This is a genomic window from Ectothiorhodospira shaposhnikovii (assembly GCF_022227765.1).
Classification (GTDB): Bacteria; Pseudomonadota; Gammaproteobacteria; order Ectothiorhodospirales; family Ectothiorhodospiraceae; genus Ectothiorhodospira.
Window position 1 is genome coordinate 1 of the sequence record NZ_JAJMLZ010000007.1, and the last position, 112,612, is coordinate 112,612.

The following is a 112,612-nucleotide window of genomic DNA, read 5'->3' on the forward strand; positions in this document are numbered from 1 at the left end:
CCTGCAGATGCCCGCAGACCTTCCTCCGGCCGCTGTCCAGGCCATCGGCACACAGGAATCGGTTGAGAAACTGACGGGGGTTCCCTGGCTGGTCGCCTCTTTGCTCTACGGGACCGGCATGAGACTGATGGAATGCCTGCGGCTTCGCGTACAGGACGTGGAATTTGACCGGGGATTGATTATGGTGAGATGCGGCGAAGGGAACAGGGGCCGTCGCGGCGGTCTCGCCGTCAGAAGCCCGCTGGATGCCTGAAGCACTTCGCGCCCCTCGCTGCCTGTCCAGCGGGGGCTTCCTTGGATAGCCGCCCTCTCCTGCCCTGCCCCATTCGGGTCGCACGGGTTCCCTGTACTCCATGTCCCTTTCCGCTGCTTGATCCTGGGGTCGAGATTAGCGAATTTTGTGACCCATTTCCTGTTTCAGGTCAGGTTTGCCACGCCCACCTGAGCATTCCGCTCAGGGTAGGCATGGGCGGGACCGGGACAGGCTTGCCGAGGATGAGGGTTCACCTCACGGCCGCTCGTCCAGTTCCGCCCCTTCCTTCTTCACCGGCAGCATGACGCTGCGATCCACGCCCATCACCAGGGCCACGGCCGCCGCCACATAAATGGATGAGTAGGTGCCCACCACGATGCCGATGATCAGGGCCAGGGCAAAGTTCTGGATCACGGCGCCGCCCAGCAGGTACAGCGCCAGCAGCACCAGCAGGGTGGTCACGCCGGTAATGATGGTGCGGGCCAGGGTCTCGTTCACGGAGAGGTTCATCACCTGCTCCGCCCCCTGCTTGCGCAGCTTGCGGAAGTTCTCGCGGATGCGGTCATAGACCACGATGGTGTCGTTGAGTGAATATCCGATCACCGCCAGCACCGCCGCCAGCACCGAGAGATCGAATTCCAGCCAGAACAGGGAGAAGATCCCCAGGGTGATGATGACGTCGTGGACCAGGGCGGCCACCGCCCCCACCGAGAAGCGCCATTCAAAGCGCAGGGCCACGTAGATGAGGATCCCGATGAGGGCGTAGATCATCGCCAGACCGCCCTGCTCCCGCAGTTCCTCGCCCACCTGGGGTCCGACGAACTCCACCCGGCGCAGTTCCACGCCCGCCGGACCGCCGCTGCGCAGCACGTCAAGCACTTCCTCGGACAGTTCCGCGGTGTTCTCGCCCTCGCGGGGCGCGAGCCGGATCAGCACGTCCCGGGAGGTGCCGAAGTACTGCACCGTGGCCCGGCCGAAACCACCCGCCTCCAGTTGATTGCGGACTTCCTCCAGTTCCACCGCCTCCGGGTACCCCACCTCGATGAGGGTACCGCCGGTGAAGTCGATGCCGAAGTTCAGGCCGCGGAACCCCAGCAGCAGCAGGGAAGCGACGATGAGCACCAGCGAGACCGCCAGGGCGATACGGCGCTGCCCCAGAAAATCGATATTGGCCTTGGCAAAGTTGAGCTTCATGGTCGTCCCCGGGTCAGATGGCCAGCGTCTTGAGGCGACGCTGACGTCCGTAGGTCAGGTTGATGATGGCGCGCGTCACCACGATGGCCGTGAACATGGACACCAGGATGCCGATGGACAGGGTGACCGCGAAGCCCTTGATGGGGCCGGTACCGAACATGAACAGCACCAGGGCCGCGATCAGGGTGGTGATGTTGGCATCGGCAATGGTCGAGAAGGCCCGGTCATAGCCGGCCTTGATCGCCGCCTGGGGTGAATTGCCGTTGCGCAACTCCTCCCGTATGCGTTCGAAGATGAGTACGTTGGCATCCACCGCCATGCCCACCGTGAGCACGATGCCGGCAATCCCCGGCAGGGTGAGGGTGGCCTGGAGCATGGACAGGATGGCCACGATCAGGATCAGGTTCAGGGTCAGGGCCACGTTGGCCACCAGGCCGAACACCCGGTAGTACAGGGCCATGAAAATCAGCACCAGGACAAAGCCGATGGCCACCGAGTTGAACCCCCGCTCGATGTTGTCGCGACCCAGGCTCGGGCCGACGGTGCGTTCCTCGACGATGCTCATGGGCGCGGCCAGGGCACCGGCACGCAGCAACAGGGCGAGGTTGCGGGCCTCGCGGGTGCTTTCAAGCCCAGTGATCTGGAAACGGCGGCCCAGCTGTTCCTGAATGCGGGCCACGTTGATGACCTCTTCCGTGCGGACGGTGCGCCGGACCAGTTCACCGTCCTCTTCCACCGTCTCGGTGCTGGTCTCGATGAAGACCACGCCCATCAGGCGGCCCACGTTCTCACCGGTGACCCGGCTGAAGATGCGGGCACCCTGGGCATCCAGGTTGATGAACACCGCCGGGCTGCCGCTGTCCTGGGCGATGCCGGAAGAGGCATCATTGATGAAGTCGCCGGTGAGCATCACCTGGCGCTGCAACAGCACCGGGGTGCCGTCACGTTCGAAATAGAGCCGGGAATTGGCCGGGGAGCGTCCGGTTTCAGCCGCGGTGAAGGGGTCGTTGCTCTCGTCCACCAGACGGAATTCCAGGGTGGCGGTGGCACCCAGGATTTCCTTGGCCCGGGCGGTGTCCTGCACGCCGGGCAACTGGACCACGATGCGGTCCTCGCCCTGCTGCTGGATCACCGGTTCCGCCACGCCCAGTTCGTCCACCCGGTTGCGCAGGGTGGTGATGTTCTGCTGCAGGGCCAGGCGCCGCTGGGCCGACAGATAGTCGGAGGTCACGGTACCGCTGAGGCGGAACACCTCGCCGGACTGGGTGGTACGGAAGTCCAGATCCCCCCGGTATTCCCGCCGCAGTACCCGCAGGGCCTCGTCACGGCTGTCGGCATCGGCAAAGCGGGCATGCACGCCGTCGGCATCCCGCTCCACGCTCAGGTAGCGGATGCGGGCATCCCGCAACTGGGTGCGAAATTCGCTGGTGTAGCGCTCATAGATGTTGTCGGCCACGGCATCCATGTCCACTTCCATCAGGAAATGGACCCCACCCCGCAGGTCCAGGCCCAGGGACATGGGGCGGGCGTTGATGGCGCGCAGCCAGCCGGGGGTGGCGGGGGCCAGGTTCAGCCCCACCACATGGTTCCCCGGCAGGGCCGTGCGCAGGATGTCCGCCGCCAGCAGCTGGTCATCGGCGCTGTTGAAGCGCAGCATGAACTGGGCCCCGTCGAACTCCGTGGACTTCACGTCCACGCCCCGCCCTTCCAGCACGGCCTGGATCTGCAGTCGGGTGTCTGCGTCCACCACGTCCGTGGCGGAATTGGCCACCTGTACCACCGGATCCTCCGGATACAGGTTGGGGAGCGAGTAGATCACGCCCACCAGCATGACGACCACGATCAGGACATACTTCCAGTAGGGGTATTGGTTCATGACGGGACCAGATGGGGACTGATGAAATGAAAAGGTCGGATCAGATGTCCTTGATCGAACCCTTGGGCATCACGGTGGCCACGGCCTGGCGCTGGACGTTGACCACGACGCCTTCGGAGACTTCCACCTTGATGAAGTTTTCGGTCACCTGGGTGATCTTGCCCACCAGGCCGCCGTTGGTGACGATCTCGTCGCCCTTGTTCAGGCCGTCCACCATGGACTTGTGTTCCTTGGCGCGCTTGCTCTGGGGACGGATGATGAGGAAGTACATGATCGCGAAGAAGATCACGATCATGATCAGGAATTCGATGAAACCACCGCCGGCGGGCTGCCCGGTCTGGGCGTAGGCATCGGAAATGAAGAAGTTCATGGGCGGGACTCCTTGAATTGAATGGATAATCGGTACGGTTGGGGATGCTTGAAGGGCGCCATTATGTCACAGACCGTAGGGTTTGCGCGCGCCGCTCATGGAAGGTACGGGCCCACGTCTCCAGGGTGCCGGCGGCGATGGCCTGGCGCATCTCCCGCATCAGGGTCTGGTAGTAGTGCAGGTTGTGGAGGGTGGCCAGACGGCTGGCCAGGATCTCGTTGCACTTGTCCAGATGCTTCAGATAGGCCCGGGAATAGTGGCGACAGGTATAGCAGTCGCATTCCGGATCGATGGGTTGGGTGTCGTCCCGGAACCGGGCATTGCGAATCCGCATCACCCCGTCATGGGTATAGAGAAAACCATTGCGGGCATTGCGGGTGGGGATGACGCAATCGAACATGTCCACCCCCCGGCGCACCGCTTCGACGATATCCTCCGGCTTGCCCACCCCCATCAGATAGCGGGGCCGATCCACCGGCATCAACGGGGTGAGCCCGTCCAGCACCCGGTTGCGCTCCGCTTCCGGCTCGCCCACCGACAGCCCGCCGATGGCGTAGCCGTCAAAGCCGATCTGCATCAATCCTTCCAGGGAGTGGCGCCGCAGGTCGGCGTACATGCCGCCCTGGACGATGCCGAACAGGGCTGACGGATTGTCGCCGTGGGCCACCCGGGAACGGGCCGCCCAGCGCAGGGACAATTCCATGGAGTGGCGGGCCTGGTCCTCGGTGGCGGGATAGGGCGTGCACTCGTCGAAGATCATGACGATGTCCGAACCCAGCGCCCGCTGGACTTCCATGGAGCGCTCGGGGGTGAGCAGGATCTTCGAGCCGTCCACCGGCGAGGCAAAACGTACCCCCTCCTCCGTGATCTTGCGCAGCTTGGCCAGGGAAAACACCTGAAAGCCGCCGGAATCCGTCAGGATCGGCCGCTCCCAGTGCATGAAGTCGTGCAGATCCCCATGGGCCCGGATCACTTCGGTACCGGGCCGGAGCATGAGATGGAAGGTGTTGCCCAGGATGATCTGGGCACCCAGACCCTCCAGCTCCTCGGGGGTCATGGCCTTGACCGTGCCGTAGGTGCCCACGGGCATGAAGGCCGGTGTATCCACCACGCCACGGTCGAAGATCAGGCGCCCGCGGCGCGCGGCCCCGTCCCGGGCCATCAATTCAAACTGCATGTATCAAGGTTCCGTTGGTTCAAGGGGCCGGCGGGTCATGAACATGGCGTCGCCGTAACTGAAAAACCGGTAACGCTCGCGCACCGCGTGCCGGTAGGCCGCGAGCACCTGATCCCGGCCGGCAAAGGCGCTCACCAGCATCAGCAGGGTGGATTCGGGCAGATGGAAATTGGTCACCAGGGCGTCCACCACCCGATAATCGTAACCGGGCACGATGAACAAACGGGTGTCGCCCTCGAACGGCGCCAGCGCGCCACCCCGGGCGGCGCTTTCCAGGCTGCGCACGCTGGTGGTGCCCACCGCCACCACCCTGCCGCCCCGGGCCTTGCAGGCCGCCACCTGGTCACAGGTCCGTGCCGATACCTGTACCCATTCGGCGTGCATCACATGTTCCCGGATGTCCTGCACCCGTACCGGCTGGAAGGTGCCCGCCCCCACATGCAGGGTCACGGAAGCCGTTTCGACCCCGCGGGCGCGAATCCGTTCCAGCAGGGCTTCATCGAAATGCAGACCGGCCGTGGGCGCGGCCACGGCCCCGGGGGCGCGGGCAAACACGGTCTGGTAGCGCCGGCGGTCGTCCTGGGTATCGGGACGATCAATATAAGGTGGCAAGGGCATGTGGCCATGCCGCTCCAGCACCTCCAGCACGGGATCGGTGAAGCGCAGCCGGAACAGGTCGCCCTCCCGGCCCAGTACCTGGGCCTCGGCCGCCTCTTCCAGCCACAGCCAGACGCCGGCACCGGGGGATTTGCTGGCGCGCAGATGGGCCAGCACCTGATGCCGGTCCTCCAGCCGCTCCACCAGCACCTCCACCCGTCCGCCGGAGTCACGCTTGCGGCCGTGCAGGCGCGCGGGGATCACGCGGGTGTCATTGAATACCAGCAGATCGCCGGGCCGCAGCAGATCCGGCAGGTCGCGGACATGTCGGTCGGCCAGCGCGCCGGAGGCGCCGTCCAGGTGCAGCAACCGGGAGGCGCTGCGCTCCGGCAATGGCGCCTGGGCGATCAGTTCGGGGGGGAGATCAAAGGTAAAGTCACTGACTTGCATGGCGCGCGATGGTATCAGGAACCGTGGAGGGGGGCCATCGACATGATAGGGACCCGATCGGTCGGCACCAAAATACTATTGGCGAAGACCATGCCCGATCGTTATAATGCTCAATCCCCACCTTGCCGGGATGGCGGAACTGGTAGACGCGCCGGACTCAAAATCCGGTTCTGGAAACAGAGTGCGAGTTCGATTCTCGCTCCCGGCACCATGAGAAACCCAAAAGGTCTGCGTGGCAGCACGGTGCCTGACAACAGGACACCCATGCCACCTCCGGCCTTTCAAGCGGCCACCGCCACGAGGAGCGCGGATGTCCGCTTCATCACGACATCCATCCCCATCCGCTTTTCGCGTTTCGCAGGTATTCCCTTGAATCAAGTACAGACCAATTCGGCCGATTTCCGTGCCCTGGGCCTCATTGAGCCCGTTCTGACCGCCCTGAACGAGGCCGGTTACGAAGTCCCCACCCCCATCCAGGCCCAGAGCATCCCGCCGCTGCTGGCCGGGCAGGACCTGCTGGGCCAGGCCCAGACCGGTACCGGCAAGACCGCGGCATTTGCCCTGCCCCTGCTCTCGCGCCTGGACCTGAGCCGCAAGGACACGCAGATCCTGGTGCTGGCCCCCACCCGCGAGTTGGCCATCCAGGTGGCCGAGGCCTTCCAGACCTACGCCCGGCATCTGCCCGACTTCCATGTCATGCCCATTTACGGTGGTCAGTCCTACAGCGTGCAGCTGCGTCAGTTGCGTCGGGGCGCCCAGGTGGTGGTAGGCACCCCCGGCCGGGTCATGGACCACATGCGCCGGGGCACCCTGAATCTGGAGGGCCTGACCGCCCTGGTGCTGGACGAAGCCGACGAGATGCTGCGCATGGGCTTCATCGACGATGTGGAATGGGTGCTGGAACAGACCCCCCAGAGCTGCCAGCTGGCCCTGTTCTCCGCCACCATGCCCGACGTGATCCGCCGCGTGGCGCGCAAGCACCTGAAATCGCCCCACGAAGTGCGCATCGCCGCCACCACCACCACCGCCAATACCATTCGCCAGCGTTACTGGCGGGTCAGCGGTCTGCACAAGCTGGATGCCCTCACCCGCCTGCTGGAGCACGAGGACTTCGAGGCCATGATGGTGTTCGTGCGGACCAAGACCGAGACGGTGGAGATCGCTGAAAAGCTCACCGCCCGGGGTTACGCCGCCGAGGCCCTGAACGGGGACATCCCCCAGAAGCTGCGGGAGCGCACCGTGGATCGGCTCAAGCGTGCCCAGCTGGATATCGTGGTGGCCACGGACGTGGCCGCCCGCGGCCTGGATGTGGAACGCATCAGTCACGTGGTCAATTACGACATCCCCCACGATACCGAGTCCTATGTCCATCGCATCGGTCGAACCGGCCGCGCCGGTCGCAAGGGCGAGGCCATCCTGTTCGTGGCACCCCGGGAGCAGCGCATGCTGCAGGCCATCGAACGGGCCACCCGCCAGCCCATCGAACCCATGCACATGCCCTCCGCCCGGGACGTGAACGAGCGTCGCATCGAGCGCTTCAAGCAGACCATCACCGACACCCTGGTGGGCGAGGACCTGTCCTTCTTCCAGAATCTGGTGGCCGAATACGTTCAGGAACATGATGCCGATCCCCGGGAAGTGGCCGCCGCCCTGGCCCACATGGCCCAGGGTAACTCCCCCTTCCTGCTGGATGAGCGCTCAACTCGCGCCATGGAGCCGGAGCGTGAACGTGAACGTGCCCCCATGGCCCGGGAACGCGGCCCCAGGGAACGGGATGCCGGCCCGCGTCGTGCCCCCAGGGGTGCCGGACGCGGCGGGGAAGATACCGGCATGCAGAGCTACCGGGTCAATGTGGGTCATGTCCATGGCCTCAAGCCCGGCAACCTGGTGGGCGCCATCGCCAACGAGGCGGGACTGGACAACCAGAACATCGGCCGCATCAACATCGGCCCTGAGTCTTCCACCGTGGACCTGCCGGCCGACCTGCCCCGGGAGTTGCTGCAACATCTGAAGCAGGTCTGGGTGTGCGGACAGCGGCTGAACCTGGCGCCCGCCGACGGCCGGGAAGAGGTCGGCGGCTTCGGCGGCGGCTTCCGTGACCGTCGCGGCCCCGGTGGTCCCGGCGGCAAGCCGCCCCGCGGCGCAGGCCCGAGAAAGCCCGGCGGACGTCCCGGCAAGCCCGGCATGGACCGCCCCGGCAAGCCCCGCCGTCGCGGCATGTAAGCACCGGATCCGGCCCCGGCCGGACCGACCAAAGCCCGGTTCCGCCCGATCAGCGGACCGGGCTTTTTTATTGCCCGCCATCATCAATGAAGCGTGCCTGTCTGATAAAAAAAATCTTGTTGCAGTTTTCTGCACAAGGTTTATAAGGCGTCGTAAATCACAACAACCGTGGAGATACGACAGCATGGCAAGGGCCCCCGATTCCCTTCTGGCGGATGATGAGGACGATAGCGTTGACTGGAAGGAATCCGATAGCTCCGCACGCCTTTCGGCGCGCCGCTCCCTGGAGCTGCTTCTGGAGCGCAGGGCCCTGAAGCGTCAGCTGGAAGATACCTTCGACGAGAATGGTTCGGGTCTGCAAGACCTGGACTGGTAAGTAGTTTGCAAATTGATCAAGGCTCGGGAAGCCCGTCCGGCGCCATCTGCAGGACCAGGGACACACGGCGATTCTGTGCCCTGCCCTGAGGGGTGTCGTTATCCGCCACCGGCTGCGTGTCGGCGAACCCCGTTGCCTGCAGGCGCTCGGGCGCCACGCCTTCACTGATCAGCTGACGCACCACCACCGTGGCCCGGGCCACGGACAGCTCCCAGTTGGAAGGGAAGCGGTCGGTGGCGATGGGCACATTGTCCGTATGGCCCTCCACGGTCACCCGCGCCACCTCGGGCCCGAAGATGGGGGCCAGACGGCCGAGCAGCGCCACCCCCTCCCCCAGCAGCTCCGCCCGGCCACTGGCAAACAGGATGCCTTCACGCATCCGCAGCTCCACCTGACCCGGCGTGGTCAGCACTTCCACGTCTTCCAGACCACCGCTCTCGGCCAGGGACTCGGTCAGATCCCGGGCCAGGCGCTCCGCCTTGCCCGGGGAAGGGGCCGGAGGGATGGCCTCCACAATGGGAGGCACGATGGTTTCCTGACGGGGATAACCCAGCTCCACCGCCAGGGAGTCCACCAGCTTGAGGTGGCTTTCCGCATCCACGGTGGTATAGGCCAGCAGGATCACGAACAGCACCAGCACCAGGGTCAGCAGATCCACATAGATCAGCAGCCAGGCGTGATCATCGTCCCGCTCCCCCGGCGGTTCCGCAAGGGAATCCCGCGACCAGGGCGGCGGGAAATGCGGGGCGGCCTCCAGCTCATCCTTGAGCAGCTGCCGCTGCAGATCCTGATCTTCGCTGCCGCCCCCGGCCCCGACCGGATCAGCGGGAGCGGGGGGCGTCGGCCTTCGGGGAGGCAGGGTCACGACGTTCCTCCTTCATCCTCAGATCGTCCTGATGATGGGCCATGAAGGACTTGAGGGTCTCCCGGATATAGGCCGGTGAACGCCCCTTGCGCATCAGGGTGACCCCTTCGAGCACCATGTTCATCAGGATGATGCGCTCTTCCGTGCGTCGCTCCAGTTTGATGGCAATGGGCTTGAAGACCAGATTGGCCAGGATCAGGCCATAGAAGGTGGTGATGAGGGCCACCCCCAGATTCACCGCAATCACCGCAAAGTCATTGGTATCGGTGGCCAGCAGCATGTTGATCAGGCCGATCAGGGTACCCAGCATGCCGAAGGCGGGGGCATACATGGCCATGGTGCGGAAGATCTGGGCCTCGGCATGCTCGCGCCGTCGCAACTGGTTCATGCGCCATTGCAGCAGGTCGTTGATGTCTTCCATGGGAGTGCCGTCGATGACCAACTGCACCCCGGTGCGCAGGAACGGGTTGCGAATCCCGTCGAGCCGGTTGTCCACCGCCGCCAGCTTGCCGCTGAACCAGAGCCTGGACACCTCGACGATCTCTTCCATGTCCTCGCGGAAGAAATAGCGCTCATTGCGCAGCACCAGCAGGAAGACCCGGAACACCCGCACCACTTCATGCAGGGGATAACTGAGCAGGGTGGCGGCGATGGTGCCGCCCACCACGATGCCCAGACCGGGCAGATTGAGGAACACCCCCAGATCCTGGGAGGTGAAGGCGATCACACTGGCCAGCAGCACTACGCCGCCGATCATGCCCAGCAAGGTGGAAGGGTTCATGGGATCGAGTGTAATGCGGAGCAACGGTGAAACACCAGAAGGATCACCCGCCGCCCTCCAGCAGTGCCATGAGTCCGGCCTCGTCCAGGACGTCAACCCCGAGTCCGCGCGCCTTTTCCAGCTTGGACCCGGCGGCCTCGCCCGCAATCACGGCGGTGGTCTTGCGGGAGACACTGCCGGACACCCTGGCGCCCAGCGCTCGCAGGCGATCGGCCGCCTCCTCCCGGGTCAGGCTGCTCAGGGTGCCGGTCAGCACATAGGTGCAACCGGCCAGGGGCAGGTCATCGGCATTGCGGGGCGCCTGTTCCTCCCAGTGCACTCCCGCCTCCCGCAGTTGCCGGATCACTTCCCGGTTATGGGGCTGACGAAAGAAGGTGGCCACGTGGGCCGCCACCTTGGGACCCACGTCCGGGACCACCATCAGGGCCGCCTCGTCTGCCTGCATCAGGGCATCCAGACCACCGAAGTGGGCAGCCAGGGCCCGTGCGGTGGATTCGCCGACCTCGCGGATACCCAGGGCGAAGATGAAGCGATCCAGACGGGTGTGCCGACTGCGTTCCAGGGCCTGAACAAGATTGGCCGCGGACTTCTCTCCCATACGCTCCAGGGCCGCCAGGGCGGGTGTCTGCAGGCGGTAGAGATCATCCACATGCTCCACCAGCCCCCGTTCCACCAGCTGTTCGATGAGCCGCTCACCCAGGCCCTCGATATCCATGGCCCGGCGGGAGGCGAAATGGCGGATGGCCTCCCGTCGCTGGGCGGCGCAGTACAGCCCCCCGGAGCAGCGGGACACCGCCTCCCCTTCGGGACGCTCGATGGTCGAACCGCAGACCGGACATTGCTCGGGCATGACGATGGGGCGGGCATCCATCGGCCGATCCGCCGCCACCACGGCCACCACCTCGGGGATCACGTCACCGGCCCGGCGGACGATGACCCGGTCGCCGATGTGTACATCCTTGCGCCGGATCTCGTCCATGTTGTGCAAGGTGGCATTGCTGACGGTAACGCCGCCCACGAACACCGGCTCCAGGCGGGCCACCGGCGTGATGGCGCCGGTGCGTCCCACCTGGAATTCCACCTCCCTCAGCCAGGTCATCTGTTCCTGGGCGGGATACTTGTGAGCGATGGCCCAGCGCGGAGCGCGGGAGACAAACCCAAGGGCCCGCTGCAGATAAAACCGGTTCACCTTGTACACCACGCCGTCGATCTCGTAGGGCAGCGTATCCCGCAACTCGCCGATGCGCCGGTAATAGGCCAGACAACCCTCCCCGCCCGCGACCACATCCCGCTCGGGACAGACCCGCAGCCCCCAGTCCGCCAGGCGATCCAGGGTATCCCCGTGGTTGTCGGGCATCTCGGCGCCTTCCACATGCCCGACGCCGTAGGCGAAAAAGCTCAGGGGACGCCGGGCGGTGATCTCCGGGTCCAGCTGGCGCAGGCTGCCGGCGGCGGCGTTGCGGGGGTTGACGAAGACCTTTTCCCCCCGTTCCCGGGCCTGGGCATTGAGGGCCTCGAAGCGGGCCTTCTCCATGTAGACCTCGCCACGGACTTCCAGGCGCCGGGGATGACCGCTCCCCCGCAGGCGCAAGGGAATGGCGCGCAGGGTACGGATATTGACGGTGACATCCTCGCCGGTGGTGCCGTCTCCCCGGGTCGCGCCCCGCACCAGCAGACCGTCCTCATAGATGAGGCTGACCGCCAGACCGTCCAGCTTGGGTTCGACGGCATATTCCACCGGGGCCTCCCCTTCCAGCTCCAGCCGTTCCCGCACCCGGCGGTCGAAGGCCAGCACGTCGGCCTCCTCGAAGGCGTTGTCCAGGGACAGCATGGGCAGCAGGTGGACCGCTTCGGGAAAGGCTTCCAGGCGGGTCCCGCCCACCCGTTGGGTGGGGGAGTCGGGGGTGACCAGCGCCGGATACCCGGCTTCCAGGTCGCGCAGCTCCCGCAGCAGCGCATCATAGGCCGCGTCCGGTATCTCGGGGTCATCCAGGACGTAGTAGCGGTGATCGTGACGGGCAATCAGGGCGCGCAGAGCTTGCGCCCTGTCGCGGACGGTGTCGGGAATGGAGGCAGACATGGGCAGTGAGGTCCGTTATCGCCCCGCCGATCCCAGGCCCGCGCGCAACTGCCAGCGGCGGATGTCCTCGCGGATATGTTCGCTGCCCTGACGGGTCAGGACGCTGCGGGAGGCGTCCAGCACCTGCCCCTTGAGACGCTCCGCCAGGCCCTCGGCGCAGTGGTACATGGCATCGAAACTCTCCACCGCGTCGCAGGGTCCCGGCAACTGCAGGAACAGGGTCACCCCCGGGGTGGTGAATTCATCCATGAACCGGGGATCGAACGTGCCCGGATTGAGCATGTTGGCCAGGCTGAAGACAGGCAACTGGCGTCGGCCATCCGTCACCAGGTAGTGATAAATGTTCATATCGCCGAATTCCATCCCCTCCGCGGTCAGGGCCGTGGCCAGGTCCACGCCGAGGAAACGGTCGTCCTCGCCGGCGACCACATGCAGCACCACCAGCTTTTCCCGGGGCACCTCCGGTTTCACGGGGCGCTCGGCCAGCGCCGCCGGGGCAGACGCCGGCGGCGGCTCCATGGCCTCGATGGGTTCCACGGGCTCGACCGAAGACGTCGCCGAGCCTGCCGATCCGGCCTTCGAGGTCTCCCGGACCGGTCGACGCGCCTCCGGCGCCCCGCCCAGGCCGGGGATCTTCGGCAACCGCCCCAGCAGACCGGAGCCGGATGCCTTGGCGGCGGACCGGGCGGTCTTTTCCTGTCGGGTCTGCGCGGTGGACGCGGCCTTCTTCACGGTCATGGCCACGGGTCGGTCCCGGACCTCGTCCGCCACCAGATCCCCCAGGCCGTCCAGTTCATCTCCCGCGCGAGGCGGTTCCTGGAAGCCGTCATCGGCCCGGATGTGCACATGCTCCAGTTCATCCGGCTCCAGCTTTTCCCGGGGCAACTCACGCCGTCGCCTGGGCGCCCGCATGCGGCCGGCCAGGTAGATGCCGACAAGAATCATGATCCCCAGTATCAACAGAATCCAGCGCAACGTATCCATCTCCCGGGTCCTTCTTGGTTGTGTCTTCAGGCAGTGGCCATCTGGGCGGCTTCTTCCACGTCCACGGTCACCAGACGGGAAACCCCCGGTTCCCGCATGGTCACGCCCACCAGTTGATCGGCCAGCTCCATGGTTGTCTTGTTGTGGGTGATGAAGATGAACTGTACCCGTTCCGACATCTCCCGTACCAATGCGCAAAAACGCCCCACGTTGGCTTCATCCAGAGGGGCGTCCACCTCGTCCAGCATACAGAACGGCGCCGGGTTCAGCTCGAAGATGGCGAACACCAGGGCCACGGCCGTGAGCGCCTTTTCGCCACCGGACATGAGGTGAATGGTGGACAGACGCTTGCCCGGCGGACGGGCCATCACCGCGATCCCGGTGGACAGCAGATCATCCCCGGTCATCTCCAGATGGGCCTGCCCGCCGCCGAACAGGCGGGGGAACATCTCCTGCAGCCGTCCGTTCACCCGCTCAAAGGTATCGCGAAAACGGCTCCGGGTCTCCCGGTCGATGCGCTGAATGGCATTTTCCAGGGTCTCCAGGGCCTGCATCAGGTCATTGTACTGGGCATCCAGGTAGGTCTTGCGCTCGCTCTGGGCCTTGTACTCATCAATGGCCGCCAGGTTGATGGGGCCAAGGCGCGCAATCCGCTGCCCCAGATCGTCCACCTGACGTTGCCGATCCGCCACCGTGGCCGCCGGGTCCAGGTCCTCAAGCAACGGGGCAAGGGTGAAACCGGTGTCTTGCAACTGCTCCAGAACCGTCTGTCTGCGCACCTTAATCTCCTGCCAAGCCATGCGCAATTCATCCAGATGGCCGCGCAGGGTTTCCGCCTCCCGCTCGGTCCCCAGGCGTTGCTGGTCCTTGTCCCGCATCCCGGCCTCCAGGGCCTGGACCCCGGCACGGGCCTGGCTCAGGGCATGTTCCACGTCCATGCGGTCCTCCACCAGGGTGGCCAGGGTGTCTTCCAGCTCACCGATGGGAGCCTCGGCATCGTCCAGGGCGGTCTGCAGGTCTTCCAGACGAGCCTGCAGCTGACCGGACTGGCCCCGCAGGCGCTCCAGGGCCTGACGGGTGGCATCCCGGGCGGCCCGCAGGGTCTGCAGGGTCAGGGCCATGCGATGCACCGCCTCCCGGCGGGCCTGGGCCTCGGTCCGGATCATGTCCAGGTCACGGCGCAGGCCATCCCGGTCCTGCTCCAGGGACTCCCGTTCCCGGGCCAGCACCTCCATCCGGGTAACGGCCTCATTGCGGCGACGGGTGGCCTGCTGCAGGGCTTCCTGTTCCTGCAGGCGCTGGGCACGCACCTCGGTGATCTCACCTTCCACCCGCTGCATGCGGGTCTCCACCTGCTCCAGGCGGGTGCGGCGGTTGCTGAGCTGGGCATCCAGCTCACTGGCGGCCCGGTGGGCCTGGTTCAGTTCCACCTGGGCCTGGTCACGCCCGGCCTCCAGCTCGCGCAGGCCTTCACGCCCCTCTTCCAGATCCTGCTGCCGGCTCTCCAGCGTCTCCTGCAGGGCCTGCATCTCTTCCCTGAGCTGGCGCAGTTCCCGGTCCCTGCCGATCAGACCCGCATGTTCGTCCCGGTCCCGGGCCACTCTGAGCCAGCGCCGTCCCAGCCAGATCCCCTCCGGGGTGATCACGGATTCCCCGGGGCCCAGGCGAGGGCGCAGGGCCAGGGCGGTCGCAAGGTCCGCGGCGACATGGACATCCGCCAGCAGGTCGAGCAGCGGAACGGGGCCGCGCACCCGGTCCGCCAGCCGGTCCGGGGCCGGGGCATCGTCGGCGCCGGTGATATCGCCGGTTTCCCAGGCCAGCAGATCCCCCTGTTCCAGGGAGGCGCAGACCTGGGCCACCGGGTCCAGGGCTGGCACGCAGATCGCTTCCAGGAACTGGCCCAGCACCGTCTCCACCGCCTTTTCCCAGCCGGGCGTCACGTCCAGCCCTTCTCCCAGACGGGGGGCATCCGCCAGTCCCTGCCGCTTGAGCCAGCCCATCACCGAGGCGGTCTGCTTGCCCAGGGCCGCCTGCTGCAGGGCTTCCAGGGAGGCCAGACGACCGCCCAGAGACTGGATGCGACGGCGCAGTTCATCCACCTGGCCTTGATGCAGACGGGTCTGTTCCCGGTTGTCATGAATCCGGTCGCGGGCCGACTGCAGCGCCTCGTCCAGGGTTTCCACCCGGGCATGGGCCAGCACGGACTGGTCTTCCAGTGTCAGGATCTCGGCGCGGAGGGCATCCGTGGACAGGGTTTCCCGCTCCTGGGTGAGGCGGGACAGGCGCTCATCCAGCGCGCGGATCTGGCGTTCCAGTTGTTCCATGCGGGTCCGCTCCACCTGGGCCGCCTGGCTGGGCTCGGCCGCCCGTCGGTTGAAGGCTTCCCAGCGGCCCTGCCAGGCCCCCATGGCCTGCTCCGCCTGCAACAGCTGTTCACCAATCTCTTCCAGGGCCTCGCTGCCCACGGCATGCTCCGGCTCCAGGGATTCCAGCTCGGTCAGCACCTCCACCAGGCGGGCTTCGTCATCCTGGATGTGGCGCCGGGTCTGGGCCAGGCCGTCCCGCACCTGCTCAAGCTCCCGGGACTGCCGTTCCCGCAGTTCCCGGTGATGCTGGATGGACTGCTCGGTGCGGGAGATTTCGCTGCCCAGGCGGTAATAGCGGCCTTGGACTTCATTGAAGGTCTCGTTGGCATCCACCAGGGCCTCCCGGTCCTGCTCCAGCCCGGCTTCCAGCTGCCGCTGCCGGGCCACCGTGGCCTCCAGGCGGGTTTCCTGCGCCCGCAGTTCCTGCTCCCGATGCCCGGACTCCGTTTCCAGATCCCTGAGTCGCAGGGCCATCAGTTCCGCCTTGAGACGGCGTTCTTCGTCCCGCCAGGCCTTGTAGCGCTCGGCCACGTCCGCCTGGCGCTGCAGGTGGCGCAGCTGCTTGTCCACCTCGTCGCGCAGATCCTGCAGGCGTTCGAGATTCTCGCGGGTATGGCGGATGCGGGTTTCGGTCTCTCGTCGCCGTTCCTTGTACTTTGAGATGCCCGCGGCCTCTTCCAGGTAGACCCGCAATTCTTCCGGTCTGGCCTCGATGATGCGGGAGATCATCCCCTGCTCGATGATGGCGTAGCTGCGGGGTCCCAGTCCGGTGCCCAGGAAGATGTCGGTGATATCCCGCCGCCGGCAACGGGTGCCGTTGAGAAAATACTGGGACTGGCCGTCCCGTGAGACGCGGCGCCTGATGGAGATCTCGGCGTACTGGGCGTACTGCCCCCCCAGCACCCCCTGACTGTTGTCGAACACCAGTTCGATGGAGGCCTGACCGACGGGCTGACGGGTGGAGGAGCCGTTGAAAATGACGTCTTCCATGGAGTCGCCGCGCAGATAGCGGGCGGAGGACTCCCCCATCACCCAGCGCACGGCATCGATGGTATTGGACTTGCCGCAGCCGTTCGGCCCCACGATGCCCACCCGGTTGCTGGGCAGCAGGATGGTGGTGGGATCGACAAAGGATTTAAAGCCGGCCAGTTTGATCTTGCTCAGTCGCATCGAGAGGCGATTATTCCCAGTACGGTAGACGGGTTCCGGCACATTGGTGCAAAGGCGTAGAATATCAGGCTGTACCCACCACTGATGACCGGATATCGAACAGCATGTCGAGCCAGCCTAGCAAGAACCTGGAAACCTTTGAAAACCCCCAGAAGGACCGGGATTATACCATTCGCATCCGGGTGCCGGAGTTCACCTGCCTCTGCCCCAAGACCGGCCAGCCGGACTTTGCCGAACTGCGACTGGAATACGTGCCCGACGAGCGGTGCGTGGAACTCAAGTCCCTGAAGATGTACGTGTGGTCGTTCCGGGATGAAGGTGCCTTTCACGAGGCGGTGACCAACCGCATCCTCGGCGACCTGGTGGCGGCCACGGCGCCCCGCTTCATGCGTCTGACGGCGGAATTCAACGTACGCGGTGGTGTGTATACCACCGTGACCGCTGAGCACCGTGCCCCCGACTGGCAGCCGCCGCTGGAAGTGAAGCTGCCCTGACAGCCGGGTGCCCCGGTTGACCTGAGTCCGGCATTCCCGCGCAAGCGGGAACGCCCTCAGTGTAGAACCCTCTGGACTCCCGCTTTCGCGGGAGTGACGGCAAAGGGGGCATCGGCACTTCCCTACCGGAAGCGATTCATGGCGTCCTTGAAGGCCTTCGACATGTGCTCCCAGGCCGACTCCATGCCTTCGCGCATGTGTTCCCAGGCATCCTCGCTGGCATCCTGCAACTCGTGCATCCTTTCGCGGGCCTTGTCCCGCTGCTCCCGCATGGCCGAGAGCTGTTCCTCGTACTGGATCTTCATGTCCGCCTGGGCAGCCTGGGCCTTGGCCTCCAGCTTGTGGATCTCGGCATTCCACTCATCCAGTCTGGCCTTGAGCTTTTCGATGTGAGCTTCGCGTTGACTCATGGTGACCTCCTTGATTCATTGATCGACGGCACAAGCGTTGCTTCACCGTCCCATGAGTCTAGACCATAGGCAGGGCGGCCGATCCGGGCCTATTTCACAGACTGCTGCAGCTGGCTCTGCCAGAGTCCGGCATAGACCCCCTGCCGGGCCAGGAGGGCATCATGGGTGCCCTGCTCCACCACCTGCCCTTGATCCAGCACAATGATGTGATCCGCATCCTGGATGGTGGAGAGCCGATGGGCGATGGCCAGGGTGGTGCGCGCCCGGGCAATCTCCTTCAAGGCCCCCATGATGGCCTGCTCCGAATGGGAATCCAGGGATGAAGTGGCCTCGTCAAGGATCAGGATGGGCGGGTCCTTGAGGATCACCCGGGCAATGGCGATGCGCTGTTTCTCGCCACCGGAGAGCTTGAGTCCCCGCTCCCCCACCACGGTGTCATATCCCTGGGGCAGGCGGGCAATGAAGTCTTCCAGATGGGCCAGACGGGCGGCCCGCCGCACGGCGGCTTCCGTGGCGCCGGGGCAGCCGTAGGCGATGTTGTAACGGATGCTGTCGTTGAACAGCACCGTATCCTGGGGCACCACGCCGATGGCCGCCCGCAGGCTGTCCTGGGTCACGTCCCGGATATCCTGCCCATGGATGCAGATACTGCCCTGATCCACATCGTAAAACCGGAACAGCAGCCGGGCCAGGGTGGACTTGCCGGCACCGCTGGCGCCGACGATGGCCACCTTGTGCCCGGCGGGTACATGAAAGCTCACCCGGTCCAGGATCCGCCGATCCGGGCCATAGCCGAAACAGACGTCCGTGAACCGGATCTCTCCGCCATCGGCCACCAGCGCGCCCGCCCCGGGGCGATCCACCACCTTGGGCGGCTTGTCCATGAGACCGAACAGACGCTCGATGTTGATCAGGGATTCGCGGATCTCACGGTACACAAAGCCCAGGAAGTTCAGCGGGATGAACAGCTGGATCATGTAGGCGTTGACCATCACCAGATCCCCCACCGTCATCTCCCCGGCGGCCACCCGTGAGGACGCCATGATCATCATGACCGTGATGCCGCCGGCAATGATCAGGGCCTGGCCGGAGTTGAGCGCCGCCAGGGACAGGCGATTCTTCATCCGCGCCGACTCCCAGGCCTCCAGATCCGCGTCATAGCGACGGGCCTCGAAGGCCTCGTTGCCGAAGTATTTCACCGTTTCGTAGTTGAGCAGGCTGTCCACGGCGCGGGTGTTGGATCGGTTGTCCATCTGGTTGGCCTCACGCACGAAGCGGTTGCGCCACTCGGTCACGAAGATGGAAAAGATCACATAGATGCCCACCGACAGAACCATGGTCACGGCAAAACCCGGACTCAGGATGAGCATCAGGATCACCGCCACCATGGCGATCTCCAACAGGGTGGGGATGATGTTGAAGACGGTGAAGCGCAGCAGGAAGCTGATGCCGGTGGTGCCCCGCTCGATGTCGCGGGTCAGGCCGCCGGTCCGCCGGGACAGGTGAAATCCCAGGTCCATCCGGTGCAGATGCTCGAACACCCGCAGGGAAACCCGCCGCATGGCCCGCTCCGCCACCCGGGCAAAGACCGCGTCCCGCAACTCGCCGAAGAACACCGAGCCGAACCGCAACAGGCCGTAGGCCAGCAACAGCCCCAGGGGAATGGCCACCAGGGCCGCCTCCACCGAGGGATCGAAGTGGTCCACGATGTACTTGAGGGCCACCGGCACCGCCACGTTGGCCAGCTTGGCCAGGGTAAGAAAGACCACGGCCAGGGCCACCCGCCCCCGGAATTCCATCAGGTAGGGCAGCAGACTGCGCAGTATGCGCCAGTTGATGGGTTGATCGGAGTAGGCGTAGTCGGAGCGATGTCTCACATGATTTCCGGCAAGAGGGCAAAGCCTCCGTTATACCCAATGAGATCGATCAAGGAAATATTCCAAAATGCCCGGTTTGCTGTTGTTTTGCGCAGTGCAACTGAATAATCTCTTATGGATCAGCCCTCTCCTCCCCACAGGAACACCCGCAACATGACTTTCAGCCTTCAGCAACATGGCATCAGCGTGGCAAAGGTGCTGCGCAACCCCTCCCCGGCAGTCCTTTATGAAGAGGCCCTGGCCCACGAACACGGCTCCGCCATCTCCGCCACCGGCGCCCTCATCGCCAAGTCCGGCGCCAAGACCGGACGCAGCCCCAAGGACAAGCGCGTGGTCCAGCATGACCACATCAACGACGACGTCTGGTGGGGGTCCGTCAACGTCGGCCTGGAAGCCGGCAGTTTCGACAGCCTGCGCACCCAGGCGGTGGACCATCTCAATACCTGCAGCCGCCTGTATGTCATCGACGGCTTTGCCGGCTGGGATCCCCGCTATCGCATCCGCATCCGGGTGATCTGCGAGCGGGCCTACCACGCCCTGTTCATGCAGAACATGCTGATCCGCCCCACCGCGGAGGAACTGGACAGCTACGGCGAGCCGGACTACGTGATCTACAACGCCGGCCGTGCCGCCGCCGACACCGGCATCCCCGGTGTGAAGAACAGCACCAGCGTGAGCCTGTGCTTTGATCGGCGCGAGTTCGTGATCCTGGGTACCGAATACGCTGGCGAGATGAAGAAGGGCGTGTTCACCATCATGAACTACATCATGCCCAAGCAGAACGTGCTCTCCATGCACTGCTCCGCCAACGAGGGCAAGGACGGCGACGTCTCCATCTTCTTCGGCCTGTCCGGCACCGGCAAGACCACCCTCTCGGCCGATCCGGACCGTGCCCTGATCGGTGACGACGAGCACTGCTGGAGCGACGAGGGGGTCTTCAACATCGAGGGCGGCTGCTACGCCAAGGCCATCAACCTGGACCCGAAGGCGGAGCCGGAAATCTTCAATGCCATCCGTTTCGGTGCCGTGCTGGAAAACGTGGTCTACGACCGGGACACCCGGGAAGTGAACTACGAGGACGGCAGCATCACCGAGAACACCCGCTGCTCCTACCCGGTGGAATTCATTCCCAATGCCAAGATCCCCTGCACCGGCGGACACCCGAGCAACGTGATCTTCCTCACCTGTGACGCCTTCAGCGTGCTGCCGCCGGTCAGCCGGCTGACCCCGGCCCAGGCCATGTACCACTTCATCAGCGGTTACACCGCCAAGGTGGCGGGCACCGAAATGGGCGTGACCGAACCGGAGGCCACCTTCTCCGCCTGCTTCGGCGCCCCCTTCCTGGTCTGGCACCCGACCCGCTACGCGGCACTGCTGGCGGAACGCATCCGCCAGCATGACGTGCGCGTGTGGATGGTGAACACCGGCTGGAGCGGCGGCCCCTACGGCGTCGGCAAGCGGATGAGCATCGCCCACACCCGGGCCATCATCGATGCCATCCATGACGGCTCGCTGGCCGAGGTGGAGACGGTGCCCGACCCCATCTTCGGGGTGAACATTCCGGTGTCCTGCCCCAACGTGCCGGACGAGGTGCTGGTGCCTTCCAACACCTGGCAGGACCCGCAGGCCTATCAGGAAACGGCCCGCAAGCTGGCCCGCCTGTTCCACGAGAATTTCAAGACCTACGCGGATCAGGCCAGCCCGGAACTGCTGGCGGCGGCACCGCGGGTGGAGTGAGGCTTTTTCCTCCCCTCACCCCAACCCCTCTCCCACAAGGGGAGAGGGGCTACCGCAGGAAAGTCCGCAACCGCGCCACCGCCTGCTCCAGCACCGGCAGATCCCGGGTGTAGGCAAACCGCACATGGGAGCGGGCCAGGTGGTCGCCAAAATCCAGTCCGGGGGTGATGGCCACCCCCGCCACTTCCAGACAACGCTCCGCCAGGGCAAAGCTGTCCTCGCTGAAGGCGGTGCTGTCCCCGTAGAGGTAGAAGGCGCCACGAGGCGTCACTGGCACCTTCAGGCCCAGCTCCCGCAGGGCCGGCAACAGGAAATCCCGCCGGGCGCGAAAGGCCTCCCGGCGGGCCTCCAGAATCTCCATGCAGGCCGGGGTGAAGGCGGCCAGGGCCGCGTGCTGGGCCGGCGTGGAAGCCGCCAGGAACAGGTTCTGGGCCAGCTTGTCCAGCTCCCGCACGCAGTCCCGGGGCGCCACCACCCAACCCAGGCGCCAGCCGGTCATGCCGAAAAACTTGGAGAAGCTGTTGATGACGAACAGGTCTTCGGACAGGGCCGCCGCGGTGCCGTTCTCCCCTTCATACACCAGCCCCTGATAGATCTCGTCCACGATCAGGGCGCCCCCCCGACCCTGGGTGAAGTCCAGCAGTTCGGACAGCAAGGCCCGGTCCGCCAGGGTACCGGTGGGATTGGACGGGGTGGCCACCATGGCCGCTACGGTCCGCTCCGACCAGTGCCGGGCCAGGTGGGCCGCCGTGAGCTGGTAATCCGTCTCCGGCCCCACCGGCACCGATACCGCCTCGCCTTCAAAGGTGCGGACAAAATGACGATTGCAGGGGTAACCCGGATCGGTCATCACCACCTGGTCACCGGGATTGAGCAGGATCCCCATCACCAGCAGCAAGGCACCCGACGCCCCCGGGGTGATCACGATGCGCTCGGGGGCCACGTCCGCGCCCAGGACATCCTGGTAGTAGCGGGCGATGGCCTCCCGCAGGGCGGGCAAGCCGGTGGCCGGGGTGTAATGGGTGTGTCCCGCCCGCAGGGCGCGGATACCGGCCTCCACGATGGGGGCCGGGGTCTGAAAATCCGGTTCGCCGATCTCCAGATGGACGATATCCCGTCCCTGGGCTTCCAGACGCCGGGCGCGGGCCAGCAGGTCCATGACATGAAAGGGCTGGATGTGGGCCATCCGCCGGGCGATGGGGCGTGCGGGAGACATGGCGACGTCAGGACACCTCGGGCCGCATGTGGGGGAACAACAGCACATCACGGATGGAGGGTGAATCGGTGAACAGCATCACCAGCCGGTCGATGCCGATCCCCTCCCCCGCCGTCGGCGGCAGGCCGTGTTCCAGGGCCCGCAGGTAATCGGCATCAAAGTGCATGGCCTCGTCGTCACCGGCCTCTTTCTCCGCCACCTGGCGCCGGAAGCGCTCCGCCTGGTCCTCGTAGTCGTTAAGCTCGGAGAAGCCGTTGGCGATCTCCCGGCCACCGACGAAGAATTCGAAACGGTCGGTGACGAAGGGGTCGTCGTCGTTGCGCCGCGCCAGGGGTGACACCTCGGTGGGATAGGCGGTGATGAAGGTGGGGTCCTTGAGCCGGGGTTCCACCGTCTTCTCGAAGATCTCGATCCACACCTTGCCCAGACCGTAACTGTCCTTGAGGGGGATGCCCAGTTGCCGGGCCACCTCGCGGGCACGGGCCTCGTCGTCCAGGTCGGCGGCCGAGAGCGCCGGATTGAAATGCAGGATGGCGTCCTTGACGGTCATGCGGGCAAAGGGTTGGCCGAAGTCATAGGTATCGCCCTGGTAGTTCACCAACGTGGTGCCCAGCACGTCCCGGGCCAGGGTGCGCAGCAGGTCTTCCGTCAGATCCATGAGCTCATGGTAGGTCACGTAGGCCTCGTAGAACTCCAGCATGGTGAATTCGGGGTTGTGCCGGGTGGAGAGCCCCTCGTTGCGGAAGTTGCGGTTGATCTCGTAGACCTTTTCGAAACCGCCCACCACCAGGCGCTTGAGGTACAGCTCCGGGGCAATGCGCAGGAACAACTGCATGTCCAGAGCATTGTGATGGGTGGCAAAGGGCCGGGCGGTGGCACCGCCGGGGATGGCCTGCATCATGGGGGTTTCCACTTCCAGGAACCCACGACGGTTCAGGTAATCACGGATCGCCTGGATGATGCGGGTGCGGACCCGGAAGGTCTCCCGCACCGGTTCGTTCATGATCAGATCCACGTAACGCTGGCGGTAGCGGGTTTCCATGTCCGACAGGCCGTGGAACTTCTCCGGCAGGGGCCGCAGGGACTTGGTCAGCAGACGCAGGCTATCCACCTGCACCGACAGCTCGCCGGTCTTGGTCTTGAAGAGGGTCCCCTCCGCGCCCAGGATGTCTCCCAGATCCCAGGACTTGAAGTCCTGGTACACCCCTTCCGGCAGGGCATCCCGCTGCACGAAGAGCTGGATACGCCCGGACATGTCCTGCACCTGGGCAAAGCTGGCCTTGCCCATGACCCGTTTGGCCATCATGCGACCGGCCACGGATACCCGCACCGGGGCTTCCTCGAAGAAGGCATCGTCCCGCGCGTCGTATTCGGCGTGGAGTTCACCGGCCATGACGTTGCGACGGAAGTCGTTGGGGAAGGCGATGCCGCCTTCACGCAGACGGCCCAGCTTCTCCCGGCGCTGGGCAATCAGCTTGTTTTCGTCCTGGGTCTGGTCGTTCATTGGCTTGATCGGGGTCCTGATAGGAATGCTGTGCGTGAAACGGCGGCTCAAAGCCCGCTCTTGAGGCTGGCTTCGATGAAGGGGTCCAGATCACCGTCCAGCACGGCCTGGGTGTTGCCCACTTCCACGCCGGTGCGCAGATCCTTGATGCGGGACTGGTCCAGCACATAGGAACGGATCTGGCTACCCCAGCCGATGTCGGCCTTGTTGTCTTCCATGGCCTGCTTCTCGGCGTTGCGCTTTTGCAGCTCCAGCTCATAGAGCTTGGCCTTGAGCTGCTTCATGGCCGTGTCCTTGTTCTTGTGCTGGGAACGGTCGTTCTGGCAGGCCGCCACCACGCCGGTGGGCACATGGGTGATACGCACGGCGGACTCGGTCCGGTTAACGTGCTGACCGCCGGCGCCGCTGGCGCGGTAGACGTCGATACGCAGGTCCGCCGGATTGATCTCGATGTCGATGTCGTCATCCACTTCCGGGGACACGAACACCGAGGTAAAGGAGGTATGACGGCGGTTGCCGGAGTCAAAGGGGGACTTTCGCACCAGACGGTGGACGCCGGTTTCGGTGCGCAGCCAGCCGAAGGCATAGGGGCCGTCAAAGCGGATGGTGGCACTCTTGATGCCCGCCACGTCCCCTTCGGAGACTTCCATCAGTTCGGTCTTGAAGCCGCGACGCTCACCCCAGCGCAGGTACATGCGCAGCAGCATCTCCGCCCAGTCCTGGGCCTCGGTGCCGCCGGAGCCTGCCTGGATGTCGAGGAAGGCGGCGCAGCCGTCCATCTCGCCGGCGAACATGCGCTGGAACTCCAGTTCGCCCACCTGCTGTTCGAACCGTTCCAGATCGGCCTCGACGGCCTGGACGGTGTCCTCGTCGTTCTCTTCCTGGGCCAGTTCCAGCAGCTCGCGGGTCTCGCTCAGGCTATCGGTGAGGGTGGCAAGGTTGCCGACCACATGGTCCAGCTGGGCACGTTCGCGCCCCAGGGACTGGGCCTTTTCGGGGTCGTTCCAGATGTTGGGGTCTTCCAGTTCCCGACTGACTTCTTCCAGGCGCTCGCGCTTGGCATCGAAGTCAAAGATACCCCCTCAGGGCTTCCACACGCCCTTGCAGATCCTTGATTTGGGAAAACAGCGGGTTGAGTTCCAGCATCGCTCGGCCTTTCAACGCGGATGTGAATGGGGAAAAGCCGAACATTGTAGCAGAGCTGCCGGGGGACAGGTGGAGATGCAGTCGCCCTCATCCCCGCCCCTTCTCCCCCAAGGGGAGAAGGGAGTATCCGTGGCTGAACCTGGCTGCCCTCACGTCAACGCAGGTAGTCGAACAGGGACAGGCGCTGGACCTGCACATAGGTCTGCTGGGCCGCCTGCAGACTCACCTGTTGCAGGCTGAATCGGCTGATGGCCTCGGCATAGTCCAGGTCGCGGATCTGGGACAGGGTGGTCTCCAGCTGCAGGATCTGCTCGGCGTTGAGATTCTCCTGGGTTTCCACGCCGTTGAGCCGGGCGCCCAGGGTGGCCTGGATGTCCAGGATCCGGCCCAGGCTCTGATCCAGTTCGGTCAGCTTGTCACCCACGCCCCCGGCGGCCTGAAATGCGGCGGGATCTTCCAGAGTCAGGATCAGCTCGCCGATCTTCTCGAACAACGCCGTGTCGGATGCACCGTCACCGAACACCTCGCCGCCGGGATTGCCCAGATTGACCCGGCGCACGGGACTGATGTCCACCTCCCGGCTCATGTCCGCGCCGGAATAGGCGTAGTTACCGGCATCAATGTCGACATCAAACGGCCTGGCATCCGAGGCATATCCCGAGAAGATATATTCCCCGTTGGCATCCCGGGCATTGGCCAGATCCACCAGACCCGCCAGCACCTGGCGCATCTCGGCGGCGATGTAACGCCGGGTTTCGTCGGTCTCGGTGCCGTTGTTGGCCCGCACGGTCAGTTCCCGGATACGCTGCAGACCGTCGGTAACCCCTCCCAGGGTACTTTCCGTCAGTCGCAGACGCTGCTCGGCCAGGGTGGCGTTGCGCTGGTACTGCTCGGTGCGCTCGATGCTGCTCTCGAACTTGAGGGTCTGCACGCTGCCGCTGGGATCATCGGACGGCCGCAGGATACGTCGACCGGTACTGAGCTGGTTCTGGGTCTTGGCCAGTTCCTGCTGCCGGCGCTGAATGACATCAATGCCATTCTGGAACATCTGACTGGTGGATATACGCATGACTAGCGCCTCACTGCCCCGATGAGGGTATCGAACAGGGTGTTGGTGATGGCAATGATCTGGGCCGACGCCTGGTAAGCCTGCTGATAGCGCAGCAGGTTGGCGGCTTCTTCATCCAGGTTCACGCCGGACACGCTTTCCCGCTGGGCCTTGGCATCCGCCAGCAGCCGCTCCTGGGCCAGGGAAGCCACCTCGGCCTGGCGGGTTCTCGTACCGATCCTGCCCACCAGTCCATCATAGGCCCCTTCCAGGGAGGTAGTACCGCCATTGAGGAAGTTGGTGGTCTGAACCTTCGCCAATGCCAGGGCATTGCGGTTGTCGCCGACGCCGCCCGGCTGGCCGGCCGCCGCGATCTCCTCGGGGTTCTTGATGGTCACGGCAATGTCCGCCGAGGCATTGCGGGTGGGACGGATGAGGAAACTGTCTCCAGCGGACCCCGAGGCAGGCATGGTGATGACCAGACCGTCCACCTTGATCTCATCCCCCGCGCCGTAACTCCCCAATTTCCGACCGTCCGACACACGGGTCAGATGCCACTCGCCACCTTCATGCGTCAACCGGTAGTCGCTGGCCTTGAGCTGCCCCCACTGACTCGGGTCGGTATCGAAAGTCACCGTGGGATTGGGGCCCGAGACCCCCTTGCCCGGCAACACTTCCGGGGTTGGCACCTTGAAAAACGCCTTGTCCGTCTCCCCCAGCAGATCATAACCTTGCCGATGCTGGTCATTGAACGCCAGGGCAAGCCCCACCGCCACCCGACCCAACTCGTTGTGGGCCACATCCAGCACGTTATTGCGGACTTCCAGCAGTCCTCCCAGCTGCCCACCCGTCATCTGACGGGTGATGTCGACGGCCTTGTCTCCCGTGCCGAGCCGGATTTCCAGGGGCATACCGGGGGTGGAAGGCACCGCGTTCAGGGGCGTTGCCCGGTTTCCCAGGACCACTCCCTGCCCACGCCCGATGAAGACATTCATCGCCCCATCGTCCTGCTCGACCGTGGTCACATCCACATAACCCGACAGCTCCAGGATCAGCTGATCCCGCTTGTCCAGGAGATCGTTGGGCGGCTGTCCCCGGCCCTGGGCACTGACGATCTGGGCGTTCAAGCGTGCAAGGGCGTCGGTGATACTGTTGATTTCCTGGACCGAATCGCCGATCTGACCATCGACGATGAACTGCTGATCCTGGAATCGCTGATGCAGAAAATTGAACCGATCCACCAGCGATTCCGCTTCCGCGAGCAGCACGGTGCGGTTGGCACTGGAAGTGGGGTCGTTCGCCACCCCCTGCACCGCGGAAAAGAAACCCTGCAAGGCAGGGGCCAAACCCGCGGAGGGATCCGCCACCAGATTGTCCACCCGGCTCAGGGAGTCATAAAGCGTGTCGTAGTAGCGACTGGTGGAAGTGGTGTTGCGTAGCTGAGTCTGGATGAATTCGTCATACATGCGGCGGATGGTCGTACCCTGCACGCCCTTGCCGATGTATCCCCCCCCCGAAAACTGAGCCGGCCGGGTGGCCACTTCCGCGCGCTGGCGGCTGTAACCCTCCGTGTTGACGTTGGCGATGTTATGCCCCGTGGTGTCCAGCGCCCGCTGGGCCGTGTTGAGTGCCGAGGTCGCAATGTTGAACAGTCCGCTGGTCATGACAGCCTCCCGGCGAACCGCTCCGCCTGATACTCGATGTAATACATGGACATGGTGCTTCCCTCCGTCAGATTGTCGGCGGCAAGGTGCCGGACTTGAGTGCCGCCAGGGTGTCACTCAAGGTGCCGCGTTCCAGGATATTGAGAATCTTGTCGGCATAGGCCGGGTCGGTGGCATAACCGGCCGCCTGCAGGCCCCTGACATAGGCCTCCGCATCCCCCGCCACTTCCAGGGCCTGGCGATAGCGGGGATTGGTCTGCAGGAAGTTCACATAATCGGCAAAGCTTTCCGCCAGGCTGCCGTAGGAGCGAAAGGCCGCCCGCTGCAATTCGGGGACATCATTCACATACTCCAGGGTCTGCACATGGGCCCGCTCTCCCTCCCAGCGGCGATCGGCCTTGATGCCGAACAGATTGTGACTGCTGCGGCCATCACCATGCCGGATGACGTGGCGCCCCCAGCCGGTCTCCAGGGCGGACTGGGCCACCAGCACCTCCGGGGCCACTCCCAGAGCCCTGGCGGCCCGCTGGGCATGGGGCCAGAGATCCCGGATGAACTCCCGTGGAGACCCCGGAGACCAGGGACCTTCGGCCGCCGTGCCATCACCCGCCCGGGCGGCCCTCGTCACCTTCGAGGCCCTCGCGGCATCCTTCACCGTCGCTGCCTCGGATGCCTTCGAGGCACCCGTCATCGCGGCTGCTTCGATTGCCGAGCGCACCACCGGGATCCGGTGCACGGGCATGTTCAGTGCTCCCGTCGACATCGACCCGGCATCGGCGCCGATGCCCGTCAGCTCACGCATGACCTGCTCCCGTAGACCGATGCCGTTGCCCCGGGCCATGTCCAGGGCGATCTGCTGATCGAACATGCCCTGGAAGAAACGGGTGTGCTCGCCGGTGAGCCCACCATCCGTGGGCATGGCGGCCCGCATGCTCTTGAGCATCTGCTGGATGAACAGGGCCTCGAACTGACGCGCCACCTCGTCCGACGCCTCCGCGGACCCGGACTGGGTACGGGCACGCAGTTCCGCCAGACCGTGCATGTCGGTGTAGTGGTAACTGTCGGCGATGTGGCTGGTCATGTGCGCTCCCCCCGTCAGATGACGATCAGCTCGGCGCGCAGGGCGCCGGCCTCGCGCAGGGCTTCCAGGATGGAGACCAGATCACCGGGAGCCGCGCCTACCTGATTCACGGCCCGGACGATTTCGTCCAGGGTCACGCCGGGATTGAACAGGAACATGCGGCCGTCTTCTTCCGTCACCTCGATATCCGTTTGCGGCGTCACCACCGTCTCGCCCTGCCCGAAGGGGGCGGGCTGGGAGACCTGGGCGCGCTCGGTGATGGTCACCGTCATGCTGCCGTGCGACACCGCCGCCGGCATCACCCGTACATTGCTGCCGATCACCACCGTGCCGGTGCGGGAGTTGACGATCACCTTGGCCGGCGGCTCACCGGGCTGGACCCGCAGGTTTTCCAGCACCGAGATGAAGGACACTCGCTGCCCCGGATCCCGCGGCGCGCTGACCCGTACCGAGGAACCGTCCATCGGCCGGGCGGTTCCGGGTCCCATGGCATCATTGATGGCATCACTCAGGCGATTGGCGGTGGTGAAGTCGTGGCGGTGCAGATTCAGGGTGACGTGATCACCCTGGGCAAAGGCCGAGGGCACCTCGCGCTCCACCGTGGCACCATTGGGAATGCGGCCCACGCTGGGGACATTCACGCTGACCCGGGAGCCATCGGCGCCGGCCACGCCGAAGCCGCCCACGATCAGATTGCCCTGGGCAATGGCATAGGTCTGGCCGTCCGCCCCCTTGAGCGGGGTCATGAGCAGGGTGCCGCCCCGCAGGCTGCCGGCGTTGCCGATGGAAGATACCGTGACGTCGATGGTCTGGCCCTGCTTGGCAAAGGGCGGCAGGTCGGCATGGATCATCACCGCCGCCACGTTGCGCAACTGGGGATTGACGTTGGGTGGCACGGTGACACCCAGCTGACCCAGCATGTTCTTGAGGCTTTGCACCGTGAACGGTGCCTGGGTGGTCTGGTCGCCGGTGCCGTCCAGACCCACGACAAGGCCGTAACCCACCAGCTGGTTGCTTCGGACGCCGGCCACCGAGGCCATGTCCTTGACACGCTCCGCCGCGCCCGCGCCGGAGGGGAGGATCAGGGACAGCACCAGCAGTGTCACGGCCCAGACGATCAGTACTGTACGTATGTTGTTAGACATGGCGCGGCACTCCTAGAAAGGCCACACGGGGCTGTTGAAGAATCGGCTCAACCAGCCCTGGCGGTTGCTGTCGGCCAGGGCACCCCGCCCCCCATAGGCCACCTGGGCAGAGGCCACCTGGGTGGAAAGGATGGTGTTGTCGGCGCGGATGTCCACGGGTCGGACGATTCCCCTTAGCCGGATGTACTCCTCGCCCTGGTTGATCTTCAGCCACTTCTCTCCCTGTACCACCAGGTTGCCGTTGGGCAGCACCTCCGACACCATCACGGTGATGGAGCCGTCCAGCCGGTTGCTCTGGGAAGCATTGCCCTGGCCGTCGAAATCCCGGTTGCCACTGATCTCGGTGTTGAGCAGGGGACGGCCGTTGTGGGTGACCGGTCGCCCCAGGATGGTGGGGTTGGCCATGCTCACACTGGACTCCTTGCTGGTGGAGGTACTGGCCGACTTGCTGGCCTGGGTCCTTTCCGCCAACAGCACCGTGAGGACATCCCCCACCTGGCGAGCCTTGTAGTCGGCAAACAGGCCCTGCACCGCCGTGGGCTGGAAGATGGCGCCGTTGTTGTGTTCCGGCGGTATGGGCATGGGCGGCATGACGGTGGCGAAGTTGGGATTGTCGCCCCGCTCCACCGGCTTCACCGTGGCGCAGCCGCTCATGACCACCAGAAGACATGCCAGGGGCAGGCCCGCAAGGGCAAGCGGCGGCCGCATTGGAGTTTTCAGGTTTCGGGTGTTCATGATGGGCTACCTTCGGTCATGAATCGGGCCGGGATCACAGATTGTTGTTGATGTACTGCATCATCTGGTCGGAGGTGGAAATGGCCTTGGAATTGATCTCGTAGGCCCGCTGGGTCTCGATCATGTTCACCAGCTCCTCGGCGATGTTCACGTTGGAACTCTCCAGGGAGCCTTGCATCAGACGGCCCAGACCGTCCTGGCCGGGATTGCCCTGCTGGGGCGCGCCGCTGGCGGCGGTTTCGATGAACAGGTTCTGGCCGATGGGCTGCAGGCCGGCGGGATTGATGAAGTCGGCCAGCTGGATGTTGCCCACTTCCACCGGGGCATTTTCCTGACCGGCCAGGGTGACGCTGACGATACCGTCCTGGCTGACGGTGATGCTGGTGGCGCCTTCCGGAATGAAGATGCCCGGCTGCAGCTCAAAGCCGTTGGACATGACCACCTGACCATCGGCATTGAGCTGGAAGCTGCCGTCCCGGGTATAGGCGATGTTGCCCTCGGGAGTCAGGATCTCGAAGAACCCCCGCCCCTGAACGGAGATGTCCAGGGCATTGTCGGTCTGGATATGGTTGCCCTGGGTGAAGATCTTGTCGGTGGCCACGGTGCGCACCCCTACCCCGGTCATCAGACCGGTGGGCAGCTGATTGTTCTGCGCCGCCTGGGCACCCGGCTGGCGCACGGTCTGGTAGATCAGATCCTCGAACGAGGCGCGCCCCTTCTTGAAGCCCGTGGTATTCACGTTGGCCAGGTTGTTGGAGACCACCGACATGCGGGTCTGCTGGGCATCCAGCCCGGTCTTGGCAATCCAGAGTGCTTGATTCATGATCTTGTCCTCCTGCTAGGCATGGCCGGCCGATCAGGACATGCGCAACAGCTGGGCGCTGCTGCGATCCAGATCTTCGGCGGTCTTCATGAGCTTCACGTAGGTTTCGTAATTCCGTGCCAGCTCGATCATGTTGACCATGGCTTCCACGGTGTTGACGTTGCTGCCTTCGAGCATCCCGGAGGTCAGTGAAACGGCGGCATCGGCCGGCTCCACCTGGCCGTCTCCCCGACGAAACAGGCCGTCCTCGCCCCGCGCCAGTGCCTCCAGGGGCGGATTGACCAACTTCACTCGTCCCACTTCGGCCAGGACGTTGGCCTCCTGGCCGAGGGGGCGGATGCTGATGGTGCCGTCACCGCCGACGAGAATGGTCTCGAAGGGCGGGATGGCGATGGGACCGTCCTCGCCCAGTACCGGCAGGTCATCACCGGTGGTGAGCAGGCCCACGTTGTTCACCTTGAAATTGCCTGCCCGGGTGTAGGCCTCGGTACCGTCCAGGGCCTGGACCGCAATCCAGCCGTCACCCTGCACCGCCACGTCCAGATCCCGGCCGGTGGCAACCTGCGGACCGTGGGTGAAGTCCGCCTCCACGGCCTGAAGCTGGGCATAGTCCCGGCTGTCGAACACCGGCCCCCGCAGGGGATGGTTGGTGAACACCTCCAGGCTCTTGCGAAACCCGGTGGTGTTGGCATTGGCCAGGTTGTGGGTGTTGACCTGCTGGGAGTGCGCGGCCTCCCGAGCGCCGGTCATGGCGATGTAGAGCATGCGGTCCATCAGTCGTTACCTCCGTTAACGGATGTTGATGATGGTCTGCGTCAGGGTGTCGGCGGTGCTGATCACCTGGGCATTGGCCTGGAAGTTGCGCTGGGCGGTGATGAGCTTGACCAGCTGATCGGCGATGTTGACGTTGGCCGCCTCATAGGCGCCGCCCTGGATCAGTCCGAAATTGGACTCGCCACCACGCCCCAGCAGGGGCTCGCCGGAGCTGGACGACACCACCCAGTTGGTCCCGCCCACAGGCTGCAGCCCCTGGGGGTTGTCGAAGTTGGCCAGCGCCACCTGCCCCAGCGGACGATTCGCGCCGTTGGAATAGCGGGCAAACACGGTACCGTCCGTGTCCACGTCCACGCTCACCAGCTGGCCGGCGGCATAACCGTCCTGCCTCAACGCGGCGACGCTGAATTTGTTGCCATACTGGGTGGTCTGGCCGAAGTCCACTTCGATGTTCAGGTCCGCTGCACCGTTGGGCAATCCGGAAGCACTGAGAACCAACGGCTGGGTGGCGGTTTTGTCCAGTGTGCCGTCGTTCTTGAATGCCAACTTGCTCTCGCCCACCTTGACCTGCTCTCCGCCGATATCCATGTAGGCGGCCACGTCCCAGGTCTTTTCCTCGGGTGGAGGCTGGCGCTGCACGAACAGGGACACCGTCCGGGCAGACCCCAGCGAATCATAGACGGTCAGTGAAGTTGAATAGTTGAAGGTATCCGGATCCTGGGGGTCTATCGCCTGGACTTCACCGGCCGATGTCAGGGTAATGAATTGACCGGGCTCCATGTCGTCAATGTCGGCGGCCGTGATGGACCCCGAATCCGAAGTGCCAAGACTGAATTCCCCGCCGGGGAAGTTGATCGTCACGGGATTGCTGGTGTTGTTGGTGACGTTGATGGATCCGTCCGCTTGCGCCACCGCCGTCACACCGGGAATAAGGCCGCTGATCGCCGCCTCAAGATAATTTGCCGTCACTGTCGCCGGCAGCTCGCTGGTGCGACCCGTACCGAGATCCCCATCGAAATTCCACGTCAGACGCTGTCCCGGCTGCAAAACCGAAGCATCCAGCGGCGTGGCAGTGCCGTCACCCGGTACCACGACATTGCTGGGTGAACCAAATCTCAGTTCCTGGCCCGTATTGTTCTGAATTTCCACTTCGCCCGCGGCATTCAATGCAATCGTGATGTCGTCAATATCGTTGAGTCCGCCCGGCACGGTCAGGACATTCAACAGTTCCTGTGGCGTCACCTCCCCTCTCAGGTTGACATGTTGAACACCACCGAGGGGATCGGCCTCGGAGCTGAGGTTCATCAAGGCATCAATGGTCGTGGTCGGACGCGGTGCGGCGTCACCCGTCGTGAGCCGGATCGGCTGCAGCAGGTTTCCGCCGTCGGGCGGATACCCCATCAGGCGCTGCCCGGCGGCATTGACCATGAAGCCTTCCCGATCCACCTGGAACTGTCCGGCGCGGGTGTATTCAGTGATGCCGCCGCGGTCCAGGATGAAAAAGCCCTGACCATTGATGGCCAGATCCAGGTTATTGTCCGTAAAGTTCAGGTCACCCTGGGTGAACTGCTGGGTCACGGACGCCAGATTCACGCCGCTCCCGGTGGCGGTCTTCGAGACCCCGGTATAGGACAGCGCAAACACATCCGCGAACTCGGCACGGGAGCGCTTGAAACCCGCCGTGGAGGAGTTGGCGATGTTATGCCCCGTCACCTGCAGATCCGATGAGGCCGCGTTCAGACCGGTCAGACCGATATTGAATGATGGCATGGTGTAACCCTCAGTTTATTGGCTTGTTTCTAAAAGACGCGTCTCAACCGATCTGCCGGACCGTGGCCAGGTCGATCTCACCGAAACCTTCCACGATCAGCGTGACTCCCCCGCCGGCCTGCCCGGTACGCACACTGTCCACCCGTGCATTGAGCAGGGTCTGGGGCTGGCTGGTCTGGCCGTCGAGTTGGGCCTCGGCACGAAACTCATACACCCCCGGTGGTGCCCGCTCGCCGTCCGTGGTGATGCCGTCCCAGACAAAGGATTTCATGCCACTCCCCTGCCCACCCATGGGGATGCGACGCACCAGTACACCCGCCTCGTTGTAGACGTTCACCGTCAAATCATTGGCGGAGGCTTTCAGATCCACCCCGCCGCGGATACCGCCCTCCTCACCCAGCACCGCCAGATCCACCGGAATCAGCACCTCGCGATCCACCAGGGCGGCGGCCTGCAGGGTCTGATTGGCCTGCATGGCCTGGGCAATGCCGTCAAAGGATTTCTGCAGCTCACCAATTCCGTTGACCGTGCCGAACTGGGCGATCTGGCCCAGAAAATCACCACTTTCCATGGGTTCGAAGGGGTCCTGGTTCTGCAACTGGGTGATCATCAGCTTGAAGAAATCCGCCTGTCCCAATTCGTCCCGGCTGGACTCCTTTTTCTGTCCGGCGGCCGAGGTCAGGCCCAGACTGGCCAGGGTGTTGGCATCAATGACGCTCATGGTTCATCCCTCCTATGACTGGCCCAGTTGCAGAGTTCGCAATAGCAATTGCTTGGTGGTATTCATCACTTCCACGTTGTTCTCGTAGCTACGGGACGCGGAAATCATGTTGGCCATCTCGTCCACCAGATTGACGTTGGGCATGTAGACATACCCTTGTTCATTGGCCAGCGGATGATGAGGCTCATATTTCACAAAGGGCTCGGCCTGGCTCTCGACGATGCCGGCCACCCGTACCGGGGAAGTGGACGCACTGCCGCCGAACTGGTCCATCACGGTCTGGAACACCGGCTGCTTGGAGCGGTAGGCCTGCTCGGGGGTGGTGCTGGCCACCTGGGCATTGGCCATGTTGCTGGCGATGGTATTCAAACGTACCGACTGGGCGCTCAGCGCCGAACCGGAGACGTCGAAGATCTTGAACATGTTGCTCATGACTTAATCTCCCGGCCTATTCGCCTTTGAGGGCCGTGCGCAGGCCGCTGAATTTCTTGCTGAGAAAATCCAGGCTGGCCTGATACTGCACGGTATTTTCGGCAAAGGCCGCCTGCTCCAGCTGGGGGTCCACCGTGTTGCCATCCAGGGATGGCTGGGTGGGCACCCGATAGAGCGGCTCACCCAGAGCCTGACCCGAGGCATCAGTGGCAATATGGGCGGCGTGGGTAAGGCGCAGGCCCAGGGCATCGGGCTGATGCGCACGACTGAGCACCTGACGAAAATCCAGGTCCCGTGCCTTGTAGTTGGGGGTGTCGGAATTGGCGATGTTGGAGGCGAGCAACTCCAGGCGCTTTGAGCGCACCTGCAGCGCATCGCCGTGGATACCAATGGCCCTGTCTATGGAAAGTGGCATGGACTCGACCTCAAGAAATGTTCCTGAAGGTCGAAAATGCAATCAACGTGCCATAAAAGAAAGTCTCGTTATTTTAGAGACTTAAGGGAAAGGCACCCGGAATCGGAGAGGCTGCCACGGCAAGATACCGCCGTTCGCAAGGTCCCGGCCCATGGAGCGGGTCGGGTTATTGACGCCTGTGCTTTCAGCGCAGGCGATATACAACGCCCGGATTGCAACGCACCATTTCAAAGGCGTCGGAATAATTGGCCATGGACTCGGAGGCCCCTAGGAAAAGATAACCACCCGGATTGAGAATCTGGGAGATACGCTTGAGAATCAGCTTCTTGGAGTCAATGGAAAAGTAGATCAGGACATTGCGACAGAACACCACATCAAAACGCCCCAGCAGGGTGTAGCTGTCCATGAGATTGAATTCACGGAAGGTGGCGCGGGCCTTGATGTCGGGCCGGAGAGACCAGCGATCGCCATTCTGCACGAAGAAACGTTGGCGTCGCTCAAGGGACAGGCCGCGGGCGACGGCCAGGGAATCGTAGCTGGCCTCTCGCGCTTCCTTGAGCACCGCGCCGGAGATGTCCGTGCCCAGGATCTGCACATCCCGCAGGCTGCCGGGGCGGGATTGCTGGTATTCACTGAACCCCATGCTGATGGAATAGGCTTCCTGTCCGGATGAGCAGGCGGCAGACCAGATGCGCGGGGCGTATCCCGCCCCCTTCTGCTTTGCCAGTTCCGGATAGATCTGGTTCTTGAGGATCTCAAAGGGAAACACGTCCCGAAACCAGTAGGTTTCGTTGGTGGTCATGGCCTCGATCACCCGCTCTCGCAGCCCGGGATTCCGCCCCAGCTTGAGCTGCCTGAGCAGCTCGCTCACGGAAGAAACCGAGAACTCGCCCATGAGCCGCGACAGGCGGCTGTTCACCAGGTAGTGCTTGTTTTCCCCCAGGACCAGTCCACAGGACTTCTCCAGAAACAGCCTGAAATCCTCGTAATCCTGAGATTCGATAGGGCCTGACAAGGTGGTTTCCTGTTATGGATCAATCTTTCGTTATAGAACACAAACCATCGAACGGCATATGGATGGTACACAGTATACCTTCGGGATCCCCCGAAGGGGGTATGCCGAACCACCGTTCAAGGGGCACGCAATGACCGCCGGGCGGCATGATCCTGCCGACCGTGACGTTCTCATTGAGCGGCATCATCCCCCTGAAGGTATCCCAGCACGACCTCCGCCAGCTCATCCGGACTGAACTTGGGCAGAAAACGGTCTGCTCCCGCCCTGCGGACCAGGGTTTCGTTGAAGGTTCCACTCAGGGAGGAATGCAGCACCACATGCAGACGGGACAGGGCCGGCTCCTTGCGGATGGTGGAGGACAGCGTGTAACCATCCATCTCAGGCATCTCGATATCCGAGATCACCAACCCGATCTGCTGCTCGATGGGACCTTGGGCAGCCAGTTCCAGTAACTTGTCCAGCGCCTGCCTGCCGTCGTTCACCACCACGGATTCCACGCCCATCTGGGTCAGGGCACGCACGATCTGCCTGCGCGCCACTGCCGAATCGTCGGCGACCAAGGCTCGACGCACCCTCCCCCCTTCCTGAATGTTGGACAGCAGCGAGTCACTGACGTCCCTTGCCGGACCGGTGATCATCTCCAGCACCTTTTCCACGTCGATGATCTCCACCAGACGATTATCGACCTGGGTCACGGCCGTCAGGAAACTGTCCTTGTGCGTGCCCCGGGGAGGTGGATGAATCTGATCCCAGTTGAGATTGATGATGCGATCCACCGACGCCACCAGAAGCCCCTGTACGGAACGGTTGAACTCGGTAAGAATGACAAATGAACCGCCCTCTCTGGAGGGAATGGGGGGCATGCCCAGTGCTTGCGCCAGATCGACCACGGACACGGTCTTGCCTCGCAACGTGGCCACGCCGCGGATGATGGGGTGGGCACTGGGAAGCCGGTTCAAGGCGGGACAGGTGATGACCTCGCGCACCTTGAAGACATTGATGGCAAATAACTGACGGCTACCCAGGGTGAAGAGGAGCAGTTCCAGACGATTCTGCCCCACCATCTGGGTCCGACGATCGACGTCATCCAGCAAGCTGCTCATCAGGCTCTCCCGCGGGTGTTTGCAGATCATACCCTCTCATCCAGAAGTATGATCGGCCACGGCGAAGATTTCTTGAAAATTTTCTGGCCCTCATCTTGCAACCTATCTCCCCAGGGACATCATGCGCCACAGATCCGGCGCTTCTTGAAATACCCCCGGGTATGGGTGATGAACCATCCAGCGAGGTAGCAGCACGATGTTTTTCAACTTCCGGAAGCGCCGCCACGGGATCAGCCTGAGTCTTTTCACGAGTTTGCTGATCTGCGCCCCCATCAATCTCATGGCGGTCGAAACGCAGTCGCACGACAGCATTTTGACGGCCGCCGGCGCATTTCTCGGTCAACAGGCACGCGCCCACCACGGCGAGTATGTGGACGTACGTATCAACCGGGGTTCACTGGACCCGCGTCTGCGACTCAGGGCCTGCGATGGACCACTGGAAACCTTTCTGCCGCCGGGCACCAGGATGACCGGTCATACCACCGTGGGCGTTCGCTGCACCACTCCATCGCCCTGGAGCCTTTTCGTACCCATGCAGATTGTCGTCCGTGGCGAGGTCGTGGTTCTGGAAAGAGCCCTGCCCCGGGGCACCCTGATCTCCGAGGGTGACATCCGGCTCGAACTGCGTGACCTGGGCAGCATGCACGGCGGGTATCTCACGGAACCCACGGCAGTCACCAACATGGTCCTCAGACGGGCCCTGCCCGCCGGTACGGCCCTGAGTCCCCAGATGGTGGAACCTCAGCGGCTGGTGCAGCGAGGACAGAAAGTCATGCTGGTGGCACAAAACACCGCCATCTCCGTGCGCATGGAGGGACAGGCGCTCGCGGACGGCGCCTATGGTGACCGGGTTCAGGTTCGCAATCTGTCCTCCCGGCGCATTGTGGAAGGTCGAGTGCTGTCAGCCGGGGTGGTGGGTGTTAATATGTGAGTCAAATTGCACTGACTGCCCCTACTGCCCCTAAAGAAACCCGCGAATCGGCCGATACGATTTCTAAGAAGTGGCCGTTCAGTGCACGCGAGGAACGCAATATGTCCATCGACATCAAGAATTTAACCCAGACTCAGCCGCGCAGCGCCGGGGAGAGCCGTGGTGCCTCCGACGTGGCCAAAGGCGCGCGCTCGGGCGGTGGCACGGGATTTTCCGGTCCGGTGGGCGACAAGGTCACCCTGACCGAAACCGCCCGGCGCCTGAGCACGCTGGAGCAGAACGCCAGGGCACAACCCTCCGTCGATCAGGAAAAGGTGACGGCTATCCGTCAGGCCATCCAGGAAGGGCGCTATGAGATCAACGCCGAGTCCGTGGCCAGCAAAATCCTGAAGACTGAAGACCTGTTCTAGCCATGAACATGCGCTCGTTTCCGGAGCAACTGGATCAGATCCTGACCCATTCGGTGCGGGAAGCCTCTGCCCTGGAACATGCCCTGCAACTGGAAGGACAGGCCCTGAGCACCCGGGATCTGGAAACCCTTAACCTGGCCATCGCTCAAAAGCAGCAACAGGTTGAGCGACTGGAGCAACTGACCCGTGATCAGGGTGCCCTGCTCAAGCGGGAGGGGTATGAGAACAATGCCCAGGGCATGGCCCGCTGCCTGCGCGACTGGGATGCCGAGGGCGTCCTGGCGCCGATATGGGATCGACTGGTGGACCTCATGACCCGTTGCCGTCAGCTGAATCTTGCCAACGGCGGCGTAGTGGAAACCAAGCGGCGCCATGTGGAACAGGCGCTGCACATCCTGCGAGGCGAGGACCCCCGCACCGAGTTGTACGGCCCCCGCGGGCAACCCACCTCCGCCGGGGGAAAGTCCCGCACCATCACCAAGGCCTGACCTCTCTCAGGCATCCGCCCCCCTTGCGTGCGCACGAAAGGGCTGATTCTTTCCCAGACTGTGCTAGCCTCAGTATAGGCTCCAGAAAAAGCATATACCTGGAGGTGTCATAGAGCGCGGAGGGTCCGGCCCATGAATCAGCCCATCAATCAGACATCGGCGACCACCCACAGTCCCCCGCCGGGCTCACGGCGAGAACATATCCCTCGGCAGGAGCGCATCAATGCTCTACTCAGGGACCTGGAAGCGCGTCGCGCCTCCATCAGCATACGCTTCGGCCAGGATCAGGAGTTTTTCCATGGCACCCTGAATCGGATGGATCCGTCACGGGGATGGCTTTTCCTGAGCGAGCTGACCCCTTATCAGGGCAATCTGCGCATGGCTGCAGGGCAGCAAATCCATATGTATGCAGTACTCAACGCGTCCTGCCTGCACTTTCGCGCCGAAGCGCTTCACTCCGGAGAGCACGATGGCGAAGCCTTCCATGTGGTCTCCATGCCCACCGAACTGGACAGCGAGCAGAAACGCGCCCACTTCCGTGCCCCCGTTGATGACTCACCCGGCACGCCCGTCACCCTGGTGGACAGGGACGGACGCCAGTTCACCGGCAACCTGGTGGATATATCGCTGGGAGGACTGCGCGCCATGTTCCCGCTCAAGACCCCTATTCACGCCAGGGATCTGTTAACCCTCAGCAAACTCGCTTTTTCGGACATCGAGCTTGTCCAGTGTGGCATTCAGATCCGCTTTGCTTCCGACGACAAGGAAACCGGCACAAGGCTGGTTGGCGGAAGATTTTATGATCTTTCCCAGTCGGATGAGCAGGCACTGCTGCGAACCCTGCTATTCATGGAGCGTGAAAGGGTTCAGCAGTGCGAACCTGAACACAGGACCTTTTATCCGCCCGGGCAATAGGGGAAGTCAAGGTCAAAAGGCGGGCGGCAAGAAGCCAACAGGCGATAAAGAGAGACGCAGAAGGATGTGTACTGAAAACAAGGAAGGTAGAGGGGCCTGAAAGCCCGTATGGCATCGGCCTCTGCAAAGTCACGATGCGACATACTTTTTGGGTATTTTCAAGCCACCTCTACCTGCACTGCTGATACTGCAACTGCCAAGACCTTCTTAGTAGAAGGGTCTCCACAGGAACACCAGGAAGTGAGCAGCAGCAGCAATCACCATGAACACGGTGAAGGTGGTCTTGAACTGCTCGTGGAATTCCTTGGCTTGCTCTTCGCTCAGGCCGGAGATGCTGTCATTCATGGTCTATTCCCCTTTCGTTACTCAGAAGCTTCAACAGCGCTGGCGTCGAAGGTCAGCGGGTTGTAGTTGTCATTGGCATACACGAAAGCGTGCACAGCCAGAGCCACGACGAGAACAGCCATCAGGATCGGCATCAGCCAGGTGCCGGGATTGACCACCAGCCACAGCTTCCAATCGTCTTTGGGATTGCTCGGCTTGCTCGGTCTGTATTCACTCATTGATATTGCCCTCTTGGTTTATAACCTTGGCCATCATGGATGACCAGGATGTTTGCAACCACCGCTTATTCTAACGGTTAAGGTTGTCTCAAAGTGCTCTTGAATCACCCAGTCTCCATGTCCTTTTCTTTACTTTTCTCAAGACACTTCGACTGAAGTCTCCCTGATCGGGTTTTATATTCTGCCTTGCTGACCGAAGAAGAGTAAGCACCTTCGGATACCGCTGCGGCATGGTTGTAAGTCTACGTTGACAGACATAAATGTCAAGGCGACCCACCACACCCCGACAGCCTTCGAAAAGCCCTAAAAAAACCACCATTACCCTTTTAAAAACATGAAGTTAAAAAATCCGCACTCAAACGCCGGCATGCACCGACAATGCGATCGACGGACCTTTTACTGACGCAGATCAGTTTCTCAAAAAGGCGTCTTAAAGGGCGTCAGAACAGTTTCAAGCTCACGAATCCCACACATCAAAAGGCGCAAGAAAATGCCCTTACAAGCCCCTGAAAACCTCTGTCAGGCCTGCTGAGCATTGATAAAGGGGGCTATACCAGGTCAATCATGAGATGCATCCCACGGAGCCTGGTTGCTTTAGCTTTTAAAAGCGATATGACAGAAAAAAAACGGCCGGCGAATACTCGCCGGCCGTTTCTACAATCACACTGAAAAGCCGTGGTCGGCTTATCAGGCAACTTCCTCAGCCTGCACAGTGGTCACGTCGCTGCGCAGCGGGTTGTAGTTGTCATTGGCATACACGAAGGCGTGCACAGCCAGGGCAACCACCAGAACAGCCATCAGGATCGGCATCAGCCAGGTGCCGGGGTTAACCACCAGCCACAGCTTCCAATCGTCGGAGGGGTTGCTCGGCCGCTTTGCTCTGTATTCGCTCATTGAAATCACCCTGTCAATTTTTTCGAACTGAAACTCAGTCAAAGCCACACGGAATCACCGTGCGGTGTTACCGTTCTTAGTAGAACGGTCTCCACACGTAGACGAGGAAGTGGGCAGCAGCGGCAAGCGCCATGAACACGGTGAAGGTGGTCTTGAACTGCTCGTGGAATTCCTTGGCCTGCTCTTCGGTAAGACCGGAAATGCTCTGCACGTATTCGTCGGACATTCAAAGACCCTCCATAGGGTTTGCTGTGACTACTCGAATTCATCGACTCCAGCAGCGGTATTCGCTTCGTAGCCCTGAATTCGGGCTTCAATCCCCTGCCTTGAGTCTGGTTGTAAGTCTACGCTGACACATTTCCATGTCAACGGGGGAGAACAGAGTTTCGGAGCAAATGCGACGCTGCCGTTGACCGGGGTCAAGTTTTTCGCCTCCCCTCCTCTCCCCGTTCATAAACCGGAACGGGAAGAGGAGGATAAAGGTTTCAAACCGGCCTCAGACAGTCGGGAAATCGGTCATACCGAACTTACCCTGTGGACCGGTGGCAGGCGGCTCTTCCTTGGCACGCAGCAGAGGAATCATCACCACCAGCACGGCCAGCAGCAAGGCGATCTCCAGATAGTAGACCGCCAGGTATCCGGTGGCCGGCGCCGCCAGGGTCTCTCCCAGCCAGCCGTTGCCCGTGATCCAGCCGACCAGATCGCGAATGGCCCCTCCCAGGAAGATGGCGCCACCGGCGGCGGTGGCCTGCACCGCCCCCCAGGCACCCACCGCCATGCCGCTTTGCTCATTGCGGGCAAACCCCATCATGGCCAGCAGGGTGGAGACTGCAAACAACCCGCCGCCAAAGCCGATCAGGAAGGCACCGACACGGAACACAATGGTGGAGTCCATCGGTACGGCGATCACGACCACGATGAAGGCCAGAACGCCGACTGCGGCCCCCACGGTGGCAATCCTGTAGCAATTGGCGCCGCGGGTCAGCAACCTTGCCGCCAGTGCAAACGCGATCAGCATGCCGGTGGCCCATGTGGCAGTCAGAGTGGTGGTGGCCGCCACCGACATGCCCAGGATCTCGCCGCCGTAGGGTTCCAGCAGGATGTCCTGCATGTTGAACCCGGCGGTTCCCAGGGCGATCACCACCAGCAGGCGGCGAATATGCCCGATGCCGCTGAAGGATCGCCAAGCCTCCATGAAGGGAACACCGGGCTCATGCCTGGCCTTGGCCCGCTGCTGATTGATGGCCTCCTGCTTCCACAGGGCCGCCAGGTTCAGCAGGATGGTCAGCACGGCCACGCCCTGCAGCACTTCGATCAGACGCCCCGGCGTGTAATCGGTCAACAGGAAACCGAAGACGGAGGACGCCAGCACCATGCCCAGCAGCAGCACCACGTACAGCAATGCCACGACACGGGGACGCTGCTCGGGAGCCGCCAGGTCCGTGGCCAGGGCCAGACCGGCGGTCTGGGTCATATGCATGCCCGCCCCCACCAGCAGGAAGGCGATGGCGGCCGACAGCGGCCCCAGGAAGGCCGGTCCGCTGCCGTCCGCCAGTACCAGCAGGGCAAAGGGCATGATGGCCAGGCCGCTGAACTGCAACAGTGTCCCCATCCACAGATAGGGCACCCGCCGCCAGCCGAAAGCGGAGCGGTGATTGTCTGATCGATGCCCCATCAGCGCCCGCAAGGGCGCGAACAACAGGGGCAACGACACCATCAAGGCCACGATCCAGGCAGAGACCCCCTGCTCCACCACCATGACCCGGTTCAGGGTCCCGGTGAGCAGCACCATGGACATGGCCACGGCCACCTGGAACAGGGCCAGACGTAACAGCCGCGGCAGCGGCAACTCCTTGGTGGCCGCATCGGCAAACGGCAGGATCTTGGTGCCGAACCGACCGAGCAGCCCCATGAAAGCACCGGATACACCCTTGCTCATCACCAGGACTCCCCGTAGGTGGATTGAACGGATACGTTAGCACTCATCAGTCAAATCCCAGGAAATCGAAGATTTCACGATCCTTCATCGGCTTGGCCCGCTGTGATTCCACACCGTCCAGCAGGGACTGCGCCAGGCGCATGTATTCATCCTGGGCAATCTTGAGTTCATCCTCGGGAGGCATTTCGAACACGGTGGACTTCTTCAGGCGACTGCGCCGGATCACGTCCAGCAACGGAAAATGGGCCAGACGCTTGAGACCCACCGCTTCGTTGAAACGATCGATCTCGTCGGTGTTCACGCTGCGGTTGGCGATGACGCCACCGATGCGCACCTGATAGTTCTTGGCCTTGGCCTCGATGGCGGCGGCGATGCGGTTCAGGGCAAAGATGGAATCAAAGTCGTTGGCCGTCACGATCAATGCCTGGTGGGCATGCTGGAGCGGTGCGGCAAAGCCGCCGCAGACCACGTCGCCCAGCACGTCGAACACCACCACGTCGGTGTCCTCCAGCAGATGATGCTGCTTGAGCAGTTTCACCGTCTGTCCCACCACGTAACCACCACAGCCGGTACCCGCGGGGGGACCGCCCGCCTCCACGCACATGACGCCGTTATAGCCTTCAAAGACGAAGTCCTCGGGACGCAGCTCTTCCTCGTGGAAGTTCACCGACTCCAGTACGTCGATGACCGTGGGCACCATGCGCTTGGTGAGCGTGAAGGTGGAGTCGTGCTTGGGATCACAACCAATCTGCAGCACCCGCTTGCCCAGCCGGGAAAAGGCGGCCGACAGATTGGAAGACGTGGTGCTCTTGCCGATGCCGCCCTTGCCGTAGATGGCAAACACGCGCGCCGAACCGATGTCCAGGTTCGGGTCCATGGCGACCTGGACACTGCCTTCGCCATCGGGCGGCATGGGGCAGTCGTTATTGCAAGTGGAATTCACGCAGTGGCCTCCTCGGAAATGCCTTCGACGCGATCATCAAGAATCCCGCCGAGAAAACGAGACGTGGAAAACGGGGAAAAAGGCCTGCCGGCCATCCCGGGCCGGGACCAGTGCGGCAGAAACGCTGCCCCGGGCGGTTTTCTTCAACCGCCCAGCTTGCGGTGGTACCAGAGGTTTCTGGCTTCGTTGTAGAACAGCCAGATGATACCCGCATAGACCATGATATCAGCGATATAGAAGACCAGTGCGCGACCTTCATCACCACTGGTCCCCATGAAGCTCTTCATGCCCATACCCAGACTCAGGCCACCGAAGAAAAGCAGCACCGACATGATGCGATGGCGCTGAACCCGGTCGGTAAAGGCCAGGTATTCCTGCTCGCCACGCAGCCATTCCTCGTCCACCTCCGGCTCTTGCTGTGCCGGGGTGGGCTGGACCGACTCCTGGACGGTATCCTGCCAGGATGTGGATTCGGCGGATTCCAGGGCAATGGGCGCACCGCAACCCGGGCAGGTGGGCGCCTTGTCCGAGACCTGACGTCCGCATTCAGGACAGTCTATCAATGCCATTTCTGATCCCCTGTAGAATTGATTGCCATGCATTCCGGCAGCCGGGTAAACACAACGGTGTATCCGACCCGAGCCAGATGGCGTAGCCAGCCATGATACTAGGCGATCTGCAACGGGTGAATAGGCACAGGGCGGCAAGTGGCTTTACCGGTGTGACACAGGTCATTGGCAGGGCAATCAACAGGAGAGGACATGATGAATCGGGACAACAGGGTTTCCACCGGACTGGACGGTCTGGACGCCGTGATCGACAGCCTTCGCATCGGCGACAACGTGGTCTGGCGCGTGGACCACATGGATGACTACCGGCGCTTCATCGATCCCTTTCTTGCCGCGGCCCGGGAACGCCGGCGTGCCATCATCTACCTGCGCTTCGGTCGCCATGCCCCCCTGGTGGAGGCCGGGCCCGATGTCCATATCGTGCAGCTGGATGCCCTGTGCGGCTTCGAGGCTTTTACCTGTCACGTCTACCAGTTGATCACCGACCATGGCAGGGGGGCATTCTATGTCTTTGACTGTCTCTCCGACCTGCTCTCCGCCTGGGCCACGGACCTGATGGTGGGCAACTTCTTCCAGGTGGTCTGCCCCTATCTGTATGAGCTGGACACGGTGGCCTACTTCGGTCTTCTGCGCCATCGCCATTCCCATCACACCGTGGCCCGCATCCGGCGGACGACCCAGGTCCTGATCGATGTGCGCCGCACCCGCGAGGAATGTCATGTCCAGCCGGTCAAGGTCTGGAAGCGCCACTCGCCCACCATGTTCCTGCCCCATCGCTGGCGGGACGACCGATTTTCCCCCGTGATCGACAGCAGCGATGCCACCCGGGTACAGACCGCCCTGGAGCGGGATCATGTACAGGAACCGCAACGTCATCTGGACTACTGGAATGCCCTGTTTCTGGAAGCCGCGGCACAACTGCAAACCTCCGGTGACGAGGCCGGACGGGCCGCCCAGGTGGAACGACTGTGCCGCGTGATGCTGGGTCGGGACGAACGCATCCTCGACATGGCCCACCGGTATTTCCACCTGGAGGATCTCATGGCCATCCGTGCCCGCATGATCGGCAGCGGTCATATCGGCGGCAAGGCAGTGGGGATGCTCCTGGCACGGCAAATCCTGCGGCGGGAAGACCCGGATACCTGGGAACGGAGCCTGGAGCCCCATGATTCCTTCTTTCTGGGTACCGATGTCTACTACTCCTTTCTGGTACACAACGGCTGGTGGCCCAGGATCATGCGTCAGCGCACGCCGGACGGCTATTACAGCGAGGGCCAGGCCCTGCACGAGCGCATGCTCCATGGTCGCCTGCCCGATGAAATCCGCGAGGAGCTGGCCAGGATGCTGGACTACTTCGGCCAGTATCCCATCCTGGTGCGTTCCAGCAGCCTGCTGGAGGATGGCTTCGGCAATGCCTTCGCCGGCAAATACGACAGCGTCTTCTGCGTCAACCAGGGCACCCCGGAGGAACGGCTCGAAGCCCTGGAACAGGCCATCTGCCGGGTCTTTGCCAGCGCCATGAGCGAAGACGCCCTGGTCTACCGCAGCCAGCGGGGCCTTGCCGACCTGGAGGAGCCCATGGCCCTGCTGCTGCAGCGGGTCAACGGCCGTTACCATGGCCGTCATTACCTGCCGGATGCCGCCGGCGTCGGTGTTTCCCGCAACATCTTTGCCTGGGACCGGGACATGGACCCGGCGGCGGGCATGGTACGCCTGGTCATGGGGCTGGGTACGCGGGCCGTGGATCGCAACGATAGCGACCATGCCTGCATCATTGCCCTGGATCACCCGCTCAAGCGGCCCTTTGCCCATGCCGACGATGGTCGTTTCTGCCAGCACAAGGTGGACACCCTGGACGTGCTGGACAATGAACTACTCAGTCGCCCCTTGCGGGATCTGGTCGAGGCGGACATGGATCATGTGCTGCAATGGTGCGGGGAACCGGACCGGGAAGCCAGCGAGCAATCCCGAAGCCTGGGTGGACCACCGATGTGGCGACTGACCTTCCGGCCGTTACTGGAGAAGACATCCTTCGTGCCCATGATTCAGGGGCTTTTACAAACACTGGAGTCGGTGTATGCCTATCCGGTGGATGTGGAATTCACCGTTCATCTGGGAGCGGACGGCAGCCCTTCATTCAATCTGGTGCAGTGCCGCCCCCTGCAGACCCAGGGCGGCAACCACCAGGTCCGGATCCCCGCTACCGTCGATGACGACGCGATCCTGTTCCGCAGCCAGGGGCACTTCATGGGCGGCAGTCTGGATCAACCCATCGCACGCATCATCCGCGTGGATGGTGAACGCTACAGCGCCCTGACTCTGCAACAAAAATACACCGTGGCCCGTCTGGTGGGACAACTCAACCGGCGCATGTCGGATCGGGATGACCAGCCTACCCTGCTGATCGGCCCGGGACGCTGGGGCACCAGCACGCCGGAACTGGGCGTGCCGATCCGTTTTGCCGATATCAGTCGTATGGCGGTCCTGATCGAGGTCGCCGAACTGGGCGGCGGCGTGATTCCGGATTTGTCCTATGGTTCCCACTTTTTCCAGGATCTGGTGGAATCCGGCATTGCCTATGTGGCCCTCCGTCCCCGGGAGGCCCATACGGACTACCGGCCGGACCGGCTCCACCAGGCCGTTCGGGAAGCGATTGATCCCGATCTGGTGGAAGGCCTGAACGAGACCGTACTCGCGACCGTGGAGATCCACGATGTGCGTGCCCTGGACATGAAACTGCTGGCGGACGTCATCAGCCAGCAGGTCCTGTGCTGTGCATTCAGACGCATCTAAGCGCCGCGCAAAATGATGAAAAAAAGCCCCGGGTTCCCACGCGGGGAACCCGGGGCCGGGGTCTTGCAGCCCGATCAGGACGAACGGATCAGATGACGCCCATGGCCACCATGGCACCGGCCACCTTCACGAAGCCGGCGATGTTGGCACCCACCACGTAGTTGCCGGGGGCACCGAACTCTTCGGAGGTCTGGTGGCAGTTGCGATGGATGTCCACCATGATTTCACGCAGACGCTCTTCGGTGTGCTCGAAGGTCCAGGAATCGCGGCTGGCGTTCTGCTGCATTTCCAGGGCGCTGGTGGCCACGCCGCCCGCATTGGCGGCCTTGCCGGGACCAAAAGCGACACCGGCCTCGGTGAAGAAGCGGATGGCCTCCGGGGTGGAAGGCATGTTGGCACCTTCCGCCACGGCGATGACCCCGTTCTTGATCAGGGTCTTGGCATCGGTACCGTTGAGCTCGTTCTGGGTGGCGCAGGGCAGTGCCACCTGGCAGGGCACACTCCAGATATTGCCGTTTTCCAGATATTTGGCGCTCTTCTTCTCTTCAGCGTAGGCACTGATGCGGCGACGCTCCACTTCCTTGATCTGCTTGACCAGATCCAGATCGATACCGTCCTTGTCCACGATCACGCCGTTGGAATCGGAACAGGCGATGACCTTGGCACCCAGGGACATGGCCTTCTCCATGGCGTAGATGGCCACGTTACCGGAACCGGACACCACGCAGGTCTTGCCGTCGAAGGAATCGGAACGAACCTTGAGCATTTCCTCGGTGAAGAAGACGGTGCCGTAGCCGGTGGCTTCCTTGCGGGCACGGCTGCCGCCCCAGTTCAGGCCCTTGCCGGTAAACACGCCGGATTCATAGCGGTTGGTGATGCGCTTGTACTGACCGAACAAGTAGCCGATTTCGCGCTGACCCACACCGATGTCGCCGGCCGGCACGTCAGTGTACTCACCCAGATGGCGGTACAGCTCGGTCATCATGCTCTGGCAAAAACGCATGATCTCGCCGTCGGAACGTCCCTTGGGATCGAAGTCGCTGCCGCCCTTGCCGCCGCCGATGGGCATGCCGGTGAGGGCATTCTTGAAGATCTGCTCAAAGCCCAGGAACTTGATGATGCCCAGGTAGACGGAAGGGTGGAAGCGAATACCGCCCTTGTAGGGTCCCAGGGCGCTGTTGAACTGTACCCGGAAGGCACGGTTGATCTGGGTAACACCCTTGTCATCCTGCCACGGTACCCGGAAGATGATCTGCCGCTCGGGCTCACAGATCAGCTGGATGATCTTGCGATCGGCAAATTCCGGATACTTCACCAGGACCGGACCAAGGGATTCCAGCACTTCACGAACCGCCTGATGGAACTCCGTTTCCCCCGGGTTTCTGCGCAAGACTTCCTGATAAATGGGTTCCAGCTTTTCGTCGAGACCTGCCGCCATATTTTATTTCTCCAGCACAGCCGGGCTCGACCAGGGGACGGAGCACGGCGTGCAGTTGGTGTTTGAAGAGAGCCGTTTGCGCCCGCACGGGGCAAGCGCGGCACGGAACTAGAAAATCAGAGCTTCAGCGATGGAAATCTCCGGCGCTTTCAGGCTGATAGAGGATTTCATCGATACGGACCCTGATGACCCCACCTCCCGGCCGGGGCCATTCGATCTGATCGCCGACGGACAGTCCCAGCAACGCGCTACCCACCGGGGCCAGGATGGACACCTTGTCCGCCTGCCCGGTGCTGTCCTTGGGGTAGACCAGCGTCATGCAGAAGCTCTCGCCGGTACTGTCCATGACGAAACGCACGGTGGAATTCATGGTCACCACCGTCGGCGGAATCTGCTCTGGATCGACCACCTCGGCACGGTCCAGTTCGGCCTGCAAGGCCGCCTTACCCGGAAAGGCAGTTTCCGAAATCGACGCCAGCAGGCTGTCCAGCCTGTCGTAATCCTGCGAAGATAGGACGATATTGGGTTTGCTATTCACGCTGATGAACTCTGAACATCCTTAAATTAGAGGACGGGGCATTCTATCCCGAAATCTCGTATTTTTCGCCCCCCCAGGCTCAGGCCCCCTTGGGCAAGGGGGATGGAGCCTTCACTTCCACACGGTTGCGACCGGCATTCTTGGCCCGGTACAAGGCCTCGTCGGCCCGTTGCAGGACATGGTCCGGTAGGATGTCACACCCTGCCAGGCTGGTAATGCCGATGCTCACCGTGATCGGGATTTCCAGCTCATCCGTGCGCACGGGGATGCGGGCAATGCGCTTTCTGAGGCGTTCAGCCAGGGCCCTCGCGGCCTGCAGATCGGTATCCGGCAACAGGACCGCGAACTCCTCTCCCCCCATGCGCCCGGCAAAATCGCTCTTGCGCAGACAATAGCGAACCAGTGACGCAAAATGCCTGAGCACCGTGTCGCCGGTGGAGTGGCCATGGGTATCGTTCACATGTTTGAAATGATCCAGGTCCAGCATCATGACGGCGGCCCGGTGATCGGGATTGCGGTCCATTCGCAGGATCTCCTCCCGCATCCGTTCGAGAAAATGACGCCGATTGGAAAGCCCGGTGAGGTGATCGGTGGTCGCCATCTCCCTGAGTTCCTGCTCCATGCGCTTGCGGTCGGTGATGTCGGAAATGGTCCCCACCATGCGCAGGGGGTTCCCCTTGGGATCACGTCTCACCACCAGTCCGCGGGCCAGGATCCAACGCCAACCACCTTCCTTGCCATGCACGCGATGCTCGGTCTCGTAGTGAGCCGAGCTGCCATCCAGATGTCGCCGCAGATGCTCCCGCACATGATGACGGTCATCCGGATGCACATGCCGGAACCACTCCTCAGCCCGGGAACACACAAACTCATCCTCACTGTACCCCAGAATCTCTCCACAGCGCCGGGACTGGATCAGGGTATCGGCCTGCACGTTCCAGTCAAACACAGCATCACCGGCCGCCTCCAGGGCAAAACGCCAGCGCTCGGCATTTTCCTCCAGAGTTTGCAGGTTTCCTGTGCGTTCGATGGCAATGGCGGCAAGATTGGCAAATTCTCGGATCGAACGGATTTCACTTTCAGACGGGCTATGAATCCGGCGCCGAAACAGGCTGACATGACCCAGCAGCCCCCCTTGTGATGACGGGATCGGAACCGACCAGCAGGAGGCGAGCCCGCGCTCCATGGCCGGCGCCTTGAGATCGGCCCACCGGGGGTCCGAGTGAATGTCGGTCGAGATGAGGATCTGTCGCCGACCTGCCGACCCGCAGGCCGGCGGCCCGACAATCCCGTTACCGAAATGATCTGAAACCGCCCGCTGAAAATCCGCATCCAGGCTGGGTGCCGCGGCCGGCACCATGCGCTGTTGCGTCTCGTCCATCAAGGAAATGAGGCACAGGATCTCGGGATCCTCAAGCTCCACACTCCGGGCCAGGGAATCCAGTATCACGGGCAGTTCGGCGCCACCGGCCAGCAGGGAAAGTACCCGATTCCTTCCCGCCTCGCGCTGCTCGTGTCGCTTGCGATCCGAAATATCCGCCAGCGCACCCTCAAAGTGCAGCATATTGCCGTGCGCATCATATTCAACAACCGTATGATCCTCGATCCAGAGGGTCTTGCCCGTGCTGGTGACAATCCGATACTGCTGACGAAACTGCTTGCGATTGTGTCGTATATATCGTCCCAGCTCGGCGATCAGGCGCTCACGATCATCCGGATGAACCAGATCGATGAACCGCTTTTCACCCGACATCATCTCCGCCGCCGAATACCCCCAGCGTGACACATTGGCGGAAATGTAATCCACCGGCCATCCCGGATCGGCCAGCCAGCGGCAGAGTATCACCACACCGGACTCCACCACCCGGTTGACCGACTTGAGCAACTCCATGGCCTGCAGGCGTTCCAATGCCACCGAGAGGTCCCGCACCATCTCCCGCAACAGGGACACCGTCCTACCGGAAAAGGCTCGTGACTGGGCGCTGAAAAGATTCAGTGTTCCACTCATTTTTCCCGATGGGGTCACGGCAAACCTGGCCAATGACCGCATCCCCGCGGCCAGGGCTTCCCCGGCATCATGCAACCCGGCATTTTCGGCGCTTAAGGTATCGATCACGATATGTGGCGCATGACCCGACACATCATCGCTTGCATTCGCCGTTAGCCATCGCATTGAACATTGCTGAGGCTCGATATCACCCACGTCATCACCGGCACGGGCAAACAGGCGCAATTTACGGGCATCCCCGGCTTCCCACAGCCCGATCCACGCCGCACTGAAACCACCCCGGCTCACCAGGATTTCGCACACCGCATGAATCAGCGCCTTGCGATCATGGTGGCGGACAATGGCCTGATTCACACGAATCATCATGTCCTGTAATTGCTCATGCTGTTGCCGGGCAAACCGATCACCTTCGTCTTGCCCGACACCCCGCAGAACAACGAAATAGGCGCTGGGGCCACCGTCGGCATGACGCACGGCGCGCACACACACGGAGGCCGCAATGACCTTGCCGTCGGCGCGCACGAAGGCCTTGTTGCATTCAAATTGATCAATGCTCCCCGATACCAGACGGGAAAACTCGCGGGCCTCGTCTTCAAGGCCCTCACTGAGGGAAACGGACTGCCAGGTCATTCCCAACAGCTGATCCCGGGAATGGCCCAACATTTCGACCAGGCGCTGGTTGACGGCGGTCCAGCGATAATCCTTGGGGGAGAGCATGCCCAAGGCAACAAAGTGCAGACTGTAGAAATAGTCCATCAAAGGACTGTCGATCAATGCATGGACGTGCCGCACGGGCCGTTCTGCCAGGGTGACGGCAAAGCATGGGGACATGCCGGAGGGCTTACGGCCATTTTTGGCCACATGGACATCAGCATGGAACACACGCCCCTGCCCGCTTCTGAACAGCAGACCCTCTTCCAGCACACTGCCGATGTTGCCGGCCCGGACAACGAGATCCGTGATCGAAGGGCAGCCTTCCCGGGGTAACTGGAAATCCGCCAGATTCAGTGCCGGGACCAACCGTTCCTTGGCATCATCCCCCCACAACAAATCCAGGGCCACTGCATTGCCCTGCAGGATCAATCCATTACCGTCCACCAGCAGTTCGGCAACGGGAGACTCAAACCGCAACCCTTCGGCTGCGTTGCCAACGGAGGAAGATACCGCGGACACGGCAGATGTCAGAGGCAGGGTATGCCTGTCTGTCGGCAAGGCCATGCAAGGGTCCTTGGCACCACGGCCACGCAGGAAAAGCATCATTGCTTACCAAGACTGTAGCAGAAACCCCGTAGTCCACGGATCCCGCTGAAGAGAATCAAAGAAGGACGGTAGGATTTTTCAGACACGCAGACGCAAAAAGACCCCTTTAAAGGGGTCTTTTTGTTTGACTGCCTTGGCAGGATCAACATCCATCAGGATGAAACCTTGCCTTTGTATGGCGTCCCCACGGGGATTCGAACCCCGGTCGCCGCCGTGAAAGGGCGGTGTCCTAGGCCTCTAGACGATGGGGACTAGGAAAACAGCATTATAGCAGATCAGCGGAAAATAAAAAGCTTTTATTTTACTCTGCCTGCCTTACAGCTAAACTTCTTATTGGCGCTTTTCGTGTCTCTGCTCTGTCAGAACCACCGTGACCAACCCGGTGAATACCATCAGAACACCCAAAGGCACCAGAGACAGAAAATACTTTGCAAGCTCATCGGTTCCGTAAAACAACGCACCGAAACCGACGACCATGCCTGCCAACGTAAGCAGTGCCCCAACAACCATCGAGTATTGACCTATTCGATGCATGCCGAATCACTACCCGGCCCGCCGAAGCGGAAATTTGGTGGAGCCAGGCGGGATCGAACCGCCGACCTCTTGCATGCCATGCAAGCGCTCTCCCAGCTGAGCTATGGCCCCGAAAGCTTCATGACCGTTTCGCTGTTGCCGTGTTGGTCATGTCCCTCAGAAGCTGCGTACTATACGGATCCTTCAGGATGCTGTCAACAGTTTTTTTAAACTTTTTTCGACGCGATCCATTCAGCAGCTTTCTGAATCCTCGACAGGGTTCGCTCCCGTCCGATCAGCATCAGGGTCTGATCAATGGACGGCGAAACCGAGCCGCCGGTCACCGCCACACGCAGCGGCTGAGCGACCTTGCCCAATTTTACTTGTAACCTTTCTGAAACACCAGTCACGGATTCGTGGATCTGCTCCGCGCTCCACTCCCCCAAGGCATCCAGCGCGGCATGCAGGGCCTGCAGCACCGGCAGGGCATCAGGCGTCAGGTTCTTCTGCGCTGCCTTTTCATCGTACTCATCGAACTCCTTGAAGAAGTACACGCTCTGGTCGGCCATCTCCACCAGGGTCTTGGCGCGGTCACGCAGGATCTCCACCACGTCACGCAGGGGCGGCGGCGTGGAAGGATCCACGTCCCGCTGGCCCATGTGCCAGGACAACTGCCGGGCCACGTAGTCGGAGGTCTGGGTCTTGATGTAGTGCTGGTTCAGCCACAGGAGCTTTTCCGGATTGATGGCCGAGGCGGAATGATTCACGTCGGCGATGTCGAACAACTCGATCAGTTCGTCCAGGCTGAAGATTTCCTGATCGCCATGGGACCAACCCAGTCGCACCAGATAGTTGAGCAGCGCCTGGGGCAGATAGCCGTCATCCCGGTACTGCATCACGCTCACCGCCCCATGGCGCTTGGACAGCTTGGTGCCGTCGGGACCGAGGATCATGGGCAGATGGGCATAGCGGGGCGGTTCCACGCCCAGGGCCTTGAGGATGTTGATCTGGCGAGGGGTGTTGTTCAGGTGATCATCGCCACGGATCACGTGGGTGATCTGCATGTCCCAGTCGTCCACCACCACGGTGAGATTGTAGGTGGGGGTGCCGTCGGAACGGGCGATGATCAGATCATCCAGTTCGGTATTCTGGAAGGTGACGCGGCCACGCACCATGTCGTCCACCACGGTAATGCCTTCGGCGGGGTTACGGAAGCGGATGACAGGACTGACACCTTCCCGGGGCTCGCCCCGCAGGCGGCAGCGGCCGTCGTAGCGCGGCTTGACCTTCATCGCCATCTGCTGATCGCGCATGGCATCCAGCTCTTCCTTGGTGCAGTAGCAGTAATACGCGTGACCGGTATCCAGCAATTGCTGGATCACCTCTTTGTAGCGGTCAAAACGCTGGGTCTGGTAGAACGGGCCTTCATCGTATTCCAGGCCCAGCCAGTTCATGCCTTCCAGGATTGCATTCACCGATTCCGCATTGGAACGCGCCAGATCCGTATCCTCGATGCGCAGGACGAAATCGCCACCGTGCTTGCGGGCATAGAGCCAGGAAAACAACGCCGTGCGGGCACCGCCGATGTGGAGATAACCGGTCGGACTGGGAGCGAATCGGGTGCGAACTTTCATGGAGTCACTCTGGCTTGGATGTATTGGAAGCGGCATAGAGTAGCAGACGACTTGCGGGGCTTCACCCGCTGCCTGCAATCAGGGCGCCTCTCATTGCAAGGCCAGCACGACGGCGAGCAGTACCCCGGCCTCCACCAGCTCGATCAGTCCCCCGGCCGTATCCCCGGTGGTACCGCCGAGGCGATGCACCATCCAGGCCCGACCGAGCAGGAAGACCAGTGCCGCGCCCGCCAGGGCCCAGACGCCGGCCATGCCGCCCAGGATGACGACGGCCAGCGCCACCCCCGCAGTGACCAGCCACGCCCCCCGACGCGGCAGATGCCGGGCCAGCAACGTGGCCATGCCGGCGGAACGGACATACTCGGTCAGCAGGAACAGCGGCAGGATAGCGGCTCGTCCCAGCAGGGGCGCCAGGATCAGGGCCATCCAGCCCCCCGTCAGGGCCAGCAGTTCGAACACGGCGGCAAACTTCACCAGCACCAGCAGGATCAGGGCCGTGACACCGGCGGGACCGCAGCGGGGATCCTTCATGATCTCCAGGGTCCGCTCCCGGTCCCCCAGACCACCGATCCAGGCATCGGCGGTATCCGCCAAACCATCCATGTGCAAGAGCCCGGTCAACAGCACCCAGGCGGTGACGATCAGCGCCGCCGCCAGCACGCCCTCCCCCAGCGCCCACGCCAGCGCGGCCAGGGGTAGCCCCATGAGCAGGCCCACCAGGGGGTAGTACAGCATGGAGCGGCCCACCTCCTCATCGGTGGGCGAGTTCCAGCTCACGGGAAATCGGGTCAGAAAACGCAGGGCCACGAGAAAGGGTTTCATGCCGCCCCCTCCCGGATTGGGCCATGTTCGTTACCCAGGGCCATGACCCGGGCGCCCCGCCCTGCCCTGCCGGGCGAAGTGATGCGATAGAGACAAGCGTGGGGCACCTCCAGACGCAGCAGATCCGACAGGGGGCGCTGCTGCACATGCAGCAGGATCAGACGGATCACGCCGCCATGGGTCACCACCAACACCCGCTCGCCCATCGCGCTTTCACACACCTGTCGCCAGGCCGCCAGTACCCGATCCCGGAAATCCACCAGGGGTTCGGCACCGGGAGGGATGTGGTTGAGCGGGTCTTCCCAGAATCGGCCCAGGGCATCCGGTTCCGTTTCCATCAGTTCCGCCGCCGTGCGCCCCTCCCAGGTACCGAAATGCATCTCCCGCAGATCCGGCTCCAGGGCCAGGGGCAGGGCATCGGCCCCGGCCCAGTCCCGGGCCGGGGCCGCACAGCGGCGCAGGGGCGAAGTGATGATCCGATCCCAGGGACCATGGCGCTCGTACCCCGCCTGCATGTGGGCGCGCCCCTGGTCGGTGAGCTCATCATCCAGGCTGCCACGGAAGGCAAAGCCCCCCGTGGTCTGGCCGTGGCGCATCAGATCAATCTGCATGGATGGCAAGGGCACCTTCAGTGCGCCTCCGTCACCTGGGCCTCGGCGAAGGTGGCCATGTGACAATGGATGTCGCAGGCCAGACGCAGCAGGGGCACCGCCGTAGCGGCACCGCTGGCCTCGCCCAGGCGCATGCCCAGATCCAGGACGGGATCCGCCGCCAGCGCCCCCACCAGCAGGCGATGACCCGGCTCGGCGGAAGCATGGGCAAACAGCATCCAGTCCCGGGCACCGGGACAGATGCGCACCGTGGCCAGGGCCGCGGCGGAACTGATGAAACCATCCACCAGGATGGGCATGCCCATCTGCGCGCAGGCCAGATACGCGCCACTCATGGCGGCAATCTCGAACCCCCCGACCCGACGCAGGCATTCCACCGGGTCCGACAGGTTCTCCGCGCCATGCAAATGCAGGGCGCGACGCAACACCTCGACCTTGTGCCGGACACCCTCCTGATTGAGCCCGGTGCCGGGTCCCGCCAGCACCTCCGGGTCACGCTCCAAAAGCCCGCAGGACACGGCCGCCGCCGCCGTGGTGTTGCCGATGCCCATCTCTCCGGCCAGATAGAGCTGGGCACCGGCCAGGCGTGCCCGTTCGGCACTGTGACGGCCGGCATTCATGGCTTTGGCCAACTGATGGGCATCCATGGCGGGGCCTTCGACAAAATTGGCGGTCCCCGGTCCCAGACGCACATCCAGCACCTCGGACATGGGCTCCAGTTCCACCACGGTTCCCAGATTGATCACTTCCAGTGTCGCACCGATGGAGCGCGCCAGGACACTGATCCCGGCCCCGCCGCGAGCAAAATTCCTGACCATCTCGGCGGTGACGGACTGGGGAAAGCGGGAAATCCCTTCGGCCGCCACGCCGTGATCACCGGCGAAGATGCTGATCCGCACCTGATCCACCCGCGGCTTGTCGGTACCCTGCATCCCGGCCAGTCGGGTGGCCAGGGTTTCCAGGCGGCCCAGGGAACCCAGGGGTTTGGTGAGCTGAGTCTGTCGATCTTCCGCGGCGCGGCGGGCGGTTTCATCGATCGGTGCGGCGGGGACCTGCAACCAGGGGGTTTCGTGATTCAAAGGGGTTCTCCTTTCAGGATATGTGGCAAGCCGGCCACGGTCAGGACGACGCGATCCGCACGGGCGGCCACCGCCTGATGCAGGCGTCCGGCATCATCGCAGAAACGTCGGGTCAGTTCTCCCAGGGGCACGATGCCCATGCTGGTCTCATTGCTGACCATGATCACACGGCCGGGCAGACGGGGCAGCACCACCAGAAAGTCCTCCTGTTCACAGGCGCAGGTCTGTGCCTCCTCATCCCATAACAAATGGGTCAGCCAGAGGGTGAGGCAGTCCACCAGCAAACAATGCCCGGGACGGGCATGGCGGACCAGTGTCGCCGCCAGATCGGCCCCGCTCTCCACCAGCGTCCAGTCCGACGGACGGCGCTCACGGTGGTGGCGGATGCGCGCATGCATTTCCTCGTCGTCACCGGGTCGAGCGGTGGCCACATAGGTCACCGGCAGACCGCTCTCCAGGGCCAGACGCTCGGCCAGGGCGCTTTTGCCGGAACGGACACCGCCCAGGATCAGTTCTTTCATAGGTCAATACCTCGCTCATGCCCGGCATCCACCCTGCCCACCACCCAGGCCAGCGCAACCTCCAGACGCTGCCATTGGGCCTCATCGGCCGGCAGACCAAAGCGTAGACTCAAGGGATCGGTGAACAACCGGGTAAGAATGGCTTCCCGGCGCAGCCCCTGATGGATCTGCCTGGCGTGGGGGGTACGCACCCACTGGAACACATCGGTCCCGCCGTCAGGCACCAGCCCGTGCGCGCTCAGGCAAGCTTGCAGACGCAGCCCGGAGGCGGCCAGTAAGGCCCGGGTCCGGATCTGCCAGTCCCGGTCTTCCAGCGCCCGGGTGGCCACCCAGCGCGAGGGACCGCTCAGGCACCAGGGTCCCAGGCGGGCGGACAGACGGGCCAGCAGGGGCGCCTCCGCCAGGACGAACCCCACCCGCGCCCCGGCCAGACCAAAGAACTTGCCCAGTGAGCGCAGGACCACCAGGCCGGGCCGGGGACAAAGCGGGGCCAGACCCAGGTCCGGGGTGGCGTCCATGAAGGCCTCATCCACCACCAGCCAGCCACTCCGGACCGCCAGATCAGCCAGCCAGGCCTGCAGCCGGGACGGTGCGAAGGTGTCGCCGGTGGGGTTGTTGGGATGGACCAGCAGCAGCACATCCAGTCCGTCCAGACGGGATTCGATCTCCTCCACGGCCAGCGGGATCACCTGGTGTCCCGCCAGGCGCCAGGCATGGGCATGCTCGGCATAGCTGGGATGCAGCATCCCCACCCGTCGCCCCGGCGGCAGCAGGCCTGGCAGGGCCTGGATCGCCGCCTGGGAACCGGCCACCGGCAACAGGGCATCCGTACCGTAATAGGCGGCCGCGGCCTGTTCCAGCCCATCGGCCTCCTCCGGCAGACGGGACCAGACCGACGCCGGCATCCCATCGGGCACCGGCCAGCCCACCGGATTGATGCCGGTGGACAGATCCAGCCAGCGGCTCAGGGGGATACCCTCTTCCCGCGCCGCCTGACGCAGGCGGCCGCCGTGGGGCAAGGTCACCGGAGTACTCATGTTCATGACAAAAAGCCCGTGATAGGGAGAAGATGGCCGATCAGTATCAATAACATGAAGCACGCCAGCCAGATCCCCATCCCCCGTCGGATGAGATCCAGTGCCCGCCGGATGTCCTCGGGCCGGGCCGCCTGCCCCGCCCCCAGATCCGGACGCGGCTCCAGCCGGCCGTGGTAGACCGCCGCCCCGCCCAGACGGATGCCCAGCGCCCCGGCGCCGGCAGCCATCACCGGGCCGGCATTGGGGCTTTTCCAAACCCGTCCCTGCCGTCGCCAGCAGTCAAGGGCGACCCGGGTATGGCCCGCCAGGGCATAGGCCAGAGCGGTCAGGCGCGCCGGGATCCAATTCATCACATCGTCCAGCCGGGCCGCCGCCCAGCCAAAGCGACCATAGCGATCGGTGCGATACCCCCACATGGCATCCAGGGTGTTCACCAGCCGGTAGGCCACCACCCCGGGCGCTCCGGCCACCAGAAACCAGAACACCGGCGCAAACAGGGCATCGTTACCGTTTTCCAGCACGGATTCCAGGGTGGCCTTGCTGATGTCCTGCGCATCCAGGGTTCGGGTATCCCGGCTGACCAGAAAGGCGACCCGCTCGCGGGCCTGGTCAAGATGCCCCTGGGTCAGGGCGTCGGCGATACCCTTGCCGTGTTCGCCCAGGCTGCGCCAGCCGATGGCCAGATAGAGCAGGACCAGTTCGGCCACCCAGCCCCAGGGCGGCAGGGACACCAGCAGGGCCAGCAATACGAACGGGATCACCAGCATCGCCACCAGCCAGGCACCCCGGCGCCGGTCATCCCGATGGAAACGGCGTTCGGCGGCATCCACCAGGGCACCGAAACCCACCAGGGGGTGCCAGCGGGGAGGCTCACCCAGGAGCCGGTCCAGCAGCAGCGCGGACAGCAGCAGGACCAGGGTCAGCATGGCCGGTGTCCGCCCAGCAGGTGGCCGATCGCCTCCGGGTTGGAGGGGAAATACAGATGGACATAGCTGGCCGTGACGGGACCGAGGCGATACACCGGCTCCGCCGTGGCTCGCCCGTTGGGGCTGCGGGCATGGGTCAGCGGCTCGATCCTCGCCGTCATGGCGGAATGATGGAAGGTATGTCCCCGCAACGTGCCTTCCGGCAACACGACTTCCTGGGGTCCCAGTCCGGCCAGCCGACCCTGCATCCGTGCCTCCCCCGGCAGCAGACCGGCCATGTCCGCCCCCTGCCCCGCCACATCCGACAATCGCTCCAGCAGATACAGCATGCCGCCGCACTCGGCCAGTATCGGGCGCCCGGCGCTGACGTGGGAAAGCAGGTCCTGTTTCAGCCGCTCATTGGCCGCCAGTGCGGGCAGATGCAACTCCGGATAGCCGCCCGGCAGATAGACCCCGTCGGCCTCGGGCAATCTTTCCCCCGCCACCGGCGAGAAAAAGCACAGCTCCGCGCCCAGTTTGGCAAGCACCTCCAGATTGGCCGGATAAATGAAGGCAAAGGCCGCATCCCGGGCCACCGCGATGCGCCGTCCCGCCAGCAGCCTGGGGGACGGGCTCCGGTCCACCGGCGCGAAGGACACCGGGGGCGGCAATCCACCCGCCGTCCACACCAGACGGCCGGCGGCAGCCTCCAGGCGCTGATCCAGATCCTGGATTTCCTCGGCCTGGACCAGCCCCAGATGCCGGCTGGGCAGGGCCGCGTCCGGCGCCTTGGGCAGATAGCCCAGGGCCGTCAGCCCCGGCGGCAGGTCTTCCAGCAGCATCCGATAGTGGCCCTCACTGCTCACCCGATTGGCAAAGACCCCGGCAAACGGCACGTCGGGCCGGAATGTGGACAACCCGTGGGCGATGGCCCCGAAGGTCTGGGCCATGGCGGCACCGCTGATGGAGGCCAGCACGGGAATTCCCAGGGTTCGGGCAATATCCGCCGTGGAAGGGCGACCATCGAACAGGCCCATCACCCCTTCCACCAGGATCAGGTCCGCGTCCCCCGCCGCCTCAAAAAGACGCTGGCGGGCGTCGGCCTCGCCGGTCATCCACATGTCGATGGAATGGACCTCGTGACCGCAGGCCTGGTGGTGAATCATGGGGTCGAGAAAATCCGGTCCGCCTTTGAACACCCGCACCCGCCGCCCCTGGTTGCGGTGATACCGGGCCAGGGCGGCGGTGACCGTGGTCTTGCCCTGCCCGGACGACGGGGCCGTGATCAACAGAGCTGGGCAATGGCGGGTGTTCATGGTCGTTGCGGGGCGGGCAGGCCCCTCATTGCTGGTAGTTGAGGGTCAGATAAAATGCCCGACCCGGCTGTTCATAATCAATGGCGTTATCACGGGCTGTGGCATAGTCACGGTCGAACACGTTGTTCAGGGTCGCCCGCACCGTCCAGGCCGGATTCACCTGATAAGCGGCCCGCAGATGCACCAACTCGTGACCGGCGATGCGGTCGGTGTTGGCGGCATCATTGTAGCGCCGTCCCTCGGCAATGAGGGTGGTCCCGAAAGACCAGTCCTGCCATCGCCGGTCCAGATCCAGACGCGCGATCTCGTTGGGGCGACGCCGCAGCTCATGACCGGTATGGCGGTTCTCATGATCCAGCAAGGTCAGGGACAGGGTGGCCGACCAGTGGGCATGACGCATCCCCGTCTCCAGTTCCAGGCCACGGATACGCGCCTTTTCCACGTTCTGCGGCTGCCAGAAAAAGCTGCCGGGCACCGGCGCCCACTCGATCAGATCGTCGATGTCAGACTGGAACACCGCCAGATCCGCATGAAAACCACCGGATTGATGACGCAGCCCCAGTTCATAGGTTTCGGAGGATTCCGGTGCCAGGTCCGGATTGCCACTACCGGGCCAGTACAGGTCGTTGAAGGTGGGCGCCTTGAAGGCCGTACCGCCGCTGGCACGGACCCGCCAGGCATCGGTGATCCGGTAGCCCCAGGCCAGCTGCCCGGTAGTTTCCTTGCCGAAGGCCTCGTTGTCATCCTGCCGCAGACTGCCGGTCAGGGCATGACGCCCCAGGTCCAGCTGGAGCTGGGCGTATACACCCCAGTTGTCCCGCCGGGTCTCGTCATAATTGGTGGAACCACTCACTTTGTCGTCCTGGTAGTCCACCCCTGCCGTGAACAGGTGATCCCCCAGCAGGAGGTCGTTCTGCCAGGCGAACAGATATCGCGTCGTATCGATCCGTGACGAGGCCACCCCATTCTGGAAGGTTTCGTTCTCATCCCGGCTGTGGCTGACGCTCAGTTCACTGAACCAAACCTCGTGGAGCTGCCCCCGGACGCCGATCCGGGAGGCATGATGGACGAAATCAATCCAGTCCCGAGCCGGGTCACCGAAGTCATAATCGGTCTCCCCAAGGGCGTGATGAAAAGAACCGAACAGCTCCAGACCCTCGGTAGCCTGGTGGGACAAACGTCCGGAGACACTGCTGTTGTGGAATCCGTCCCGACCGGAATCCCCCACCCCCCGCTGAACATCGATGCCATCGGTGCCGAAGTGACTGCCGGAGAGGCTGTAGCGGGTCCGGTCCTGGCTGCCGGAAACCCCAAGTCCGTATTCCCGGGTATTGAAGGAACCGGCCCCCATGTGCGCCCGCACCCGGGCCGGGCCGTCACCTTCGCGGGTAAAGATCTGGATCACGCCGCCGATGGCATCGGAACCATAGAGACTGGTTCTGGGTCCGCGAACGATCTCCACCCGCTCGATCTCCGCCGGGGGCAGAAACTGCCAGGAGGCACTGCCCAGGGTGGCGGAGCCCATGCGCACGCCGTCGATCAGCAACAGGGTGTGATCCGAAGCGGCGCCGCGCAGGAACAGGCCGGTGGTCTTGCCGAAGGGACCATTTTGAGACAGGGCAATGCCGGCCCGGGCCGCCAACAGATCCGCGAACGCCTTCGGCTGCAACCGCTCGATCTCTTCACGCTCGATCACGGTCACGGACGCCAGGGTCTGATCCACGGTCTGGGCCGTGCGGGTGGGGGTCACCAGGATGGGATCGAGCCGGGCGATCATTTCCTGGGCAGACAGGGCATGGGGAAGGGCCAGCAGGATCGCGGCCGACAGCAGGGACTTCTTGTGCATGGGGATACTCTCCGGCGCGCCGCCCGCGCGCCATGCGGTCTTGAATCAGGACGGCATGCTGGAGAGCCAGGGGCGCGGGAAACCCGTCCTGGCACACGACCACGAACGGCACTTCCCTACCGGGGAACCCGAAGATATCGAGCCGCGCAAAGCCCTCCGCAATGCCGCGTAAGCGCATCAGGCCGGTCTCCGGGCTCGCGGGCGGGTCATGTACGACCTGGTCAGGGCACCTTCCCACGCTTGCGCGCAGTGGTTGTATCGCCCTGCCGGGGATCCTGGAAACACCATGGACCCCCCACCTCGCCTACCGTTGCGGGGGCAGCGCCGGCATTGTCCATGGCCTTGGGCCATGGTCGCACCGGCTTCCCGTTTCACCGGATGTGTGTCACGCATCCGGCACCTGAAGCGAGGCAGGATAATACGCAACAGGATCATGATTGGCTACCGCCAATGGGGTTTTTTCCGGCAGGATTGACCGCCGGCAACTGCTATGATGCCTGCCTTCAAGACTTGATCACCCACTATCGGCAATCAGCAAGAAAGGCGACGATGCGCGCAAAAAAAGCCCGTTTACCGATGATATCCGGCATTTTATGCCTCACCGCCTGGCTGACCACGGCCACGGCCGACCCCGCCGCGACGACGCCGGTCCAGGTCATCGATGACCGACAGCAGACGGTGTCCCTCGCCGCGCCGGCCGAGCGCATCATCAGCCTGGCCCCCCACATCACCGAGCTTTTGTTTGCCGTGGATGCCGGCAACCGGATCGTGGGCACGGTGAGTTTCAGCGACTACCCGGCGGCGGCAGCGGACATCCCCAGGATCGGCAGCTACAAGCAACTGGACATGGAATCCATCCTGGCCCTGAAACCGGATCTGGTGGTGGCCTGGAGCAGCGGCAACGTCCAGGCCCAGGTGGAGCGCCTGGCCCGGCTGGGGATTCCCATCTACTACAACGACCCCCAGGATTTCGAACAGCTGGCCCTGGCCCTGGAACGCCTGGGCACCCTGGCCGGGCGGGCACCCCAGGGACGGGCAGCGGCCGAGGACTTTCGCCGGGATCTGCGGGCGTTGGAAGCACAATACGGCGACCGGCCCAGGGTGACGGTGTTCTACCAGATCTGGGACCGCCCCCTCATGACCCTCAACGACCGGCACCTGGTCTCCCGCGCCATCGAAATCTGCGGCGGCCACAATCTGTTCGGTGACCTGGAAGCCCTGGTCCCGCGACTGGATCGGGAAGTGGTGCTGGCCGCCGATCCGGAAGCGATCCTGGGGGGCGGCATGGGCGAGGACAGCCCGCACTGGATCGAGGAGTGGCGCCGCTGGCCGACCCTGACCGCCACCGCCCGGGACAATCTGTTCTTCATCCCCCCGTCCCTGCTGCAACGGGCCACGCCGCGCATTCTGGAAGGCACCCGATGGGTCTGCGAGGCCCTGGAAACCGCCCGCGACCGGCGCCCGGAGACCTCCGAGTGAGCCGACCGGCCCTGGTGCTGCCGATCCTGCTGGGGGCCGCCGGCCTGTCCCTGGGCATCGCCGTGGCCCTGGGCAGCGTGCCGCTGACGCCCACCGAGACCCTGGCCGTGCTCACCGGCGGCGGCGAGCCGCTGCACCGGACCCTGATCCTGGAACTGCGCCTGCCCCGCGCCCTGGCGGCCTTTGCCACCGGCGGCCTGCTGGCGGTGGCCGGGGCGCTGATGCAGGTACTGCTGCGCAACCCCCTGGCGGACCCCTATGTGCTGGGGCTGTCCGGCGGCGCGGCGGTGGGGGCGTTGCTGTCCATGCTGGCGGGCCTGGGCATGGCCATGGTATCGGGGGCGGCCTTTGCCGGCGCCCTGTTGTCCACCCTCATCGTCTTCGGCCTGGCCCACGGCACCGGGAGCTGGACACCCACCCGTCTGCTGCTGACCGGGGTGGTGGTGGCGGCGGGCTGGGGTGCCTTCATCAGCTTCCTGCTGGCGATCAGCCCCACCACCGAACTACCGGGGATGCTCTACTGGCTGATGGGGGATCTGTCCCATGCCCACAGCCCCTGGCCGGCCTGGATCGTGCTGGTGGTCGTCGTGCTGGTGGCCATGCCCCTGGGGCGCAGTCTCAACGTACTGGCCCGGGGACCGCTGCAGGCGGCAGCCCTGGGTGTTGCCGTGCGCCCCCTGGAATGGACCCTCTACGGGGTGGCGGCCCTGGTCACGGCAACGGCGGTCACCATGGCGGGCAGCGTGGGTTTCGTGGGTCTGATCGTGCCGCACATGCTGCGTCTGGTGCTGGGCAATGACCAGCGCCTGATCCTGCCGGCCTCGGCCCTGGCCGGCGGCATCCTGCTCACCCTGGCGGACACCCTGGCGCGGACCCTGATCGCCCCCCAGCAGTTGCCGGTAGGCGTGATCACCGCCATGCTGGGCGTCCCGGTGTTCCTGTACCTGCTCTACCGCAGCCGTTGAGATGAGCGACTCCCGACTTCTTCAGCCAGCCCCCGCGCCCCTGCTGACCCTCATGGACCTGGTGGTGGACATCCCCGGCCGGGGCGACGGCGCCCCCCTGAACCTGGACATCCGGGCCGGTCAGTGCTGGGGCATCCTGGGCCCCAACGGGGCCGGCAAGAGCACCCTGTTGCATACCCTGGCCGGTCTGCGACCGCCCCGCCGGGGCACCATCCGGCTCCAGGGCCAGCCCCTGGGGCAACTGCCCCGCCGCCGCGTCGCCCGCCTGCTGGGCATGGTCTTCCAGGATCATCAGGACGGGTTTCCGGCCACGGTGCTGGAAACGGCCCTGATCGGCCGTCATCCCTACCTGCGTCCCTGGGAGATGGAGTCGGCCGAAGACCATCAGGCGGCCCTCAAGGCCCTGCGGCAGGTGGATCTGGCCGGTATGGAAACCCGTCTCATCGCCACCCTCTCCGGCGGCGAGCGCCAGCGCCTGGCCATTGCCACCGCCCTCACCCAGGACCCGCGCATCTTCCTGCTGGACGAGCCCACCAACCATCTGGATCTGCACCATCAGGTGGCGGTACTGGACATCGTCCGCCGTGCCGTGGCCGAGGGACGCAGCGCCGTCCTCACCCTGCACGACGTCAACCTGGCCGCCCGCTACTGCGATCACCTGCTGCTCATGTACCCCGGCGGCGAGGCCTGCTGGGGAACCACCCGGGAGATGCTGGTGCCCAACGCCCTGGAACGCCTCTACGGACAGGCCCTGGTCACCGGCGAGGTGGAAGGCATGCCGGTGTTCTTTCCCCGAACCCGGTAACGTCCGGCCCAAAGACCCAAAAATAAGCAAACACTGAATTACCTCCTCAACCCGGCTACAATGCCGGTTCACCTCAGCCCTCGACCGCCCATGCCCCTGCCTCCCCGCATCAAGCGCTTGCTGCCCCTGATCCTGCTGGCCATCGGTATCGGCGGGTTCGTCCTGCTGCTGATCACCCGGCCTTCCGAACCGCCCCGGCAGGTGGCGGAGCGGGTGTGGCGGGTGACGGCCGAAGAGATCACGCCCCGGACCCTTCCTCCCCAGGTCACGCTCCACGGCCATGTCACCTCGCCCCGGGCGGCCGGCCTGCGCGCCGCGGTGGAAGCGGACGTGGCCCGGGTGCCGGTGGAGGAAGGTCGCCAGGTCCAAGCCGGAGACACCCTGGTGATCCTGGACGACCGGGAACTGGAACTGCTGGTCCGGCAACGGCAGGCGGATCTGGATGACCTGCGGGCACAGCTGCGGGCCCTGGAACGAAGCCACGCCCGGGATCGGGAGGCATTGGACCGGGAACGCACCCTGCTGGCGCTGGCGGAACGGGCCGTGAACCGGGCCCAGGATCTGCTCAATCGCAACCTGGGTTCCCCCGCCACCCTGGAAGAGGCCCAGCGAAACCGGGAGCAGCAGGCCCTGGCCGTGGCCAACCGGCAGCTGGCCCTGGATGATTACGACGCTCGCCGGGAACAGCTGCGGGCACGCATCCGTCGGGCCGAGGCCCAGCTGGCCCAGGCCGCTCTGGATCTGGAACGCAGCCATGTCCGCGCCCCCTTCGACGGCCGCATCGCCCGCGTCAATGTCGCCCCCGGGGACCGGGTGCGGGTGGGCGACGCCCTGGTGACCCTGTTCGATACCCAGGCCCTGGAGGTGCGCGCCCCCATCCCCGCCGTCCATCTGCCGGCGGTGCGCCAGGCCCTCGACATGGCATCCCCGCCCGTTGCCCAGGCCCGGGTGGATGGCCTGCCCCTGACCCTTGAACTGAGCCGTCTGGCCGGTGAAACCGGGGCCGGCAGTGCCGGCGTGGAAGGGCTGTTCCGGATCGTCTCGGATACCCGGGACGTCCCCCTGGGACGCTTCGTCAGCCTGCGCCTCTCCCTGCCACCAAGAGAGCACGTGGTGGCCCTGCCCTTCGAGGCCCTGTACGGGCTGGATCGCATCTACCGCCTGGAAGACGGACGCATGCAGGGCCTTGCAGTGAGACGGGTGGGCGAATGGGTGGACGAGGACGGTCGCGAACGCATCCTGGTATCCGGCGAGGCCCTGCGAGCGGGTGACCGGATCATCACCACCCGGCTGCCCAATGCCATCGACGGCCTGCGGGTCAGCGCGGAGGCAGACTGATCCATGGCCCGTTCCCGTGGTGTGATCCCCTTCTTCCTGCGGCATCCGGTGGCGGCCAACCTGCTGGTGGCCCTGATGCTGCTTTCCGGCTCCTGGGCGCTGCTCAAGCTCAACACCCAGTTCTTCCCCAACTTCGCCCTGGATTTCGTCACCGTGCAGGTGGCCTGGACCGGCGCCAGCGCGGAAGACGTGGAAACCGGCATCACCATTCCCCTGGAACAGGAACTGCGCACCGTGGACGGTCTGCGCAGCCTCACCTCCACCTCGGCCCTGGGCATCGCCTCCATCACTCTGGAGTTCCAGGCCGGCACCGACATGACCCTGGCCACGGACCAGGTCAAGGACGTGGTGGCCCAGCAACGCAACCTGCCGGAGGCCGCCGAGACACCCATTGTCAACCGCATCATCCGCTACGAGCCCATCGCCCGGCTACTCGTCAGCGGGCCCGATCTGCGTGAACTGCGCCCCCTGGTACGGGAGTTCGAGCGTCAGTTGCTGGACCAGGGGATTGCCCGCATCGACTTTTCCGGCCTGCCGGAAGAGGAGATGGCCATCCAGATTCCCACCGCCCGACTGCTGGATCTGGGCATGACCCTGGGTCAGGTGGGCGAGCGGATCGCCGGTCTCTCCCTTGATCTGCCCGCGGGGATGGTGGGCCGGGACGACAGCGCCCGGCAGCTGCGCAGCCTGGAACAGGGTCGGGAGGAAATAGCCTTTGCCCGCCTGCCCCTGCGCAGCGACGCCGAAGGGGGCCTGATCCTGCTGGGGGATGTGGCCCGGATCGAGCGCAGGATCCGGGACAATCAGGTGCTGGTGCGCTATCAGGGCGAACCCGCGGTGGAAATGTCCCTGCAACGGGCGGAACGGGATGATGCCCTGGACGCCTCCGGCATCCTGCTGGGCTGGCTGGACGAGGCAAAAGAGACGCTGCCGCCGGGAGTACAGATCCATGTTTATGACCAGTTCTACGAACCCCTGGTGGAACGCATCGGCCTGCTGCTCAAGAACGGGGCCGGCGGTCTGATCCTGGTACTGGCGATCCTGTTCCTGTTCCTCAACGGCCGCCTGGCCCTGCGGGTGGCCCTGAGCATCCCCGTCTCCTTCACCGCCGCCTTCCTCGCCCTCTGGGCCCTGGGCGGCAGCATCAACATGATGTCCCTGTTCGGCTTCATCATGTCCCTGGGCATCATCGTCGACAATGCCATCGTGGTCAGTGAACATGCCTACACCCAGTACCAACGGGGCATGAACGCGGCCCAGGCGGCCCAGCGCGGTGCCCAGCGCATGATTGCCCCGGTGATCTCCGCCTCGCTCACCACCGTGGCCGCCTTCCTGCCGCTGATGCTCATCGGCGGCATCATCGGCAACATCCTCTTCGACATCCCCCTGGTGGTGATCTGTGTCATCCTGGCCACCCTGCTGATCAGCTTCCTGGTGCTGCCCTTTCACCTCAAGAACAGCCTGGAAAAGGTCAGGCCACCCCGCCCCGGCTCGTTCCGCGACCGCTTCGACAAGCGCTTCGATGCCTTCCGGGAAGGCCCCTTCCGGCGACTGGTCACCCATTCGGTGGAACATGCCGGCATCACCCTGGCGGGCGCGGTGGCGGTCCTGATCCTGGCCATGGGCCTGCTGGTGGGTGGTCGCATCGGTTTCACCTTCTTTCCCGCTCCCGAAGGCACCGTGGTCACGGCCGCCGCCCACTTCGTCGCCGGGACCCCGCCGGAACGGGTGGAACGGTTCCTGGAACATGTGGAGTCCACCCTCCATGACACCGAATCCGAGTTGGGCGGCAACCTGATCCGCAACGTGGTGGTCTCCCTGGGCCGGGGCGTGGACACCGGCGGGCCGGTACAGGCGCCCCGGGGAGACCAGTTCGGCGCCATCCTGGTGGAACTGGTCTCCCCGGACCAGCGGGACGTGCGCAATACCCGATTCATCCGGGAATGGCAGTCACGCATCCAGATGCCACCGGGGATCGAGCTGTTCAGCATCACGGAACGCCAGGCCGGCCCACCGGGACGGGACGTGGATATCCGCCTGACCGGGGCGGACCCGGAACGGCTCAAGGCGGCCGGGCTGGAACTGGCCGAGACACTCAACGACTTTCCCGGCGTGTTTGCGGTGGAAGACAACATGCCCTATGGCCGGGAGCAGCTCATCTACCGGCTCCGACCCGAGGGCCTGGCCCTGGGACTGACCACGGAATCCCTCGGTCGTCAGCTGCGTCACGCCTTCGACGGGGCGTTGGCACAGATCTTTCAAGAGGGTCTGGAAGAAGTGGAGGTGCGCGTGATCCTGCCCGACGACGAGCGTCACCACGGCGTCACCCTGGAGCGCTTCACGGTGATCCTGCCGGGCGGGGGCATGGCCCCCCTGGACACGGTGGCCGAGTTCCAGCCGCGCCAGGGCTTCGAAACCCTGCGCCGGGCCGATGGCCGGCTGGCCATTTCCGTATCCGCCGAAGTGGACCGGGCGGTGAACAATGCCGGCCGGGTCCGCGAACAGCTGGCGGCCGACGTACTTCCCGCGCTGGCCGAACGTCATGGGGTGACGTGGTCCTTCGAAGGCCGGGCAGCGGACCAGGCGGAAACCCTGGCGGACATGCGCATGGGTCTGATCTTTGCCCTGGCGCTGATCTATCTCACCCTGGCCTGGGTGTTCGGATCCTACGGCTGGCCGCTGGTGGTCATGGCCATCATCCCCTTCGGCCTGCTGGGCGCCCTGGCCGGGCACTGGCTCCTGGGCATGGAAATGACCATCCTGTCCCTGTTCGGGCTGTTCGGCCTGACCGGTATCGTGGTGAACAACTCCATCATCCTGGTGAGTTTCTATCAGTCCCTGCGCGAGGAAGGCCTGGCCCAGGACGCGGCCATCGTGGAGGCCTCCTGCCAGCGCCTGCGTGCGGTGCTTCTGACCTCGTTCACCACCATCGCGGGACTGGTGCCGCTGTTGTTCGAGCGTTCGGTGCAGGCCCAGTTCCTGATCCCCATGGCGGTATCCATCGTCTTCGGTCTGGCGGTGGCCACGGTGCTGGTCCTGGTGGTGATCCCCGCCTTGCTGGCGGTGCATGAGCGATGGGTGAACCGCTGAACAAGCACTGGGTCAGAAGCGTTGTTCCAGTATCAGCGCCCCACCTTCGTTACGCATGTCCACCTGGTCCAGAAAACTCATGCCCAGCAGGGCCATGCCGGGCTGATTTCCCGGCAGCACGAAGGCCGGGACATTGCGCTGTTCGATCCCGCCCACCCGCACCCGGTCCAGATGAATGCGGTGCCCCCATTCGGTGCCCGAAGCCGTCTGCACCCGAACCTGAGCCCCCCGGGTGTAGTCGAGCCCCAGACGACGGGCTTCCACGGCACTCAGGGCAATGGCCGAGGCGCCGGTGTCCACCAGAAAGGTGACGGCATGGCCGTTGATGGCGCCGGGCGTGGTGAAGCCGCCCGAACTGCCCCGATAGATCCGCGCCTGGCTGATGGCCCGAGGTTGGAATTCCCCGCCGACGCGGCCGTCGATGCCGATCTGACGCTGACGCCCCTCCAGTTCGATGAGCACGGTCCCGCTGCGACTGTCGGTGCTGATCAGGCGCACCCCGGCTTCGGACGTCTCCCCCACCCGCAACACCTGACGCTGCCCGTCCAGGGCCATCACGGCGCGATCGGAAAAGACCCCCATCAAATGAATGTCCACGGCGGCGGCGGGAGCGGCCAGGAGCACCGAAAGCAGGGTCAGCCGGGGGAGATGGCGGGTTCTCATGGGGCGGTGAAGGCAAAGGCCAGTAGCTGCAGCACCACCAGAGCATAGACCCCCGCCAACAGGTCATCCACCATGATGCCAAAACCGCCTTCCACCCGCCGGTCAAGCCACCCGATGGGCCAGGGCTTGAGCACGTCGAAGATCCGGAACAGTACGAAACCCACCAGCACCCAGATCCAGCCCGCCGGCGCGGCGATCATGGTGACCAAAAAACCGGCGAACTCATCCCAGACGATGCCGGGATGGTCATGGACCCCAAGACGCCGTGAGCTCTCGCCGCAGAGCCAGACACCGACGCCGATCACGATCAGGGTGGCCAGCAGGTAGCCCCACAGCGGCAGGCCGGACAACAGTAGATACAGGGGTATGGCGGCCACCGTGCCCGCCGTGCCCGGGGCCTTGGGCGACAGGCCGCTGCCGAAGCCGAAGGCCAGAAAATGCACCGGGTCCGTGAGAACCCGGCGCGGGGGGATGGGGGCGGGCTTGGATGGGCTCATGAGGACTCCGCGATCTGAAAATGGTCATAGCCGCCCCGATCCAGCGACAGCCGGTCACCGGCCGGATCCAGCACCCGTAGCCCCGATTCGGCCTCGATCTCACCGATCTCGGTCACCGGGCAGCCCGTGCCCGCCAGACGCTCATGGACCCGGGGCACCCTCTCGGGAGGTACCGTGAACAGGAGTTCGTAGTCATCGCCTCCCGCCAGGGGCAGGGACCAGTCAATCCCCTCGGCGGGCATGTGGGCCAGAAAGGCGGCCGACAGGGGCAGGTCGGATGTGCGCAGGGTCGCCCCGACCCCGGAGGCCGTCAGGACATGACCCAGGTCCTGACACAGCCCGTCGGAGATGTCGATGCAGGCCGAGGCCAGACCGCGCAGGGCCAATCCGGCCGCCACCCGGGGCGTGGGCCGATCCAGGCGCCGGCGCAGCGGATCGTCGGGATCCAGGGCCTGCCCGGCCAGCATCCGCTGCAACGCCAGCGCCGCATCCCCCGGCGTGCCCGTGACCATGATGCGATCTCCCGGGCGGGCACCCCGACGTCGCAGGGCGGCCCCCACCGGCGCCACCCCCATGATCTGCACCGTGATGGACAAGGGACCACGGGTGGTATCCCCGCCCACCAGTTCCACCCCGTGCTGCCGGGCCAGGTCCAGCAGGCCCCGGGCAAAGGCTCCGAGCCAGTCCGGGTCCTGATCCGGCAGGGTCAGGGCCAAGGTGATCCAGCGGGGCATGGCGCCCATGGCGGCCAGATCGCTCAGGTTCACCGCCAGGGCCTTGTGGCCCACGGCGGACGGGGGCGTCTGCGCGGGAAAGTGAACGCCCCGAATCAGGGTATCCACCGATACCACCAGCTCATGACCCGGCGGCACCCGCAACAGGGCCGCGTCATCCCCCACCCCCAGGATCACGTCCGGATGCCTGGGAGCCTGGGTGAAATGACGACGGATCAGGTCAAACTCCTTCACGGGCAGACACTAGCGGATCGACACCTGGGCCGCCACCTTGTCGATGACCCCGTTGACGAAGCGGTGTCCCTGCTCCGCGCCGAATTTCCTGGCCAGGGCCACCGCCTCGCTGATGGCCACCTTGTAGGGCACCTCGGGGCAATGCTGCAGTTCATAGGCGGACAGACGCAGGATGGCCCGCTCCACCGGGTCCACCTGTTCCATGGGGCGGTCCAGATGGGGTTCCACCAGGGCGTCGACGGCCTTCACCTGTTCGGTCACCCCCAACAGGATCATGCGGAAGTATTCCCAGTCCGCCTTTTCCATCTCGGGATCTTCCTTGAATTGGGCCAGGATGTCCTTGGGGTGGTAGCCGGTCAGCTGCCACTGATACAGGGCCTGCATGACCAGACGCCGGGCATGGCGCCGGGCGTGGGTCAGGCGACGGTGGTCCGTGGAATGGGGCTGGTTCATGCTCGAAGCGACCTGATCAGGCTGACCATTTCCAAGGCGCCCAGGGCGGCATCGGCGCCCTTGTTGCCGGCCTTGGTGCCGGCGCGCTCGATGGCCTGCTCGATGGTGTCCGTGGTCAGCACGCCGAAGGAGATGGGCAGACTGTATTCCAGCTGAATCTGAGCCAGGCCCTTGGTGGCCTCGCCCGCCACATAGTCGAAATGAGGGGTGGAACCGCGGATCACGCAGCCCAGGGCGATGATGGCGTCGTACTTGCCGGAATCGGCCATCACCTTGACCGCCAGGGGCAGTTCGTAGGCACCGGGCACCCGGGCCACGGTCAGGTTCGCGGCCGGCACGCCGTGACGCAGCAGGGCGTCCTCGGCCCCTTCCAGCAGGCGCTCGACGATGAAGGCGTTGAAGCGGGACAAGACCAGGCCGACGCGCACGTCGGAGAGGTCGGTGAAGGTCCCTTCATGGGTCTGGATGGCTGAATGCATGGGATCACTCTTGACTTAGTCGTTGACGTATTCGACCACTTCGAGCCCGAAACCACCGAGCCCATGGAAGCGTTTGGGGGAGGACAGCAGGCGCATCTTGCTGATGCCCAGGTCCTTGAGAATCTGGGCACCGATGCCGTGGGTGCGCAACTCGGCCGGTTCCTGCTCATCCTGGACCGGTGGGCTGGGCTGGCGGCTGCGCAGGGCCATCTCCCGCAGGCGACGGACCATTTCCCGGGGACTTTCCGGCTTGTGAATGACCACCGCCACCCCGGCCCCTTCCGCCTCGATGCGCGCCAGCGCCGCCCGCAACGGCCAGCCGCAGTTGGGGCCGCGATAGGCCAGGGTATCGCACAGGCCACCTCCCAGATGGACACGCACCAGGGTGGGTGTCTCACCGTCCACCTCGCCCTTGACCAGGGCAAAGTGCAGGGCCTTGTCCACCGTATCCTCATAGGCGATGAGGCGAAACTCGCCGAACTCGGTGGGAAACGGGCTTTCCGCCACTCGTTCCACGCTGCGCTCGTTCTCGATGCGGTAACGGATCAGGTCCTCGATGGTGCCCATCTTCAGGTCATGCTCGGCGGCAAAGCGCTCCAGGTCCGGACGCCGGGCCATGGAGCCGTCCTCGTTGAGGATCTCGACGATCACCGCCGCCGGCTCGAACCCCGCCAGACGGGCATAGTCGCAACCGGCCTCGGTATGTCCGGCCCGCACCAGCACCCCACCCGGCTGCGCCATGAGTGGAAAGATGTGTCCGGGCTGGACCAGGTCCTCGGGGCGCGCATTGGGCGCCACCGCGGTACGCACCGTATGGGCGCGATCGTAGGCGGAAATCCCGGTGGTCACCCCTTCCGCCGCCTCGATGGAGACGGTGAAGTTGGTGGCATGCTTGTCGTTGGTATCCCCCACCATCAGCGGCAGCTTGAGCTGACGACAGCGTTCCCGGGTCAGGGTCAGGCAGATAAGGCCACGCCCGAAGCGGGCCATGAAATTGATGTCTTCGGGCCGGGTCAGGGAGGCGATCATGAGCAGATCGCCCTCGTTTTCCCGGTCCTCGTCATCGACGATGATCACCATCCGACCCTGACGCAGGTCTTCGATGATTTCTTCCGTGGTATTGAATGACATGGGCAATCGCCGGCTGGGGTTTGGAGTGGAAATCCGACCGGGTCGGATCACATCTGATGCTTGCGCTCGGCCAGAAAGCCCAGCAACAGGAAGGCACCCACCACCATGGGGGCCAGCCATCGGGTGTCCACCATGAGCATGGCATCGGCCAGCATGGGGGTGAGGAAGACGGTCAGGGCGCCGTAGCCGAAGGCACACATGAGGACGAAGCCCAGCAGACGGACCAGACGATGATAGGCGCGCAGGATCATCTTCACCACGCGATTGATATCGTTGCCGTAGATCACCAGCACCGTGGCCACGAAGGCCAATGCAATCTGGCCCACATGGCCACGCACCCAGTTCCCCGCCTGCAGCAGGGTATCATCCAGCCATTCCATCATGGGTCATCCCCCCCTGATTCGAGATCACATCGTGCAAAGGCACCGAGCTTATTTCAGAAAGCCGTGCTCGGCCAGAAAGGCCTCGCTGATGGCACTGCCGGAGCGGGCGGCCCCGTCTCCCAGCAGCAGACGCTCCAGGTAACGGGCAATCACGTCCACCTCGATGTTCACCCCGGTACCCACCCGATAGGTCCGGATGATGGTCTCCTGCTGGGTGTGGGGGACGATATTGACGCTGAACCGTGCCCCATCCACCGTATTCACGGTCAGGCTGGTGCCGTCGATGCACACCGATCCCTTGGGCGCGATGTAACGGGCCAGTTCGTCCGGCACCTGCACATGATAGCGCCAGGAGCGGCCATCGGGCTCGATGGCGGTAATTCGGCCCAGGCCATCCACATGGCCGCTGACCAGATGGCCGCCCAGGGGCGTGGACAGAGTCAGCGCCTTCTCCAGGTTCACCGGGTCACCGGGCGAGAGATTCCCCAGAGAGGTTCTGGACAGGGTCTCGCGGGAGACGTCGGCGACGAAGCCGTCGCCGGGCAGGGCCACGGCGGTCAGACACACACCGTTGACGGCAATGCTGTCGCCCAGTCTCACATCGGACAGGTCCAACTTGCCGGTACCCAGGGTCAGGCGGCTGTCTCCGCCCCGGGCCTCAACAGCGGACAGGGTGCCGACGGCCTGAATGATACCTGTGAACATGTCGGGATCTCGGGTTGATAATTGTCGATTGCGCCGGGGCGGGTCGATCAGCGACCCTCGTCCCCCGCGCCCGGACCGACGACACGGGCCGTGATTCGCCAGTCCCTGCCCACGGCCCGCATGTCGCTGATGTCCAGTGCCACGCGATCCGCCATTCGCCCCAGGGGCAGGTCGAACAGCCCCCGTGCCGTGGCGCCCATCAGATGGGGTGCCAGGTAGATCACCAGTTCATCCACCAGACCGGCCCCGAGCAGGGCACCACACAAGACCGGCCCGGCCTCCACATGCAGTTCATTGACCTGATGCCGGGCCAGCACGTTCATCACGGCGGGCAGATCCAGGTGCCCCCGGGAGACGGTCACGGCCTCGACCCAGGCGTTGACATCGGCCAGATCCCGGGTTTGACGGGCCAGCGCCTCGGGGTCGGTCAAGACCAGCACCGGACCCTCGGTCTGAAACAGGCGGGCGCCGGCGGTCAGCCGGCCCTCCCGGTCCAGCACCACCCGCAAGGGCTGGCGCACCGGTCCGTCCACGTCCAGGGCCTCGGCCGACAGGCGGACATCCAGGCGGGGATCATCGGCCCGCACCGTACCCATCCCGGTCAGGATGGCGGAGGCACGGGCCCGCAGAAACTGTACATCCCGCCGCGCCGCCTCGCCGGTGATCCAGCGGCTCTCGCCGGAGGCCATGGCGGTACGACCGTCCAGACTGGCCGCCAGCTTGACCCGGACCCAGGGTCGCCCCCGCTCCATCCGGCTGACGAAGCCGGGGTTGAGGGCGCGTGCCTCCGATTCCATCAGGCCCACGGCCACCGCCACGCCCGCCTCCCGCAGCCGTTCCAGTCCCCGACCGGCCACCAGGGGGTTGGGGTCGGTCATGGCCGCCACCACCCGCCCCACGCCGGCCCGGAGCAAGGCATCCACACACGGCGGGGTTCGGCCATGATGGCTGCAAGGTTCCAGGGTCACATAGGCCGTGGCGCCCCGGGCCGCCTCGCCGGCATGGGCCAGGGCCAGGACCTCCGCATGGGGTTCGCCGGCCCGCACATGAAAGCCCTCCCCCAGCACATGACCATCCCGGGCCACCACACACCCCACCCGGGGATTGGGATCGGTGGTGTAAAGCCCGCGGCGAGCCAGTTGCAGGGCCCGCCCCATGAGCCGATGATCCCGGCTGGTAAACGGCGCCATGACCATCGGTCAGGCGGTCGAACCACCGCCGTCCGGTGGCGGTTCCCGCTCCAGGCGCTCCACCATCTCGCGGAACGCCTGGACATCGGCAAAACTCAGATAGACCGAGGCAAAACGGATGTAGGCCACCTGGTCCAGTTCCTTGAGGGCTTCCATCACCCAGTCGCCGATACGCTTGGCCGGAATCTCCCGCTCCCCCTGACTCAGGGCCTGATGCTTGATCCGTGCCACCGCGGCCTCGATCTGGTCCGTGGCCACCGGGCGCTTTTCCAGCGCATGCATCATGCCCGCCCGCAACTTGGCTTCGGCAAAGGGCTCTCGGCTACCGTCGCGCTTGATCACCCGCGGCAAATTCAGCTCCGCCCCTTCGAAGGTGGTGAAGCGTTCGCCGCAGGAGACACACTCCCGGCGCCGCCGGACCTGATCCCCCTCGCCCGCGAGGCGGGAATCCACCACGCGGGTATCGGGGGCGCCGCAGAAAGGGCATTTCATGGTGACATCATCCCGGGCTGCCCCGATGCGGCCTCAGCGACCATACACCGGGAAACGGGCGCAGACATCCAGCACCCGGGCCTTGACCTGGTCGATCACGGCCTGGTTGTCCAGATCGTCCAGCACGTCGCAGATCCACTGGGCCAGCGCCTTGCACTCGGCCTCCTTGAAGCCGCGGGTGGTGATGGCCGGGGTGCCGATGCGCAGACCGCTGGTGACGAAGGGGGACTGGGGATCGTTGGGCACCGAGTTCTTGTTCACGGTGATGTTGGCCCGACCCAGTGCCGCGTCCGCGTCCTTGCCGGTAATGCCCTTGTCGATCAGGTCCACCAGGAACAGGTGGTTGTCGGTACCGCCGGAAACCACCTTGTAGCCCCGGGCCATGAGCTCGGCCGCCATCACGCGGGCATTGGCCACCACCTGCTGCTGATAGGCCTTGAAGCCGGGCTCCAGGGCTTCCTTGAAGGCCACGGCCTTGCCGGCGATGGCGTGCATCAGCGGACCACCCTGAGTGCCGGGGAAGACCAGGGAATTGAATTTCTTTTCCAGCTCCGGATTGCTCCGGGCCAGGATGATGCCGCCGCGGGGACCGCGCAGGGTCTTGTGGGTGGTGGAAGTGGTCACATCGGCGATCTGCACCGGATTGGAATAGACCCCGCCGGCCACCAGACCGGCCACGTGGGCCATGTCCACCATCAGGTAGGCACCCACCTTGTCGGCGATGTCACGGAAGCGTTGCCAGTCCACCACCCGGGAATAGGCGGAGAAACCGGCCACGATCATCTTCGGCTTGTGTTCCACCGCCAGGGCTTCCACCTGGTCGTAGTCGATGTAGCCCTGATCGTCGATGCCGTAGAGCACCGAGTGGTAGATCTTGCCGGAGAAGTTGACCTTGGCGCCGTGGGTAAGATGGCCGCCATGGGCCAGGCTCATGCCCAGCACCGTATCACCGGGGTTGAGCAGGGCCATGTAGACGGCGGCATTGGCCTGGGAGCCGGAATGGGGCTGGACGTTGACGTAGTCGGCACCGAACAGGGTCTTAGCGCGGTCGATAGCCAGCTGTTCGGCCGTATCCACGTATTCACAGCCACCATAGTAGCGCTTGCCGGGGTATCCTTCGGCATACTTGTTGGTGAGTACCGAGCCCTGGGCCTGCATCACCCGGGGGCTGGCATAGTTCTCCGAGGCGATCAGCTCGATATGCTCTTCCTGACGACGGGACTCGGACTCGATGGCCTGCCAAAGCTCATCGTCATAGCCGGCGATACTCATGTTGCTGGAAAACATTTCGGGTTACTCCCCGCAAAGCGATTGATCAGGCGTTCGAAAAAGGCTTGAATGTTACTGGATTTTGCCTTTCCACGCACGCAAAAAACCCATGAACAGGAGTCAGGTTCACAGCTGCCTTCAGGAGAAAAACCCATGCGCAAGCACATGACAGGAATGGCCTTGACCGCGGTACTGGCCGGCCTCGCGGCCCTGCCCGCCGCGGCCGACCAGCGTTTCATCACTATCGGCACCGGCGGCGTCACCGGTGTCTATTATCCCACCGGCCAGCACATCTGCCGGCTGGTCAACCGGGACCAGGACAGCCATGGCCTGCGCTGCCGAGCCCAGAGCACTGGTGGTTCGGTGTTCAACCTCAACTCCATCCGTGCCGGCGAGATGGACCTTGGGGTGGTGCAGTCGGACTGGCAGTACCATGCCTATCATGGTTCCGAGCGTTTCGAGGAAGCCGGGCCGGACGAGAGCCTGCGGGCCGTCATGTCCCTGCACCCAGAGCCATTCACGGTGCTGGTGCGGGCGGACAGCGATATCCGGCATTTCGAAGACATCAAGGGCAAGCGGGTCAATGTGGGTAATCCGGGGTCCGGGCAGCGGGGCACGGTGGAAATGCTGATGCAGCATTACGGCTGGACGATGCAGGATTTCGCCCTCGCCTCGGAACTGCCGTCCCGGGAGCAGGGACAGGCCTTGTGCGACAACCGGATCGACGTGGTGCTGTTCACGGTGGGTCACCCGTCGGCGGCCATCCAGGAGCCCATCGTCACCTGCAACGCACGCCTGGTGCCGGTCAGTGGCGAGGTGATTGATCGTCTGGTGGAGGACACCCCCTACTACTTCAGCGCCACCATCCCGGCGGGGATGTATCCGGGGCAGGACGAGGACGTGGAGACCTTCGGCGTGGGCGCCACCCTGGTCTCCTCCACCCGCAGTTCGGAGTCTGCCATCTATCATGTGACCCGGGCGGTGTTTGAAAACTTCGACACCTTCAAGGGCATGCACCCGGCCTTCGGCGTACTGGAGAAAGAGGCCATGGTGAGTCAAGGCCTGTCGGCGCCGCTGCATGAGGGGGCCAGGCGGTATTACCGGGAAGCGGGGCTGATGGACTGAGACCTTCCCTATCCCCCCTTCTCCCCGCCAAGACGCTCCCCTCACCCCAACCCCTCTCCCGCAAGGGGAGGGGGCTATTTCAGGCGCTGACCGGACAAAATACCCGTGAACAACCCGGACACTTCCAGCATCGACCTGGCCGGTCAGGTGGAAACCGGCGGTCGCAAACCCGGACCACCGGTCCGGGCGCTGCTCTATGTCACCGCCCTGGCCTGGTCGCTGTTCCAGATCTGGATCGCCTCACCCCTGCCCTTCTGGTTCGACGTTTTCGTCGTCTCCGAAACCCAGGCCCGGTCCATCCACCTGGCCTTCGCCGTCTTCCTCGCCTTCATCGCCTTCCCCGCCGTCAGCCCCATGGCCAGGCATCGCCCCCTGGCGGGCATCTTCTTCCTGCTGCTGGCCGCCGGCCTGTTCGGCCTGGCCCTGTACCAGTTCATCCAGGACATCCCCAGGGCCTGGGTCTTCGCCGCCACCGGCGGCGCCGTCCTGCTGGCCGCCTGGCCGTCCCTGCGCCCCGCCCCGGCCGAGCGCGTGCCGGTAGCCGACTGGCTACTGGGGGGCATCGCCGCCTTCTGCGCCGCCTACCTGTTCCTGTTCCACCAGGAACTGGCACAGCGCCCCGGCGCACCCACTCCCCTGGACCTGGCCATCGCCGGCTGCGGCATGGCTTTGCTGCTGGAAGCCACCCGCCGGGTGCTGGGGCCGGCCCTGATGATCATTGCCCTGGTATTCCTGCTCTACACCTTCGCCGGCCCCTGGATGCCCGACATGATCGCCCACCGGGGGGCGTCCTTCGCCCGCGCCATGTCCCAGCAATGGCTTTCCAACGAAGGGGTCTTCGGCATTGCCCTGGGGGTCTCCACCAGCTTCGTCTTCCTGTTTGTGCTGTTCGGTGCCCTGCTGGAAAAAGCCGGTGCCGGCGGCTATTTCATTCGCGTGGCCTTCGCCCTGCTGGGCCACCTGCGGGGTGGCCCGGCCAAGGCCGCCGTGGTGGCCTCCGGCATGACCGGCGTGGTGTCCGGTTCTTCCATCGCCAACGTGGTCACCACCGGCACCTTCACCGTGCCCCTCATGAAACGGGTGGGCTTCCCCGCCCACAAGGCCGGGGCGGTGGAAGTGAGCAGTTCGGTCAACGGACAGCTCATGCCGCCGGTCATGGGGGCCGCCGCCTTTCTCATGGTGGAATACGTGGGCATCCCCTACGTGGAGGTGGTCAAGCACGCCTTCCTGCCGGCGGTGATCGCTTACATCGCCCTGTTCTATATCGTTCACCTGGAAGCCATGAAGGCCGGCATGGAAGGACTGCCCAGGCGCCATGAAAGCACCTGGCAGCGCCGCCTGCTCGGTTTCGGCCTGACCGTCTCGGGGCTGTTCATCCTGGCCGGCGTCACCTACTACGGCCTGGGCTGGATCAAGACCGTCACCGGCGACGCTTCCACATGGGTGATCGGCACGCTGGTGATGGCCGCCTACCTGGGTCTGCTCTGGATCGCCTGCCGGGTACCGGAGCCCCACATGGTGGACGAAGGACATCTGGAACTGCCGGATCCCGGACCCACCCTGCAGGCGGGACTGCACTACCTGCTGCCGGTGGTGGTGCTGGTGTGGTGTCTGGTGGTGGAACGGCTCTCCCCCGGCCTGTCGGCGTTCTGGGCGGTGGTGTTCATGATCTTCATCATGGTGACCCAGCGGCCGCTGATGGTGCTGTTCGGGCGCCGACAGGACAATGCCTTCCTGCGGGGTTTCAAGGACCTGGCCGACGGCATGGTGCAGGGCGCCCGCAACATGGTGGGCATCGGCGTGGCCACCGCCGCCGCCGGGATCATCGTCGGCACCGTGGCCATGACCGGCATCGGCCTGGCCATGACCGACCTGGTGGAATTCCTCTCCGGCGGCAACCTGATGCTCATGCTGCTGCTCACCGCCGTCATCTGCCTGGTGCTGGGCCTGGGTCTGCCCACCACCGCCAATTACATCATCGTCGCCACCCTGATGGCCCCGGTGATCGTGGAACTGGGCTCCATGCACGGCCTGCTGATCCCGCTGATCGCCGCCCACCTGTTCGTGTTCTATTTCGGCATCATGGCCGACGTCACCCCGCCGGTGGGCCTGGCCTCCTTCGCCGCCGCCGCGGTCTCCCGCGCCGACCCGATCCGTACCGGGGTGCAGGCCTTCATCTACAGCCTGCGGACCGTGACCCTGCCCTTTTTGTTCGTGTTCAACACCCAACTCCTGCTCATCGGCGTGGACAGTCTCTGGCAACTGGTGATCACCTTCATGGGCGCGCTCACCGGCATCCTGATGTTCGCCGCCGCCACCCAGGGCTGGTTCCTGACCCGCAGCCGCCTGCACGAATCCGCACTCCTGCTGGCGGCGGCCCTGGTGATGTTTGCCCCCAACCTGCTCATGGATCGCATCCACCCCCGCTATGACCACCTGCCCGCCGCCGAGATCCAGGCGGTGGCCGAGGCCACCGCGGGCGGGGGACAACTGCGGCTACGGGTGGAAGGCATGGATCTGGACGGTCGGGAAGTGACCCGGGCCGTGATGCTGCCGCTGGGCGAACCGGCCCCGGCAACCCAGCGCCTGCGCCAAGCCGGCCTGGGCATCATGGCCTTCGGTGATCAAGTGAGTATCAGTTTCGTCGCCTTCGGCAGCCCGGCGGAACGCCTGGGACTGGAACCCGGCTGGCAGATCACCGAAGTGATGGTACCCGCCAGCCGGCCGGCTCCCGAATGGTTCTACCTGCCCGCCCTGGCCCTGCTGGGCCTGATCGCCTGGCGGCAGCATCGCCGTCGGGATCCTGCCGCCCCAATGTCCACCCCGAGGTGATCCGATGCGTCCGATCCTGTTCATTGCCCTGCTGGCCCTGCCCCTGAGCCTACCGGCGCAGACCGGCGGACCGGAACTGGAAGTCTATCTGCAGCGGCAGATCAGTGACTGGAAAATAGAGGGCGACACGGTGGAAACCCGCATGAACCGGCTGGGTCTGCGCCTGCACGAACAATTTCTGGATGGGTTCTGGATGGGGCTCCACGGCGGTTATCTGAGCCTGACCCAGAGCGGCAGCCCCAGCACCCGGGGCATGGATCTCACCGGCTGGTATCTGGGCACTTCGGGACGCTGGCGAATGCTGCAGGCCGGCCCGGCCACCCTCAGCGCCCTGGGCCGTTTCACCTACCACGAGGCGGACGCGAACGATGCCGGGCAAAGCACCCGTATGGTCTGGAATGAGTGGGGAGCGGGCCTGGAATCCGCGTTCCGGTTCGATCCGCTGCAGCTGCGCCTGGGCGTGGACTACGCCCGGGTGGATGGCGATGAAACCGCCCGGGGCGACATCCGGCGCAGCGCCACTCTGCGCGAGGAGGAGTCAGTAACCGCCACCGCCGCCCTGGACGTGTTCGTGGATGCCACCGGACGGGTGACCCTCCAGGCGGAGTCCGGCGGACGTCGCGGCGCCGGCATCTGGTTCTCCCGGCAATTTTGATCCATGGCGCACCAGCCGCCACAGATTCAGCATGTATTTGACGTCGCTATCCGCCTGATGGGCAAAGCCCGGTGTCAGCTTCCAGGCTTTGTCCATCAGGTTGCGCAGCAGATCCGGCGGTCGGTATTCCGGGGGCGGCAACCGGGGCTCCAGCAGCTTGAACAGGTCCCCCAGCCGAAAACGGGGCATGGCGTTGCCGCTGACGAACAGGCGTCGCAGCCAGAAACGGTCCAGATGGACTCCGTCGGTAAAGACCACCTTGCCGGCCAGGGCCTGATTCATGCGCCGGCATACCCAGTCGATGTCCCGACCCTCGTCCTCGATGGATTCACGGGTGATGCCGTGCATCTCCTCCGCCCTCTCGCACCAGTCACTCCACTCCTCGGCGGGACGGATCAGCCAGCACTCCACCTGTCCCACGCCATCGGACCAGGCCACCTGGATCGGGTAGCTCTGTTCGCTGAGCGATGACGCCTCGAAATCCAGAAAACAGGGAAGCGTGCTATGAGAGAAAGGATCTGGCATAAAGAAACTTGGCGAGAGCCAGGACAGGGTTGATCATCATAACCTGCGTACCCGGAGGCACCAACCCCGCGTTGGGCCTGCCCGGCCACTGGAACGGGTTTTCAAGGACATGAGCAACGCCTTTTTGCGACTGGAAAAAAATACCCGCGGCCGGGATTTCGTGGTGGGCGACCTGCATGGCATGTTCTCGGCCCTGGAACAGGCCCTGGACAATCTCCGCTTCGAGCCGGACCGGGACCGCATGATCTCCGTGGGCGACCTGATCGATCGCGGACCCGAGTCCCACCGGGCCCTGGAATTCCTCGCCGCCCCCTGGTTCCACGCGGTTCAGGGCAATCATGAACAACTGCTGCTGGATTCCGCCGTCGACAAGGACCTGGCCTGCAGTTGGCTGAGCCTCAATGGCGGCGAATGGTGGGTCTCCATCTCTCGGGAACAGCAGGAGCGCTTCCAGCAGACCCTGCAACAACTCCCCTTCGCCATCGAAGTGGACACCGATCAGGGCTTGGTCGGCATCGTGCATGCCGACATCCCGCCGGACATGCCCTGGCAACGCTTCAGCCAACGCCTGGAAGACGAACAGAAGCTGCGGGACTACGCCCTGTGGTCCAGAAAACGCATCAATCGACTCCTCAAGGGCGAGACGATCCCGTCGGTGCCGGGCATCGACCTGGTGATCTTCGGCCATACCCCCGTCCCGGAGGCACGTCTTTGCGGCAACATCTATTATCTGGATACGGGGGCCACCTACGGCCATCAATCTCGGGACGCCAAGCTCAGCATCCTGCAGATCCACCCGCGGCGAAACCTGACCACCCTGAACACCGCCCGCAGAAAGGATAAAAACGGGGATGACGACCGATCAGGATCAGACTGAAGCACTACAGACGCGACTACGCCAGGCCCATGCCGACGGCAGTCCGGTGGACATCCGCGGCGGCGGCAGCAAAGGCTTCTACGGTCGCCCGGTCAATGCCGCGCCGCTGGAGATCGGCGGCCATCGCGGCATCATCGACCATGAACCGGGGGAACTGGTCCTCACCGCCCGAGCCGGTACCCCCCTTGACGAGATCCGGACGCGCCTGGCCGGGCATGGTCAGATGCTGCCCTTCGAGCCGCCGGCCTTCGGCCCCCGGGCCACCTTCGGCGGCACCATCGCCACCGGTCTCTCCGGCCCCCGCCGCCCCTATGCCGGTGCCGTGCGCGATGCCGTCCTGGGGGTGCGCATGCTCAACGGGCAAGGCGAAGTGCTGCGCTTCGGCGGTCAAGTGATGAAGAATGTCGCCGGCTATGACGTGTCCCGACTGATGGCCGGGGCCCAGGGCACCCTGGGCATCCTGCTGGACATCTCCGTCAAGGTGCTGCCCCGACCGGCCTTCACGCTCACCCTGATCCAGGCCGCCAGCGCCTCCCGCGCCCTGGAATCCCTGCAGGAATGGGGCTTGCGCCCCCTGCCCCTCTCCGCCGCCTGCCATGTGGATGACACCCTCCATATCCGCCTGTGTGGTGCCCGCCAGGGCGTGGAACAGGCCGCTGAACTGATCGGTGGGGAAGTGATGGAGGGCGCCGACGATTTCTGGCACGGCATACGGGAACAGACCCACTCCTTCTTTCATGGAGGCGCCCCCCTGTGGCGCGTGAGCGTTCCCCCCGGCACCCCCATGACCGGATTCCCCGAGGCCTGCCTGGTGGACTGGGGGGGCGCCCTGCGCTGGTTTTACAGTGAAGCACCGGCCGCGGACATCCGCGCCCTGGCCGAAGCCCGCGGCGGACATGCCACTCTCTTCCGGGGGCATGCCGGCGGTCGCATGGAACCCTTCCATCCCCTCCCCGCCCCCATGCTCACCCTGCAGCGTCGCCTCAAGGTGGCCTTCGATCCCCGGGGCATCCTCAACCCGGGCCGCCTGTATCCGGAGCTCTGATCATGCAGACCCGCCTGGTGGATGCCATTGCCCAGACCACCCGCGGAGCCGAGGCGGATCATATCCTCCGCAGCTGCGTCCATTGCGGGTTCTGCAACGCCACCTGCCCCACCTACCAGCTGCGCGGCGACGAACTGGATGGCCCCCGCGGCAGGATTTACCTGATCAAGCAGGTCCTGGAGGGCGAGCCTCCCAGTCGCCGCACCCAGCAGCATCTGGATCGCTGCCTCACCTGCCTCAACTGCATGACCACCTGCCCCTCCGGGGTGGACTACCGGCATCTGGTGGAGATCGGACGGGAACAGGTGGAACGACAGGTGGCGCGTCCCTGGGCCGACCGCCTGCAACGACGCCTGTTGCGGCAGATCCTGCCCAACCGGATGCTGTTCAACTTCCTGCTGCGTACCGGCCAGGCCCTGCGCCCGCTATTGCCCGGCTCGCTGCGTCGGCGCATCCCGGAACGCCACCACCGAGGTAGCTGGCCGCTCCCACGCCATGCGCGGCGCATGCTGGTGCTCCAGGGCTGCGTCCAGCCGGCCCTGCAACCGGACATCGACGCCGCCCTGGCCCGGTTGCTCAACCGCCTGGACATCAGCCTGATTCCCACCCAGGGTGGATGCTGCGGCGCCATCGACATGCATCTGAGCGCCGAGGATGCCGCCCGCGACCGGGCCCGGCACAATATCGACGCCTGGTGGCCTCAGTTGACAGCGGGCGCCGAAGCGATCCTGATCACCGCCAGCGGCTGCGGCGCCCATGTGCGCGACTACGGCCATCTGCTGCGTGAAGATCCCGACTACAGGGACAAGGCCCTGCGGGTCAGCGAGCTGACCCGGGACCCTTGCGAAATTCTGAATCCGGAGGATATCCGACGTCTGGCCGTGGATGGCCGCAACCGGACTGTGGCCTTTCATCCCCCCTGTTCCCTGCAGCACGGCCTGAAGCTGGGCGGCCGGGTGGATGCCCTGCTGCGCAGTGCCGGATTCCAGTTGCTGCCGGTGGCGGAGAGCCACCTGTGCTGCGGTTCGGCGGGGACCTACTCCCTGCTGCAGCCGGATCTGGCGGCCCCCCTGCGGCAGCGCAAGCTGGAACACCTGGAGCGGGATGGCCCCCAGCTCATCGCCACCGCCAACATCGGTTGCCAGACCCACCTGCAGGCCGGCACCGACACCCCCGTGGTCCACTGGATCAAGCTGCTGGACAACCCGGGGCTGCAGGGACGCTGAAAAAAACACCGGATGACAAGGAACCTCCATTCGGGTAACCTGTCCATTACTTTAAGGGGGCGACCTGGCTTCGACGTGGGTCGTGAAACCTGAGGTGCATGCCGAGGATACAGCTAACCTCGTCAAAATGCTGTAACGCTATAGTTGCCAACGACGACAACTACGCTCTGGCCGCCTAAAAACCGGTCAGCCTCTGACGGGATTTGCTTGTAGGTTCTACTCAGAGGTCATCGCATACAAGCTCGTGGAGCGGACCTGCCCGGGTCTTAACCACTAAAACCGATCGGGCTCGCGCTGCGGTATCCTGTTCGTCGGAGACCAAGGCGTTAACCTAAAAGACGAACTAAGCATGTAGTACCAAGGGCGTAGGGCTTGCGGACGCGGGTTCGATTCCCGCCGCCTCCACCAGCAAAACGAAAAAGCCCATCCGATTCAGTAGCTTACGGATGGGCTTTTTTTTGATCCCACACTGGCTCCCACAATCCTGAAAGTGCTTGTCCTGCCTGTTCACCTCACCAGAACAGGAGTGCCGACCGTGCACCACTGGGCGTGACCGGCCCGGTTTCTGGTAGACTCCTTCGTATGGCGTCGATGAGCGTTACAAGGAGAAATGCTGCGACGGTGACGCCAAGGACTGGCTGGAGCAGCTTCGTATTCTGCGCGATGCCCACGGCATCACACCGGACACCTCCCTTGCCACCGTTCAGCAGCAGACCGCAAAAGCGCCGGTTGCCAACAGCAACTTCCTGAAACAGGCCTTCCTCGAAGGCTGCCAGCGGGTCGGTCTGTTTGATGCTATTGCAAAGGAGGGAGCCGCGCCATGACCTTTGCCTCTGCATTCACCATCACCAACCGCATGACCTCCGCGAGCTCCCGCATCGAAGAGGCAGCCAGGGAGGCAACATGAAATATCAGCCACCCTACACCATCACCCCCGAGATCCTGAACCGGGTCGCCGCGATCAGCGAGGCCATCGGGCGGCTGACCGTGCTCACCGATCAGGCGAGAGCCTTGCGGCTGCGGCGCATCAATCGCATCCGCACCATTCGCGGTTCGCTGGCCATCGAAGGCAACACCCTGAGCGAGGCGCAGATCACCGCGATTCTGGAGGGCAAGCGGGTCATCGCCCCGCCTCGCGAGGTGCAGGAGGTGAAAAACGCCCTGGCCGCCTACGACCGGTTCGACAGCTGGAAGCCAGTGTACGAAAAGGACCTGCTGGAGGCGCACAAAATTCTGATGTCCGGCTTGATCGACGAGGTAGGGCTGTATCGGCACGGCGGTGTGGGAGTGATGGCAGGCCAGCAGGTGATTCACATGGCCCCGCCCGCCGACCGGGTTCCCCATCTGATGGGCGATCTGTTTCGCTGGCTGGCCGCCACTGATGCCCACCCGCTCATCGCCAGTTCGGTTTTTCACTACGAGTTCGAATTCATCCACCCCTTTGCCGACGGCAACGGTCGCATGGGGCGGCTGTGGCAGAGCCTGATCCTGGCCCGCTGGAATCCCCTGTTCGCCGACATCCCGGTGGAAAGCCTGATCTTCGAGCACCAGGCCGAGTACTACCAGGCTATTCAGGAAAGCACCCAAAAGACCGATTCCGCTCCGTTTATCGCCTTCATGTTGCGGATGATCCTGGATACCGTGACCAGCTCGACCCCGGAAGTAACCCGGGAAGTTACCCCGGAAGTTCGACTGCTCTCAGTTCTTGCCGGAGAGATGACCCGGCAACAACTCAAAGAGGCGCTCGGGCTGAAAGATGATGAGCATTTCCGCAAAGCCTATCTGCTCCCGGCTCTGGATGGCGGTCTGATTGAAATGACCATCCCAGACAAGCCGCGCAGCAGCAAGCAGAAATACCGCCTGACCGACAAGGGTCGTCAGGTGGTGGCCCGGCACGGCGGCGGATAACTTGCGACAGACATGGTGATTCGGCAGAGTGTCGTCGAGGATGGCGGCGACGATGTCGGGTGCCAGCGTGGTCAGGTTGACCTTCCTGGTGCCAGGCTTGGGATTGGCCGACGGCTTCAGGCAGAAGAACAGCGGACCGGACCACGCGCGGTTACTACGGGAGATCGTTCAGCTCGTAGCTGGTACTGCGCCCGCCCGCATTCGATTTTCGCAGCACGCCACGTGCGAGCAGGTCGTTGATGTCGCGCAGCGCCGTGTCCGGCGAACACTTGGCAATGGCCGCCCACTTGCTGCTGGTGAGTTTGCCCTCGAAGCCGTCGAGCAGGCGGTTGAGCAATTTCGCCTGTCGCTCGTTCAAAGGAGTGGCCGCCCAGTGCTGCCAGAAGCGTGCCTTGGTCAGCACGGCATCGAGCGTGTGTTGCGCCTGATCGACGGCGCGATGCAGGATGTCCAGGAACCAGGCCAGCCACTCGGTGACGTCCATGGACCGGTTGTCAGGCACATCCCTGTGCCTGACCCCTTCGGGGCTGGCGCGAAAATTTGCTCCCGGCAAATTTTTCTGGGTGCGCTCCAGGATATCGTAGTAGGCCTTGCGCTCCCGCTGGATCTGCGCCGACAGGCTGTAGAAGCGCTGCGGGCTGCCGTCGGCGCGCGCAAGCCACAGGTCGCCGATGGCACGGGCGATGCGGCCATTGCCATCGTCGAAGGGATGCACGGTCACGAACCACAGATGGGCAAGCCCCGCCTTGATGAGCGGTGGCTCACCCGAGTCCGCATTGACCCAGTCGAGGAAACGACCTGTCTCGGCCTCCAGTCGATCGGCGGGCGGCGCCTCGAAATGCACGCGCTGGCGGCCGATGGGACCGGAGACCACCTGCATGGGGCCACTGGCATCGTCGCGCCAGCCGCCGACCTTGATTTTGGAAAGGCCGGAGTAACCGGTGGGAAACAGCGCGGCATGCCAGCCGAACAAGCGTTCCCGTGTGACCGGTGCCTGGCAGTTGGCCGTGGCATCGAGCACCATCTCCACCACGCCTTCGACGTGATGATCGACCGGGGCCAAGGCACCGATGTCCACGCCGAGCCTGCGCGCGATGGACGAGCGCACGGATTCGACGTTGAGCTGCTCGCCTTCGATCTCGCTGGTCTTGACCACGTCTTCGGTGAGCGCGGCCAGACCGGCCTGATCGCGCAACGCCATGCCCACGTCGGCCAGACGCCCCATCAAGAGCCCTTGAGCGCGACTCACATCCGCCATGGGGCCGGCCAGGACCGCCAAGTCGAAGCGCCAGTCCGGCCAGTCACTCGCCTGCCAGATGTACTTGTAATCTCCGCTATTCATGCGGAGATTATGGACTGCATTCTCCGCATGCGCAAGTTATTCACCGCAGACAGTGCGGCGATAGAGGCGCCATTCGCCGCGTGACAACATGATGAGATGCGCTAAGCATCACAAGAATGGATGTGAGTGGTTGTGTTTCTGGGTGCGCCGGTGTGCCCTTGGAACTTCGCCTTTAGTTAATCGCGCCACCAAGATTGGCGCGATTCCGGCTTTTGCGCCACAATTGCGCCATTGAACTCATGAATCGCGCCACCGCCTGCTGATCGATCTGTCCTGGGCGTCCAGCCACCTCGAAGGCAATACCTACACCCGGCTCGACACCCGGGAGTTGATCGAGCACGGCCGGATTGCGCAGGGCAAGGCCGCCATCGAAACGCAGATGATTCTGAATCACAAGGCGGCCATCGAGTTCCTGGTCGAGAACGCCGACACGGCCGGATTCAACCGTTTCACGCTGCTCAACCTGCACAGCGCCCTGTCGGAAAACCTCCTGCCCAACCCCGCCGACGAGGGGCGACTGCGGCAGCATGGCGTAGAGATCGGCAAGAGCGTCTATCGTCCCCTGGCCGTGCCGGCTCAAATCGAGGAGATGCTGGACCTCCTTCTGGACAAGGCGAACCGCGTCGAGGACCCCTTCGAGCAATCCTTTTTCGTGATGGTGCATGTGCCTTATCTGCAGCCCTTCGCTGACGTCAACAAACGCACCTCGCGGCTTGCGGCGAACCTGCCACTGATCCGCGCCAATCTGTGTCCGCTGACCTTTCTCGACGTGCCCGAGCAGGCGTACAGTCGGGCCGTCCTCGGGGTCTACGAGCTGACCAGGATCGAGCTCTTGCGCGACCTGTATGTCTGGGCCTACGAGCGCTCGACGCAGGAGTACCTTGCCATCAAGCAGGATCTTGCCGAGCCCGACCCGCTGCGCCTGGCCTGGCGCGAGGTGATCAAACAGTCAGTGCGCGAAGTCGTGCGGCAACCCGGGCGGGCGCCGCTGGACGTCATCAAGGAATGCCTGTCCGGGCATGAGCTCGGCGTCGACAGGGACAACATCGAGGCGCTGGTGATCGAGGAGCTCCGACGGCTGCATGAGGGTGTGCTGGCGCGCTACGGACTGCGCCCCTCAGAGTTCAGCGAATGGCAGTCACGCCAGTGGCCGGCGTGAGCCCATTACTCCGACCCTGAAACTGGCCCGAAGTCCGCAAAGGCCACAACGCGGCACCACACAGATAAATGGGTTACGCGCGTACGAATCAAGCGGTTTGATCCTGCAGCATCGGCAGGCAAAGGAAACCATGCCCGTTGTGTTTTGTCGGTAATTATTGACAACTACCGACGTTCCGCAACATTATGACGGCATGGACAGTTCGCACCAGAGCATTCTGGAACTTGCCGCCCGGCGCGGCCTTATTCGCCCACGCGATCTCAATGAGCGCGGGCTGCCCACTGTTGCCCTCACGCGGCTGGTGCGGCAAGGGCTGCTCCAGCGCGTGGGACGGGGTCTGTACGCGATTCCGGACCGGCCCGTCTCGGAGCACGGCGCGCTGGCCGAGGTGGCACGCAAACACCCGCAGGCCATCGTCTGCCTGCTCTCGGCACTGCGTGTGCACGAACTCACTACACAGTCACCGTTCGAGGTCTGGCTGGCGATCCCGAACAAGGCGCGCGCGCCCAAGATGGATTATCCCCCGCTGCGCATCGTGCGCTTCTCCGGCGCAGCGCTGACGGAGGGGATTGAGGAACACTCCGTCGATGGTGTGCCGGTGCGCGTGACCAGCGTCGCCCGGACGGTGGCGGACTGCTTCAAATTTCGCAACAAGATCGGCCTCGATGTCGCGCTGGAGGCGCTGCAGGAAGCCTGGCGCGACAAGCGTGTCAGCATGGATGAGCTGTGGCGCTTTGCTGAGCTGTGCCGAGTGGCCAATGTGATGCGCCCCTACATGGAAAGCCTGTCATGAACCAACGCAACATCGCAGCCTCGGTGCGCGCCCGACTGCTCAATCGTGCCCGCGAGACCCGGCAGGACTTCAATCTGGTCCTGACTCGCTACGCCCTTGAACGCCTGCTCTATCGGCTCAGCGTCTCGCCTCACGCCGACCAGTTCCTGCTGAAAGGCGCGCTGCTGTTCGACTTGTGGTTCGACATCCCGCACCGCCCGACGCGCGACGCGCGCTGGCGGCCGATGGGGCCGGACACCACCTGTTGTTTCCCACCCCTAATCGCTGATCACCGCCCGATTCGGAGCGAATTATTCCCCCGGTGAGGGAGTCGGTGCGGTGGCGGAGTGCGGAAGGGGTCTGTGGGGAGATGTCCGGATTGATTCACCGGGACTGGTAGACCGGGGCGTGCCCGGGCATGATTTGAGGCCAACCCATAAAAGTGGCCCGCCACGGTAGCCGCCGTGCGGGCCGGTGGCCGGTGTGCTATTGCGGTTGAGAACGCCTTTGACCGGCGAACAATACGTTACCGAGCAAGGCTGGTTGAAGGCAAGCCTGACGTGTTGTCCGCTGCATCCCGCCGGAGGCTGTGGCTTTGCCCGCCACGGCAGCTATCCGCGCAAGCGGCCCTGGGGGGCACGGATCGCCCGCTGGTACTGCCCGTTGGGGCGCCGCACGTTTTCCCTGATACCCGATTGTCTGGCGGCCCGCTGGCCGGGGACGCTGCAGGGGGTAGAGGTGGCGGTGATGACCGCGGAGACGGCGCCCAGTCTGGTGGCGGCCGCCAGGGTTCTGCGTCCCGAGATCGAGGAGGCGGGGGCGGTGCGTTGGGTACGCCGCCGCAAGAATGGGGTCAGCGATGGCTTGCACCGCCTCAGGGGACTGCTGCCCGAGCTCCTCGCTGACTGCGCCCTCACGTGACCGCCTGCCAGATCGCATTGGGCCTGACGCCCTTGCTGCCCGCCCTGCGTGAGATTGCCGCGCCCTGGCTTGATCAGTTGCCGCCGCCACTCGGTTTTGCCCACCGCCGCGGTGGCGGTGGGTCCAGTCCATCACTGGACCCACACACGATGGGCCCTGACCCGCCCGGCAGCGGGGCGTAGCGTCGTGGAGCGACCGTTTGGGTCGTTTGCCCCGGAAACGCTGCCATGCCCGATACCTCCCATGACCTGCGCCACGAGATCGCCCTGTTCCGTTTCGGGCTGATTGCCGACCTGGTGCGCCGGCCACCCGGCGCGCCCGGCCTCTACACCCAGCTCCATGCCATTGCCGCCCGCTCCCATCCGATCCCTGGCAGCCACCGCACCCATGTGGCCGCCGAGACCCTGCGGGACTGGATCAAGAAGTATCGCCAGGGGGGCTTTGACGCCCTGCTGCCCAGGTCACGTCAGGATCGCGGCCAGCCCCGGCGTCTACCCGCGGCCGTGACGGAGGCCCTGATCGCCTTGAAGGAGGCGCATCCCTGCTGGTCCGTGCGTCAGGTGATCCAGCACCTGCGCGACAGTGGCGGCGTGGACGCGGATCTGCCGCTGCCGCCTTCCACCATCCACCGCCTGTTCACCCGTCATGGACTGATGCAGCGCCAGACCGAGGCCGTTCATGACCAGGATCGCCGCCGCTTCGCCTTTGCCCGGGCCGGTCAACTGTGGTCCAGTGATGTCATGCACGGCCCCAGTGTCACCGTCGAAGGGCGCGTGCGCCGCAAGACCTATCTGATCGCCTTCATGGACGACGCCACCCGGGTGATCCCCCATGCCGCCTTCACCCTGGCGGAGAACACCCGCGCCTTCCTGCCCGTATTACGCCAGGCGCTGAGCCGGCGTGGGGTTCCCGAGCGACTTTACGTCGATAACGGCGCGAACTACCGCTCCCACCACCTGGCTCTGGTGTGCGCCAAACTGGGCATCGCCCTGATCCACGCGCGCCCCTATCGCCCCCAAGGCAAAGGCAAGATCGAACGCTTCTTCCGTACCGTGCGGGCCCAGCTGATGAACACCCTCACCCCGGAGGATACTGCCAGCCTGGAGGCCCTCAACCGGCGCCTGTGGGCCTGGGTTGAGGGGGAGTATCACCACAACCCCCATCGCGGTCTGGACGGGATGACGCCCCTGGAGCGCTGGGCTCAAGACGGTGACCAGGTGCGCTATCTGGACCCGAGTCTGGACCTGGAGGATCTGTGCCTGTTCGAGGCCGCGCGCAAGGTCCACAAGGACCGTACCGTCAGCCTCGACGGCGTGATCTACGAGGTGGATGCCGCCCTCATCGGCGAGCGCGTCACCCTGCGCTACGACCCCGGGACCACCCGGCGCACCGTGCAGATCGTCCATCAAGGCCGGTACGTGGAAACCGCCAGGCCCGTGGATCTGTATGCCAACTGCTTCGTCAAGCGCAACACGCCCTCGCGCGAGGCCCGCAGTGAAGATCAGGCCCCGCCACCCAGCCCCTCGGGGATGCAGTGGCGGGACTTCGATATCGAGTCGGCGGAGGACTGAGGCCATGTACCGCAAGCACTTCGGCCTGACCGACTACCCCTTCGAACCCAACGTGGCCAGTGAAAACCTGTTCGAGTCCCAGACCCTGCGCGAGGCTCAGGCCCGGCTCAGGCACCTGCTGCGTCTGCGCGGCATCGGCCTGCTCACCGGCGAGGCCGGCAGCGGTAAGACCACCACCTGCCGCCGTATCACCAGCGCCCTGCACCCGGGGCTCTACCGCACCTTCTACATCCCCCTCACCACCGGCAACGTCATGGACATGTACAAGTCCATCGCCTGGGAACTGGGCCTGCCCACTGAGCGCAACCGCGCCAGCGCCTTCCGCCAGATCCGCGCCGAGATCTCCCGGCTCACCCTGGAGAGCAAGCAGCTGCCGGTCCTGATCATCGACGAGGCCCATCACCTGCGCAACGACATCCTGGAGGATCTGCGCCTGCTCACCAACTACGCCATGGACTCCGATCCCCGACTGTGCCTGCTGTTCGTCGGCCTCACCGAGCTGCGCCGGCGCCTGGGCATGGCGGTGCATGAGTCCCTCGCCCAGCGACTCGTCGTGCGCCACCACCTGGGGGGACTCAGCCGCGAGGAACTGCCCGACTACCTGGCCCACCGTCTGCGCCTGGTTGGCTGCGAACTGCCCCTGTTCGAACCCGAGGCCATCGAAGCCCTCTACCAGGCCACCCACGGCATGCCTCGACCCGTCGGCCGCCTGGCCCATTACGCCCTGACCTGTGCCGCCCAGGATCAGGTCCACCGGGTCAGCCTCGACCACCTGCAGACCGCCCTGGAGGAGTTACGCCCATGACCCACCATCACACCCTCACCATCCCCCTGCCGGATCACTGGACCCCGGAACAGGCCTTGGCCGTGTGGGAACTGCTGGAAATCCTCACCGAGCACATCGGCCATCGCTACGCCATCGCCCTGCATGAGGCCATAGCCGCCGAGCGTAAGCCCACCATCGACACCCGCCAGACCTCCCTGTTCGACGACGAGCAGGATCCCTTCTGAATCTTTGCCCCCGGGCGCGAGTCACCAAAGGCTCGCGCCCCCGGCTTCCCGCATCCGTTCACCTTCCAGGAATCCGCCACCCGAGGGCATAATCCGGGAAAACCCTCGGCCTGTAGCCAGAATCCGTGTGGGAAAAAGAGGGTGGAATAATCTGGGAAACAACACCACCTGCACTGGGCCACTGGTATCGTCGCGCCAGCCGCCGACCTTGATTTTGGAAAGGCCGGAGTAGCCGGTGGGAAACAGCGCGGCATGCCAGCCGGACAGGCGTTCCCGTGTGACCGGTGCCTGGCAGTTGGCTGTGGCATCGAGCACCATCTCCACCACGCCTTCGACGTGCCGATCCACCGGGCCAAGGCACCGATGTCCACGCCGAGCCTGCGCGCGATGGACGAGCGCACGGATTCGACGTTGAGCTGCTCACCTTCGATCTCGCTCGCAACCGCCGCCCCACTCCCGCAACTGCTCGACTATCAGCGGAATCGCCGGTGGTTCCTGATCGGTAAAGGGCATGCGCACCAGCAGACCCCGATGGGATGCGGGCACGATCACCGGTGCCGGGGCACCCTCGAAGGGCAGCGAGACCACCGGCACGGCGCCGTCTCCCAGGGACTCCCCGGTGGAGGACCACCAATCCTCGACCCGGACCGGCAGGTCCTCGATACCCAGTTCCTCGGACAGGGCATCCAGACTGGCGCGCATCGCCGGGGTGGGTTCGGTCAGCTGGCCACCGATCACGCGCGCCGGGACTTCGGGGGGCCAGGGCCTGCGGTTGAGATCCCGCAGAAATTCACTGTCGGGTCGCAGGTCGATCTTGGCCGCGCCGGTGCCGTCACGCAGACCGGCCCAGAGGGAAAAGCGGCCTTCGGGGATATCCGCCAGCCATTCGCGCACTTCAAGCCAGACCCGCAGTCTGGCCCAGTCGGAGCCCTGGTTGGGTGTCCCCACCAGGATGGCGCCGCCCACGGGAGGACCCTGAATCTCCGCATCGGCCGCCGCCGGGTGTCGCCGACGGGTCACGAAATCCCGGATGATCAGCCCCCCCATGCTATGCCCGATCAGGATGACCGATCGCTCGTTGTCCAGCGTTTCCCAGTAATCGGCCAGCAGATCCGCACTATGATCAATGGCCTGATCGTTGGGATAACGGAATTCCCATACCGTCAGGCAGGCCGCCTCCAGCTCGGGCACCAGGTCATCCCAGATTCCACCCGGCTCGTCCAGACCGTGAATCAGGACGACGTCCGGAACATTCGCCGCCCCACCGTTGCCGCGGGGGATGAACCCGATCAGTTCCGGCGGCAGGGACATGGCCTCCGGAAACCAGGTTTCCAGCCGTTCCTGGACCGTGATACGGAACTCCCGTTCCAGATCGGGATTACGTTCCGTCCAGAACACCCATCCGGTGAACGGTGTGAAGACGACCAGCAGCAACAGCAGCAGGATGAACAGCGTTAATCGGCGCATTATCTCCGGCTCCCAAACACTCCTCGGACAGCACCATGTTCGGCGTGAAGGTGCCGTGATGCAAGGGGCCGACCCGAACTCAGACCTCCTGGCCCAACAGACGGCGCAACCCTGCCCGATCCTTGAGCAGCAGTGTCTCACCGGATACCTCCACCAGTGCCTGGGTCCTCAGCCGGGCCAGAATCCGTGACAGGGTTTCGGGTTTCATGGACAGACGCGAGGCGATGATCTGCTTGGGGAGATCCAGTCGCACCTCCCCGGCGTCATCCCGTGGCTGCGACAGCAGGTACGCCACCAGGCGGTAGGTGGCGTTGTGAAGCGTGAGTTCATCGATGTGGCTGAGCAGACCGTGGACCCGACGGCTCAGACTGCCGAGCATCTTCAGGGCCAGATCGGGGGCCTCGGCGAGCAGGGACAGGAAGGTGTCATGATCGAAGATCACAAGTTCCGTGTCCGCCAGGGCCGTGGCATTCACCGGATAACGCCGCTGCTCCATGAACATCACCGCTTCGGCAAACAGCTGACCGGTCTGTATCACCTCCACGACCTTCTCATCCCCGTCGCGGGACAACAGGAACAGCTTGATGGCACCTTGACGCACCAGAAAGAAGTGGCGGGCAGCATCACCCTGTGAGAACAGGGGCTCGCCGGCCAGACAGCGCTTCTCCCGGGCGGCACCGCGGATACGCTCCAGCTGCGCCGTCGTCAACGGCTCGAACAGTGCCAGACGTTGCAGTTCAGCCTCTTGAATCATGGAACTCACCCCCCCGGGAGTGACTCACCGAATCCATGTTCAAACCTTCAATGTCTGATAGGCGCCGCGAAAATACAGCAGCGGCGGTGCCTCCCTGGGCGTCGACAGCGCCAGCACCTCACCGATGAAAATGACATGGTCGCCGCCTTCATGGGTCGCCACGGTACGGCATTCAAAGCTGGCCAGCATCTCCGGCAGGATCGGCGCCCCCGTGGACCAGACGGCATGCTCGATGCCCGCCCAGCGATCAGGATCACTGGAGGCAAATCGGGCGGATACTTCCATCTGATCATGGGCCAGCACATTGACGGCAAAAGCGCCACTGCCGAGGAATGCAGGCAGGCACTGGGCCTCCCGGCGCAGGCTGAAGAGTACCAGCGGGGGGTCCAGGGATAACGAGCTGAAGGAGTTCGCGGTAAAGCCCTGGGGCTGTCCAGTGCCGGGATCACGACAGGTGATCACGGTAATGCCGGTGGCAAAACGCCCCAGGGCATCACGAAAGAAGCGGTCATCAGTGACCGGCCTCGGCTCGGGAAAGATCATGCCGGAAGGCTTCATCAGTTTGGGCCTACGCAGGGAGTGTGCCATAAGGTTATACCAGAGCACCCGGAAGACGCGCTCCAGCAGAGGCGGACCAGGCATCTGGACTGATTATGAAGGAAAGCCGGTCAGCGGTGAGTTATGATGCCACGGTCCATCCTGTGATGCAGCTCACAACCCTGATAGCCCAGCCAGCCGATGTCCAAAGACGAACGCACTTCGGAACACGCCAGACACATCCGAGAACAGGCCCAGGAGGCGCTGCGCCGGGGTGAGTTCGATCTGGCGCAACAGATGCTGGAAAAAGGGGAAACCAACCTCGCCGAGATCACCCAGAAACTGCGGATCTATCAGGCGGAACTAGAGATCCAGAATACCGAACTCAGGGAGGCACAGCTCACCACCCAACGGGCACTGGAACGCTATACCGCCTTCTTTGCAGGCATTCCCATCGCCGCGATCGTGGTGGATCGTCATGGCCTGATCCTGGACTCCAACGACCAGGCACACCGACTGTTGGGTTTACAAACCAGTCAACTGCGTCGCTATTTCCTGCGTCGGCTGATCCCCAGGGAGGAAGAAAGCCGTCTCCATCAGGCCCTGCTTAAGACTGAAGAAAAGGGCCAGCATATCGTCGAACATATCAGCTTCATCCGGCCCGAGGGGGATGCCTTCATGGCCGAACTCCACCTTGCCCGACTCCCCGGCCGGGACGGCAACGCCCATGAGTTCGTCTGCGCCGTGGTGGACCTGACGGAACATATCCGCCACGAGATGGAAATCTCCCTGGCGCATGATGAACTGAGGGAAAGTGAAGCCCGCTACAAGGTTCTGGCCGACTACTCTCCGGTGTGGGATTACTGGCTGGGAGCGGACGGCCAGTACCGATATGTGTCTCCGGGGTGTCTTGAGATCAGCGGCCATCCGCCCGAAGCCTTCATGGACAACCCCCGCATGATGGATCAGATCCTGCTCCCCGCCGATCTCTCCCGCTGGATTGCCCATCAGGAAATGATCAAGCACGCCAAGGCACAAGAACCCGCCTGCAGCATGGAATTACGCATCCGTCATGCCAGCGGCGACATCCGCTGGATCGAGCACGAATGTCAGCCCGTCATCAGCAAGGAGGGTCAATACCAGGGTCGAAGAGGCGTCAACCGGGACATTACCGAGCGCAAGCGGGCAGAAATGCAGGTGGCCCAGATCAGCATGCTCTACGCCACCCTGAGCGCGGTCAATCAGGCCATCGTGCGCATCGAGGATGAACAGTTGCTGCTGGACAACCTGACCCGTATCGCCGTGGACTACGGCCGCTTCAACGCCTGTGTCATCAGCCTGTGCCCGGAACCCGGGGCGGACCCGGTAACCAAGTCGTTCAACGGCTTGACACCGCAACAATGCCGCTCCATGCCGCTGATGGAGGCCTGGCGCGCCATCAACCACCAACCGTACGTCTATGCCCACCGTGACGACCCGGATGCCCCGCTCCTGTGGCAGGCCTGGGCAAGGCGCAACGGCATCCACACCTTCGGACATTACCCGCTCATGCGGGAATACCGCCTGGTGGGCATGGCCAGCTTCATGTCGGATACGGCGGAGAGCTTCACCCCGCAGATCGACCGCCTGGTACAGGACATCACGGAGGATTTTTCCTATGCCCTCCAGCACCTGGCACTGGAACAGAAGCGACGGGCCACCGAAACCGCCTTGCAGGAAAGCGAATCCCGCTATCGCAGCCTGTTCGAAAACAGTCACTCGGTGATGCTGCTGATCGACCCTGAAGACGGCAGTATCGTGGATGCCAACCCCGGTGCCTGCCAGTTCTACGGCTGGGAACGGGCCGTACTGGCACAACGACATTTTTCGGATCTCACGATACACCCTCCCGCGGAAACAAGAATTCAGCTGGATCACCTGTCTCGTGAACGACAGGAACATATCAGGGACACCCACCGGCTGGCCAATGGGGAACTGCGACAGGTCGAGATCTATACCGGGATGATTCAGATCAAGGGCAAGGACCTGCTCCATGCCGTCGTGCATGACATTACCGATAGAATCCGTACCGAGGAACGCCTGCGCCTGGCGGATCGGGTATTTCAAGCGGCGGCGGAAGGCATCATGGTCACGGATGTGCAACGGCGCATCGTGGCGGTCAACCCCGCCTTTACCGAAATCACCGGTTATTCGGAGCAGGAAGCTCTCGGCCAGACACCGAAATTGCTCAGATCGGGCCGACACGACGAAAGCTTCTACGAAGCCCTCATGCAGCAATTGCATGACTCCGGCAACTGGCGCGGCGAAATCTGGAACAAGCGCAAGGACGGCACCCTCTACCCCGAATGGCTGACCATCAGCGTGGTCAGGGATGACCAGGGAGAGATCTCCCACTATGTCGGTGTATTCAGCGATATCGGTCAGGTCAAGGAGGCCCAGAGACAACTGGAGCTGATGGCCCATTTCGACCCTCTCACCGGCCTGGCCAATCGGGCCCTGTTCAAGGATCGCCTCAACCACAGCCTGCGCAGGGCAAAACGGCAGGGCAATACCCTGGCCTTGCTGTTCATCGATCTGGATCGGTTCAAGACCATCAATGACACCCTGGGACACAACCAGGGGGATCTTCTGCTGCAGACCGTCGCCAAGCGCATGGCAGACAACGTTCGGGCCTCGGACACACTGGCGCGCCTGGGCGGCGATGAATTCGTGTTGCTGCTGGAAAACGATGCCACCATGAGCAACATCCAGACCCTGTGCCAAAAAATACTCACCGTGCTGTCGGTCCCGGTCAGGCTGGATGAGCATGAGGTGGTGGTCACCGCCAGTATCGGCGTTGCGATCTATCCGGAAGACGGGCGGGATGCGGACACCCTGCTCAAGCACGCCGACCTGGCCATGTATCAGGCCAAGAGCGATGGACGCAACGACTATCACTTCTTTGCCCCCAATCTCTCGGCCGGTGTACTGGAAAAGCTGAAACTGGAAGCCGCCCTGAGAGGGGCCTGCTCCCACAACGAGTTGATCCTGCATTATCAGCCGCAGATCGATCTGAATACTCGGCATCTTCAAGGAGTCGAGGCCTTGGTACGGTGGCTTCATCCCGGCCTGGGCATGACCTCTCCCGCGGACTTCATCCCGCTGGCGGAAGATATCGGCATCATCGGAGAAATCGGCAACTGGGTCCTCAGGGAGGCCTGCCGGCAAATGCATCAATGGCGCCGGGATGGCCTGCATATCCCGCAGGTGGCCGTCAACCTCTCGGTGCAGCAACTGGAGCGGGAAAACCTGGTGATCCAGGTGCGCGAGGCCTTGAGAGACTTTGACCTCCCCGCCCAGTGCCTGGAACTGGAAGTCACGGAATCCCTGATCATGCGCGCCCCCGAAAAGACCTTGAGCGCATTGCAGGAACTCAAGTCGCTCGGGGTGAAGCTGGCGGTCGATGACTTCGGCATCGGTTATTCATGCCTTTCCTATCTCAAGCGTCTGCCCCTGGACCGGATCAAGATCGACCAGTCCTTTGTTCGTGACGTGGGACGGGATACCAATGACGAAACCATCGTCCGGGCCATCATCGGCCTGGGCAAGAGCCTGGGGCTGGAAACCGTGGCGGAAGGCATCGAAGAGGCACGTCAGGTCAGCTTCCTGCTCAGGGAGGGGTGCCTGTCGGGGCAGGGCTACCTGTTCGGCATGCCTCTGCCCGCCGAGGATTTGATCACACAATGGCGGGAGCAGATCCCGGGTCAGGGCAACCGGCTACACTGACCGCGCCCTCTCCGGCTACGACGCCTGCGTTTCGGCGGGCGCCTGCGCCTGGCCGAGGATCCAGTCGGTAATCTCCAAGTGACTGACAATGGCCCCGCCATCCGGATGATGCAACTTGCCGGCATGCATCAGGAACCAGCGCCGCGTGTCCGCCGAGTGGCAAGGGTACTCAAAGCTGAAGCCGTCCAGATCCCCCTTGAGTACCCTCTGCAAACCCTGCAATGCCTTGAGTGCATAGGGTGCATCGGGATTGTCCGTATCTTCCATCTTGCAGGCATCCAGATAGTTGACGCCTACCCCCGAGCCATTGAGCGTCCGGTCGCCGTTCCTTTCCGCAAAGGTGTGCCAGGCCTTGTTCACCATCAGGATGACGCCGTCGTTGTCGATCACGGCCACGTGGTGATCAAGGGAGTCCAGTACCGCCTGCAAAAGGGCCACATCCCGGATGGAGGTGATATCCACCAGGGTGATCACCGCGCCCCGGGTGGAAGCCCCCTGCAGGGTATAGGGCAGGATGCGTAGCAGATAGTGGCGTCCGGACTCCGAACTGACCTCATGCTCCTGCATCCGGCCTTCACGCAGGCTGTGACGCAGATCATGCATGAGATCCGGGTAATCCAGGGAATGGGTGAAATCATCGATGGGACGCCCCACATCCCCATCCCGGATCTTGAAGATCTGCGTGGCCTCCGGCGTGAACCGGGTGATGCGCATCGACTCATCCAAAAACAGGGTGGCGATGGATGCCGCCTTGGCCATGCCGTCCAGGTCGGCATTGAGCCGGTTTAGGATCTGGATCTTTTCCTGGTTTTCCGCGTTGACCGTATAGAGCTCCTCGTTGACGGACTGCAACTCCTCGTTGGAGCTTTGCAACTCCTCGTTGGCGGCCATCATTTCTTCGTTGGTGGCCTGGAGCTCCTCATTGGATGCCTCCAGTTCCTCGATGGTGGCCTGGAGGCTTTCCCGGGTCGCCGCCAGCTCCTGTTCCAATGACTGGAGGCGCTCCATCGCCTCCGCATTCACATCCAGTGGCGGGGCGCCATCCGACAGGTTGGTATTGCCGGTATCCAGGGGCTCAAAGGACAACAGCATGAACACAGCACTGCGATCATCGCCCACCAGCGGCAGGGCTGAGATGCACAATCGCTGCGATGACCCGTCAGGTAGCCTGAAGGTACTGGCCTCGGAGCGGACCGGCTCACGACTCTTGGCAGCGCGCCGCAACAACGCCTGCGCCACCGGCACGATACCGCTTGGCAACAACTTGGATATCTCCAACGAAATACTGCCGGAGGGAAAGTGCAGATAGCGCTGAGCCAAACCGAAGATATGGACCAACTCCATGGTCTCGGACAGCAGGATGCTGGGCGGTGCATGATCGCGCAGCAGCTGCTGCTGGGCTGCATCAATGGCAGAGGCATCCAGACTACGCCCCGGCTGCGCACCCAGGCGCCGCCCTCGAGTCGACGCAGGACTGCGTGACCCCAGGAGCGCGGAACTGGAGTGCGAATCCAACGGCAAGCTGGTACTGCGCAGCATCTGAAACAGCTTGTGCTTGCTGCTCACCGGGGTGAAGTCCGAACTCAGTCCGGCCAGGGACTCGCTGCTGCCCAAAAAGAGATAGCCGCCCGGCGCCAGGGCATACTGGAGCCGACGCAGGGCCCGTTCCTGGGCACCGGGCACGAAATAGATCAGGACATTGCGGCAGGTCACCATGTCCATGCGCGTGAACGGCGGGTCTTCCAGCAGGTTGTGACGCGCAAAGACCAGGGTCTGGCGCAGGTCCGGCTTGACCACGAAATGGCTGCCCCGCTTGATGAAGAAGCGCTCCAGCCGCTCGGGCGATACCTCGGCCATGATGGCCTCGGAAAAGGTGCCGGCGCTGGCGGCATCCACATTCTTCTGCTCCACGTCCGTGGCAAAAATCTTGATGTCCGGCCAGCGCCTTGCGCGATCAAAAGCCTCGGCAAACAGGATGGCAATGGAATAGGCCTCTTCCCCGGTGGACATGCCCGCCACCCAGACCCGGATGGGATGGGATCCGGAAGCCTGCTGGACAATCTGCTCCACCGCCTTGGAAGCCAGGGTGTCGAAGGCTTCCAGATCGCGAAAGAAATTCGTTACCGGAATGAGGATCTCACGGCGCAGCACCGACACCTCGCCGGCATCATTCTCCAGCAGTTCCAGGTAATGCTCGAAATCCGGCACATGACGCACCTGCATGCGGCGTTCGATGCGTCTGAGTACCGTGGCCGGCTTGTAGTCACGGAAGTTCACCCCGCCGTGGTTGTGCAGCAAGTGAAAGATGCCCTCCAGGGCCGAGCCGATATCCAGGTCCGAGGCGGTCCTTGGCGGCGGCCCCACCCGGGTTTCCGGTTTTTGCAGAATATGGTCCTTGATCCGTCGCCCCAGGGTCTCCGCCGGCAGAATCTCATCCACCAGGCCGGTGGCGATGACACTGCGGGGCATGCCGTCGAACTTGGCACTCTCCGGATCCTGGGCCAGCAGCAGACCACCGGCGTCATTGATGGCCACCGATCCCCGAGTGCCATCCGACCCCGTACCGGACAGGATCACACCGATGCAGCGATCCCGAAACTCCCGCGCCAGGGAAGAGAAGAACAGGTCAATGGGCAGGGAGAGCGCCTTGGGGTTCTTCGGACTCAGCCGTAGCTGGCCCTCGGAAATGGTCATCAGGTTGCCCGGTGGGATCAGGTAGATGGTTTCCGCCTCGATCTCCATGGCGTCGCGCACGGTCACCACCGGCATACTGGTATGGCGTGCCAGCAAGTTGGCCATCAGGCTCTTGTGGTCGGGAGACAGATGCTGGACCACCACGAAAGCGGCCCCCGAGCCTGAAGGCATGGCATCAAAGAGCTGTTCCAAGGCCTCCAGTCCACCGGCCGACGCACCGATACCCACCACATGACCGCAGAAATCGCTACGGATCATTTCCTGATCCTCGGCCTCCACGGGCATTTCAGGTTCTTCATCCCGGGGCGTCCGCCCACCCGCCTTCACCTCGCCATCGTCAATGGCCTCCACCATGCCCACATCGTCGATATCATCGTCCGTCCTGGTCGTGGTATCCGGGGCTGAGTCAGACAAGGGAGCTTTTTTCGGGGTCATAGGGTTCCTTTGCAGGATCTGAAGTACTCATCAAGGATTGTAGTGCATGGCGACACCGATTCAGAACCGACTGATGGGCGGGGGGATAGGCATGATGCGCCAGCCGGCAAGACGACCAAAAAAAACCCGGCAAGGTCGTGATACACGAAAACCTTGCCGGGTGATGGGACTGTCTGATTGATTGGCGGAGAGGGAGTCTGCCATTTTCGTGATGCAGACCGTAACCTCCCGTGCCTTAAACCCTTGTAGCGCGGGCATTTCCCGGCTTTCCGTTGCGTCACCACGTCTCACAGTGTAACGTCCAATTTCAGCTTTTTTGTTGGACGGATGGGTGGACGGCCCATCATGGCGGAGACAGTGACATGCCGAAAGTAGCCAAAGAACTTTCCGCGCTTGCTGTCCGGCGATTATCCAAACCAGGCCTGCACGCCGTGGGTGGAGTCGCTGGACTGCTGCTGCGCATTTCAGACACCGGGGCGAAGTACTGGGTACTGCGCGCCACCATTGGCGGCAAGCGTCGGGACGTGGGCCTTGGCCCTTATCCCGAAATCGGCCTGGCTGAAGCCAGGGAGCAAGCCGCCGAAATGCGACACCAGGCCCGTAATGGTACAGACCCCATTGCAGAACGCAATGAGAAACGCGAGGCCCTGCGGGCAGCGAACGCCAAGGCCTTGACCTTCGACCAGGCGGCAGACCGCTACCTGAAGGGCAAGGCTTCCGAGTTTCGCAACGCGAAGCACGCCAAACAGTGGCGGGCCACCCTGGACACCTACGCGTCCCCGGTCCTGGGCAAAATGGCCGTGGACCGGGTGGAGCTTGCCCACGTGCTCCAGGTGCTGGAGCCGATCTGGCACACCAAAACGGAGACCGCCAGCCGAGTACGCGGCCGCGTGGAGAAGGTGCTGGACTACGCCACGGTTTCCGGCTTCCGCGAAGGCGAGAACCCCGCGCGCTGGCGCGGGAACCTGGACGCCATCCTGCCAGCCCCGGCCAAGCTGAAGAAAGTTCAGCACCACCGCGCCGTGCCCTGGCAGGACATGCCCGCCTTCATGGAGGCCCTGCGCAAACGCCAGGCCCTGGCCGCCCGGGCGTTGGAGTTCCTGGTCCTGACCGCCGCCCGGTCCGGTGAAGTCCGGGGCGCCACCTGGGACGAAATCGACCTGCAGGCCAAGACCTGGACCGTTCCGGCGGAGCGGATGAAGGCCAGCCGGGAGCACGTGGTCCCGCTGCCGGATGATGCCGTGGCGCTGCTGGAGGCCCTGCCCCGCTTCGAGGGGACGCCCTACGTCTTCCCGGCAACCAAGGGCGGGCAGCTATCCGACATGGCGCTGTCTGCGCTGATGCGCCGCATGGAAGTGGACGCCACCCCCCACGGGTTCCGGTCCACGTTCCGCGACTGGGTATCAGAGACCACCGCCTACCCCCACGAAGTGGCCGAAATGGCGCTGGCGCACACCATCCCCAGCGCCGTGGAACGGGCCTACCGTCGCGGCGATCTGCTGGCGAAGCGGTCCCGGCTGATGACCGAGTGGGCCGCGTTCCTGCGGGACGGTGCCCCGGCCGGTGGCGTGGTGCCCCTGAAGGGCAAGACAGCGGAGGGCCAGGCATGAACACCGACCAGACCCTGCGGGCCTTGCACGCGGTCCACGCCGTGGCATCCGAAGCCCGGCAAGGCGCCAGCCCGGCCACCCTGGCCGATGCACTGGCCCTGGCCGTGGAGCGCCTGGCCGGCCCGTTGGAGGCTGCCGGAGTGACGCGGGACCAGGTGGCCGCGGCCTTCGCTGTCACTACCGTGGAGGACGCCCACGGACCCCGCCCGACAGTGGCTCGCGCCCGTCCGACCGTGGCCGCCGATGACAACGGCCAGCCGGTGGCCGTGCCCGCCTGGCGCCCTGCCGATGACGCCCAGGACCGGGTCGGCAGATTGCTGGCCGCGCTGCTGTACCTGGAGGCCATGGCCGCCATCGGTGAAGCCCTGCCGGCCGGTACCGCCGCCTACCTGGACACCACCGCCAGGCAGTTGGAGCGGCGTCTGGAACAGTTCAGGGGGGACCGACTGGGCCAGGCCCGACGCGGGAGCGCCAGCAAGGGCAAGCGGAAAGCCAGCAAGCCATGGGCAGAACTTGCACGGGAGCTGCTGGAGGCCCACCCGGGCGTCCCGGTTCGCGAGCACTGGGACACCTTCCCGGATGCTGAGGAAGCCGGGGATGACCCGACCTTCGGCCCCTGGATTATCTACCGTGACGGGACCGAGCTTGTGGCCGTTGACGACCGCAACGGCAAGCAATGTTCCCTGTCCTTTTCGGGCTTTGAAAAAGCGATAGCCCGAGCCAGAAAAAGCGCATAACCCCCGCCGGACAAACACGGCTTTTGTCCGGTAGCCCCACCGTAGTCTGCCCCCATCGCCGCCGCACTGGTGGCTCCAACGATGGAGGCAACCATGACCGAACAAGCATATTTGACCGATGTGGACCTGGCCCGCCGCTTCGCGGTGAGCCGCGTCACGATCTGGCGCTGGTCTGGCGCCGGGAAGTTCCCCAAGCCTGTACGACTGGGCGCGAATTGCAGCCGCTGGCGCAAGGCTGAAGTAGAGGCCTGGGAGGCCGCCCGCCTTGGCGAAGACCGCCCCGTTGCGGAAGGGGTGGAGTAATGCGCGCCCGGAACGCTGCTGTGAGGGGCAGCGCCGGGCAGCGCACGGGAGACAGCAAGACCAACCGCACCACCGGCCCGCTGACCCTGGACCAAGTGGCCCGCCGCCATGGCGTGCCCCTGGCAGTCATGGGCCAGGCACTACTGGCCGGGAAAGGCCCCCGCCACCAGGTTGTCCAGGGCGCGGTACTGGTGACCGTGGCCGATGCCGACGCATGGGCGGCCGCCTTCCCGTTGACAGCATGGAGGGCACGCCATGGCTGACGAACAAGAACGCTACGTGCCCGCCTTCGCCGTGGTTCCGCTGGACGTATTGCGCGCCCCAGAACTGAGCCGCCGCGAACTTCAGGTGCTGGGCATCCTGTATGCCTACGCGCGTGGGAAGGACCAGGGGTGGCCAAGTCGGGAGACGCTGGCGGACTTGCTGGACACCGACCGGGGCAACGTTCGCCAGGTTCTGCGGAGCCTGGAGAAAAAGGGCTTTGTGATCAGCACGCCCGGCCGTGGCGCGGGCAACCTGACCCGCTACCGGCTGACCGTTCGCGTACCCGCCGAAGGCGAAGCCAAAGGGGCACCCGGCAACCCCTTAAAAGGGGTGGCCCACAACCCCTTTCCACCCGAGAAAAAGGGGTGGAATCGGACCGAAAAAGGGGTGATTTTGACCCCGAAAAGGGGTGAAAACGACCCGAAAAAGGGGTGGCCCAGCACCCCCGAAGGGAACGAAGGGAACAGAAAGGAACATGAAGGGAACACCCCCCATACCCCCCTGGCCGATGAATCGACCGCCGGCGGACCGGACCAGGACCTGCTGGGCGCACCCCTGACGGGGGCCCCTTCGGGCTCACGCCCGAAGCCGTCCAAGGGTGGCGATTACCCGGAGGCCTTCGAGCGCCTGTGGGAAGCCCGGCCACGCCGTGCTGGTGGCGACCCGAAGCCCGCCGCCTTCCGTGCCTGGCGAGCCCGAATCCAGGAGGGGCGGATCACCGAGGAACAGGCGCACGCCAAGGTGCTGGAGTACCGGCGCTACTGCGAGGGCACCGGGAAGGTGGGGACCGAAACCGTCCAACAGCTTGCAACCTTCTTCGGGCCGGTCAAGGAGGGATACCGCCAGGAATGGGCACTGCCGAAACCGGCCGGGCTTTCAGGGCAGCCGAACAGCTACCAGGGCCTGACCGCCAAGGACTATGGCCAGACCCGCGCGGGCATCCTGGACGACGCCACCCCGCCGGCACGCAACGGCAACCGAGACGCCAGCGGCAACGCGGGCCAGGTCAACCACGCCAGCAAGCGCACCACGGACCCGAACACCACCGCCCACCGCTGGGGACGGGGCACCCACGCCGGCATTCTCGCGGACGCCGTGGAAAGCGACCAGGGAGGGCCGGGCCATGAGTAAGCACCACGTAGACCCCGAGGCCCTGGCCGTGCCCGTTGAAGCGTTCGAGACCTGGCTGGCCACCATGGAGGACACCGCCTGGGACCAGCGGGACCCGGTGGAGCGTGCCGCCATGCTTGCCGAGTTCGAGCACCCCGCCACCCGTCGCTTGCTGTTCGCCGCCTTCATGGCTGGCGCGCACGCCGCCCGAAAGCCTGCCCGACTGCAAGCCCTGCGGGAGGCTGCCGAAGCCGCAAACCGGGGCGCCTTCAATGGCGAAGCGGTCCTGGCCGTGGTGCGCCTAGTGTTCGAGGCGCAAGCCACCGCCCCCGGCACCGATTCACCCACCACCACGGAGGCCACCCAATGAGCACCGACTACCTGACCGAACAGTGCGGGCCCGGCGCCCGTCACAATCCCGACCAGGCACCGCCGGCAAGGGACCGCCGCCGGCCCTGGCGACACTCGCACCCGGTGGAACAGTCACGGCCTGCGGACCCCGAGACCGCGCGCCGCCACCTGGCCGAGCTGCGGGCAATGCTGGCGGAGCCGGGAGACGGAGGGCCAGCGCAATGACGCCCAGCGAGGCCAGGCGCCGCGCCCGCGCCATTCGAGCCACGGCCCGGTCCGCTGGCCGAGTGGTGGTGGTCCAGGACGGGGACGGCCGCCTGCACGCCATGCCAGGCCGCGCCGACCTGGTGGGCTGCTACGACGCCTGCGCCGATCTGGAGGCGCTGGCGGCCGACCTGCTGTTCCTGGCAGGCCAGGGCAAGGCCACGCGGAAGGGCTGAACCGTGACCCGGGCCGCCCCCACGAACCACCACGACAACGACCAGGGCGCCGTCGCGGCCCTGCGGCGGGTGGTGGCCGTGCGGGAGCGCCTGGAGTCTGGGCAAGCCCTCCCCGATGACTTGGCCGCTTGGCTGGCGGAATCCCTGCGGGCCATCGAGGCCGGATCCGAACCGGCGGCTGCGCTGGGGTTGGCGCTGGCACCGGGTGAGGAATCACCGCACCGGACCTTGGCCCGGGAACGGCGGGACGCGTTCCTGGCGGCTGCATTGTTTGCCACTGAAGGCGCCACCCCATGGGCGCGCGCCCGGGGCTTGGCTGACGCGGTGCGGGACTTCCAGGGGCGGCAGTGGCCGCGCTGGCAGTCCAGGCCTGAACCACCAGGCCATGCCAGCGGACAACGGCGGGCGCTGTTCTACGCGGCACGCGCCGCCCACGCGGCCGGGCTGGAACTGCCAGGCAGCGCCAAGGCTCTGGCCGCCATGGTGGGCCGTGGAAATCAACCCCCCGTTTTCACTTCCACGCCCGGGCGCTGTACTACCCCTGAGCACACCACCAGCCAGACGGAGGCGACCCCATGAAATTGCGAATCCCCGACCAGTTCCGGGTGAGCGCGGAGGCGATGCAGAAAGCCACCACCCGCACACCCCGCACCAACCCCGAGCGCCCCGCGTTCGACGAAGACAAGCTGCTGCGCCTGGTAGGCAAAGCGGACCGGCTGCACCACGCGCACCAGGCACTGACCGAGCAGCGCGAGCAAGCCCTGCAGCGCCTGCGCGAACTGGAACGCCGGGCCGCGTGGCTGGACCAGCGCGGCGCCGCGATGGGTACCGATGCCGAGGCCGGAGAGTTCAACCAGGCCGAAGCCGAGCGCCTGGAATCTGACATCGACCGGGCAGCCCGCGAGTTCGAGCGCCTGGACCAGACCTGGGAGCAAAGCCGCGCCGAATACCGCGAAGCCCGGGCCTTGGCGTCCCGCCTGGAAGAGTTCGCCCGCCATGAGCTTGGGTGGACCCGTCCCGGTGAACCCGAAAAGCACGCGACCACGTAACGGAGGCCCCTACGATGACCACGAAGAAGAAACCCGGAGCCCTGCAGGGCATGTTCACCAACGCTGCCGAGAAGGCACGCCAGGCGGTCCAAGACGTGCGCCAGCAAATCACCGAGACCCGCCGGGAGCGTGACGCCTTGGCCGTTGCACCGCTGACCAAGGCAGAAGCTGCCGACCGGATCCAGGCCTGGCTGGACGCTGAAGCGAAGCGGGCCCGCCTTGACCTGGTGGCCGGGGAGTTCGCCGCACCTGGCCGTGGCCCTGGCCACCCCTTCCGCGTCCCGGTGCGAGCCGGTGAACAGCGGTCCGCCGACCTGGGCCCGGTGCTGGCCGCGCTATTCAGTGACCAGGTGAAGGCCGCGATCCTAGACGCGC

The 112,612-nt window shown here is 64.2% G+C and carries 106 protein-coding genes, 3 tRNA genes, 1 other RNA gene, 1 pseudogene and 1 riboswitch (1 of these 112 cut by a window edge); of the genes and pseudogenes, 42 read left to right on the forward strand and 69 right to left on the reverse strand.

Translation table 11 applies throughout. The features are described from left to right. On the forward strand, positions 1–253 hold a 253-nt coding region (locus LQD11_RS15605; RefSeq protein ID WP_276315695.1), incomplete at its 5' end, for a tyrosine-type recombinase/integrase. A gap of 255 nt (positions 254–508) precedes the next feature. Here LQD11_RS15605 and secF read toward each other — a convergent pair. From secF to queA, 5 genes are all read right to left on the reverse strand, one after another. Then, complete coding sequence (secF, locus tag LQD11_RS10420) at positions 509–1,447, reverse strand: protein translocase subunit SecF (RefSeq protein ID WP_238617491.1); 939 nt, start codon at positions 1,445–1,447, stop codon at positions 509–511. A gap of 13 nt (positions 1,448–1,460) precedes the next feature. After that, positions 1,461–3,323 (reverse strand): protein translocase subunit SecD, encoded by a 1,863-nt coding sequence (secD, locus tag LQD11_RS10425; protein WP_238617492.1) that lies wholly within the window; start codon positions 3,321–3,323, stop codon positions 1,461–1,463. 40 nt (positions 3,324–3,363) lie between these two features. Beyond that, positions 3,364–3,693, reverse strand: coding sequence for a preprotein translocase subunit YajC (gene yajC, locus LQD11_RS10430; protein ID WP_200174892.1), 330 nt, complete (start codon positions 3,691–3,693; stop codon positions 3,364–3,366). Positions 3,694–3,754: 61 nt separating this feature from the next. Further along, positions 3,755–4,870: a tRNA guanosine(34) transglycosylase Tgt gene (gene tgt / locus LQD11_RS10435; protein WP_238617493.1), complete on the reverse strand. Its 1,116-nt coding sequence runs from the start codon at positions 4,868–4,870 to the stop codon at positions 3,755–3,757. Positions 4,871–4,873: 3 nt separating this feature from the next. Beyond that, the gene (gene queA / locus LQD11_RS10440) at positions 4,874–5,917 is read right to left on the reverse strand and encodes a tRNA preQ1(34) S-adenosylmethionine ribosyltransferase-isomerase QueA (protein ID WP_238617494.1); all 1,044 of its coding nucleotides are present in this window, start codon (positions 5,915–5,917) and stop codon (positions 4,874–4,876) included. A gap of 124 nt (positions 5,918–6,041) precedes the next feature. On the opposite strand from queA, the gene LQD11_RS10445 reads away from it, so the two are divergent. The 3 genes from LQD11_RS10445 to LQD11_RS10455 all read left to right on the forward strand — a co-directional run bounded on the left by LQD11_RS10445 (position 6,042) and on the right by LQD11_RS10455 (position 8,516). Continuing rightward, positions 6,042–6,128: transfer RNA gene (locus tag LQD11_RS10445), tRNA-Leu, on the forward strand. A 158-nt stretch (positions 6,129–6,286) separates the two neighbouring features. Further along, entirely contained in the window at positions 6,287–8,140 is a 1,854-nt protein-coding gene (locus LQD11_RS10450) for a DEAD/DEAH box helicase (RefSeq protein ID WP_238617495.1), read from the forward strand. A gap of 184 nt (positions 8,141–8,324) precedes the next feature. Further along, complete coding sequence (locus LQD11_RS10455; protein ID WP_238617496.1) at positions 8,325–8,516, forward strand: PA3496 family putative envelope integrity protein; 192 nt, start codon at positions 8,325–8,327, stop codon at positions 8,514–8,516. A 16-nt stretch (positions 8,517–8,532) separates the two neighbouring features. On the opposite strand, the gene LQD11_RS10460 is transcribed toward LQD11_RS10455, so the two are convergent. From LQD11_RS10460 to smc, 5 genes are read right to left on the reverse strand one after another with little or no spacing between them, the layout of a single operon-like run. Continuing rightward, complete coding sequence (locus LQD11_RS10460; protein WP_238617497.1) at positions 8,533–9,381, reverse strand: OmpA/MotB family protein; 849 nt, start codon at positions 9,379–9,381, stop codon at positions 8,533–8,535. Next, positions 9,338–10,162: a motility protein A gene (locus LQD11_RS10465; RefSeq protein ID WP_238617498.1), complete on the reverse strand. Its 825-nt coding sequence runs from the start codon at positions 10,160–10,162 to the stop codon at positions 9,338–9,340. Before LQD11_RS10465 ends, LQD11_RS10460 begins: the two co-directional genes overlap by 44 nt. Positions 10,163–10,205: 43 nt before the next feature. After that, the gene (gene ligA, locus LQD11_RS10470) at positions 10,206–12,242 is read right to left on the reverse strand and encodes an NAD-dependent DNA ligase LigA (RefSeq protein ID WP_238617499.1); all 2,037 of its coding nucleotides are present in this window, start codon (positions 12,240–12,242) and stop codon (positions 10,206–10,208) included. 15 nt (positions 12,243–12,257) lie between these two features. Further along, complete coding sequence (gene zipA, locus LQD11_RS10475; protein ID WP_238617500.1) at positions 12,258–13,226, reverse strand: cell division protein ZipA; 969 nt, start codon at positions 13,224–13,226, stop codon at positions 12,258–12,260. A gap of 26 nt (positions 13,227–13,252) precedes the next feature. Then, entirely contained in the window at positions 13,253–16,762 is a 3,510-nt protein-coding gene (gene smc, locus LQD11_RS10480) for a chromosome segregation protein SMC (protein WP_238617501.1), read from the reverse strand. 104 nt (positions 16,763–16,866) lie between these two features. Between smc and queF the strand changes: the two genes are divergently transcribed. Further along, the gene (queF, locus tag LQD11_RS10485; RefSeq protein WP_238617502.1) at positions 16,867–17,256 is read left to right on the forward strand and encodes a preQ(1) synthase; all 390 of its coding nucleotides are present in this window, start codon (positions 16,867–16,869) and stop codon (positions 17,254–17,256) included. 122 nt (positions 17,257–17,378) lie between these two features. On the opposite strand, the gene LQD11_RS10490 is transcribed toward queF, so the two are convergent. Next, entirely contained in the window at positions 17,379–17,666 is a 288-nt protein-coding gene (locus LQD11_RS10490) for a sll1863 family stress response protein (protein ID WP_238617503.1), read from the reverse strand. A gap of 89 nt (positions 17,667–17,755) precedes the next feature. Then, positions 17,756–19,543 (reverse strand): ABCB family ABC transporter ATP-binding protein/permease, encoded by a 1,788-nt coding sequence (locus LQD11_RS10495; protein ID WP_238617504.1) that lies wholly within the window; start codon positions 19,541–19,543, stop codon positions 17,756–17,758. Between the two features lie 153 nt (positions 19,544–19,696). On the opposite strand from LQD11_RS10495, the gene pckA reads away from it, so the two are divergent. Beyond that, positions 19,697–21,280, forward strand: coding sequence for a phosphoenolpyruvate carboxykinase (ATP) (gene pckA, locus LQD11_RS10500; RefSeq protein WP_238617505.1), 1,584 nt, complete (start codon positions 19,697–19,699; stop codon positions 21,278–21,280). Positions 21,281–21,329: 49 nt separating this feature from the next. Here pckA and LQD11_RS10505 read toward each other — a convergent pair whose 3' ends face one another. The 17 genes and pseudogenes from LQD11_RS10505 to LQD11_RS10585 all read right to left on the reverse strand — a co-directional run bounded on the left by LQD11_RS10505 (position 21,330) and on the right by LQD11_RS10585 (position 37,872). Then, positions 21,330–22,496 (reverse strand): pyridoxal phosphate-dependent aminotransferase, encoded by a 1,167-nt coding sequence (locus LQD11_RS10505; protein WP_238617506.1) that lies wholly within the window; start codon positions 22,494–22,496, stop codon positions 21,330–21,332. 7 nt (positions 22,497–22,503) lie between these two features. Beyond that, positions 22,504–24,000 (reverse strand): lysine--tRNA ligase, encoded by a 1,497-nt coding sequence (gene lysS / locus LQD11_RS10510; RefSeq protein WP_008931709.1) that lies wholly within the window; start codon positions 23,998–24,000, stop codon positions 22,504–22,506. Positions 24,001–24,047: 47 nt separating this feature from the next. Then, positions 24,048–25,146, reverse strand: a protein-coding gene (prfB, locus tag LQD11_RS10515; protein ID WP_238617507.1) for a peptide chain release factor 2 whose coding sequence is annotated in 2 segments (ribosomal slippage) — positions 24,048–25,070 and positions 25,072–25,146 — 1,098 coding nt in all. Because the reading frame shifts where the segments join, the coding sequence is not laid out codon by codon here. Between the two features lie 154 nt (positions 25,147–25,300). Further along, a complete protein-coding gene (gene flgL, locus LQD11_RS10520; RefSeq protein ID WP_238617508.1) occupies positions 25,301–26,215 on the reverse strand; it encodes a flagellar hook-associated protein FlgL in 915 nt (304 codons plus the stop codon). 2 nt (positions 26,216–26,217) lie between these two features. Next, entirely contained in the window at positions 26,218–27,858 is a 1,641-nt protein-coding gene (gene flgK, locus LQD11_RS10525; protein WP_238617509.1) for a flagellar hook-associated protein FlgK, read from the reverse strand. A gap of 67 nt (positions 27,859–27,925) precedes the next feature. Continuing rightward, positions 27,926–28,939 (reverse strand): flagellar assembly peptidoglycan hydrolase FlgJ, encoded by a 1,014-nt coding sequence (gene flgJ / locus LQD11_RS10530; RefSeq protein ID WP_238617510.1) that lies wholly within the window; start codon positions 28,937–28,939, stop codon positions 27,926–27,928. A gap of 14 nt (positions 28,940–28,953) precedes the next feature. After that, positions 28,954–30,084: a flagellar basal body P-ring protein FlgI gene (locus tag LQD11_RS10535; protein WP_238617511.1), complete on the reverse strand. Its 1,131-nt coding sequence runs from the start codon at positions 30,082–30,084 to the stop codon at positions 28,954–28,956. A gap of 12 nt (positions 30,085–30,096) precedes the next feature. Further along, positions 30,097–30,792 carry a flagellar basal body L-ring protein FlgH gene (gene flgH / locus LQD11_RS10540; RefSeq protein ID WP_008931716.1) on the reverse strand — a complete coding sequence of 232 codons (696 nt, stop codon included), beginning with the start codon at positions 30,790–30,792 and terminating at the stop codon, positions 30,097–30,099. A 61-nt stretch (positions 30,793–30,853) separates the two neighbouring features. Beyond that, positions 30,854–31,642: a flagellar basal-body rod protein FlgG gene (gene flgG / locus LQD11_RS10545; RefSeq protein WP_008931717.1), complete on the reverse strand. Its 789-nt coding sequence runs from the start codon at positions 31,640–31,642 to the stop codon at positions 30,854–30,856. A 33-nt stretch (positions 31,643–31,675) separates the two neighbouring features. Then, entirely contained in the window at positions 31,676–32,416 is a 741-nt protein-coding gene (locus LQD11_RS10550; RefSeq protein ID WP_238617512.1) for a flagellar basal body rod protein FlgF, read from the reverse strand. A gap of 15 nt (positions 32,417–32,431) precedes the next feature. Beyond that, positions 32,432–33,196, reverse strand: a complete 765-nt coding sequence (locus tag LQD11_RS10555; RefSeq protein WP_238617704.1) for a flagellar hook protein FlgE — start codon at positions 33,194–33,196, stop codon at positions 32,432–32,434. Positions 33,197–33,280: 84 nt separating this feature from the next. Then, positions 33,281–34,186: pseudogene (locus LQD11_RS10560) on the reverse strand (flagellar hook-basal body complex protein); the annotation flags it as partial. Positions 34,187–34,229: 43 nt separating this feature from the next. Beyond that, positions 34,230–34,907, reverse strand: a complete 678-nt coding sequence (locus LQD11_RS10565; RefSeq protein WP_238617513.1) for a flagellar hook assembly protein FlgD — start codon at positions 34,905–34,907, stop codon at positions 34,230–34,232. A 12-nt stretch (positions 34,908–34,919) separates the two neighbouring features. Further along, a complete protein-coding gene (flgC, locus tag LQD11_RS10570) occupies positions 34,920–35,339 on the reverse strand; it encodes a flagellar basal body rod protein FlgC (RefSeq protein WP_008931721.1) in 420 nt (139 codons plus the stop codon). Between the two features lie 16 nt (positions 35,340–35,355). Then, entirely contained in the window at positions 35,356–35,754 is a 399-nt protein-coding gene (gene flgB / locus LQD11_RS10575; RefSeq protein ID WP_238617514.1) for a flagellar basal body rod protein FlgB, read from the reverse strand. A gap of 184 nt (positions 35,755–35,938) precedes the next feature. Then, positions 35,939–36,769, reverse strand: coding sequence for a CheR family methyltransferase (locus LQD11_RS10580; protein ID WP_238617515.1), 831 nt, complete (start codon positions 36,767–36,769; stop codon positions 35,939–35,941). 170 nt (positions 36,770–36,939) lie between these two features. Further along, positions 36,940–37,872 carry a chemotaxis protein gene (locus LQD11_RS10585; protein ID WP_238617516.1) on the reverse strand — a complete coding sequence of 311 codons (933 nt, stop codon included), beginning with the start codon at positions 37,870–37,872 and terminating at the stop codon, positions 36,940–36,942. 196 nt (positions 37,873–38,068) lie between these two features. On the opposite strand from LQD11_RS10585, the gene flgA reads away from it, so the two are divergent. The 4 genes from flgA to LQD11_RS10605 all read left to right on the forward strand — a co-directional run bounded on the left by flgA (position 38,069) and on the right by LQD11_RS10605 (position 40,616). Further along, the gene (gene flgA / locus LQD11_RS10590) at positions 38,069–38,803 is read left to right on the forward strand and encodes a flagellar basal body P-ring formation chaperone FlgA (RefSeq protein ID WP_238617517.1); all 735 of its coding nucleotides are present in this window, start codon (positions 38,069–38,071) and stop codon (positions 38,801–38,803) included. A gap of 101 nt (positions 38,804–38,904) precedes the next feature. Beyond that, positions 38,905–39,213, forward strand: a complete 309-nt coding sequence (gene flgM, locus LQD11_RS10595) for a flagellar biosynthesis anti-sigma factor FlgM (protein ID WP_238617518.1) — start codon at positions 38,905–38,907, stop codon at positions 39,211–39,213. Between the two features lie 2 nt (positions 39,214–39,215). Then, entirely contained in the window at positions 39,216–39,701 is a 486-nt protein-coding gene (locus LQD11_RS10600) for a flagella synthesis protein FlgN (protein WP_238617519.1), read from the forward strand. A gap of 132 nt (positions 39,702–39,833) precedes the next feature. Continuing rightward, positions 39,834–40,616, forward strand: coding sequence for a flagellar brake protein (locus LQD11_RS10605; RefSeq protein WP_238617520.1), 783 nt, complete (start codon positions 39,834–39,836; stop codon positions 40,614–40,616). A 207-nt stretch (positions 40,617–40,823) separates the two neighbouring features. On the opposite strand, the gene pufB (LQD11_RS10610) is transcribed toward LQD11_RS10605, so the two are convergent. From pufB (LQD11_RS10610) to LQD11_RS10640, 7 genes are all read right to left on the reverse strand, one after another. Then, positions 40,824–40,961 (reverse strand): light-harvesting antenna LH1, beta subunit, encoded by a 138-nt coding sequence (pufB, locus tag LQD11_RS10610; protein WP_008931729.1) that lies wholly within the window; start codon positions 40,959–40,961, stop codon positions 40,824–40,826. A 17-nt stretch (positions 40,962–40,978) separates the two neighbouring features. Next, positions 40,979–41,179, reverse strand: a complete 201-nt coding sequence (gene pufA / locus LQD11_RS10615; RefSeq protein WP_238617521.1) for a light-harvesting antenna LH1, alpha subunit — start codon at positions 41,177–41,179, stop codon at positions 40,979–40,981. Positions 41,180–41,866: 687 nt separating this feature from the next. Then, positions 41,867–42,073, reverse strand: a complete 207-nt coding sequence (gene pufA, locus LQD11_RS10620; RefSeq protein WP_238617522.1) for a light-harvesting antenna LH1, alpha subunit — start codon at positions 42,071–42,073, stop codon at positions 41,867–41,869. 76 nt (positions 42,074–42,149) lie between these two features. Further along, positions 42,150–42,299 (reverse strand): light-harvesting antenna LH1, beta subunit, encoded by a 150-nt coding sequence (gene pufB / locus LQD11_RS10625; protein ID WP_008931732.1) that lies wholly within the window; start codon positions 42,297–42,299, stop codon positions 42,150–42,152. Between the two features lie 270 nt (positions 42,300–42,569). Next, on the reverse strand, positions 42,570–44,012 hold the full coding sequence (locus LQD11_RS10630) for a BCD family MFS transporter (protein ID WP_238617523.1): 1,443 nt from the start codon (positions 44,010–44,012) through the stop codon (positions 42,570–42,572). Between the two features lie 46 nt (positions 44,013–44,058). Next, positions 44,059–44,925, reverse strand: a complete 867-nt coding sequence (gene bchL / locus LQD11_RS10635; protein ID WP_008931734.1) for a ferredoxin:protochlorophyllide reductase (ATP-dependent) iron-sulfur ATP-binding protein — start codon at positions 44,923–44,925, stop codon at positions 44,059–44,061. A gap of 173 nt (positions 44,926–45,098) precedes the next feature. Then, positions 45,099–45,524, reverse strand: a complete 426-nt coding sequence (locus LQD11_RS10640; RefSeq protein WP_008931735.1) for a zinc-ribbon domain-containing protein — start codon at positions 45,522–45,524, stop codon at positions 45,099–45,101. A 195-nt stretch (positions 45,525–45,719) separates the two neighbouring features. Between LQD11_RS10640 and LQD11_RS10645 the strand changes: the two genes are divergently transcribed. Further along, positions 45,720–48,317 carry a PEP/pyruvate-binding domain-containing protein gene (locus LQD11_RS10645; RefSeq protein WP_238617524.1) on the forward strand — a complete coding sequence of 866 codons (2,598 nt, stop codon included), beginning with the start codon at positions 45,720–45,722 and terminating at the stop codon, positions 48,315–48,317. A gap of 88 nt (positions 48,318–48,405) precedes the next feature. Here the strand turns inward: LQD11_RS10645 and gdhA are convergent, their stop codons facing one another. From gdhA to LQD11_RS10715, 14 genes are all read right to left on the reverse strand, one after another. Next, positions 48,406–49,755, reverse strand: coding sequence for an NADP-specific glutamate dehydrogenase (gene gdhA, locus LQD11_RS10650; protein WP_008931737.1), 1,350 nt, complete (start codon positions 49,753–49,755; stop codon positions 48,406–48,408). A gap of 124 nt (positions 49,756–49,879) precedes the next feature. Next, positions 49,880–50,293, reverse strand: a complete 414-nt coding sequence (gene rnk / locus LQD11_RS10655; RefSeq protein WP_238617525.1) for a nucleoside diphosphate kinase regulator — start codon at positions 50,291–50,293, stop codon at positions 49,880–49,882. Between the two features lie 79 nt (positions 50,294–50,372). After that, positions 50,373–53,519 (reverse strand): diguanylate cyclase, encoded by a 3,147-nt coding sequence (locus LQD11_RS10660; protein WP_238617526.1) that lies wholly within the window; start codon positions 53,517–53,519, stop codon positions 50,373–50,375. A gap of 218 nt (positions 53,520–53,737) precedes the next feature. Continuing rightward, positions 53,738–53,813, reverse strand: a tRNA-Glu gene (locus LQD11_RS10665). A 317-nt stretch (positions 53,814–54,130) separates the two neighbouring features. Then, positions 54,131–54,206 (reverse strand) — tRNA-Ala (locus LQD11_RS10670). Positions 54,207–54,301: 95 nt separating this feature from the next. Then, positions 54,302–55,708 (reverse strand): glutamate--tRNA ligase, encoded by a 1,407-nt coding sequence (gene gltX / locus LQD11_RS10675; protein ID WP_008931741.1) that lies wholly within the window; start codon positions 55,706–55,708, stop codon positions 54,302–54,304. Between the two features lie 90 nt (positions 55,709–55,798). Beyond that, the gene (locus LQD11_RS10680; protein ID WP_008931742.1) at positions 55,799–56,530 is read right to left on the reverse strand and encodes an adenosylcobinamide-GDP ribazoletransferase; all 732 of its coding nucleotides are present in this window, start codon (positions 56,528–56,530) and stop codon (positions 55,799–55,801) included. After that, on the reverse strand, positions 56,527–57,141 hold the full coding sequence (locus LQD11_RS10685) for a histidine phosphatase family protein (protein WP_238617527.1): 615 nt from the start codon (positions 57,139–57,141) through the stop codon (positions 56,527–56,529). The genes LQD11_RS10680 and LQD11_RS10685 overlap by 4 nt, the downstream gene beginning before the upstream one ends. A gap of 17 nt (positions 57,142–57,158) precedes the next feature. Further along, positions 57,159–58,220, reverse strand: coding sequence for a nicotinate-nucleotide--dimethylbenzimidazole phosphoribosyltransferase (gene cobT, locus LQD11_RS10690; protein ID WP_238617528.1), 1,062 nt, complete (start codon positions 58,218–58,220; stop codon positions 57,159–57,161). After that, complete coding sequence (gene cobU, locus LQD11_RS10695) at positions 58,217–58,741, reverse strand: bifunctional adenosylcobinamide kinase/adenosylcobinamide-phosphate guanylyltransferase (RefSeq protein ID WP_238617529.1); 525 nt, start codon at positions 58,739–58,741, stop codon at positions 58,217–58,219. Before cobU ends, cobT begins: the two co-directional genes overlap by 4 nt. Then, positions 58,738–59,778, reverse strand: a complete 1,041-nt coding sequence (cobD, locus tag LQD11_RS10700) for a threonine-phosphate decarboxylase CobD (protein WP_238617705.1) — start codon at positions 59,776–59,778, stop codon at positions 58,738–58,740. Before cobD ends, cobU begins: the two co-directional genes overlap by 4 nt. A 2-nt stretch (positions 59,779–59,780) precedes the next feature. Beyond that, positions 59,781–60,704 (reverse strand): adenosylcobinamide-phosphate synthase CbiB, encoded by a 924-nt coding sequence (gene cbiB / locus LQD11_RS10705; RefSeq protein ID WP_238617530.1) that lies wholly within the window; start codon positions 60,702–60,704, stop codon positions 59,781–59,783. After that, the gene (locus tag LQD11_RS10710; protein WP_238617531.1) at positions 60,698–61,999 is read right to left on the reverse strand and encodes a cobyrinic acid a,c-diamide synthase CobB; all 1,302 of its coding nucleotides are present in this window, start codon (positions 61,997–61,999) and stop codon (positions 60,698–60,700) included. Before LQD11_RS10710 ends, cbiB begins: the two co-directional genes overlap by 7 nt. Positions 62,000–62,024: 25 nt before the next feature. After that, entirely contained in the window at positions 62,025–63,845 is a 1,821-nt protein-coding gene (locus tag LQD11_RS10715; RefSeq protein ID WP_238617532.1) for a TonB-dependent receptor domain-containing protein, read from the reverse strand. Positions 63,846–64,008: 163 nt separating this feature from the next. After that, positions 64,009–64,264, reverse strand: a riboswitch (cobalamin riboswitch). A gap of 130 nt (positions 64,265–64,394) precedes the next feature. Here LQD11_RS10715 and LQD11_RS10720 point away from each other — a divergent pair. The 5 genes from LQD11_RS10720 to LQD11_RS10740 all read left to right on the forward strand — a co-directional run bounded on the left by LQD11_RS10720 (position 64,395) and on the right by LQD11_RS10740 (position 71,522). Next, positions 64,395–65,324: a cobalamin-binding protein gene (locus tag LQD11_RS10720; RefSeq protein WP_238617533.1), complete on the forward strand. Its 930-nt coding sequence runs from the start codon at positions 64,395–64,397 to the stop codon at positions 65,322–65,324. After that, the gene (locus LQD11_RS10725; protein ID WP_238617534.1) at positions 65,321–66,289 is read left to right on the forward strand and encodes a FecCD family ABC transporter permease; all 969 of its coding nucleotides are present in this window, start codon (positions 65,321–65,323) and stop codon (positions 66,287–66,289) included. Before LQD11_RS10720 ends, LQD11_RS10725 begins: the two co-directional genes overlap by 4 nt. A 1-nt stretch (position 66,290) precedes the next feature. Continuing rightward, a complete protein-coding gene (locus tag LQD11_RS10730; protein ID WP_238617535.1) occupies positions 66,291–67,094 on the forward strand; it encodes an ABC transporter ATP-binding protein in 804 nt (267 codons plus the stop codon). Between the two features lie 90 nt (positions 67,095–67,184). After that, on the forward strand, positions 67,185–68,432 hold the full coding sequence (locus LQD11_RS10735; protein ID WP_238617536.1) for an efflux RND transporter periplasmic adaptor subunit: 1,248 nt from the start codon (positions 67,185–67,187) through the stop codon (positions 68,430–68,432). 3 nt (positions 68,433–68,435) lie between these two features. Then, on the forward strand, positions 68,436–71,522 hold the full coding sequence (locus tag LQD11_RS10740; RefSeq protein WP_238617537.1) for an efflux RND transporter permease subunit: 3,087 nt from the start codon (positions 68,436–68,438) through the stop codon (positions 71,520–71,522). Positions 71,523–71,534: 12 nt separating this feature from the next. On the opposite strand, the gene LQD11_RS10745 is transcribed toward LQD11_RS10740, so the two are convergent. From LQD11_RS10745 to glyA, 11 genes are read right to left on the reverse strand one after another with little or no spacing between them, the layout of a single operon-like run. Continuing rightward, positions 71,535–72,185 (reverse strand): retropepsin-like aspartic protease family protein, encoded by a 651-nt coding sequence (locus tag LQD11_RS10745; protein WP_238617538.1) that lies wholly within the window; start codon positions 72,183–72,185, stop codon positions 71,535–71,537. Then, positions 72,182–72,682: a phosphatidylglycerophosphatase A family protein gene (locus LQD11_RS10750; RefSeq protein ID WP_238617539.1), complete on the reverse strand. Its 501-nt coding sequence runs from the start codon at positions 72,680–72,682 to the stop codon at positions 72,182–72,184. The genes LQD11_RS10745 and LQD11_RS10750 overlap by 4 nt, the downstream gene beginning before the upstream one ends. After that, complete coding sequence (gene thiL, locus LQD11_RS10755) at positions 72,679–73,650, reverse strand: thiamine-phosphate kinase (RefSeq protein ID WP_238617540.1); 972 nt, start codon at positions 73,648–73,650, stop codon at positions 72,679–72,681. Before thiL ends, LQD11_RS10750 begins: the two co-directional genes overlap by 4 nt. Before the next feature lie 9 nt (positions 73,651–73,659). After that, entirely contained in the window at positions 73,660–74,103 is a 444-nt protein-coding gene (nusB, locus tag LQD11_RS10760; protein WP_238617541.1) for a transcription antitermination factor NusB, read from the reverse strand. Then, complete coding sequence (ribH, locus tag LQD11_RS10765) at positions 74,100–74,582, reverse strand: 6,7-dimethyl-8-ribityllumazine synthase (protein ID WP_238617542.1); 483 nt, start codon at positions 74,580–74,582, stop codon at positions 74,100–74,102. The genes nusB and ribH overlap by 4 nt, the downstream gene beginning before the upstream one ends. 15 nt (positions 74,583–74,597) lie before the next feature. Further along, positions 74,598–75,713, reverse strand: coding sequence for a bifunctional 3,4-dihydroxy-2-butanone-4-phosphate synthase/GTP cyclohydrolase II (gene ribBA / locus LQD11_RS10770; protein ID WP_238617543.1), 1,116 nt, complete (start codon positions 75,711–75,713; stop codon positions 74,598–74,600). Positions 75,714–75,760: 47 nt separating this feature from the next. After that, positions 75,761–76,096, reverse strand: coding sequence for a DUF3392 domain-containing protein (locus tag LQD11_RS10775; protein WP_238617544.1), 336 nt, complete (start codon positions 76,094–76,096; stop codon positions 75,761–75,763). A 48-nt stretch (positions 76,097–76,144) separates the two neighbouring features. Next, positions 76,145–76,801, reverse strand: a complete 657-nt coding sequence (locus tag LQD11_RS10780; RefSeq protein ID WP_238617545.1) for a riboflavin synthase — start codon at positions 76,799–76,801, stop codon at positions 76,145–76,147. A gap of 47 nt (positions 76,802–76,848) precedes the next feature. Continuing rightward, positions 76,849–77,991, reverse strand: a complete 1,143-nt coding sequence (ribD, locus tag LQD11_RS10785) for a bifunctional diaminohydroxyphosphoribosylaminopyrimidine deaminase/5-amino-6-(5-phosphoribosylamino)uracil reductase RibD (RefSeq protein WP_420828265.1) — start codon at positions 77,989–77,991, stop codon at positions 76,849–76,851. A 9-nt stretch (positions 77,992–78,000) separates the two neighbouring features. Further along, a complete protein-coding gene (gene nrdR / locus LQD11_RS10790) occupies positions 78,001–78,483 on the reverse strand; it encodes a transcriptional regulator NrdR (RefSeq protein ID WP_238617547.1) in 483 nt (160 codons plus the stop codon). A gap of 33 nt (positions 78,484–78,516) precedes the next feature. Beyond that, entirely contained in the window at positions 78,517–79,770 is a 1,254-nt protein-coding gene (gene glyA / locus LQD11_RS10795; RefSeq protein WP_238617548.1) for a serine hydroxymethyltransferase, read from the reverse strand. 135 nt (positions 79,771–79,905) lie between these two features. Here glyA and LQD11_RS10800 point away from each other — a divergent pair, with 135 nt between their 5' ends. The 3 genes from LQD11_RS10800 (at position 79,906) to LQD11_RS10810 (ending at position 84,364) form a co-directional block, all read left to right on the forward strand. Beyond that, positions 79,906–80,877, forward strand: a complete 972-nt coding sequence (locus LQD11_RS10800; protein WP_238617549.1) for a TAXI family TRAP transporter solute-binding subunit — start codon at positions 79,906–79,908, stop codon at positions 80,875–80,877. A 105-nt stretch (positions 80,878–80,982) separates the two neighbouring features. Beyond that, on the forward strand, positions 80,983–83,709 hold the full coding sequence (locus tag LQD11_RS10805) for a TRAP transporter permease (protein ID WP_238617550.1): 2,727 nt from the start codon (positions 80,983–80,985) through the stop codon (positions 83,707–83,709). Positions 83,710–83,713: 4 nt separating this feature from the next. Next, positions 83,714–84,364, forward strand: a complete 651-nt coding sequence (locus LQD11_RS10810; protein ID WP_238617551.1) for a hypothetical protein — start codon at positions 83,714–83,716, stop codon at positions 84,362–84,364. Here LQD11_RS10810 and LQD11_RS10815 read toward each other — a convergent pair. After that, positions 84,248–84,889 carry a 3'-5' exonuclease family protein gene (locus LQD11_RS10815; RefSeq protein ID WP_210386893.1) on the reverse strand — a complete coding sequence of 214 codons (642 nt, stop codon included), beginning with the start codon at positions 84,887–84,889 and terminating at the stop codon, positions 84,248–84,250. The genes LQD11_RS10810 and LQD11_RS10815 overlap by 117 nt on opposite strands. 109 nt (positions 84,890–84,998) lie before the next feature. Here LQD11_RS10815 and LQD11_RS10820 point away from each other — a divergent pair, with 109 nt between their 5' ends. The 4 genes from LQD11_RS10820 (at position 84,999) to ssrA (ending at position 88,445) form a co-directional block, all read left to right on the forward strand. Continuing rightward, positions 84,999–85,766 (forward strand): metallophosphoesterase, encoded by a 768-nt coding sequence (locus LQD11_RS10820; protein WP_238617552.1) that lies wholly within the window; start codon positions 84,999–85,001, stop codon positions 85,764–85,766. Then, positions 85,741–86,811 (forward strand): glycolate oxidase subunit GlcE, encoded by a 1,071-nt coding sequence (gene glcE, locus LQD11_RS10825; RefSeq protein ID WP_238617553.1) that lies wholly within the window; start codon positions 85,741–85,743, stop codon positions 86,809–86,811. Before LQD11_RS10820 ends, glcE begins: the two co-directional genes overlap by 26 nt. Positions 86,812–86,813: 2 nt before the next feature. After that, positions 86,814–88,037, forward strand: coding sequence for a glycolate oxidase subunit GlcF (gene glcF / locus LQD11_RS10830; protein WP_238617554.1), 1,224 nt, complete (start codon positions 86,814–86,816; stop codon positions 88,035–88,037). 55 nt (positions 88,038–88,092) lie between these two features. Next, positions 88,093–88,445: a transfer-messenger RNA gene (gene ssrA, locus LQD11_RS10835) on the forward strand. Positions 88,446–88,549: 104 nt separating this feature from the next. Here the strand turns inward: ssrA and LQD11_RS10840 are convergent. Next, a complete protein-coding gene (locus LQD11_RS10840) occupies positions 88,550–88,876 on the reverse strand; it encodes a hypothetical protein (RefSeq protein ID WP_238617555.1) in 327 nt (108 codons plus the stop codon). A 64-nt stretch (positions 88,877–88,940) separates the two neighbouring features. Here LQD11_RS10840 and LQD11_RS10845 point away from each other — a divergent pair, with 64 nt between their 5' ends. Next, entirely contained in the window at positions 88,941–89,945 is a 1,005-nt protein-coding gene (locus LQD11_RS10845; protein WP_238617556.1) for a Fic family protein, read from the forward strand. 154 nt (positions 89,946–90,099) lie between these two features. Here the strand turns inward: LQD11_RS10845 and LQD11_RS10850 are convergent, their stop codons facing one another. Next, positions 90,100–91,287: a Fic family protein gene (locus tag LQD11_RS10850; protein ID WP_238617557.1), complete on the reverse strand. Its 1,188-nt coding sequence runs from the start codon at positions 91,285–91,287 to the stop codon at positions 90,100–90,102. Between the two features lie 328 nt (positions 91,288–91,615). On the opposite strand from LQD11_RS10850, the gene LQD11_RS10855 reads away from it, so the two are divergent. The 7 genes from LQD11_RS10855 to LQD11_RS10890 all read left to right on the forward strand — a co-directional run bounded on the left by LQD11_RS10855 (position 91,616) and on the right by LQD11_RS10890 (position 96,721). Further along, positions 91,616–92,446 carry a Fic family protein gene (locus LQD11_RS10855; RefSeq protein WP_238617558.1) on the forward strand — a complete coding sequence of 277 codons (831 nt, stop codon included), beginning with the start codon at positions 91,616–91,618 and terminating at the stop codon, positions 92,444–92,446. Positions 92,447–92,603: 157 nt separating this feature from the next. Continuing rightward, positions 92,604–93,239, forward strand: coding sequence for a type IV toxin-antitoxin system AbiEi family antitoxin domain-containing protein (locus tag LQD11_RS10860; RefSeq protein WP_238617559.1), 636 nt, complete (start codon positions 92,604–92,606; stop codon positions 93,237–93,239). Continuing rightward, positions 93,236–93,544, forward strand: coding sequence for a nucleotidyl transferase AbiEii/AbiGii toxin family protein (locus LQD11_RS10865; RefSeq protein ID WP_238617560.1), 309 nt, complete (start codon positions 93,236–93,238; stop codon positions 93,542–93,544). The genes LQD11_RS10860 and LQD11_RS10865 overlap by 4 nt, the downstream gene beginning before the upstream one ends. A 181-nt stretch (positions 93,545–93,725) precedes the next feature. Continuing rightward, positions 93,726–94,139, forward strand: coding sequence for a hypothetical protein (locus tag LQD11_RS10870; RefSeq protein WP_238617561.1), 414 nt, complete (start codon positions 93,726–93,728; stop codon positions 94,137–94,139). Between the two features lie 227 nt (positions 94,140–94,366). Next, a complete protein-coding gene (locus tag LQD11_RS10875; protein WP_238617562.1) occupies positions 94,367–95,710 on the forward strand; it encodes an IS481 family transposase in 1,344 nt (447 codons plus the stop codon). Between the two features lie 4 nt (positions 95,711–95,714). Continuing rightward, positions 95,715–96,515 carry an ExeA family protein gene (locus tag LQD11_RS15610; protein WP_276315696.1) on the forward strand — a complete coding sequence of 267 codons (801 nt, stop codon included), beginning with the start codon at positions 95,715–95,717 and terminating at the stop codon, positions 96,513–96,515. Further along, a complete protein-coding gene (locus LQD11_RS10890) occupies positions 96,512–96,721 on the forward strand; it encodes a hypothetical protein (protein ID WP_238617563.1) in 210 nt (69 codons plus the stop codon). Before LQD11_RS15610 ends, LQD11_RS10890 begins: the two co-directional genes overlap by 4 nt. A 21-nt stretch (positions 96,722–96,742) precedes the next feature. Here LQD11_RS10890 and LQD11_RS15705 read toward each other — a convergent pair whose 3' ends face one another. The 4 genes from LQD11_RS15705 to LQD11_RS10915 form a co-directional block, all read right to left on the reverse strand. After that, positions 96,743–97,069, reverse strand: coding sequence for a hypothetical protein (locus LQD11_RS15705; RefSeq protein WP_238617564.1), 327 nt, complete (start codon positions 97,067–97,069; stop codon positions 96,743–96,745). Positions 97,070–97,141: 72 nt separating this feature from the next. After that, a complete protein-coding gene (locus LQD11_RS10905; RefSeq protein ID WP_238617565.1) occupies positions 97,142–98,188 on the reverse strand; it encodes an esterase/lipase family protein in 1,047 nt (348 codons plus the stop codon). Between the two features lie 79 nt (positions 98,189–98,267). Next, a complete protein-coding gene (locus LQD11_RS10910) occupies positions 98,268–98,942 on the reverse strand; it encodes a Crp/Fnr family transcriptional regulator (RefSeq protein WP_238617566.1) in 675 nt (224 codons plus the stop codon). Between the two features lie 39 nt (positions 98,943–98,981). Continuing rightward, positions 98,982–99,500 carry a flavin reductase family protein gene (locus LQD11_RS10915; RefSeq protein ID WP_238617567.1) on the reverse strand — a complete coding sequence of 173 codons (519 nt, stop codon included), beginning with the start codon at positions 99,498–99,500 and terminating at the stop codon, positions 98,982–98,984. 180 nt (positions 99,501–99,680) lie between these two features. Here LQD11_RS10915 and LQD11_RS10920 point away from each other — a divergent pair, with 180 nt between their 5' ends. Next, a complete protein-coding gene (locus LQD11_RS10920; RefSeq protein WP_238617568.1) occupies positions 99,681–103,244 on the forward strand; it encodes a bifunctional diguanylate cyclase/phosphodiesterase in 3,564 nt (1,187 codons plus the stop codon). Between the two features lie 15 nt (positions 103,245–103,259). On the opposite strand, the gene LQD11_RS10925 is transcribed toward LQD11_RS10920, so the two are convergent. Beyond that, positions 103,260–106,196 (reverse strand): chemotaxis protein CheB, encoded by a 2,937-nt coding sequence (locus LQD11_RS10925; protein WP_420828266.1) that lies wholly within the window; start codon positions 106,194–106,196, stop codon positions 103,260–103,262. Between the two features lie 539 nt (positions 106,197–106,735). Here LQD11_RS10925 and LQD11_RS10930 point away from each other — a divergent pair. The 10 genes from LQD11_RS10930 to LQD11_RS10975 form a co-directional block, all read left to right on the forward strand. Beyond that, entirely contained in the window at positions 106,736–107,983 is a 1,248-nt protein-coding gene (locus tag LQD11_RS10930) for a tyrosine-type recombinase/integrase (RefSeq protein ID WP_238617570.1), read from the forward strand. Then, entirely contained in the window at positions 107,980–108,720 is a 741-nt protein-coding gene (locus LQD11_RS10935; RefSeq protein ID WP_238617571.1) for a hypothetical protein, read from the forward strand. The genes LQD11_RS10930 and LQD11_RS10935 overlap by 4 nt, the downstream gene beginning before the upstream one ends. 93 nt (positions 108,721–108,813) lie before the next feature. After that, entirely contained in the window at positions 108,814–109,023 is a 210-nt protein-coding gene (locus tag LQD11_RS10940; RefSeq protein ID WP_238617572.1) for a helix-turn-helix transcriptional regulator, read from the forward strand. Between the two features lie 20 nt (positions 109,024–109,043). Continuing rightward, positions 109,044–109,286, forward strand: a complete 243-nt coding sequence (locus LQD11_RS10945; protein ID WP_238617573.1) for a hypothetical protein — start codon at positions 109,044–109,046, stop codon at positions 109,284–109,286. After that, positions 109,279–110,418, forward strand: coding sequence for a helix-turn-helix domain-containing protein (locus LQD11_RS10950; RefSeq protein WP_238617574.1), 1,140 nt, complete (start codon positions 109,279–109,281; stop codon positions 110,416–110,418). The genes LQD11_RS10945 and LQD11_RS10950 overlap by 8 nt, the downstream gene beginning before the upstream one ends. Beyond that, entirely contained in the window at positions 110,411–110,767 is a 357-nt protein-coding gene (locus tag LQD11_RS10955; protein WP_238617575.1) for a hypothetical protein, read from the forward strand. The genes LQD11_RS10950 and LQD11_RS10955 overlap by 8 nt, the downstream gene beginning before the upstream one ends. Positions 110,768–110,969: 202 nt before the next feature. Next, positions 110,970–111,188 (forward strand): hypothetical protein, encoded by a 219-nt coding sequence (locus LQD11_RS10960; RefSeq protein WP_238617576.1) that lies wholly within the window; start codon positions 110,970–110,972, stop codon positions 111,186–111,188. A gap of 3 nt (positions 111,189–111,191) precedes the next feature. Further along, positions 111,192–111,767, forward strand: a complete 576-nt coding sequence (locus LQD11_RS10965) for a hypothetical protein (protein ID WP_238617577.1) — start codon at positions 111,192–111,194, stop codon at positions 111,765–111,767. Next, a complete protein-coding gene (locus LQD11_RS10970) occupies positions 111,764–112,237 on the forward strand; it encodes an AAA family ATPase (protein WP_238617578.1) in 474 nt (157 codons plus the stop codon). Before LQD11_RS10965 ends, LQD11_RS10970 begins: the two co-directional genes overlap by 4 nt. 14 nt (positions 112,238–112,251) lie before the next feature. Continuing rightward, positions 112,252–112,612: the 5' portion of a hypothetical protein gene (locus tag LQD11_RS10975; RefSeq protein WP_238617579.1), read on the forward strand. The gene runs 203 nt beyond the window's last position; 361 of the gene's 564 nt are visible here — the first part of the coding sequence; it begins with the start codon at positions 112,252–112,254; its stop codon lies beyond the right edge, outside the window.

Excerpts from the sequence above, each read along its gene's own strand:
- secF (WP_238617491.1), bottom strand. The coding sequence starts at position 1,447 with ATGAAGCTCAACTTTGCCAAGGCCAATATCGATTTTCTGGGGCAGCGC.
- secD (WP_238617492.1), bottom strand. The coding sequence starts at position 3,323 with ATGAACCAATACCCCTACTGGAAGTATGTCCTGATCGTGGTCGTCATG.
- yajC (WP_200174892.1), bottom strand. The coding sequence starts at position 3,693 with ATGAACTTCTTCATTTCCGATGCCTACGCCCAGACCGGGCAGCCCGCC.
- tgt (WP_238617493.1), bottom strand. The coding sequence starts at position 4,870 with ATGCAGTTTGAATTGATGGCCCGGGACGGGGCCGCGCGCCGCGGGCGC.
- queA (WP_238617494.1), bottom strand. The coding sequence starts at position 5,917 with ATGCAAGTCAGTGACTTTACCTTTGATCTCCCCCCCGAACTGATCGCC.
- LQD11_RS10455 (WP_238617496.1), top strand. The coding sequence starts at position 8,325 with ATGGCAAGGGCCCCCGATTCCCTTCTGGCGGATGATGAGGACGATAGC.
- LQD11_RS10465 (WP_238617498.1), bottom strand. The coding sequence starts at position 10,162 with ATGAACCCTTCCACCTTGCTGGGCATGATCGGCGGCGTAGTGCTGCTG.
- ligA (WP_238617499.1), bottom strand. The coding sequence starts at position 12,242 with ATGTCTGCCTCCATTCCCGACACCGTCCGCGACAGGGCGCAAGCTCTG.
- zipA (WP_238617500.1), bottom strand. The coding sequence starts at position 13,226 with ATGGATACGTTGCGCTGGATTCTGTTGATACTGGGGATCATGATTCTT.
- smc (WP_238617501.1), bottom strand. The coding sequence starts at position 16,762 with ATGCGACTGAGCAAGATCAAACTGGCCGGCTTTAAATCCTTTGTCGAT.
- queF (WP_238617502.1), top strand. The coding sequence starts at position 16,867 with ATGTCGAGCCAGCCTAGCAAGAACCTGGAAACCTTTGAAAACCCCCAG.
- LQD11_RS10490 (WP_238617503.1), bottom strand. The coding sequence starts at position 17,666 with ATGAGTCAACGCGAAGCTCACATCGAAAAGCTCAAGGCCAGACTGGAT.
- pckA (WP_238617505.1), top strand. The coding sequence starts at position 19,697 with ATGACTTTCAGCCTTCAGCAACATGGCATCAGCGTGGCAAAGGTGCTG.
- LQD11_RS10505 (WP_238617506.1), bottom strand. The coding sequence starts at position 22,496 with ATGTCTCCCGCACGCCCCATCGCCCGGCGGATGGCCCACATCCAGCCC.
- lysS (WP_008931709.1), bottom strand. The coding sequence starts at position 24,000 with ATGAACGACCAGACCCAGGACGAAAACAAGCTGATTGCCCAGCGCCGG.
- flgL (WP_238617508.1), bottom strand. The coding sequence starts at position 26,215 with ATGCGTATATCCACCAGTCAGATGTTCCAGAATGGCATTGATGTCATT.
- flgK (WP_238617509.1), bottom strand. The coding sequence starts at position 27,858 with ATGACCAGCGGACTGTTCAACATTGCGACCTCGGCACTCAACACGGCC.
- flgJ (WP_238617510.1), bottom strand. The coding sequence starts at position 28,939 with ATGACCAGCCACATCGCCGACAGTTACCACTACACCGACATGCACGGT.
- LQD11_RS10535 (WP_238617511.1), bottom strand. The coding sequence starts at position 30,084 with ATGTCTAACAACATACGTACAGTACTGATCGTCTGGGCCGTGACACTG.
- flgH (WP_008931716.1), bottom strand. The coding sequence starts at position 30,792 with ATGCGGCCGCCGCTTGCCCTTGCGGGCCTGCCCCTGGCATGTCTTCTG.
- flgG (WP_008931717.1), bottom strand. The coding sequence starts at position 31,642 with ATGAATCAAGCACTCTGGATTGCCAAGACCGGGCTGGATGCCCAGCAG.
- LQD11_RS10550 (WP_238617512.1), bottom strand. The coding sequence starts at position 32,416 with ATGGACCGCATGCTCTACATCGCCATGACCGGCGCTCGGGAGGCCGCG.
- LQD11_RS10555 (WP_238617704.1), bottom strand. The coding sequence starts at position 33,196 with ATGGAGCCCGGTCAATTCATTACCCTGACATCGGCCGGTGAAGTCCAG.
- LQD11_RS10565 (WP_238617513.1), bottom strand. The coding sequence starts at position 34,907 with ATGAGCGTCATTGATGCCAACACCCTGGCCAGTCTGGGCCTGACCTCG.
- flgC (WP_008931721.1), bottom strand. The coding sequence starts at position 35,339 with ATGAGCAACATGTTCAAGATCTTCGACGTCTCCGGTTCGGCGCTGAGC.
- flgB (WP_238617514.1), bottom strand. The coding sequence starts at position 35,754 with ATGCCACTTTCCATAGACAGGGCCATTGGTATCCACGGCGATGCGCTG.
- LQD11_RS10585 (WP_238617516.1), bottom strand. The coding sequence starts at position 37,872 with ATGAGCAGCTTGCTGGATGACGTCGATCGTCGGACCCAGATGGTGGGG.
- flgA (WP_238617517.1), top strand. The coding sequence starts at position 38,069 with ATGTTTTTCAACTTCCGGAAGCGCCGCCACGGGATCAGCCTGAGTCTT.
- flgM (WP_238617518.1), top strand. The coding sequence starts at position 38,905 with ATGTCCATCGACATCAAGAATTTAACCCAGACTCAGCCGCGCAGCGCC.
- LQD11_RS10600 (WP_238617519.1), top strand. The coding sequence starts at position 39,216 with ATGAACATGCGCTCGTTTCCGGAGCAACTGGATCAGATCCTGACCCAT.
- LQD11_RS10605 (WP_238617520.1), top strand. The coding sequence starts at position 39,834 with ATGAATCAGCCCATCAATCAGACATCGGCGACCACCCACAGTCCCCCG.
- pufB (WP_008931729.1), bottom strand. The coding sequence starts at position 40,961 with ATGAATGACAGCATCTCCGGCCTGAGCGAAGAGCAAGCCAAGGAATTC.
- pufA (WP_238617521.1), bottom strand. The coding sequence starts at position 41,179 with ATGAGTGAATACAGACCGAGCAAGCCGAGCAATCCCAAAGACGATTGG.
- pufA (WP_238617522.1), bottom strand. The coding sequence starts at position 42,073 with ATGAGCGAATACAGAGCAAAGCGGCCGAGCAACCCCTCCGACGATTGG.
- pufB (WP_008931732.1), bottom strand. The coding sequence starts at position 42,299 with ATGTCCGACGAATACGTGCAGAGCATTTCCGGTCTTACCGAAGAGCAG.
- LQD11_RS10630 (WP_238617523.1), bottom strand. The coding sequence starts at position 44,012 with ATGAGCAAGGGTGTATCCGGTGCTTTCATGGGGCTGCTCGGTCGGTTC.
- bchL (WP_008931734.1), bottom strand. The coding sequence starts at position 44,925 with ATGCCGCCCGATGGCGAAGGCAGTGTCCAGGTCGCCATGGACCCGAAC.
- LQD11_RS10640 (WP_008931735.1), bottom strand. The coding sequence starts at position 45,524 with ATGGCATTGATAGACTGTCCTGAATGCGGACGTCAGGTCTCGGACAAG.
- LQD11_RS10645 (WP_238617524.1), top strand. The coding sequence starts at position 45,720 with ATGAATCGGGACAACAGGGTTTCCACCGGACTGGACGGTCTGGACGCC.
- gdhA (WP_008931737.1), bottom strand. The coding sequence starts at position 49,755 with ATGGCGGCAGGTCTCGACGAAAAGCTGGAACCCATTTATCAGGAAGTC.
- LQD11_RS10660 (WP_238617526.1), bottom strand. The coding sequence starts at position 53,519 with ATGGCCTTGCCGACAGACAGGCATACCCTGCCTCTGACATCTGCCGTG.
- gltX (WP_008931741.1), bottom strand. The coding sequence starts at position 55,708 with ATGAAAGTTCGCACCCGATTCGCTCCCAGTCCGACCGGTTATCTCCAC.
- LQD11_RS10680 (WP_008931742.1), bottom strand. The coding sequence starts at position 56,530 with ATGAAACCCTTTCTCGTGGCCCTGCGTTTTCTGACCCGATTTCCCGTG.
- LQD11_RS10685 (WP_238617527.1), bottom strand. The coding sequence starts at position 57,141 with ATGCAGATTGATCTGATGCGCCACGGCCAGACCACGGGGGGCTTTGCC.
- cobU (WP_238617529.1), bottom strand. The coding sequence starts at position 58,741 with ATGAAAGAACTGATCCTGGGCGGTGTCCGTTCCGGCAAAAGCGCCCTG.
- cobD (WP_238617705.1), bottom strand. The coding sequence starts at position 59,778 with ATGAGTACTCCGGTGACCTTGCCCCACGGCGGCCGCCTGCGTCAGGCG.
- cbiB (WP_238617530.1), bottom strand. The coding sequence starts at position 60,704 with ATGCTGACCCTGGTCCTGCTGCTGTCCGCGCTGCTGCTGGACCGGCTC.
- LQD11_RS10710 (WP_238617531.1), bottom strand. The coding sequence starts at position 61,999 with ATGAACACCCGCCATTGCCCAGCTCTGTTGATCACGGCCCCGTCGTCC.
- LQD11_RS10715 (WP_238617532.1), bottom strand. The coding sequence starts at position 63,845 with ATGCACAAGAAGTCCCTGCTGTCGGCCGCGATCCTGCTGGCCCTTCCC.
- LQD11_RS10720 (WP_238617533.1), top strand. The coding sequence starts at position 64,395 with ATGCGCGCAAAAAAAGCCCGTTTACCGATGATATCCGGCATTTTATGC.
- LQD11_RS10730 (WP_238617535.1), top strand. The coding sequence starts at position 66,291 with ATGAGCGACTCCCGACTTCTTCAGCCAGCCCCCGCGCCCCTGCTGACC.
- LQD11_RS10735 (WP_238617536.1), top strand. The coding sequence starts at position 67,185 with ATGCCCCTGCCTCCCCGCATCAAGCGCTTGCTGCCCCTGATCCTGCTG.
- LQD11_RS10740 (WP_238617537.1), top strand. The coding sequence starts at position 68,436 with ATGGCCCGTTCCCGTGGTGTGATCCCCTTCTTCCTGCGGCATCCGGTG.
- LQD11_RS10745 (WP_238617538.1), bottom strand. The coding sequence starts at position 72,185 with ATGAGAACCCGCCATCTCCCCCGGCTGACCCTGCTTTCGGTGCTCCTG.
- LQD11_RS10750 (WP_238617539.1), bottom strand. The coding sequence starts at position 72,682 with ATGAGCCCATCCAAGCCCGCCCCCATCCCCCCGCGCCGGGTTCTCACG.
- nusB (WP_238617541.1), bottom strand. The coding sequence starts at position 74,103 with ATGAACCAGCCCCATTCCACGGACCACCGTCGCCTGACCCACGCCCGG.
- ribH (WP_238617542.1), bottom strand. The coding sequence starts at position 74,582 with ATGCATTCAGCCATCCAGACCCATGAAGGGACCTTCACCGACCTCTCC.
- ribBA (WP_238617543.1), bottom strand. The coding sequence starts at position 75,713 with ATGTCATTCAATACCACGGAAGAAATCATCGAAGACCTGCGTCAGGGT.
- LQD11_RS10775 (WP_238617544.1), bottom strand. The coding sequence starts at position 76,096 with ATGATGGAATGGCTGGATGATACCCTGCTGCAGGCGGGGAACTGGGTG.
- LQD11_RS10780 (WP_238617545.1), bottom strand. The coding sequence starts at position 76,801 with ATGTTCACAGGTATCATTCAGGCCGTCGGCACCCTGTCCGCTGTTGAG.
- ribD (WP_420828265.1), bottom strand. The coding sequence starts at position 77,991 with ATGGCGCCGTTTACCAGCCGGGATCATCGGCTCATGGGGCGGGCCCTG.
- nrdR (WP_238617547.1), bottom strand. The coding sequence starts at position 78,483 with ATGAAATGCCCTTTCTGCGGCGCCCCCGATACCCGCGTGGTGGATTCC.
- glyA (WP_238617548.1), bottom strand. The coding sequence starts at position 79,770 with ATGTTTTCCAGCAACATGAGTATCGCCGGCTATGACGATGAGCTTTGG.
- LQD11_RS10800 (WP_238617549.1), top strand. The coding sequence starts at position 79,906 with ATGCGCAAGCACATGACAGGAATGGCCTTGACCGCGGTACTGGCCGGC.
- LQD11_RS10810 (WP_238617551.1), top strand. The coding sequence starts at position 83,714 with ATGCGTCCGATCCTGTTCATTGCCCTGCTGGCCCTGCCCCTGAGCCTA.
- LQD11_RS10815 (WP_210386893.1), bottom strand. The coding sequence starts at position 84,889 with ATGCCAGATCCTTTCTCTCATAGCACGCTTCCCTGTTTTCTGGATTTC.
- LQD11_RS10820 (WP_238617552.1), top strand. The coding sequence starts at position 84,999 with ATGAGCAACGCCTTTTTGCGACTGGAAAAAAATACCCGCGGCCGGGAT.
- glcE (WP_238617553.1), top strand. The coding sequence starts at position 85,741 with ATGACGACCGATCAGGATCAGACTGAAGCACTACAGACGCGACTACGC.
- glcF (WP_238617554.1), top strand. The coding sequence starts at position 86,814 with ATGCAGACCCGCCTGGTGGATGCCATTGCCCAGACCACCCGCGGAGCC.
- LQD11_RS10840 (WP_238617555.1), bottom strand. The coding sequence starts at position 88,876 with ATGCAGAGGCAAAGGTCATGGCGCGGCTCCCTCCTTTGCAATAGCATC.
- LQD11_RS10845 (WP_238617556.1), top strand. The coding sequence starts at position 88,941 with ATGAAATATCAGCCACCCTACACCATCACCCCCGAGATCCTGAACCGG.
- LQD11_RS10850 (WP_238617557.1), bottom strand. The coding sequence starts at position 91,287 with ATGAATAGCGGAGATTACAAGTACATCTGGCAGGCGAGTGACTGGCCG.
- LQD11_RS10865 (WP_238617560.1), top strand. The coding sequence starts at position 93,236 with ATGAACCAACGCAACATCGCAGCCTCGGTGCGCGCCCGACTGCTCAAT.
- LQD11_RS10875 (WP_238617562.1), top strand. The coding sequence starts at position 94,367 with ATGCCCGATACCTCCCATGACCTGCGCCACGAGATCGCCCTGTTCCGT.
- LQD11_RS15610 (WP_276315696.1), top strand. The coding sequence starts at position 95,715 with ATGTACCGCAAGCACTTCGGCCTGACCGACTACCCCTTCGAACCCAAC.
- LQD11_RS10890 (WP_238617563.1), top strand. The coding sequence starts at position 96,512 with ATGACCCACCATCACACCCTCACCATCCCCCTGCCGGATCACTGGACC.
- LQD11_RS10905 (WP_238617565.1), bottom strand. The coding sequence starts at position 98,188 with ATGCGCCGATTAACGCTGTTCATCCTGCTGCTGTTGCTGCTGGTCGTC.
- LQD11_RS10910 (WP_238617566.1), bottom strand. The coding sequence starts at position 98,942 with ATGATTCAAGAGGCTGAACTGCAACGTCTGGCACTGTTCGAGCCGTTG.
- LQD11_RS10915 (WP_238617567.1), bottom strand. The coding sequence starts at position 99,500 with ATGAAGCCTTCCGGCATGATCTTTCCCGAGCCGAGGCCGGTCACTGAT.
- LQD11_RS10920 (WP_238617568.1), top strand. The coding sequence starts at position 99,681 with ATGTCCAAAGACGAACGCACTTCGGAACACGCCAGACACATCCGAGAA.
- LQD11_RS10925 (WP_420828266.1), bottom strand. The coding sequence starts at position 106,196 with ATGATCCGTAGCGATTTCTGCGGTCATGTGGTGGGTATCGGTGCGTCG.
- LQD11_RS10930 (WP_238617570.1), top strand. The coding sequence starts at position 106,736 with ATGCCGAAAGTAGCCAAAGAACTTTCCGCGCTTGCTGTCCGGCGATTA.
- LQD11_RS10935 (WP_238617571.1), top strand. The coding sequence starts at position 107,980 with ATGAACACCGACCAGACCCTGCGGGCCTTGCACGCGGTCCACGCCGTG.
- LQD11_RS10940 (WP_238617572.1), top strand. The coding sequence starts at position 108,814 with ATGACCGAACAAGCATATTTGACCGATGTGGACCTGGCCCGCCGCTTC.
- LQD11_RS10950 (WP_238617574.1), top strand. The coding sequence starts at position 109,279 with ATGGCTGACGAACAAGAACGCTACGTGCCCGCCTTCGCCGTGGTTCCG.
- LQD11_RS10955 (WP_238617575.1), top strand. The coding sequence starts at position 110,411 with ATGAGTAAGCACCACGTAGACCCCGAGGCCCTGGCCGTGCCCGTTGAA.
- LQD11_RS10960 (WP_238617576.1), top strand. The coding sequence starts at position 110,970 with ATGACGCCCAGCGAGGCCAGGCGCCGCGCCCGCGCCATTCGAGCCACG.
- LQD11_RS10970 (WP_238617578.1), top strand. The coding sequence starts at position 111,764 with ATGAAATTGCGAATCCCCGACCAGTTCCGGGTGAGCGCGGAGGCGATG.